We start from the raw sequence: 115,343 nt of genomic DNA, 5'->3' as shown, positions 1-115,343 counted from the left end.
ACAATAACGGTCGTTAAAAAAGGAGTATTTTAAATGCTGGTACCTAAACGTGTAAAACACCGTCGTGAATTCCGCGGTAAAATGCGTGGTGAAGCTAAAGGCGGAAAAGAAATTGCATTTGGTGAATACGGAATTAAAGCTTTAGAGAATCACTGGATTACAAACCGCCAAATTGAAGCAGCCCGTATTGCAATGACTCGTTATATGAAACGTGGCGGTAAAGTTTGGATTAAGATTTTCCCACATAAGTCTTATACATCTAAAGGTGTAGGGGTTCGTATGGGTAATGGTAAAGGTGCTCCTGAAGGTTGGGTTGCAGTAGTAAAAAGAGAAAAGGTTCTTTTTGAAGTTGCTGGAGTCCCTGAAGAAGTAGCACGTGAAGCTTTGCGCTTGGCATCAAATAAATTGCCAATTAAGACAAAATTTGTGACTCGTGCGGAGACGACCGAAACGGATGGTGATAAATAGTGAAAGCAAGTGAGATAAGAAAACTTTCTACATCTGAGATGATTGCCAAGGAAAAAGAATATCGAACTGAATTATTCAATTTGAGATTTCAACAAGCAACTGGCAATGTCACAAACACCGCTCGCTTGAAGAAAGTCAAGAGAAACATTGCAAGAATTTTGACAATCTTAACAGAGCAAAAGAAAGGTGAAAGTTAATGACAGCTGAAGAGAGAAACAGTCGTAAAGTCTATCAAGGACAAGTTATTTCTGATAAGGGCGATAAGACGATCACTGTCGAGGTCGACACCAGAAAAACCCATCCGATTTATAAGAAATTAATCAAATATTCCAAGAAGTACTATGCTCATGATGAAAAGAATGAAGCTAAAGTTGGGGATATTGTTCGGATTATGGAAACTCGTCCGCTTTCAAAGACTAAAAGATTTCGTTTAGTTGAAATCGTTAAGAAAGCAGAAATTGTATAATACAGATTTCAGGCAGAAGAAGGAGAATAAATTTTGATTCAACAAGAAACTCGGCTTAAAGTAGCTGATAATTCTGGCGCTCGTGAACTTCTTGTAATCCAAGTTATGGGGGTTCTTACCGTAAGTATGGAAACGTTGGAGATATTGTAACAGCGACAGTAAAACAAGCTACGCCTGGAGGCGTTGTCAAGAAATCGGATGTTGTCAAAGCAGTTATCGTTCGTAGTGCATATGGTGTTCGACGGGCTGATGGTTCTTATATTAAATTTGATGACAATGCAGCAGTTATTATCAATGCTGATAAAAGTCCGAAAGGAACTCGTATTTTTGGACCAGTAGCTCGTGAGTTGCGTGATCATAATTTTATGAAAATCGTTTCTCTGGCGCCAGAAGTTCTATAAAGTGATCGTACGGAGGATATATTTTGTATTTGAAAAAGCTTGATAAGGTTCAAGTAGTACGCGGTAAGTCAGTTGATAAAGGCAAAGTCGGAACAATTAAAAAAGTTTTTAGAGACAAAAACCGGGTCATCGTTGAAGGCGTCAATATGGTTAAGAAACATGTGAAACCAAACAATACTGATACTCAAGGCGGTGTCATTGAAACTGAAGCACCAATTGATGCTTCAAACGTAATGCTGCTTGATCCAAAAACGAATAAGCCAACACGAATAGGAATTGAAGTTCGTGATGGTAAAAAAATTAGAATCGCCAAAAAATCTGGCGAAGCGATTGATAAGGCATAGGAAGGGGATTTAAGAGATGGAAAATCGGTTAAAGAAAAAATATGTTGAAGAAATTACCCCTTCATTGATCGAAAAGTTTAATTACAAATCTATTATGCAGGCACCATCGTTAGTTAAAATCGTAATTAATATGGGTGTTGGAGATGCTGTTTCGAATTCTCGGTTCTTAGATGAGGCAGTAAGTGAATTAAAACTTATTTCAGGTCAACAGCCTATTATCACAAAAGCAAAGCATTCAATTGCCGGCTTTAGATTACGTGAAGGAAATTCAATCGGAACAAAGGTTACACTTCGTGGTGAACGGATGTATGATTTCTTGGATAAGTTAATTAATGTTTCACTTCCACGAGTTCGTGATTTTCATGGAATTAGTGCTAAATCTTTTGATGGACGTGGAAATTACACTTTAGGTATTAAAGAACAATTAATTTTCCCAGAAATCAATTTTGATGATGTTAACAAAGTTAGAGGAATGGATATCGTTATCGTAACAACAGCAAATACTGATGAAGAAGCGCTTGAGCTTTTAACTCAGTTAGGCATGCCGTTTGCTAGATAACCAATGAAGAGAGGATAAAACAAACTTGGCTAAAAAGGCTTTAATAGAAAAAAATAAAAGACCTGCAAAGTTCTCAACTCAGAACTATACACGCTGTGCTCGTTGTGGTCGTCCGCACTCTGTATATCAGAAATTTCATCTTTGCCGGTTGTGTATTCGTGAATTGGCTCATAAAGGACAAATTCCTGGAATGCATAAAGCAAGTTGGTAAACGGAGGATCGAGGAGCAATGACATTAACTGACCCAATTGCAGATTATTTGACAAGAATTCGTAACGCTAATATGGTGAAACACGAATACTTGGATGTACCTGCATCAAAAATTAAAATTTCAATGTCAGACATTTTAAAGCGCGAAGGTTTTATTCGCGATTATGTTGTAAGTGAAGATAACAAGCAAGGAGTAATTCGTATTTTTCTTAAGTACGGATATGATAACGAAAGAGTTATATCTGGTTTGAAACGTATTTCAAAACCTGGATTAAGAACTTATGTATCATCCCATAATGTACCACGTGTTCTAAATGGTCTTGGGATTGCAATTTTATCAACTTCCGCTGGAGTATTGTCTGATAAAGAAGCACGTGCAAAAGAGGTAGGCGGCGAAGTGCTCGCCTACGTATGGTAAAAGGTGGTGTTTAGATGAGTCGTATAGGTTATAAAAAAGTTGTAATACCAGAAGGTGTTACAATGACCCAAGATGGAAACACCATTACAGTCAAAGGGCCAAAAGGGAGCATTTCGAGAGACTTTCGTCCAGAAATTACTATTAAGACTGAAGGAAACGAAGTTTCATTTGATCGAATTAGTGATCAATATAAAGCTCTCCATGGTACAACAAGGGCTCTTTTTGCCAATATGGTAGAAGGTGTGACCAAAGGGTATGAGAAACATCTTGATTTGGTCGGTGTAGGTTATCGTGCCCAAATGCAAGGAACAAAATTAGTATTAAACGTTGGATATTCTCATCCTGTTGAGATGGCTGCCCCAGAAGGGATCAAAATTGAAGTTCCTTCCAATACTGAGATTGTGATCTCTGGGATTAGCAAAGAATCTGTTGGTAAATTTGCTGCCGAAGTACGAGAAGTTCGTTCACCTGAACCTTACAAGGGTAAGGGAATCAGATATCATGATGAATACGTACGTCGTAAGGAAGGAAAGACAGGTAAGTAGTTAAGATGATTAAAAAAATTGATAAAAATAAAATTCGACTTAAACGTCATAGCCGGATGCGTTTCCATATCAACGGTACTGCTGAAAAGCCTCGCTTGAATGTATTTCGTTCCAATACGAATATTTATGCCCAAATCATCGATGATGACAAAGGAACAACTATTGTGAGTGCATCAAGCTTAGATAAAGACTTTGACCGTAAAGGTACTAAAGTTGAACAAGCAAAAGCTGTTGGTGAAATTCTAGGCAAACGCGCTCTTGATAAAAATATCAAGCAAGTTGTATTTGACCGTGGAGGATATGTGTATCATGGTCGCGTCATGGCTCTTGCTGATGGTGCAAGAGAAGCTGGTTTAGACTTTTAGGATTGATGAAGGAGAAAAACATTCATGGCAGATTTTGATACAAAAGAAAACGAACTGGAAGAAACAGTCGTTCAAATCAACCGAATTACAAAAGTTGTAAAAGGTGGTCGTAGACTTCGTTTTGCAGCAGTTGTTGTTGTTGGTGATAAGAGTGGACATGTTGGCTTCGGTACCGGTAAAGCACAGGAAGTTCCTGAAGCAATCCGTAAAGCCGCTGATGCAGCAAGAAAAAATATGATAACTGTACCTACTTCTGGAACAACAATTCCTCACGAAGTTAAAGGACATTATGGTTCTGGTCATATTTTACTAAAACCTGCTAGAGAGGGTTCTGGAATCTCTGCTGGGGGTGCTGTTCGTTCTGTCCTTGAGCTTGCTGGTGTTGGTGATATTACTAGTAAATCACAGGGTAGTAATACTCCGATTAACGTAATTCGCGCAACATTTGATGGTTTAAAGAGATTAAAGACCGCACAACAAACAGCAGACCTGCGTGGGATCTCTGTAGATTCGTTATAGGAGCGATAAAATGACAAAGATTAAAGTTACTCTTGAAAGAAGTGCATTACACCGAATTCCTGAACATCGGAAAATTGTTAAAGCACTTGGATTAGGTAGAGTTCACTCAACGTCGATCCTACCGAATAATGCCTCAATTAGAGGTGCAATTGATAAAGTTGCTTATTTAGTTTCAATTGAGGAAGTAAACGAGTAGAAAGGGAGCAAGTATGCAGTTAAACGAATTAAGACCAGCACCAGGTTCACGTCATTCACGTAAACGTGTAGCTCGTGGATTTTCTTCTGGCTACGGAAAAACCGCAGGCCGTGGAACCAAAGGACAAAAAGCTCGTCAAGGCGGGAAAGTCCGAATGGGTTTTGAAGGCGGACAAATGCCTTTGTTCCGGAGAATGCCAAAAAGAGGATTCAATAACATTAACCGTAAAGAATACGCTGAAGTTAGTCTCACTGCATTGAACGTATTTGATGATGGTGAAGTTATTGATGATAAAGTCTTATTAGAAAAGGGAATTATTAAAAAGCCCCTTTCAGGCGTAAAAATTTTAGGTAATGGTAAAATTGAGAAAAAGCTTACTGTTAAGGTAAGTAAAGTTACACAGTCGGCGAATACAGCGATCGTCAATGCCGGTGGAACCGTTGAGGTAAATTAATGTTCAAAACATTATTCAGGGGTTTAAAAGTAAAAAATATCAGATCAAGAATACTTTTCACGTTTTTTGCATTCTTGATTTATCGTTTTGGGTCTTTACTGACAGTCCCTGGAGTCAATGCGAAAGCAATGACTAGCATCGCCCAGAGCGGTTTAGTGCCTATTCTGGACACTGTAAGCGGGGGAGGTTTGGCAAATTATTCAATATTTGCTTTAGGCGTATCCCCTTATATTACAGCACAAATTGTAGTGCAATTACTGCAAATGGATATTGTTCCAGTCTTTGTTGAATGGAGTAAACAGGGTGAAGTCGGTCGACGGAAGCTAAATAATGTTACCAGAGTTTTAACGATAGTTTTAGCATTTTTACAATCAGTGGCCATCACTGGTGGATTTAATGCTCTTTCAACGCTGAATAATAATGGACAAAAGCTTGTTAAAGTACCAACTGTAAATACTTTTATTGAAATTGGTTTTATCTTGACTGCCGGTACAATGTTTTTGACGTGGCTGGGTGAACAGATAACAGATAAGGGTTTAGGTAATGGTGTTTCGATGATTATTGCTGGAGGTATTATTTCAAGACTTCCAAGTGGAATTATGGGATTATACCACCAGTTTATTGTTGGGGCTTCAAATACACGCCTTATGATTAATATTGGGCTTATTGTTTTAATTGTTGTTGCTGTAATTTTAATTACTACTTTTGTAACATATGTTCAGCAGGCAAATTATAAAATACCAATCCAATTTACTCGGCGAGCAACTGGGACAGGAGATAACAGTTTTCTACCATTGAAAATTAATGTTTCTGGTGTTATTCCGGTAATCTTTGCCAGTTCGTTTATTGTGACGCCACAAACAATTTTGACAGCTTTTCGAAATGCTCATGGTGAAGATACATGGTTTAAAGTGTTAGATTCCATCTTTAATTTACAAAGTAATTGGGGCGTGGCAATTTATACAATCTTAATTGTCCTCTTCACTTTCTTCTATGCTTTTGTGCAGGTAAATCCGGAAAAAGTTGCAGAAAACTTAACGAAGCAGGGAAGTTATATTCCAGGTGTTCGGCCGGGTGAAGAAACAGAAGATTACATTTCTAAACTTTTGATTAGACTTTCAACCGTTGGTTCAGTATTTTTAGGACTAATTTCATTGGTTCCATTGTTAGCAAGCAATATTTGGGGACTTCCTCAGTCGATTGGCCTTGGAGGAACTAGTTTGTTAATTATTGTCGGAGTTGCACTTGAAACTACACGTCAATTAGATGGTTTATTAATGAAACGTGAATATGTTGGATTTATTAGGTAATATAAAATGAATATTATTTTAATGGGTTTGCCAGGTGCTGGAAAAGGTACGCAGGCCGAAAAAATTAGTGAAAATTATAAAATCGTTCATATTTCAACGGGAGATATGTTTAGAGAAGCAATTAGTAAAAAGTCTGAACTTGGTAGAACTGCTCAAGGGTACATGGATCAGGGACAATTAGTACCTGATGAGGTTACAAGTGGAATTGTAAAAGAGCGCATTGCCCAAGAAGATGTTCAGCAGCACGGTTTTATGTTGGACGGTTTTCCGAGAACTCTTGTTCAAGCCGAAACGCTTGATCAAATTGTTAAAGAGTTAAAGACTTCGATTGATAGAGTTGTTAATATAAAAGTTGACCCAGAGGATTTGGTTGAGCGCTTATCGGGACGTTTTATCTGCCGAAAGTGTGGGGCTACGTACCATAAAATATACAACCCACCAAAGGTTGAAGGTGTCTGCGATGTATGCGGCAGTAAAGATTTCTATCAACGTGATGATGATAAACCTGAAGTTGTTCGTAATCGGCTTGAAGTAAATATTGAAAAGAATACCCCGTTAATTGCCTATTATGAGAAACAAGGTAAACTGTCAAATATTGATGGCAATAAACCAATTAATGAAGTGTTTGATGAAATAAAAAAAGTTCTTGAAAAGGTTTGATTCTTTTAAAGAATTGTGTTATGTGGTATTATTTATTAGTTAGACCCAGAAAGAGCAGTCAAAGTGGAGGTTATATTTGGCAAAGCAAGATGTGATCGAAGTACACGGAAAAGTTACTGATACACTGCCAAATGCAATGTTTAAAGTTGAACTAGAAAACGGTGCAGAAGTTCTAGCTCATGTTTCAGGAAAAATAAGAATGCATTATATTCGAATTCTTCCCGGAGATAAAGTAACTGTTGAGTTATCCCCGTATGATCTTACTAAAGGTCGGATCACGTATAGATTTAGATAAATTCGGAGGTTAGGATGAAAGTTCGTCCATCAGTAAAAAAAATGTGTGAACATTGCAGAATTATTAAGCGCCGTGGGCGTGTAATGGTGATTTGTTCTGCAAATCCAAGACACAAACAAAGACAAGGTTAGGAGATTAAAGAGTGGTTCGTATTGCTGGAGTTGATTTACCGAGAGGTAAAAGAATAGTAATAGCGTTAACTTATATTTATGGTATTGGTTTGTCTACATCTCAGAAAATTTTAAAAGATGTTGATGTTTCTGAAGATATTCGCCAAGAAGACCTTACTCCACAACAGGAAGACGCAATTCGCGCTGCTGTTGATAAGTATAAGGTTGAAGGTGATTTACGTAGAGAAGTCAATCTTAATATTAAACGTTTACAAGAAATTGGTTCTTACCGTGGCTTACGCCATCGATTCAATTTGCCTGTACGTGGTCAGAACACAAAAAATAATGCTCGGACTCGTAAAGGTAAGAAAGTTTCGATTGCTGGTAAGAAGAAGTAGTGGGGGAGTAGTTAAATTTGGCAACTAGAAGAACTACGCGTCGTCGTAGAGTAAAGAAGAATATTGAGTCTGGTGTTGCTCATATCCACTCAACATTTAATAACACAATTGTTATGATTACGGATCCCAAGGGAAATGCGATATCTTGGTCATCTGCTGGAGCACTTGGCTTTAAAGGATCACGTAAGTCAACACCATATGCTGCACAACTTGCGGCAGAAGCAGCAGCAAAGTCTTCAATGGATCAAGGTATGCGTAATGTAGAAGTTTCTGTTAAAGGTCCTGGTTCTGGTCGTGAATCAGCAATTAGATCATTGCAGGCAGCCGGGTTAGAAATCACTGCAATTCGTGACGATACACCAGTTCCGCATAACGGTTCAAGACCCCCAAAACGTCGCCGTGTGTAATTATTAGTCCTATTTTCATCTTAAATATCGGATCAGAAAGGGGTAATAATTACTAAATGATAGAATTTGAAAAACCATCAATCGCAAGGATAGAGGAAACCTCAAATTATGGTAAGTTTATCATTGAACCCTTAGAACGGGGTTATGGTACTACCTTAGGCAATTCTTTGCGCAGAGTTTTATTGACCTCTTTGCCGGGTTCTGCAGTAACTGACATTCAAATTGATAATGTTTACCATGAGTTTTCAACGGTAGATGGAGTCTTAGAAGATGTTTCACATATTATTCTTAATGTTAAAAAACTTAAGCTAAAGTTAATTGATGTTGACGAAAAAGTTATTGAGTTAAAAATTAAGGGTGAAAAAGTCGTTACAGCAGCAGATATTGTGACAGATTCAGATCTTGAAGTCTTGGATCCGGATCAATATATTTGTTCAGTCGCTAAAGGCGGAGAACTGTCGATGCATATGACTGTCAAAAAAGGACGTGGTTATATTGCTGCGGTAGAGAATAAAACTGAAGGTATGCCAATTGGGGTTTTAGCAGTCGATTCGATCTATACACCGATCGAAAAGGTTAATTATCAAGTTGAAAGTACGAGAGTTAGAAATCGAAACGATTTTGACAAATTGACACTTGATATATGGACTAATGGATCGATTATGCCATCGGAAGCTTTAAGTTTAGCTGCTAAGATTTTAACTGATCATTTAGCAATTTTTGTTGAACTTGATGGAGATGCTGGCAGCGTTGAAACTTTGGTTGAAAAGGAAGATAAGCATATTGAGAAATTACTCGATATGACAATCGAAGAAATTGATTTAACTGTTCGTTCTTATAACAGTTTAAAGAGAGCTGGAATCAATACTCTGGGTGAGTTAACTCAAATGACAGAGTCAGATATGATGAAAGTTCGAAACCTTGGACGTAAGTCTTTAGAAGAAGTCAAAGCTAAACTAGCAAGTTTAGGATTATCACTTAAGAAGGAGGATGAATAAGTCCATGTCTTATCGAAAATTTGGTCGTGATAGTGGCCATCGAAAAGCAATGCTCAGAAACTTAACAACTGATCTTATTGTACATGAACGCATCACGACTACTGAAGCTAAAGCTAAAGATCTGCGTTCGATCGTTGAAAAGATGATCACTTTGGGCAAAAGAGGCGATTTGCACGCACGTCGTCAAGCAGCCGCTTATGTTCGTAATGTGATAGCAAGCACTGAAGAGAAAGATGAAGAAGTTGTTGTTGAATCAGCACTTCAAAAATTGTTCTCAGATTTAGCAACTCGTTATGCTGAACGTAACGGCGGCTATACAAGAATTTATAAAACGGTTAGTCGTCGTGGTGATGGCGCACCGATGGTTGTTATTGAATTAGTATAAAGTTTAATAATTTTCAGTTAATGGTCCTTGCTGTATAATATGCAAAGGACTTTTTTTATACACGAATTGAGGTTAGAGCTTGGTTGAAATTGTTAAAGCAAATAATGTTTATTTTACATACTCGCAGGCTCATTCTCCCGTACTGAATAATATATCTTTCTCTGTGGAGAGTAATACTTTTACCACTATTATTGGAGAAAATGGCAGTGGTAAGAGTACTTTAGCTAAAACAATTGTGGGACTAAATAAACCTGATAAGGGAGAAATTCAAATTGCTGGACTTCAATTAAACGAAGAAAATCTCGATCAAATTAGAGCTAACGTTGGGATGGTTTTTCAAAATCCAGATAATCAATTTGTCGGGGCAACGGTAGCAGATGACGTAGCTTTTGGGTTAGAAAATCATCAGGTTCCGCACAATCAGATGGAAGAAATCGTTGAGAAGTATTTGAGCCTAGTTAAAATGTGGGATTACCGCGATCGGACGCCAGAAACTCTTTCAGGGGGACAAAAGCAGCGGGTGGCGATTGCTTCGGCTTTAGCTTATAGTCCTAAGGTATTAATTCTTGATGAAGCAAGCAGTATGCTTGATCCAAAAGGTCGCAAAGATCTATTAGAATTAATTTTAGAATTAAAAAAGACGACCCAAACAACTATAATTTCGGTCACTCATAATTTATCTGAAGCACTAGTCAGTGATCGAGTGTACTTATTAACTAAGGGGCAAATTAATGGATCAGGCACACCTCAGGAAATTTTTACTAATCGAAAATTGATAAAAGATAATAATTTGGAATTACCATTTATTCCAGAATTAATTTATCAGCTAAAAAAGCAGGATTTTCCGCTGAAAAAAGATTGGATGACAGAAGAGGAGTTGATTGAATTTTTATGGACATTAGCTTCAAAAATGTAAATTATTTTTACAATTATAATTCTCCAACTGAGACTAAAGCTTTAAATGATATTAATTTAGAAATTCCTTCCGGCAGTTTTGTTTCGATAATTGGTCAGACAGGTAGTGGAAAATCTACTCTAATTCAACACATAAATGGTCTTTTGATCCCCAGTTCGGGTGAAATTCGAGTTGCTGGTTATACAATCAATAATCAAACAAAACGAAAAAAGTTAGCTCAGTTGCGAAGTAAAGTCGGAATGGTTTTTCAGTTTCCTGAAAATCAAGTTTACGAATCAACGGTTATTAAAGACATTGCAGTTGCTCCTATTAATTTCGGTGTCGATAAAGATTCTGCCTATGAACAAGCAAAAGAAATGTTAAAAGTTGTTGGTTTAAGCGATGAAGTTGCACAGAGATCACCTTTTTCGCTTTCAGGGGGTCAGATGAGGCGAGTAGCTATTGCGGGAATTTTGGCAATGCATCCCAAGATTTTAGTATTAGATGAACCAACTGCAGGACTAGATCCTCATACGCATGAAGAAATGATGGATCTGTTTTTTAGCTTACATCATGAATGGCATTTGACTACGATTATGGTTAGTCACCAAATGGATGATGTGGCAAAGTATAGCGATCAGGTTATTTTAATGGAGCAGGGTTCAATTATAAAAAAGGGAAGTCCAAGGGAAGTGTTTACTGAAAATATTCCTGTGGGCGTTCCTGCAACGATTGAATTTTGTGATCGTTTACAAGAAAAAGGGATTAATTTAGCACCTGCGCCATTAACGACTGAAGAGTTAGTTCGTGAATTAAAAGAAACATTGTTAGGAACTTGAATTGAGTAAATTATTAATTGGAAGGTATTTACCGGGAAATTCAATCATTCATCGTCTTGATCCTCGTGGAAAAATTGTCTTCACGATTCTTTTTATCATGGTCGTTTTTTTGGCTAATAATTTGCTAAGTTATGGATTACTGCTGTTATTTACGATTGGTTTAATAAAAGCTGCAAAGATCTCGTTTTCTTTCTATTTATCAGGGATGAAATCTTTCATTCTCCTAATGCTATTTGTGGTTGTTGTTCAAATGTTTTTTACCGGGGGAGGAACTGTTTATTTCCATTGGGGCATTATTCAACTTACAAGCGGTGGCTTAATCAGTGCGTTTTATATGTTTTTACGATTGGTGATTAATATTAATATTTCTACAATTTTAACGTTAACTACGTCTCCACTTTTGATTGCCAGTTCAATTGAGTCTTTGCTTAAACCATTAAGTTATCTAAAAGTTCCAACGGAAGTGATCGGCTTAATGATCTCAATTGCCTTAAGATTTATTCCGACGATTGCTGATTCAACGCAAAAAATCATTAATGCCCAGATGTCCAGAGGTGTTGACTTTAATGATCCAAGCTTAAAAAAGAGAGTGCTCAATATCATTCCACTGTTAGTTCCGCTTTTAGACAGCAATTTTAAAATGGCAGAAGATTTGTCAATTGCGATGGAAGCAAGAGGTTACGTGCCAAACGCTAAGAGAACACGTTATCGAATTATGCATTGGCATTTAAATGATACTTTAGCGTTTGCGGTTCTTGGAATTTTAACAATTTTATTATGGGTAATTAAAAACTAATGGTACAAAGATATAAAGCAATTTTAAAATATGACGGCACCAAATTTTCGGGATTTCAGCTCCAAGCGCCAAGGTTGAGAACCGTTCAGGGAGTGATTGAAAAAGCTCTTGTAAAAATGAGCAAAGGAGAACGGATTGTTGTATTTGGAGCAAGTCGTACTGATGCTGGAGTTCATGCTTTAGGACAAGTTATTCATTTTGACTATCCCGTAAACCTTGACCCTCAGAAAATGAAGTTTGCCCTTAACAGTTTGATGCCGCTTGATGTGGAATTTATTGACGTTCAAAAGGTTGATGAAGAATTTCATGCCCGATTTTCAGCGCATGAAAAGACTTACATGTATCGGGTTGACCGAGGGCGTTTCGTCGATCCTTTTAAAAGATTTTATACGACGCACTACCCTTATCCGATGGACTTATCGCGAGTTAAAACAGCGTTAAAAGATGTTGTGGGTACGCATGATTTTACTAGTTTTGCCGCTAGCGGTGGGCAGGCGACAAATAAAGTTCGCACGATCACACAGGCTGAAGTTGAAGAAAACGTTAAGGATAATGAAATCACTTTTTATTTTACGGGAGATGCCTTTTTATATAACCAAGTTCGGATTATGTTGGGAGTGTTATTAGAAATTGGCAGTCAAAAACGTGAGATTCATGATTTCTTGCGTTTGTATGAGGTAAAAGACCGTAAAGAAGCGCGCTGGACTGCTCCTGCAAGTGGGCTTTATTTAAAGGAGGTTCACTATGTCTGATTATATTAAACAGATTCGTAAAATGGTGGGACATGAACCAATCATCTTAACTTTTGCGGCCGGTATTTTAGTTAATAAGCAAAATGAAATACTTTTACAAAAGCGGAGTGATTTTAATCAGTGGGGTTTGCCTGGTGGTGCCATGGAATATGGGGAAAACGCAGAAAAAACATGCCAAAGGGAATTCTTGGAAGAAACTGGTTATCAGGTAAAAGTAGATAAATTATTAGGGATTTCGACGAATCAAGTACAAAAGTATCCCAATGGTGATTTGAGTCAATCAGTCGTTATATTTTTTGTAGTAACATCTGATTTAAAAGATCGCAATCATGACATAAGTCCTGAAACTATGGATTTATGCTTTTTTAATATGAATAAATTACCAAAAATTTTTAATAAGCAGCATTATAAAGCAATTCAGCATTTTAAAGACGACAAATTTTCTTATTTTGATTAAATTTGATTTCTGAAAAAAGAGTCTTATAATCTTTCATTAGAAAATAATTGAGGTAAAAAATGGTTTTTGATAAAAATATCTATCGGAAAATTTTAAGTCATGCATTTGACATCCCAGTTAGTGTTAGTTATTGGGACAAAACAACGGAAAATTATGGTGAGGGAACTCCTGAAGTTAAGATTAAGTTTAATGAGGAAATTCCCGTTACTGATTTTATGCATGAACCAACGTTGCGGCTCGCTGAAGCATATATGAATGATCGTTTGGATATTGAAGGAAGTATTCAAAAGTTAGTTGCTTCAGCTTTTGCAGCTAAAGATAGCTTTTTGACAAACGGAAGGTTAATTAAATATCTGCCCAAAATGTCTCATTCTGAAAAAGCGAGTGAGGCGGATGTTCAGAAACACTATGACATTGGCAATGACTTTTATAAGAAGTGGCTTGATCCGACAATGACGTATTCTTGTGCTTACTTTGAACACCCGGATGACACTTTAGAACAAGCTCAACGAAATAAGATTGAACATATTCTGCATAAATTAAAACCAGTTGCGGGGAAAACCCTTTTAGACATTGGATCTGGCTGGGGAGCGATGATTATCGCAGCAGCAAAGCTCTATGGTTTAAAAACAACTGGGATTACTTTGAGCCAAGAACAATTTGATTACACGAAAGAACGGATCAAAAAAGAAGGCTTAGAAGATCAAGTTGATGTTTGGCTGATGGATTATCGCGAAGTACCAAAAGATGTGGATTTCGATTACGTTGTCAGTGTTGGGATGTTTGAACATGTTGGAAAAGAAAATTTAGGTCTTTATTTCCAAAAAATTAAAGACCTCTTGGTTCCAGATGGAGTGGCTTTAATTCATGGAATTACTGGTCAGCATGAAGGATTGGGCGTTGATCCATTCTTAGTTAAATATATTTTCCCAGGCGGTTATATTCCAAATGTGTCAGAGAATCTAACGCATATTATGGATGCCAAGCTTCAGATAGCTGATTTGGAGCCATTAAGACGCCATTATCAGAAAACCTTGGAGATTTGGACAGAAAATTATCACAAGGTTTTTGACGAAACGAGCGAAAAGTATGGACGTGACTTTGCCCGGATGTGGGATATGTACTTACAGGCTTCAGCAGGTTCTTTTGAAGCAGGGAATATCGATGTAATGCAATTCCTATTGAGCAATGGTCGCAGCGCTCAAACCCTTCCAATGACTAGATCTTATATTTATGAAAAAGAAAACTAAAAAAACCGGCATTTGCCGGTTTTTTTATGCTAGAAGCATGGCGTCGTCTTCTACCTGACTGCCAGCTTGTTGTTGGAATAGATCCATTAGTTTCGTAACTGTTAAATCTTTCTTTTCATCTCCTTTGAGATTAATTGCAACTTTACCTTGATGAAGCATAATTAATCGATTGCCATATCGAATTGCATCTTCCATATTGTGAGTAACCATAAAAGCAGTTAGTTTCTGTTCACTAATTAATTTTTCGGTTAATTCCATTACAGTAACCGAAGTTTTTGGATCTAAAGCTGCGGTATGTTCATCAAGTAAAATTAAATCAGGCCGCTGCAATGTTGCCATTAATAAAGTGATGGCTTGTCTTTGACCGCCGGAGAGAAGACCGACTTCTGTTTCTAAACGATTCTCAAGATTTAAATTAAGCATCGCGAGCTGTTCTTTGAAGAATTTTCGATCGTGGCTTTTAACACCCAAAGCAAAACCTCGATGTTGTCCGCGTTTCATTGCTAATGCTAAATTTTCTTCGACGGTTAAACGAACTGCCGTCCCCATCTTAGGATCTTGAAAGACTCGGCTGATTTTTTTTGAGCGCTTTGTTACCGATTGTTTAGTCACATCTTCACCGTTTAGAATGATTTGACCGTCCTTTATTGGGAGAGTTCCGGCAATACTATTTAGTAAAGTAGATTTACCAGCACCGTTGCTTCCGATAATTGTTACAAAATCTCCTGCATCTAACTCGAGATCAACGCCTCGAAGGACGTGATTTTCGTTAACTGTTCCTTTTTCGAATGTTTGCTCTAAATTACTAATCTTTAAGACTTGGGGCATTGTTTTTTCCTCCTTTATTGCGGTGAAGTCGTAAATTAGGTAATGACAAACAAACGACTAGAACTAATGCGGACGCTAGTTTTGCATCTGATGGCTGGACATTCATTTCAAATACTAGTGCAAGAATGAAACGATAAATAATTGCACCAAGTACTAATGTTAAAAGCCGAATTCCAATTTTTTTGTTGCGGAGAAGAACTTCGGCAATAATGATTGAAGCAAGACCAATTACGATTGTTCCAACCCCTGAATTTAAATCAGCAAAGCCATTGTTTTGCGCCAACAAAGCTCCAGAAAGAGCAATACAAGCATTGGAAATCATATATCCGAGAATTTTCATGTTTTCAGTTTTAATTCCATTTGCGGCACTCATATCTGGATTATCACCAGTAGCTCGCATCGCAAGTCCAATTTCAGTTCGAAAGAATAAAACTAATAGAGCAATGACTAATAAAGAAATGATTAGGCCGATAACGATTACTGCATTATTGCGCGACAGCCCCCAATTTTGGGCAATCGTGAATACCGTATTTTTGCCAAGAAGTGATACGTTAGCAGCATTACCCATGACCCGAGAAGTAATTGAATAGAGTCCAGTCATCGTGATAATTCCTGCTAAAAGAGAAGGAATTTTAAGCTTAGTATTTAAAACCCCCGTTACTAACCCGGCAATCATTCCTCCTAGAAAAGCGATGATAGTGGCTAGAATTGGATTAATTCCTTTGACAATGCAGATTGCAGCAATGCCGCCGCCGAGAGGGAAACTGCCCTCAGCTGTCATATCAGCGATATCTAAGATCCTAAATGTTAAATAGACTCCAATTGCCATTAAGGACCAAAGCAGCCCTTGCGAGGCCGCCGATAGTAATAAATCAAAAATATTAGACATGTCTATTAATTCCTCTTTCTTGCTTTTGGATTATTTTGGCTCTTTAATGCTAGCTGGATCAATGCCTAAAGCTTTAGCCATTTCTTTATTAACTACTAATTTTAAATCATTGGCTTTCTCGACCGCCATGTCCGCTGGCTTTTCTTTGCCTTTTAAAATTCTTGCAGCCATCTTGCCAGTTTGTTCGCCTAGCGATTCATAATCGATTCCAATTGTTGCTAGTCCACCAGTTTTTACTTGATCGTCAGACCCTGCAACAAGTGGGATTTTCTTTTCTTTTACAACTTTGCCCACAATTGCAGATGCTGAGGCAAAAGTATTATCAGTTGGGACATAAATTCCATCAGTTGAGTTGGCAAGAGTTTCAGTGACTTGTTGGACATCATTAGTGGTATTAGCAGTTTTGACTTTGGCTTTAACACCGGCCTTTTTCAAAGCTTTAATTGCAAGGTCAGCTTGAATCTTGGAATTGGCTTCCCCAGCATTATACATAATTCCAATGGTTTTTGCTTTTGGCACAATGGATAAAAGTAAGTCGATTTGTTTATCGATTGGCACCATATCAGTAGTTCCAGTAACATTGGCGCCCGGTTTGTCGTTAGATTTAACTAGTTTTGCAGCTTTTAAATCCGTAACAGCGGTCACAACCGTTGGAATTGAGGTTGTTGCATTTGCGACACTTTGAGCAGCCGGGGTGGCAATTGCCAAAATTAAATCAGATTTATCGTTGACCAGTTTTTCACTCATACTTTTGAGATTATCTTGACTGTTTTGTGCATTTTGATAATCAATTTTAATGTTTTTGCCATCAGTATATCCTTCCTCTTTAAGACCTTTTTTGAAACCAGTGTAGGATTTATCTAAAGAAGGGTGCTGGACAACCTGTAAAACTCCAACATGTTTGACCTTTGTAGATGAGCTATTGCTTGATTTATTGCTGCAGCCTCCCAGTAATAGGGCTCCTGCCAAACTAACTCCAATAATTAATTTACTTGCTTTCATATTTTCCTCCAAATTATAAAAAAATAACCACTCAGCTGCTAAGTGGTTATTTGAACTGTCGTAGACAATCTAGTTTCGTTAGCCACTTAGAGGTCTAGGTGGCTAACCGTAAGACAAATTGCTCTAGCCATCATAGATAAATACAAACCTGCATTCGTTTGTATCCATCTTGATGAATACAAACGCTATCTAAAATAGCTAAAGTAAAAACGGTTATTCAGTTGTAAGTTTTGTTTTAAATTCTTAATCATTAAGAATTACCTCCAACTTGATGTTTAAAATTATATGAGAATAAATTGCCAGCGTCAAGCATAAAAATACATTTTTCTGAAAAATTTATTTTGGAGCCTTGATACTATTGGGGTCAATTCCAAGTGCTTTAGCCATATCTTTGTTAACGTATAGTTTTAAACTTTTGGCTTTTTGGACTGGCATTGTTTCTGGTTTTGCTTTTCCATCCAAAATTTTTGCAGCCATTTTGCCAGTCTGTTCACCTAATAATTCATAGTCAATCCCAATTGTAGCAAGACCGCCTAGTTTCACATGATCGGTCGAACCAGCGACTAATGGGATTTTCTTTTCTTTCACAATTTTACCGCTTAGTGCTGCGGCTGATGAAAAAGTATTATCAGTTGGGACATAGATTCCATCAGTTGAATTTGCTAAGGTTTCGGTGACCTGTTGTACGTCATTGGTGGTATTAGCAGTTTTGATTAAAACTTTAACTCCTGCTTTTTTCAATGCTTTAACGGCTAAATCAGCTTGAATTTTAGAATTTGATTCACCAGCGTTATACATAATACCGATTGTTTTGGCTTTTGGTACGATAGATAAAAGTAAATCGATTTGTTTATCAATTGGAACCATATCAGTCGTTCCAGTGACATTGCCACCGGGTTTTTGATCTGATTTCACTAATTTTGCTGCTTTTAAGTCAGTCACTGCAGTTACAACTGTTGGGATTTTGGGAGTTGCAGTGGCAACACTTTGAGCTGCCGGAGTGGCAATACCTAAAATTAGATCAGATTTATCGTTGACGAGTTTTTCACTCATACTTTTTAAATTATCTTGATTATTTTGGGCATTTTGATAATCGATTTTAAGGTTTTTACCTTCAACATATCCGCTCTCTTTTAATCCTTTTTTAAAGCCAGTGTAGGCTTTATCTAAGGAAGGGTGCTGGACAACTTGTAAAACTCCAACATGCTTGACCTTGGTGGAAGAGCTATTACTTGATTTATTGCTGCACCCGCCTAGTAATAAGGCTCCTGCCAAACTCATACCAATAATTAATTTCTTTGCTTTCATTTTTTCCCTCCGTCTAATAAAAAATACCCACTTAGTTTCTAAGTGGGTCCAAAAGACATCAGATTCGATTATTTTGTTAGCCACTTAGAGATCTAGGTGGCTAACCGCAAAGCAAAACTCCATAGCCATCATAGATGAATTCAAACTTTCATGTGTTTAAATCCACCTTGATGAATTTAAACACTATCCATAATAGCTATAGTAGTAACGGTTATTTAGTTGTAAGCAATGTTTTAAATTCTTATTCATAAGAATTACCTCCAACTTGTTGATGAAAATTATATGTGAATTTTGTGAAAGCGTCAAGCATTATTTTTTATCTCAAAAGCTAAATAGGGATTCCACATGGCGCCAGTTGCGCTCATGACAGCATCTGCACCGCAAGAGAGGTATTTCTGATAATGTTCAGGTGAACTGACTCCGCCGACGCCAATAATTGCAAAATCAGCAGCTAATTCTCGGCGAAGTTCAGCCAAACGTTTAACCATATCAAGACCAGCCCAGCGAATTGAGTCTCCGCAAATTCCTGCTGTAGGTCGTTTTTGATCTAAAGCAGGAAGTCCAGCTTGATCAATCGGTTTTCCCGGAAGTGTATTGATTGCTGTAAATCCGTCAACAATTCCAAGCAGTTTTTTAACGAATTCCTGAAGGTCTTGATTGGGTTCAAAGAATGCTAGTTTTAATAATAAAGGCCGGTCGGGAACCGCGTTTTTGATTTCGTAAGCAACTCGTTGAACCTTGTCATAATCAAAACAAAGCAGCTGATCCTTCCCTTCGTTCGGGCAGCTTAAATTAGCTTCTAAAATTGCAGCATTGGCTTCGCTGACTAATTTGGCGGCAAGGGCGTAATCGTTCTCAATTTTTTCGTTTGGTCTATTAGTACCTTGAAAACTTCCAATGACGTATTGACCATCTCTAGCAGCACTGACAGATTTTGCAAGATCAGGCTGCCAAATGTCTGGATCATAAGATGGGACGCCAAAGGAATTAGTAATTGAAATTGGGGATTCAAAATTATGGTCAGCTAACACTTTACTGTGAGGCAGAAAATTATCTTCCAAAGGGTGAACGGACAGTACGTTTGGCAGCGGCTGACTAGGAGTAGTAGTTGTGCGGACAGTCTTATAAGTTACAAGATCAAAACCATAATTCAAAGCAGCGATGACGTATTTTGAATTCAATAGAGGACCGGCCGGAATTCCAAAAGGCAGATTGATTGGTAAGTTTAAAAATTGGGTCTGGTTAACAGTATTTACAGATTTAGAAGGTTCTTCAGCAAATGCGGCAAATGGTCCTTCTCGGTAGTTGTCTTCATAACTTAATGCTGGATTATAAAATGGAATCACAAATATTTTTCCTTTCTGTATTTTTTATATTGTAGCTCATTGAGTTTAGATCTATAAAGCAAATTGATATACAATTAGTAATATAATTAAAGCAAAGAAGGGTTCAGCGGGCAGATAAAGATTCGCAATGAAAGTTAATGAAAAATCGTAAACGCAGTATTTCACCAAAGCAAGAAGAATTAAAGAAAATTAGTGCAATGACCTCATCGGACGTTTTAAAACAGTTAAAGTCGTCACCTAACGGACTTTTAAGCAGTTCTATTGAAGAGCTGCAGGAAAAATATGGTCTGAACACTGTTTCAAGTCAGCATGCCAAGCCATGGTATTTGATTTTGCTGTTTTCTTTTAATGATCCTTTTGTTTACGTGTTATTAATGTTGGCAATCGTTTCATTAATAACGGGTGATTTCGACGGCGCGACGGTAATGTTTTTGATGATTGCTTTATCAGTCGGGATCCGGTTTCGCCAAGAATATCGTTCTCAAAAAGCGAGCAGTGATTTAACCAAGCTAATCCAAAACACCAGTGCAGTGATTCGAGATGGAGTTGCCAGAGAAATTCCAATGGACGAAATTGTTCCCGGTGATGTGATTGAATTGCGCACAGGGGATATGATTCCAGCAGACGCTTATCTTTTTGAAACTAGGGATCTATTCATCAATCAATCCTCTTTAACCGGTGAATCAATGCCCGTCGAAAAAAGCACTGCACCCCAGGAAGTTGATGAAGAGGGAACAGCATTTGATCAGCATAATTTAGTTTTTATGGGAACTGATGTTCTTTCAGGCTACGGAAAAGCAGTCATTTTAAAAACTGGGCGCCATACTTTCTTTAGCGGAATTGCTCAAAGTGTCACCACTAAAAAGGCAGTTGGTAATTTCGAAAAAGGCATGCGCTCAGTCAGTAAATTTCTGATTTTAATGATGGTGGCGTTGGTACCGATTGTCTTTTTAATTAATGGATTGACGAAAAATGATTGGGGACAGGCGTTCTTCTTTGCAATCGCAATCGCAGTGGGCTTAACCCCAGAAATGCTGCCGACAGTAGTTAATAGTAATTTAGCCAAAGGCGCTCTAACAATGGCAAAAGAAGATGTGATAGTTAAAAGGCTTAATGCCATTCAAAGCCTTGGTGCCATTAACACGCTTTTTACTGATAAGACGGGCACTCTAACAGAAGATCGAGTTGTTGTTATGCGGCACGTGAATGTATTTGGTGAGGATAACGACCATGTTTTGCAGCTTGCGTATATGAATTCAAATTATCAGACCGGCTGGAGCAATTTAATGGATGCAGCCATTATTGAGTATGTTCGTGAGCACCCAGAGCAAGAAAAGACTCTACCACAGGGATTGAATAAGTTTGACGAAATTCCTTTTGATTTTTCACGCCGCCGCTCAACAGTAGCAGTTAGAAATGACGATCATCAATGGATGATTACGAAAGGTGCTTTTGAAGAAATGTTGAGCATCTCTAAGTACGTAATGATTGGCGAGAAAAAAGAGATTTTAACGCCAGAAATTAAAGAACAGCTGGCAAAAACTAACCGCAAGTTAAACGAGCAGGGCATGCGGGTTTTGATGATTGCTTATCGAATGGATCTGCATCAGGATAATGATTATACGATTGATGATGAAAAGGAAATGACGATCGCAGGTTTTCTTGGATTTCTTGACCCGCCCAAAAAAGATGCCGAAAAAGCAATTAAGCTTTTGCGGGAGCACGGGGTTAAAGTCAAAATTTTAACAGGCGATAACGCCATTATTACTCAGCACGTCGCTGATGACGTCGGGATTGATAACTTGGAAGTAGTTCAAGGACAAGAAATTGATCAGCTAGATGATGAATCATTACTGGAAGTAGTCGAGCATCACGATCTTTTTGTTAAGTTAAGTCCTGAACAAAAAGCACGGGTGATTAAAGTAATGCGCCATTATGGCAATACGGTCGGCTTTATGGGCGATGGAATCAATGATGCACCGGCTTTACGCCAGGCAGATGTTGGAATTAGTGTGAAGAATGCTGCTGATATCACTAAAGATGTTTCTGATATAGTCTTACTTGAAAAAAGTTTACTGGTGCTTGAAACTGGAATTGTCGAAGGCCGTAAAGTTTATGCAAATACGATGAAGTATATCAAAATGACAATTTCTTCTAATTTTGGAAACGCCTTGTCAGTTTTGATTGCAAGTATTTTTTTGCCATTTTTGCCAATGTTATCAGTACAGCTATTAGTTCAGAATTTAATCTATGATACTTCTCAAATGTCAATTCCGTGGGACAACGTTGACCGTGAAACTTTAATGAAACCGACACCTTGGCGGATAAAAGGACTATTTAAATTTACGGTTATCTTTGGACCATTGAGTTCAATTTTTGATGTTTTAACGTTTGTTACGCTGTGGACAATTTTTGGCGTTGGAGCACATGCAGGAAGTCTTGTGTGGCAGCATCTTTTTCAAGCCGGATGGTTTGTTGTGGGACTTTTAACGCAGACTTTAGTTGTCTATGTTTTTAGAACGCAAAAAGTACCGAGTATCAAACGGCATGCTTCTAACACAGTAATCCTTGCAACCCTGTTGGCAATATTTGCGGGATTAATTGTAGTATTAACTCCATTAAGAGTGGCTTTTGATTTCGGCCGTCTGCCAGGGACCTACTTCATCGCAGTTGTGATTCTAACGCTTGGATATTTATTAACGGTTGAAACAGTCAAACGGCAATACATTAAGCATTATCACGAATGGCTTTAAAAACTTCACAGACACAAGGAATTTCTTCAGTAAAGGTCTTTCCTTCATCGAGGCATTCTCTGGTAAAAAAATCTCGGTGAACATTTCTCCATGAAGCAAGTGTTCGGTCATCTTCACCTTCAAGATATGCGTGTTCGGCTGAAACATTTTTAAACGGCATAATTTCAACGCTCAGCGTTTGGGTAATACAAACAGGGTGTCCCTGTCCATCTAAAATGATGTTGTATTCACCGACTTGCGGCAATTTATCTCCTTTTACAAAGCGGGAGCTGGTTGCCGTTTTTTTGCCTTCTAGAACCAATTTTGCTAATTCATCAGCAGTTTTAGGATTATCACCAAAAGCCCATGCCTCATAAGCGGCATTTGTGAGTTTATTCTTATCAGCAAAAACTTGCCAATATTTTTCAATTTCGTTCATTACTAATTATCCAATTATATTTTTAATTGGTACAATTATAGCAATAGGAGGCATTATTTGCATAATAAAATTATGATCGTCGAAGATGATACGGTTATTGCTCAGACAATCAGCAAATTTCTAATAGAACACGGATACGAGGTTCAGATTGCTAAACATTTGAATGTAGTTGATAAAGACTTTTCATACTTTGAACCAGATTTGGTGATTATGGATTTAATGCTGCCATATTTTAATGGGTTCCATTGGTTAGAAATAATCCGCCAAACTTCAAAGGTGCCAGTCGTTTTTCTAACTAGTGCAGGAGATGATCCAAATCTTGTAATGGCAATGGATTTAGGGGCTGATGATTTTCTGGCAAAACCAGTCGAGCTGTCAGTCCTCCTTGCAAAAATTAAAGGATCACTAAGGCGGGTCTATCAGTACCAAGTTTCTGAGACGAAGATTACAGAAGGAGGTTACACGCTGGATATTGCTGATCACAAAATTTTAAATGAAACGGGCAGGGTGAGTCTTTCACCGATTGAAACCAAGTTATTGGGCTTATTATTTGAGAATATCGATCAGCTGGTAACTCGCGAACAGATGATTAATAAGCTGTGGGAAGGTGATGATTTTATTGACCGCAACACTCTCGCGGTGACAGTAAATCGCTTGCGAAAAAAAGTTGAGTCAATCGGCTTAGCGCCATTTATCGTGACAGTAAAAGGTTCGGGTTATAAATTGAATTTGGAATTAAGTAAATGATTAAATCTTATTTAAAAAGCCGCTGGCTGATAGTAGTAATTCCAATTGTTTTAATGGCAATTACCGCATTAATGACCGTTCTTTTAGTGCAGCCGTGGACGTTATTTCTCAATACAGTCTTTATTTCAGCAGTGCCCGTATTAGTCCTTTGGATTTGGGATTTTTTGAGATTTAAAAGCAGTTACCAAAATTTAGAGCACATCAAACAGTCTAAAGTTATTGATTTCGAGGAACTTCCTAAGACAAATGATGCTCTCAGCAGTGATTATCAGGAAATAATTAGATTTGAAGAAGAGAATCTTGAAGAATTAAAGACGCAGCTGGCAGATATTCAGACGGATATTATTGATACGCTGCAGCTTTGGACGCATCAAATTAAAACCCCGCTCACAGCGCTAGACCTCTTAATGCAGGTTGAACCAATTGATTCAGCTGCTGCTAGATTAGAGATAGAAAATATTAACCGCTACTTAAAAGTGATGCTCAACTATTTAAAATTAACGACCGTTAACACCGACCTGGTTTTGACCAAAATTTCTTTAACGCCATTGGTACAAGAGACGGTTAGAGATTTAGCAAAACTATTTATTGCTAAAGACTTAAAAGTTACTGTAGAAGAACTGCCAACTGTGGTTAGTGATTCGCAATGGCTGCGGTTTATCTTTGAACAGGTGCTCACGAATTCGATTAAATATACTTCTGAAGGTGAAATTAGAATATATGCCAAAGGGGACGCAATTATCTTCGCTGATACAGGAATTGGCATCTTACCAGAAGATCTTCCGCGAATTTTTGAACAAGGATATTCAGGTTATAACGGAAGAGAGAATCAGAAAGCCAGTGGATTAGGTCTTTATCTAAGTAATGAGATTGCTAAGAAGCTGGGACTTAAAATGACCGCCGCTTCTGAGGTTGGAAAATATACTGAAATTGCGATCCATTTTCCGCAGCAAGCTTGGGACGTTGAATAGGAGAATTTAATGAGTTCATTATTACGCCTAAAAAATGTAGAGAAAACGTACTATGGAAAGTTTAAAACTCACCCAGAAAAAGTCTTAAAAGGGATCAGTTTCGAGGTAGAAGCAGGAGAATTTGTCTCAATTATGGGAGAATCAGGCGCAGGAAAGAGTACCCTTTTAAACTTGATTGCAACACTTGATGAACCGAGCGGCGGGACAATTACCTTAGATGAAACGAATTTAAATCAAGTTCCTGAAGACAAGCGAGCAAAATTTCGCAGAGAGAATTTAGGTTTTATTTTTCAAGATTTCGATTTATTGGATAATTTTAATGTTCAGGACAATATTTTTCTGCCGTTGGTTCTCGCAAAATCGTCATTAGAACTAATGACCGATCGGTTAGCAGAAATTGCTCCGCGCCTTGGCTTAACAGATCTATTAAGTAAACGCCCGTATGAATTATCAGGCGGACAAGAGCAGCGGGTAGCTGCAGCAAGAGCAATTATTACTCAGCCTAAACTTCTCTTAGCTGATGAGCCGACCGGAGCACTAGATTCAAAAACTTCAGAAGAACTGTTAGATTTACTTGAAGAATTAAATGATAGAGGTCAAACCACTTTAATGGTCACGCATAGTGCAGTGGCAGCCAGTCACAGCAAGCGAGTTTTATTTATTCGAGATGGGATGATTTATCATCAGATCTATCGGGGGGAACTAAACCAAAAGCAATTTCTAACGAGAATCAGCGAGAGTTTAACCGCAATGTTAGATAAAGAATAATTTATAATTGTTGTTTAATAATATAAAACACTAGTTTTAATTTGTTTTGAATTTTGATAGTTTAAGGTATTATGAAAACTTTTAAATCTTTGATAAAATTTTCACTAATATTGTCGGTTATTTCTTTAGTAACCTACACGATGATAGTGATTGAAGAATCCATAATGGGCAATGATTGTGGTTTTATTTCTGTCTTCGTATTTTTATTATCCAATTTTCTTTCTATTTTGATGGTTCTTCTGTCTATTTTCATCTCATTTAGAAATAAATTGTACTTGTTGTCTCTTACAAATTTATTTGCTTTACCTTGCGTTAGTTATCCCTGGATCACTGATTCAATGAATGCAATATTTGAAATCACTTTGCTTTCGATGTTAATTGTAATTAACCTGATTAATATTTATTTGTTTAAACACAGGTACGAAAATACAATATATTAAATGAAATTTTATGCAAAATTAGCTTGGAATAATTTACTTAAATATCGCCGTATCTACTTGCCGTTTGTTTTGACAGTAAGTTTTATGATGGTGGTTACTTTAGTGATGCTAAATGTTTATTTTGCAAGCAAAGAATTATTTTCAGAAAATATTGTCAATTCTGTTCAAGTGTTATTTGTGCTCGGCAGTGCCCTAATGATGATTATGACCTTGATAATTGCTTGGTATGCCAATAATTTCACTTTGAGCCAGCAAGGTCAACAGATCGGGCTTTACAGTGTAATTGGCTTTAGCAAAAAAGAAATCGCTAAAATGATATTTTTTGAGAATTTTTTCTGCTTTTTGCTTACCCTTTTTACAAGTTCAATTATTGGGCTGGGATTTTCTCGTTTGGGGTATTTGATTCTTGCCCGCCTGCTGGATCTGCCGCTAATTAGTGGCTTTGGTCTGAATTTTCAGGCTTTTAGGATTGCAAGTCTAGTATTAATCGTCATCTTTATCTTTTTGTTTTTGCTGGATTTATTATGGATTTGGCAGAATAATCCCATTCAAATGGTTAGAGAAACAAATGCTGGAGAGAAAGAACCGAAAACCCGCTGGTTAATGCTTGCTGTCGGCTTGATTTGTCTTGTTGTAGGTTATTACTTAGCTCTTAAAATAAAAGAACCACTAGGCGCTTTGATTTACTTTTTTATTGCCGTTTTATTGGTCGTCCTTGGAACGTATTTCTTGTTTATTGCTGGAAGTATCTTTATCTTGAAAATGCTGCGGAAACACAAGCATTTTTATTATCAGCCGCGCCATTTCATTAGTTTGAGCAATATGTTGAGCCGGATGAAGCAAAATGGAGCAGGACTTGCTTCGATTACGATTTTAGTAACGATGACACTGATTACTATTGTATCCACTATTACTTTGTTTTTCGGGGTTAATCAGATTGTTCAAAAAGAAAATCCCGTAGACTTGCAATATGAGGTTCTGTCCAATTATCCCGATCCAATTTCAACCATTAGAAAATCAGCTGCAAAAAATGGAGTCAAAATTATTGAAGATCGGTTGCTTGAAATAGTTCCCAGTTATCAAATGAACTTAGATCATGATGAGTTAAAGCCGCTTAAAAGAAATGATTATTCGATTAAGTCGGTTATGAATCAACGCTTTTATGATATTAATGCGATGACTGTTAACAACCTCGACCAAATTAATAAGAATCACACTAGTTTGAAACCGAATGAAGTGATGATTTATAAATCAAATGGTTATTCGTATTCAAGAATTAAAATTTACGGTCAAACTTATCACGTCAAAGAAAGTTTGAATAAATTTTTGGACTTTTCCAGTCGAATCAGCATGAATACGATTTATTTAATCTTTGCTGACAAAAATGAATTAACTAAAGCTATGGGTAAAATTCAACACAAAAATCCGCGTTCAGTTAAGTTTACAAAGCATCATTTGATAACTTTAAAAGGGAGTAAAATTCAACAGTTAAAGATTAAGGATAGCTTGCCCGATGGGGTTTACGCCCAGTTTCGCGTGCTTGCATATGATAATACAAAGTCTGTTTTGAGCGGATTTTTATTTATCGGGATTTTGATCGGTGGGGCATTTGTTATCGCAACATTTTTGATTTTATATTATAAACAATTAAGTGAAGGGTACGCAGATGCCAGACGCTATCAAACTCTTGAACGGGTGGGCCTTTCTCGAACGGAAATCAAAAAGATAATTAATAGTCAATTACTGCTGCTGTTTTATATTCCTTTAGCCGTTGCAACATTGCACTGTCTTTTTGCCTTACCATTAGTTCAAAAAATATTGGATCTTTTTGGGATGTCTAATTTTAAAATCTTTCTGTTAGTCGGGCTTGTTGTTTTGATAACATTTGCTGTAATTTATGTCTTAATGTATAAATTAACTTCTAATGTTTACTATCGGATTATCACCCAGCGTCAAGGGCGCAGAGAATAGTTTTTCTCATGTTCTGAAAATAATTTGATGAATTTAAGAATTGGATCTCGTTTGCGTAATCTTTTATATAAGCCTAAAAAAGGAAGGATATATATAATTGCGCAAAAGAGAAATTTTACCATCAAATGATTTATTATTTAAAAAATTATTTGCGTCACCCAAGAACCGTCATATTTTAATCGGCTTCATTCATGATATGATCGGTTTAAACGTTGTAGATGTAATAATCGAAAATCCATATAATATTAGAACCTTTAAAGTGACGGAAGATCAGCAGGAATTCTTAGAAACAGAGGTTGATGTATTAGCCCGGCTTGATGACGGAAGTCTGGTAACCATCGAACTGCAGGTAAGAAGAGAAGCACATTTTATCGAACGTTCACTGCATTACCTGTCAGAGAAATATGTGTCAAATTATGCGAGAAGAGATCTAGAGAAATTAAAGGATGATATTAAAGAGGATAAATATGGGTCATTGAGACCAGTGTATGGGATTAACATCGTGTACTTTGATTTATTTAAAGAAGACAACAAAGCGTATCATCGATTTACGATGTATGATGTAAAGAATAAAATAGAGTTAAAGAATGAAGATGGCTTACCGCTGTTGAGTGTGGTATATTTTGATTTAACAAAGCCCCGAGACACGCTAGAAGGAGAGATGCCGTATTGGTACGATTATCTAAAGAGCAATAAAAAGGTTAAAGAAGCACCGGAATATCTGCAGGATGCATATAAAGTAACAAGTTATGAGAATTTAGAAATGGAGGAACGAGAGATGTTGGACGCAGTAGAGAGAGCGAGATCAAAGCTGGATGCACAGATGTTGTATGCCGAAGAAGAAGGCAGAAAAAGAGGCGAAGAGCAAGGCGTTAAACAGACTAAAATAGATACAGCGAAAAAGATGCTAAAAATGGGAATGAAAGTTGAAGAGATCCATGCTGTCACCGATTTAAGTGTCGAAGAGATTGAAAAATTAAAGTAGCTGTTTGTTCTTTTATTACAAACCTACCAAAAAACGCTGATAGAATTTAATCCGATTTGGATTTTAGTTCTCTCAGCGTTTTTATTTATATCTTTAAACAGCTTTTTGACGATATGTTCAGATGAATTCTTAATTATCAAAATTTTTGGGACTTATACATTAAGCTCGTTTTTTATTTACCGATTAAATAGTTATTTGCTTTTTTTAAAATTAATTTTAGAGTTTCGTAAGTTAAAGTCGTCCGAGCATCCTCGTAGTTAAACCAATCTAAGTGACTAATTTCGACATCTTGTTTGATTAGTTTAGGATTACCCTGAACCTCAGCTAGGTAAATAATGGTTCTTTTCTGATTTCCATTAGCAAGTGGGTATTCGTCGACTTCTCTAAAATCATTAGTATCAACATGAACATTTAAGCCGGTTTCTTCTCTGATTTCTCGTTCGGCCGCCTCTTGGTCAGTTTCGTTTCCCTCAACATGTCCTTTTGGAAACCCCCAGAAGTGAGAAGTGGCACTCTGTTCCAATAAATATTCAATTTTTCCCTTATTTTTTCTATAAACAACTGCACCAGTCGAAATTTCTAATGTCAAGTTGATGTTCCTCCCAAAGTTAATATTTATATTGTATCTCATTTACTGTATACTTTTGAAAAAAAAGAGGTCCAAAAATGTTACAAAACCCCAAAAATTGAAATTAGGTGATCAGGTTGCCGTTGTTAGTTTGTCATCAGGAGTTCTAGGTGAAGATTACGTAGTTCACCAGAGAAATCTCGGAATAAAGCGCCTTGAAGAATTGGGCTTAAAACCAAATTTTATGCCAAATTCTTTAAAGGGCCTAGATTACATAGAACGCCATCCAGAGGCACGGGCAGCAGATTTGAAAGAAGCATTTTTAAATCCTGAGATCAAAGGGATTTTTTGTGCTATTGGTGGCATAGACACCTATCGTTTGCTTCCGTTTCTAATGGAAGATGAAGAATTTATTCAAGGAGTTCAGAATAATCCAAAGCTCTTTAGCGGATTTTCTGATACAACGATAAATCACTTAATGTTTTATCATTTGGGGCTTCAAACTTTCTATGGACCAAACTTTTTAAATGATTTAGCTGAACTTGATTACGATTTATTACCATATACTAAGCAAACATTAGATCACTATTTTCATGATTACGAAAAAACAGATATTGTCTCGTCTCCAATTTGGTATGAAGAAAGAACCGGTTTTTCCAAAAAATCGCTGAAAACAGCAAGGAAAAGTCATCCAGAAGAACATGGATATGAGATTCTAAGAGGTCAAGGAGTAGTCACTGGTGAGCTGCTTGGCGGGTGTTTAGACAGTCTGCACGATATGATTCATACTACTATTTCAGAAATTAGTGATGAAGATAAAGTTATTGCTAAGTACCACATTTTTCCATCAAATGAAGAGTGGCAGGGGAAAATATTATTTATCGAAACTAGTGAAATGTGTCCTGATTCAAAATTGTATCGGCATATGTTAGAAGACTTAAAAAGGCGAGGGATTTTTCGAAGAGTGAAAGGTATTATCGTCGGCAAACCGCAAAATGAGAAACATTATGAAGAATATAAATCAGTCTTATTAGATGTTACCGAAGAATTTCAGCTGCCGATTATTTACAATGTTAACTTTGGTCATAGCTATCCTCGAACGGCGTTGCCGTATGGAGCAAAGATCAAGCTTGATTTTGATCAAAATAAAATTATCATCGACGAACCATTTTTTAGGACAAACTAAAAAAGCCATTCGTAGAGAATAGCTTAGTCTTCGGTAAATATCACTTCACCATTTTTAAATTCAGCGATTCTTGCGAGAGCTTCAATTCGGATGTTGTGTTCTTCGAGCAGTTTGCGACCGCGCTGGAAAGTTTTCTCAATTACAATTCCAACGCCTTCAATATTTGCTCCAGCATCTTTAGCAATATTTAAAAGGCCTTGAACTGCTTGCCCATTTGCGAGAAAGTCGTCAATAATTAAGACATTTTCATCGGGGTGAAGGAATCTCTTATCGATGATAATTTGATTGTTAACTTGTTTTGTAAATGAATAGACATCTGCGGTGTAGACATTGTCTGGTAAGGTTAGAGATTTATGCTTGCGGGCAAAAACTACAGGCAGCTTCATCGCATATCCTGTCATTACAGCAGGAGCAATCCCTGACGATTCAACTGTTAAAATCCGGTCTGCTTTAGTATCGGCAAACAGTTTCGCAAATTCTTCGCCAATCTGCATCATCAAAGTTGGATCAACTTGATGGTTTAAAAAGGAATCAACTTTTAAGATATCGTCGTTTAGGATTAACCCATCTTTTTTAATTCGTTCTTCCAGAATTTTCAATTTATTCTCCCATTTTTCAGCTTTTCTCAAGAATAATTTAAAGATCAAAAAATATCAACCAAAAATCCACCTTTTGACTGATTAAGAGTGAAATACAATTCGATTATAATATCTAAAGATAGAAAAGGAGTTAGTCATGATATTTCTTTCATTTATAGTTTTTATTTGTATGATTGTTTTGCTGCTGCCATTTATTTTAGCAGCTTTTATTGGACGGCTCTTAGGGCTTTATAAGTCTTCAGATGATCGAGTTTTAGCTGGAGTTTGTGCAGGGGTGGCAGATCGATTTGACGTTTCTCCAGGACTAGTTCGTTTAATTTGGCTCATTGCCGTTCTTTTCTTTAGTGTTGGATTCTGGTGGTATGTTGCTTTTGCAATCGTGCTGCCGACTGAGCGTCACGACAGCCATTATGATGATTTTTAATTTAATTAGGTCGCTTTCGGGCGGTCTTTTTCTTTGAATAATAAATGATTTAAAAAGATTAATAGAAAAACGATCTTTTTTCTTAATTAAGGATAAAATATAGATATGGAAAATGCAGAAGAAAAAGAAACAATAGTACTTATGGGCTTCTCTTCGATATTTCAAAGCAGGATCGGGAGCCATTTGGCAGATCAGCTGGAAGTTCCTTTTTATGATCTTAATGAAGAGGTCGAAAAACTTCTCCAACGTCTCCCTCCTGACCAAGTAAATGAAATTGGCTGGGATGAGATTAATACGGTCGAAAAGACCGTTTTAGCTGATTTGATTACGAAAAAAGGAGCAGTAATTGCAGCAAATTCTGATTTAGTTGATGACGAAGAAAGCTTCAATATTTTAAAATATTCTGATACAGCAATCATTTATTTACACGGGCGTTTTACTGAAACGGTTGCTAAGTTTATTGCGTCACAATTATTTTCCAGTGAAAAAATTGAGCAATGGGTCACTGATATTTTTCAAATTTTATGGCAGGTTAGAGATCAAGAATATCGAAGTATTGCTGATTTAATGGTCGAAATAGACGGGAAGGAACCCGAGCAGGTTGCTAGAGAAATTGCTGAATTTATCACGATGGAAGTTGGCGAAGACGACTTATTTTAGAGGGGAAAAATGGCGTTATTACATCTTAATTATCGTTCAAAAGTTTTAGGTCTAGATCAAGAACTATCAGTTATTTTACCGGAATCAGTGGATTTAGAAGATCAAGAATTAACTGATATTCCAGTTATCTATTTATTACATGGTATGGGAGGTAACGAGTTAACGTGGCTTAGAAATACCCGCTTGGCTCGCCTAGTTAGACATACTAAAGTTGCAGTTGTAATGCCATCAACAAGTCTTGGGTGGTATACGAATACAACTTATGGGATGAATTATTTTGATGCCCTAGCAATTGAACTGCCGGAGAAAATTCATGAATTCTTCCCGCAGTTATCTACCAACAAAGAGAAAAACTTTGTTTGCGGCCTTTCAATGGGTGGTTACGGGGCTTTTAAATTTGCTTTTGGTACCAACCGCTTTTCATATGCTGCATCACTTTCTGGAGCATTAGACCTCAATGCAATGGATCACAGTTTAATTAAAGATGAGCAGCAATTAGCTTATTGGCAAGGAATCTTTGGTGATATTGATCAATTTTCTGGGTCGAAAAACGATTTATTTACAATGGCAAAAGAGCAAGTAACTCATCAAAAAGATTTACCGCATCTTTTTGTTTGGATTGGCACCGATGATCCTTTGTATCAGTCAAATCAGACGGCCGTCAAAGAATTTAAAAACTTAGGCTATGATCTTAAATATCAAGAGGCAAGAGGACGGCATGAATGGTATTACTGGGATCAACAGTTGGAGGAAGTTTTACGTTGGCTGCCGATAGATTATATTGGAGAGGAACGTCTCTCATAAATGAAAATTTTAGTAACTGGCGGCCTAGGATTTATCGGCTCTAATTTTATTTGCTATCATCAAGAACATTATCCCAACGATTATATTGTTAATATCGATGCCTTAACCTATGCTTCAAATACAGATAATTTAGCTGGAATTAATCAAAATAATTATCAATTTTATAATGCCAATATTCTTGACCAAGGATTATTACAAGAGATTATTCAAGGATCCAAAATTGATCTCATTGTGAATTTTGCAGCAGAGTCCCATGTTGATCGATCTATTGATAATCCGGAAGTTTTTGTTAAAACTAACGTTGAGGGAACTTTCTCTTTGTTGGAATTGGCCTACCTTGATCAATTGCGCTTAATTCAGATCTCGACTGATGAAGTTTATGGCACTTTGCCGCCTGATGAATATGCCTTGGAAACAGCTGCTTTAAGCCCTAGTTCTCCTTATGCAGCCAGTAAAGCGTCAGCTGATCTTTTGGCGTTATCTTATCACAAAACTTACGGTTTAAAACTAAATATTATTCGATCGACTAACAATTACGGGCCTTTTCAGCATTTGGAGAAATTTATTCCCAAAACAATCACTCACTGCCTAAGTCAAAAACCAATTCCCGTCTATGGAACTGGTAAAAATATGCGAGATTGGCTTTATGTAGAAGATAACGTGCGGGCAATTGAACTGGTCATTCATCATGGCAAAGATGGCGAGATTTATAATGTTGGTGCTAATAATGAGATTTCTAACCTTGAGGTAGTAGATTCAATTCTCAAAGAATTAGGAGCAGATCGTAGTTTAGTGAATTTTGTAGATGATCGGCCGGGACACGATTTAAGATATGGAGTTGATGTTAAAAAAATTACTGCCTTAGGCTGGCAGCAAAAGTATGCTTTTGCTGATGGGCTAAAAAAAACGATCGAGTGGTATCAAACTAATCCTGAGTGGTGGAATCATGGAAATCACAGCTGACTTCATGATCATTAATGATGCCAATTGATTGAATAAAGGAGTAAACTATCACGGGGCCGACAAATTTAAAACCTCGTTTTTTAAGATCGTTAGAGATTTTAATACTTAGTTCATCTTTAGCGGGAACAGGGTTATTGACATCAATTTGGTGGTCAATTGTTTGGTAGTTAGTAAAATGCCAAATATAATTGTCAAAGCTCTTAAATTCTTTTTGAATTTGAAGGAACTGTTTGGCGTTGTTAATGGCAGCAGTAATTTTCTGGCGATTACGAACGATACCCGCATCCTGCATGAGTTTATCAATCTTGGCTTGATCAAAAGATGCAATTTCGTGATAATCAAAGTTATTAAAAGCTTTTTGAAAATTAGCTCTTTTAACAAGGATAGTCTGCCAGCTTAGACCTGCTTGAAACATTTCTAAAGTTAACATTTCAAATATTTTCTGATCGTCATGAACGGGGACTCCCCATTCTTCATCGTGGTATTTAATTTCGATGTTATCAGGAGCTAAATTTTTAACCCATTGGCAGCGTTTAATCTTCGGCATGGTCGATTCCTTCCGCGTTATCTAGAATGTTAGCCTCGTTAAATTTAATAAATGAATTAACTAAATTCGTTGGAAATTCTTGATCCCAAGGAATTTGGATTGATTCAGAATTGAATTTTATTTTAGCAGTCTCAATATTTTTTCCAAAATGTTTAAGGGCCGGAGCTCCCGGCTTAACAACAATTGATTGATCTGAAGCATTCAGGCTAATGATCGGCTGTCCATTTAGAAAAAACGAAGGATGACCGTTTCTTAGTTCAGGGTAAGCATTAAGTTCTAAGGTTAAATCAATTTTAATTAAAAGATGATGAAATTTTTGTTGGTGCTCTGCTGGTTGGATTGTTTTTAAATATGCACCAAAAATATCGTCTAATTCATTCATAGTTTTTCTCCCAAGTTCATAATGTTATTATAACCATAAAGTAAAGGTGGAAGTGTTTATGACAGTTTTTGATATTATTAAAATTACAGAATTGGATCACGATTATTTTCCTTCAAATAAACTAGTGATGACTGATCTTGAAGGAAAGCCAAATTCACTTTTGACCGACTTGTTACGAGATGTAGTTACTAAAATTGAAATCTTATTGGATTTTAGCGAAATGAATAGTTCTGATGAAATTATTTCCTCTCTTAAGAAAGTTACGCCCTTGCCAGACGATGTGCTTGACGAGTATGCAAAAATTCTTAACCAGCCGGTTAGAGGAATAAATTTTGCTAGTAAAAGACAGGAATTAGAAATTATTTATAGTTAATGAAATTAAAATGTGTAAACTGTTTGCTTAGATTAAGTCCTCATCACTTTATTAAAGGAAAGAAGTGCTTTAGTATTTGTGATATTTGCCGTGATCGAGGACTTGAGGCAAACGATTATTTTAACTATAGCAGCGAGGTTTATGCTGAAATTTCTGAATTAGTTTATTTTGGTGCGAATCATTTAACTAAGCAAGATGAACTTGAATTAACATCTTCTAAGCGCAAGCTAATTGAATCCATTATTGCGGGTTATGATGATGCGAGTGTTGTAGTAAAAAAAGGGATCAGCCGCCATGATTTAAATCAGCAGATTATTGCGTACGAAAACAATCAAATTCAGATTAATGACATCGGGAGTTTTTTTGATAATTTAGCTCAGCTGGGTTTTCAGGTTGACAATCTGCATGATCTTCAAAAGATTGATTATACAAGCCGGATGCTGATTTATAACCGTTATCATAATCGGTGTCAATATTGCGGACGGAAAGGTTTTAGCATCGATCATATGAAGCCCGTCTCTAGCGGTGGGTCCAATGATTTAGATAATTTGACGTTATCGTGTCGTGAATGCAATAAGCTAAAGCGTGATATGCCTTATGAATGGTTCGTGGAATTTAACCTCGAGACCAGACAAATTAATCAGCAATTGGTGATTTTTGAACACAAAATTGATTTATTGGTTGAACGTAAGGAGAAATTAAGCCGGGAGCTTAATGCTTATATGCATCGAACTGGGATTACAGTTGATGAGAGAACTACCAATTACCGTGATCAAATTAAAGCTCAACAAGGTTTACTCGATGGGTTAAATAGTGATTATAATAGTTTAAGAGAGCTCAGAAAAAGTTACATTAATGCTCGTTTTCAAATGTATAAATTAGAAAAGAGAGAAAGATGACTTATAAATTAGGAGTAATTGGAACCAGTTGGATCACGAGTCAGTTTGTTGAAGCAGCCCAAGAAAAAAATCAATTTTCTTTAACGGCAGTCTATTCAAGGCACCTTGAATCAGGACAAAGGCTGGTGGATGAGTTTGGACAGGGCACAGCTTTTACCGATCTTGAACAGTTTTTAAGCAGTGACATTGATGTCGTCTATATCGCAAGTCCTAATAGTCTGCACTTTTCACAAACTAAGGCAGCTTTACTTCATCGTAAAAATGTAATTTGTGAGAAACCAGCAGTTGCTGATCCCGCACAATTAAATGAAATTAAGGAAATTTTAGAAGCTGATTCAGAAATCTTTTATTTTGAAGCTCAGCGCAATCTTTATGATCCAAATATAAATATCATTAAAGACTTACAAGAACAGATTGGCACAATTGATGGCGCATCGCTCACTTATATGAAGCGTTCTTCTAAATTTGGAGCGGTAGAAAAAGGTGAGCTGCCAAACGTGTTTTCAACTGAATTTGCCGGTGGCGCATTGTATGACTTGGGAGTTTATGCGGTGGCATTTGCTGTAGAGCAGTTCGGGAAGCCCCAAAAAGCTTTTTATGATGCAAAGATGCTCGATATTGATCACGGATCTGATATTTTTGGTCTAGGGCTTTTAAAATACCCTGATTTTTCAGTTGAAATAAAAATTGGTAAATCTGTTACTTCTTATGCACCAACGGAGATTTATGGCGAAAAAGGGACGATTATTATTACCAATCCCGCAGATCTAACTGAAGTAAAATTGGCACGTTCTTCAAAGGAGATCGAGAATTTATCACTACCTACACAATCCAATCCGTTAAGCTATGAAGCTAACTCATTTTATTGGACGATGTATAGAAATGATCGAATCCAGATGTTTGAACAGTTTGAAAAAACTATCGCTGTCAGCCGAATTTTAAAAGAAATGAGAGATTGCGCAGGAATCGTTTTTTAAAAAAGGAAGTGTAAAATGGATATTCATCATATTTCTTTATTGACAGAAGATCTTGAATTAAATATTAAATTCTATACTAAAACTTTAGGTCTTCGTTTTGTTAAAAATAGTGTTAATCAGGCTTATCCACGTCGCCGCCACATTTACTATGGCGATTTTATGGGAACTCCGGGAACAGTAGTAACGTTTTTCCCAGTCTCTCCATTTCAAGAACGAGTTGATGGCGATCATTATTGGTCGGGAATCCATTTTGCAATTCCGCGGGATTCATTGATTTACTGGCGTGACCGGCTGCAAAATAATGGTTTTAAGCCAACAGTAGATTCTAAGCACATTCTTCATGTCTTGGATCACGATGGAGTTCACATACAATTTAAAGAACGCAGCGAGGAGCTTTACGACTGGCATATTAACTATAAGTCAGATATTCCGGCGACAAAGCAAATAACTAGAATTATTGGAACCGACCTGCATGTCCCGAACATCGAAAAAACTGCTCAGTTTTTTACTGATTTAATGGGGTTAAATGTTCGGGATCAAAAAATCGTTTTAGGTGATCGAGAAGAAATCTCTTTGTTTGAAACGCCGTCCGATGCACCGAAGAAACGCTGGGGGCGAGGGTCAGTTGATCATTTTGCTTTAGCGGTTGAATCAAGCGAAGAATTGCATCAGTATTGGGATCGGGCACAAGAAAACGGTTGGACGCGGGAATTGCTAACCGATCGGGGTTATTTCCGCTCAGCTTACTTTATTGAACCTGGTGGCTGTCGCGTGGAACTGGCAACAATTAATCCAGGATTCACCGTCGATGAATCTTTGTACAATTTAGGAACGACTTTTTCACTGCCGCCGATTTTAGAGAAAGATCGGAAAGTTCTGACCGACTTTTACGCCGAAAAGAATGTTAATTTCGATGAAGTAGAGCCCTATACTGGTAATGGCTATATCAACAATCAGCCACTAAAGCCTTTAAAGGGCGATGTTAAGAATATGAGTAATAAGTAGAATGGATGCTGAAAAGCGTCTTTTTTATTTAGTTTAATAATGTATTTTTAAACATTTAGATGCATTAAACGTCAATTAGATGTATCATTATTTCATAGATGCATTATTTGGGGCAGAAAAGTCGTAGTTATTGAGATTAGGATTCTGATGATCCTTGTGTAGAAGCACCATGTAATGCACAGGGATCAGTAGGGTCCTATTTTTAATTTCATCTAAACCAAACTCATCTATAATGTTAATTATTTTATTAGGAGGATTTGTTAGTGGAAGCTTGGTTAACAATCATTATTAGTTTGATTGCGGTAGGTGTTCTGGTTTACATGTTATTAAAGAAAAATGACATCAAAATGACGCTAATTTCTTTAGGAGTAATTTTGATGTATCTAGCAATTCTGATGGGTAAGCACTTGAAAGTCAGCGTTCCAACGGGTTCAGTCTGGCTTGATCCTTTTCAGGATTTGGTAGATAAGTTTACTACGACATTAGTAGGTCCTGGATTTATAATTTTAATATTAGGCGGATATAACGCTTATATGAATCAAATTAATGCAAATCAGGTCACAATTCAGGCTTTAACAAAACCGGCTAAGAAAATTAAGTCGGTTTATTTGCTAGTCCCGATTGTTTTCTTAATGGGGAATCTTCTTTCACTAGTAATTCCAAGTGCTGCTAATTTAGCAATCATTTTGTTAGCAACCCTTTATCCGGTTTTAAGAGCAGCAGGAATGTCACGATTAAGTGCAGCAGCAGTTATTGCAACATCTGCGACAATAGTTCCAACGCCACTCGGGTCAGATAATGTTGCAATGGCGGCTCAGTTAAAAATGCCGGTCACTGAATATGCATTTCGCTATCACGCGATTGTTTCGGTCCCGACAATTTTGGCAATGGCTGTCATTCATTATTTTTGGCAGAAATATCAAGATAAGAAAAATCCTGAAAACTTTTCTTACGATGCAGAATTAAAAGCTCAAGAAGAAGATGAGCCTAAGAAAACAGCCGATGCTCCTAAAGAATATAAGGGTTTCACAAAATTTATTTATGGAATTTTGCCGTTGCTGCCAATTATTCTTTTATTACTATCATTTCTGATTAATATGATAACGAAGCAAAATTTAAGTTTAAGTGTTCAGATTGTGACGATGATTAGTTTTTTAATTGCCATAATTGTAGATGCTTTTTCAAAGAAAAATTTACAGGCGGTTTTAAAAGATACGAATGTTTTCTTCGATGGAATGGGCAGCGTCATGAGTATTGTTGCTCTTTTAGTTGCCGCTCAAGTCTTTGTCGAAGGATTAACTTCAATTGGAATTATCAATTTAATTCAAAATTCAATGAAACAGATGACAAGTTCGGGCGTGATTCTGCCAATTATCATGGTGCTCTTCACCGCAGTTATCGTTTTGCTTAGCGGCAGCGGGGTAGCATTAATTTTCGCTATGATTCCATTAATTATTCCTTTGTCCAAAGCAGCCGGGATTACACCACAGGCATTATCAATTCCAATTCAATTATCAGGTAATTTACTTCGAGCGGTGTCTCCAGTCGCTGCAGTAATTTTAATTGTTGCAGGAACGACAAAATTATCACCAGTCCAAATTATTAAACGAACTTGGGTCCCAATGGTCTTCGGGGTAATTATGGTTGTTATCATGTCTTTAATAATTTTTTAGAATAGAAAGGATAAATTTAAAATGACAGTAGTTGATCAACTGTTTGTAAATGCAAAAGTTTTTAATGTTTATTTAAAAGAATTTCAATCAATTAATATTGCAGTGAAGGACGGTCAAGTATATTGGCTGACAACATCAGAACCCGAAGCCAAAGAAATAATTAATTTAAAAGGCAAATATGTAGTTCCCGGACTAGTTGACGCACACATGCACATTGAAAGTTCAATGACCACGCCAACAGCTTTTGGTGCTCAGGCTGCTCAATTTGGCACGACCACGATTGTCGCAGATGATCACGAGATTGCTAATGTTGCAGGGTTAAGCGGGTTAGAAGAATATATGGCGCAGCCTAGTTCGATTGATGTATTTTATGCAATTCCTTCATCTGTTCCTTCAACAACGCCAGAAATGGAAACCACTGGCGGCATTATTGATGAGGCGGCAACCGCAGAATTGTTAAAAAATCCGCGGGTAATCTGTTTGGGTGAAGCAATGAATTTCCAAGGTTTAGTATCAGAGCCAGATTCTTTAATCCGCAAACTGGTAGCACTTTGTCGAGAAGAGCGTCCGACGATGCCGCTTGAAGGACATTGTCCTAAATACTCCGGTGAAGATTTGGCTCGATTTATTGGGTCGGGAATTACATCTGACCATACCCATCAAACGCCGGAAGGCATGATTGAGAAAATTTCAAATGGAATGTTTATTGAAATTCAGGCTAAATCTTTAACTCCTGAAGTAATTCAAACAGTAATTGACCATCAATTGTATGAACACGTTTGTTTTGTTACTGATGATGTAATGCCGGATGATTTCTTGAATGGTCACTTAAATAAGTTAGTTGAACAAGCCATCAGTTATGGCTTAAGTCCAGAAATGGCAACTTATATGGCAACCTACACCCCAGCGCGCCGGATGGGTCTTTGGGATCGAGGCGCTATTGCTCCTGGAAGAGTAGCTGATTTAATCGTTCTTGATGACCCTAAAACTTTTAAAATTGAATCAGTTTACAAAAATGGAAAGTTAGTTCGCAATTCAAAGCCAGAGGAAGTTCATTTTAGTGAAAGTTTATCTCACTCCATTGATGCAAAGATGCTGACAGAAGATGATTTAGTAGTTAAAGTTCCCAAAGAGTCAGGAAAAGTTACCGCTAATGTAATTCAAATTGAACCAAAGAGCACTTTTACAGAGTGTGTTCCAACAGAACTAGAAGTAAAAGATCATGTTGTTCAGTGGCAAAAAGCAGGATTAGCACTTTTAATGGTGCAAGAACGCTACGGACATCATGAACCTTTGCAGTTTGCTTTTGTCAAAGGAGCAATAAATAAACTGGGTGCAGTTGGAACGACTTGGGCTCATGATCATCACAATCTAATGGTGATGGGAACTGATCTTACTGATATGGTCAAAGCGCAAAATCAATTAGTTGAGCAGCAGGGGGCTATTTGGTAGTAAAGAATAAAGAAGTAGTCGCTAATGCTCCATTGCCAATTGGCGGCGTTGTATCTAGTATTCCAATTACCGAACTTGGACCACAGATTGCAGCAGTGCGTGAAGCAATGCAAGATTTAGGATACCATCATTTTAACGAAATCATGTCATTGTCGACCTTGTCGCTACTGGTTTCACCAGCATTGAAAATTTCTGATAAAGGAATGTTTGACGTTAAAAGTCAAAAGCCAGTTCCTTTGTTTGTTGAATCATAATATTTCTAGGCAATAATTGGCTGGTGTGAGAGCACCAGCTTTTTATGTGGAATCAAATGTAACTTTTATAATAATTCTATTTTCATCTTGATACATTTACATGAAGTTTTTGCAAAAAGTCTGATAATACTTTACTTATAATAAAAGCTGGGGATTGTCAGCAAAATAGCACTTGGTTGCTTATTTTGTAAAAAAATTTCGTAAAAATAAATATAAAACTAATAGCAATTTTGTTATACTTAGAAAATATTCATCAAATCAGACGGGAGTAATGAATTTAATGAACAAGTATATGAAGTTATTAGGGTCGTTGTTAATCGTAATCGCAAGTATTACAACGCTTGCTTTTGGATTAAACAGCAAAGATGACAGTAAAGCGGCAGATTTTCCGCATAATTTGACCAATGAAAATAATGGTAGCGATTTCAGGGGGGGGGCGCTTAGCTAATCCCGTTGTAACTGATTTTAAACCAGTTACAAAAAACAAAAAGTTAGTCCGAGGTGTTAACGGACTAACTTCAGTTGATATTGGGGCAGGAGATTCACAGAACTTTTTTGCACCGGTATCGGCAGCAAAGGTAACAGTTAATGAAAATGGGACGTGGGATTCTGTAACTTTAAATGAAGCTCAAAAGAATCAGTTAGGCGCAGTTTCTTTAAACTCAACCGTTAACATGACTAAGGATTTTTCTTTTAGATGGGATCTGAAAATAGAGCCATCTTCTTCAAGTAGATTGTCCGATGGAATCGGATTTGTTTTACATCCACTTTATAAACCGGGAGAAATAATTATGGGATCTCAAGGCGAGAGCTCATATGTATTGCCGGCTGTTTTTGGCAGAGAAGATGGAGTTAACCCTGTAACTGATGTTAATAGTCGACATAATGGCCAAAATATTCGATCCATCGGAAAAAACGGTGGTAACCTTGGAATTTCCGATTTAATGAATGCTATTGGTTTTAAGGTTGATACTTACTACAACTACAATTCAGCACCTGAGTTGACTGGAACGCCTTATGGGAGCTCTTTACATGAGCAAGATTATCACGTCGTAGATGATTTTTTTCCAAGTATTTCGGGTGGACTTTTAAATGATAATAGTTTTGGAGCATTTGTCTCAACTAATAATAATGGTTTTGCAAAGAAAAATGCTTTGACAGCCCCGTTAAATGGTACTGCAGTTACGGCAAAAAATAATTCTGATGGGACGGTTAACGGTAATGCAATGAAACTTGCCGACAATCAGTGGCATCCGATGGAAATTAGTTACGATTCTTCAACTGCGGTGATTACTGTTAAATTAGCCGATCCTTCAGGCGGAGTAACTTGGAAGAAAGTCCTCTCAGCTGGTGAAAAGGCGGTTGTTGCTGATCGAAGCAATTGGGGATTTGCAATTTTAGGATCGACTGGTGATGGTTACGAAGGTCATTATATTAAAAATGTTAGTGGTTCATTCACACCCGGAGATCCGGTTGTTACAACTCGTTATATTGACGAAACTGGAACTGACCTTCAGACTTCAGTTACTACAATTTATGAAGATTGGCAAAGGGAACACCCGGGGTCAACCGTGTTTACTGATAGCAGCAGCCCAGAGACGATTGTTAAAAATGGTAAAACTTACAAACGAGCTCAAGTAAATAGAACTGTTTTTAGTAATGGATTAAGAATCAATAAACGAATCGGGACTCCCGGTAGTGACGGTACGGTAACTACAGCTGGAACTTCTATGACGGTTAATACTAATTTTGATGGAGTAGTTTTTGTCAATTACGTTTATCGTCAAGTTTTATCGGCTGGTGATGTTACAACCGATCTGCAGCTAAGCTCAGATGGGACGAATTTTGCTAAAACCGTTGATATTCACCCAGGAGACGAAATCACATTTAAATATACAGCAAAAAATAATACTCTGCCGATTTGGGAGAAAGTGACGGCAGTGCAGTCTTTAGGTGGATTATTTAAACCTAAAGGAACATTGCCAAGTGGAGTAACTGAAAGTGGCGGTTTGTTATACGTTCCTTTGAATTACGGATCAAATAACAGCTTACAATTAGGCGAGACTGGTACTAATACGGTTAAGTTGAAGTATGAAGGAGTCGAAAAAGCCAGCCTTACTGCTAATGACGCGGGACAAATTACGATCACTAAAAATCCTGCGACACCAGGAGTACCAAAGACGTCAACTATTGTCTCAAAGGTCTCAATCTACGATCAGTCCAATCAGTTGATTGATGATAGCGGTAATCCAATTTACGGGTCATATTTCTATAATGCTGATAACGCTAACGCACCTTTGGCTGGTACTGAAAGAGTGTACAATACAGCCAATTACGCTCCCATGACTGATTCAGTGACAGTAAATGATCAGGGCTGGTGGAACGTTGATAGCAGTAATGTCTTGACGATCTATCCGCATGAGTTGAATGCTAGTGCCGATTGGGAACCTTTTCCAACAGTTGGCAATCCTTACTTTCAAAATTGGCCGTGGGATCCTTATCGGAGTCAAATAACTAAAACAGTAATCAAATCAGGAGTAACAGCAAAAGAAAGCCTATCACAACTATTTTATCCTCTTGAAAATATGACTACGATTGAAGGTCTTGAGGATCTCGATACCAGTGAAGTGACGGACATGTACTTCATGTTCAGCCAATGTAATTCCTTAATCAATTTAAATGTTAGTAACTTTAATACAAGTAAGGTTACTAATATGAATAGCATGTTTTGGAACTGTAATTCGTTAACCAGTCTTGATGTGAAGAATTTCGATACCCATAGTGTTACTGATATGAGTGAAATGTTTTATTCATGTGGAAAGATAACCAATTTAGAAGTGAAGGATTTTGATACTTCTAAAGTTACTTCAATGAGAAGAATGTTTTTAGGGTGTGAGTCACTAACTAGTTTAGATGTAACAGGCTTTGATACAAGTAAAGTTACTGGTATGTTGGGAATGTTTAATAACTGTTCATCGATAACAAACCTTGATTTAAGAAGTTTTGATACCAGTAAAGTAACTGATATGTCATCGATGTTTGGTTATTGTACCTCTTTATCTGACTTGAAATGGAACACAACAAATTTTAATACAAGTAATGTTACTAATATGCAAATGATGTTTCGCGATTGTAGTTCATTAAAGAATATTGATGTAAGCCATTTTGATACTAGTAAAGTAACGAATGTTAACTATATGTTTAATGGTTGTACGTCTTTAGCGAGTCTTGATTTGAGCAGTTTTGACCTGACTAATGTTGTTCACAAAGGGAGTTTAAATCATGTGGAGAGCGGATACAATGAGATGTTGTCAGATACTCCTGAACTTTGGAAATTAACGCTTGGACCAAATACAAAATTTCCAGATGTTACTGTTAGCGGGACGTTGGTCTCTGCAAATTTGGCAGATCCAACGCCTGGAACACCAATTAACGATCTCGCTAAACCGGTACCGCCTAATCCGCAATATTACGTTACGAATGCTCAGTGGCGGGAGGCAAGCACTGATGATTTCCTGCATGAGCCAGACGGAGCAGCGAAGACCGCAGCTGAAATTATGAGTGAATCGGCGACGGCTAATCGCAAGCGGACATACGTTTGGGATCAAATTGGTAAGCAGACTTTAGAAGCAACGCCAGGCAACATTGATCTGGGAACTCATGCGGGACATTTAAAAAATCAAGAATACAAAAGTTCAGCGCAGAATTTGAAATTAACCGATAACCGAAATGCGAGAGCGGGGAAGAATTGGCAGATAACAGCGGAGGTGTCAAAGCCGTTTAAGCACGCAACAGATCAGACCAAAGTAATTAATGGCGATCCGCTTTATTATCATGACACGACCTCAGGGACGAAGACACATTTAACTTCTACAGCGCAAGTTCTATATAGCGGAATTGCGACAAGCGACTATCAGGACGTCAAGAATTATCCATGGGATTTGAGTTTTAAGGCAAGTCCGAGTGATATCCCAAAAGCAGGGAAATACAATGCAACGGTGACATTTACCTTAATTAATGCAACGCCGTAGTAAAACGTTAAAATTTGCTGATAAAATTTAGCAATTAAATACGTTAATCTCCGTTTTAATATCTAAAAAAATTCGATTTAAAACAACTTTTACTTGGATGTGATACGCTTTGAGCGTGGTATATAAGTTAAGTATAAAAAAGAACCGATGTTAGTGCATCGATTCAATGTAAGCCGCTTCAAAGTCGGTGGCATAATTTATAAATTGTTCAAGCCATTCTATAAACTGGCCAAAGTATATATAGAACGGCTTTTTTTCTTACTCATTTTTATGTTCAAGAATTGCTGCAATAAGTAAGCCAAACGAGCTGTTTGGAAGTTTTTTATTGAGCGTTATCCTGATGATTACGATTTAAAAGATCCCGCCAAGTTGAAAGATCTTCCTTTAGATGTTTGACTAAATATAGATCGTTAACTTGGTCACTTGCCTGTTCCAAAATTTGAGTGCCTTCTTTGATGTCATCATTTAAATATTTTTTATTTTTATTAATAAGTTCGAAAAGGATCATAGTTTTAATAAATGAAGTATAATTTTGTCTAGTGCTATAATGAGTAATTAGTTTAGAGTTCCAGTGATCAACTGACCATTTTGTCTTATAGTTGCCAATTACGTAAGCAAAAATTGCCTCATTAAGATATTGAGCTCGAATCATTTTAGGTGCGAAATTAAGAAATGGAATTAACGCATCAATATAAGTTAACAGATCATATTGGGCATTTTCGCGAAAAATTGCATGTTCATAATAGGTTACTTTAAGCCAGTCTTGGTACATTACGAAAGGATTTCGATGGTCTGCTTGCTGGGATTGTTTAAAGAGATCAGGTGAGTATTTAATGATGGGGACGTTGTTAACAGCAAGATAAACAGCTACTAAACTAACGTAATACCCAAAAAGTGCATCCGGACCTTTCTTAATATAGGAAATATTTTTTGTATCAGTAGGATTGCCGAACCACGTTAGTGGAATGATATTTAAGAAATTATAAAAGAAGAAAAAGATTAGCAGAATAATGTCAACCCGAACGATAATCGGTGCTTTAGGAATAATTAGAAAAATTCCTATGCTAATTAGTAATAGAATTAAATCAATAATAATTCCGCCATAAAAATATGGGCGAAACTTTAATTTTGGAGTAAATTTTTTCGGGACCATGTTGCTTGAAGTATCGAAAAACGATCGATGAACATGAAATTGCATCTTTTTGTTCTTTTTGATGAGAGTAAACCACATGAAGTTCAAAGAAACAAATTGATAGCCTGAAAACAAAGCAAAAATGATCTTTCCGATCTCATGCAAAAGCTGAGCCAGATAAATGATCAGGATCAAAGAGATCAAGTATTCGAAAAAAAAGATAAACCATTGTAATATAAAATTCATATTTTCCACTCTTGAATTGATTATTATTAACTTACAACATATTTCTATGAAATGAAAAGAAAATTTATTAAAAATAAAGTATAGGTTTGAAAATGAAAAATTTAGTGCAGTTTTTAAAAAATAATTGGTTTGGTATCATTACAATTTTAATCGGAATTCTGGTTGTTTTTGTTCACCAAATGGGAAAAATTGATTTGGATACTGGAATTTTCTGTCTTCTTCAGACAATCTTTTTAGGATTAGTTTGGCGTCAAAAAAAAGATTGGCCCTCGATGGTTTTGGCAGTCCTGAACTTAATTGTAGCAATTCCCTTAATTTTAGAGATTTTTACAGCAATTATTCCGACGGTTTATTTAATAATTTCAATTTTAATTCTTGATGCCATTTACTTATTTAATAGTTTATTTAACCGCGACCACGCTCTTTTATTAGTTCTTTTGGTAATCTTAATTGCTGATTCTTTGCTTTTAATTTTATATCCTTGGTGGAGTAAAATGGTGTGGCTGGTTCTTCTTGGCTTATACTTTATCATTTTTGGCGTTATAAATTTAATTAGGAAAACTAATTAGCGGTTATATTATTTTTTAAAGTTTTTAAATTATTCAATTTCTGTTTTCGCTTTGCTAGACGTTCTTTAAATCCAGCGAGGATATATTTTTCCTCAGAAGTTGATGCAATTAAATCGGCTCCAACTTCAACTTTGGTTAAGAGAGCAAAAGTAATAAAACCAGTAACTTTAACAACAGAATCTTCTTTACTTTGATCGCGGCCGAAGATTTTAAAGAAAACTTCGACTGAGCGATTGTAGATCCCAGATGCGTAGCATGTTAGGGTATAGATATCGTTTTGATGCAGCGGGGCAATAAAATTCACCTCATCCAATGATACAGTTGCAATAGGTTCTTTTGTTACATGATTAACTGAAATTGAAGCAGTTCGGTCAATCAATGAAAGAATTTTTCCGCCAAACATGGTTTTATGACCATTGAGTTCATTGGGCATTACGCGGTTAGTATTTATTACTTTAGTTTCAGAAATATTTATTTTTTTTTGCATATTTAGGAGTCCTATTGAAAAAAGCACTTAGAAAAATTGATTTAAATCCTCGGCTGCGGATGATTTTTTCAATCATTGCAATTGCCCTTTTAATGCTTTTTTATTATCTACAAGGTAGCATTTTATCACAAGCAGTGAAATTAAAAATTACAGAAGATGAAACTTCTTATAATCAACAGATTTTTTTGGAAGTCATGTATTTTGTAACTTTTGCAATTCTAGTTTTGCTTGCTTTAATTGTATATTTTAAATTAACCAGAAAAAAGCCTTTTCAAAAATTTACGCTTAGAAAAATTGGAACCTCAACGGGACTTTTTATTGGAAGTATAGTTGTTCAGACTGTCCTGGGTCAATTAGATTATGTAATAAATGGTAATATGCAGTCGGCGAATAATTCATCAATTGAAGAAATAGCAGGCTTGAGAATTGATTTTGCAGTTGTATTATTGTCGACAGCGGTTTTATTTTCTCCAATTTTCGAAGAAGTTATTTATCGTGGTTTAATTGTTGATGGGGTATTCAAAGAACATCGCCTGATTGGCGTTTTTACTCAAGCATTGCTTTTTGGCGCATCTCATTCTGTTGATAATATTATTCAATTTATGACTTATTTTATGACTGGTTTATTTTTAGGATTAATCTATTGGAAAACTGAAAATCTAGAGTATTCGATGATAGGACACTTTTTACAAAATGCGATTGGGGCACTAGAAATGATTAAAGATCTGATATCTTAAATAAATTTACAAAAAGTTTGACATCGATTGTAATTAACGATATTATTATCAATTGTAATTAAAAGACGAAAGGTGGTGGTAAATAATGACAACTGATTCTGCTGGACCATCGTCAGATTGTGGTGTGAGGTTGCCTTATTGTTTATCCACTGCTTTTGACGATTTAAAAGTGATGAAATGGTACGGCGCCTCTAATTTAGACAAATAGCCTAATAGAGGGACGCGGGAACGCGTACTGAGAGGCATCGTTGTGTGTTATTTCCCGGATGTAGGGAAGTGGGGACTTTTTTACATCAATTAATCGGCGGAAATAGTTATAGACGTTTGCGGGTGGCTTTTTGGTCGCTCTTTTTTTTGGATAAAAGTTTATGTATGAAATAGAAGCAAAAAATGTTAATAGAATTTTGGGTATTTACCATGATGATTTGAGAATTCGTAAGAAAGTTTTTTCATTAGTCATAACTGATTGAAAATAACAGATAAGAAAACGCTTAAAATGAAAAAAATTAAATGGATTTCCATCTTATTAGTAAATGTATGATAAAATTCAGATAATATGAAGGGATTAAAGTACTAAATGAAGAGAAGAGAAGATATAAGAAATATAGCAATTATTGCCCACGTTGATCATGGTAAGACTACGTTGGTAAATGAATTATTGAAACAATCAGACACGCTTTCAGAACATACTGATCTGCAGGATCGTGCAATGGACAGTAACCCAATTGAGCGTGAAAGAGGAATTACAATTCTTTCAAAGATCACCGCAGTTAAATACGGCGATACTCAGATTAATATTCTTGATACGCCAGGGCATGCTGACTTTGGTGGTGAAGTAGAACGAATCATGAAGATGGTTGATGGCGTGTTACTAGTCGTTGATGCGTTTGAAGGTACGATGCCGCAAACTCGCTTTGTGTTAATGAAAGCTTTGGAACAGAATTTAACTCCGGTTGTGGTAATTAACAAGGTTGACCGACCTGGAGCTCGACCTGAAGAAGTAGTTGATGAAGTTCTTGAATTATTTATTGAGTTAGGAGCTAACGAAGACCAGCTTGATTTTCCAGTTGTTTACGCTAGTGCGATTAACGGAACTTCCAGCTATGCTTCAGAACCTGAAAAGCAAGAGCATACTATGAAGCCTATTTTTGATACCGTGGTTAAGGCAATTCCAGCTCCTGTTGATAATAGTGACGAGCCACTACAATTTCAAGTTGCAATGCTTGAATACAATGATTTTGTAGGAAGAATTGGAATAGGCCGAGTTTTCCGCGGGAAAGTCAAAATCGGTGACGAAGTTGCTTTGACAAAGCTTGACGGCAGCGTTAAAAACTACCGGGTTACCAAACTATTTGGATTTTTTGGTTTAAGCCGCCAAGATATTCAAGAAGCCCAGGCAGGTGATTTAATTGGTGTTTCAGGATTCGATGATATCTTTATCGGTGAGACAATCACTCCAACCGATGCTATTGAACCATTACCGCTTTTAAGAATTGACGAGCCGACTCTTCAGATGATGTTCTTGGCAAATGATTCGCCTTTTGCGGGTAAAGAGGGAACTCAAGTAACACCTAGTAAGCTTGAAGATCGTCTAATGGCTCAGCAGCGTACTGATGTATCGTTGAAGGTAGAAGAAACAGATCAGCCAGGAGCATGGCTTGTATCCGGCCGTGGAGAATTACATTTATCGATCTTAGTTGAAGAAATGCGCCGTGAAGGATTTGAACTTCAATTATCTCGTCCACAAGTTATTTATCGAGAAATTGATGGAAAATTACAAGAACCTTTTGAATCAGTGCAAGTTGATATTCCAGATGAGTATACTGGAACAGTTATTGATGCCATGGCTAAACGTAAGGGTGAAATGATTGATATGATCAATGAAGGTAATGGTCAGACTCGAATCCTGTTTAAAGTGCCCTCAAGAGGACTAATCGGATTCCCTACTCAATTCATGTCTGATACTGGTGGTTACGGAATTTTGAACCATAGTTTTGAAGAATATGGTCCCGTTATCAAAAATTGGGAACCTGGTCGTAAGACCGGTGCCTTAGTGTCAATCAATCAAGGTTCAGCTACAACTTATAGTTTACAGAGTGTTGAAGGACGCGGAACTTTATTTATTGATGCAGGTGTTGAAGTTTATGAAGGAATGATTGTCGGAGAAAGCAGTCGTGACCGTGATATTTCAGTAACTGTTACTAAAGGAAAGAACTTAACTAATACTCGTGCTTCTGGTAAAGATCACGCGGCAGCAATTAAAACTCCTCGTAAGTTATCACTTGAAGAATCAATTGAATTTTTAAATGATAGTGAATATTGCGAAGTTACGCCAACAAGTGTTCGTTTGCGCAAAAAGATTTTAGATACAAATTCGCGTGAAAAGGCAGAGAAGCGTCGTCGTTCTTCAATAAATGGTTAATAGCGTTTTTGTTTTAACGTCCTATGGAAAACAAGAAAAACAAATTTAAATATGATCCTTGGCTAATGATTCCATACTTGTTTTTAAGCTTAATTGGAATTTTAATGGTTTATTCTTCAAGTGCGAATATTACCCAAAACGGTAATCCATCAATGAGTCCAACCAGTTATTTGATCCGTCAAACCGGATTCTTTTTGGTCGGGCTTTTTCTTGTTTTCGTGATTTCTCATCTGAAATTTAGCTTTTTAAGGAATCCCAAAGTAACTAATGGCTTTCTGTTAATTGTTGTTGCAATGTTGGTTTTTGTCCTTTTTAAAGGGAAGTCGGTTAATGGAGCAGCAGCCTGGATTCAAGTTGGACCGATTAATATTCAACCAAGTGAGTTTGTGAAATTAGCAGTTATTCTTTATTTGGCGCGAATGCTGGCAAAACGAGGAGAAAAAACACATCCGCTTTGGCATAATTTGAAATCTTACTTTAAATCAATCCTTGGGCCTTTGCTTTTGGTGATCCTGATTGGAGTTTTAGTTTTAAAACAGCCTGATACTGGCGGAGCAATGTCAATTGGTTTGATTACGATCATGATTGTAGCAGTCAGTGGCATTCCATGGATAATAGGGGTTTCAACTTTTGCGGGTCTGCTCTTGTTAGCAAAAGGTGTTATTAGTTTAATTTTAACTCTTTATAATAAACACATTCTTTCTAAGTTGCCTTATCAGATTTTGCGAGTCATCGCTTTTGGAGATCCTTGGAAAAATAGCAGTGCGTCAGGAGTTCAGCTAACTAATTCCTATTTTGCTATTAATAATGGTGGTTGGTTTGGCGTTGGAATCGGCAATAGTATTCAAAAGCACGGTTATTTACCAGAACAAAATACTGACTTTATTTTAGCGATAATTTCTGAAGAAATGGGAATTATAACGGTAATTTTAATTTTATTAGCCATTTTTACAATTATTACGCGGGCCGTGATTTTAGCAATTAGAAGCAAGAATAATTACTACTCGATGTTATGCGTCGGAATTGCGACAACCTTTTTTATTCAAACGGTGTTTAACGTTGGAGGAGTCACTGGTCTTTTACCAATAACTGGAGTAACTTTGCCGTTTATTAGTTATGGAGGATCTAGTATTTTGTTATTATCGATTGAATTGGCTCTTTTGTTCCATATTTCCAATGAGGATCGTTTGAGGAGAATCGAGGCGAAAATATCAATTCGTGATTAAAAGGACAAAATTAATAATTTATACTGATCATCTTATAAACCTGAGATTTTTACGATCAGCAGCCAATTTGCAGTATTATTCAAATACTTTTCATTACGCAGTAGTTTATGTTAATGAATCAGAAGTACCGCAAATTATGAAACAGCTTAAACAAAATCGAAGAATAAAAAAAGTGGAAATTTCACCAGAATTTAATGAATATAAGGATATTTAAAAATGTTAAGAATTGTTGGGGGACAGTATCACGGAATTAAGCTAGCAGCTCCAAAAGGAGATAATACACGGCCAACGACAGAAATGGTTAGAGAGTCGATCTTTAATATGCTGCAGAATTACGAGTTTAACGGTCCGTGCCTTGATCTTTATGCTGGTTCAGGTGCTCTGGGAATTGAAGCTTTTTCCCGTTTTTCAACCCCAGGATACTTAGTTGATCGTTCTAATGATGCAATTCGGGCAATTAATAATAACGTAGATAAACTTCACGCAGAATCCCAATTCAAAATCATTAAATCAACCGCTCATAAAGCTTTGATTTTATTTCAGGAACAAGGAATTAAATTTTCTTTAGTTTTTCTTGATCCTCCGTATCTCTATCAAAATCAAAATTCAGATATGGATCAAATAATTGATTTAGGTTTGGTAGAAAAAGGGACAATTTTTGTCTGTCAGGGAGATCAAGAATTAGAATCATCATCAAATAGCTCACTAGATCTTTTAAAATTTAAAAAGTATGGTAAAACATATATATATATTTATCGAGTGGAAGAATAATGAAGAAAATTGCTTTGTTTCCTGGAAGTTTTGATCCATTTACTAATGGTCATCTGCAGACCTTAAAATATGCTGATCCGCTTTTCGATCAAATTTATATTGCGGTTGAAACCAATACCCAAAAAGTTGGACTTTTCTCTTTTGTAGAAAAAAAAGAGATGATTGAAGAAAGTATTGCCGATTTATCTAATGTCGAAGTAATTGAGCAGCCGGGAAAGTTAACCGTTGAAGTTGCTAAAAAACTTAACGCTCAATTTTTAATTCGAGGCATTAGAAATTCAGCAGATTTTCAATATGAGGCTGATATTTCAAATATGAATCATACCCTCGATCCGACAATTGAAACGGTATTTTTTATTCCACCGAAACATTTTACTTACATTTCTTCAACGATGATTCGAGAAGTTTCATCTCTTGGAGGAGATGTTTCCAATGTAGTACCGGCACCCGTTGTAAAAAAATTAAAGGAAAAATTTAAGATTAATGGATAACGACCAAGAAATATCTAATAAGAAAATATTTCGTCGTAATTTTAGTATTGCGGCGCTTTTTTTAATCTTAGTGGTTTTATTAGTTCCCATACAATTTCCCACTCAATATTATATTGAGGGGTTAGGAGATGCCCAATCTTTAAAATCAGTAATTACGATTGATGGAAAACAAGATCAAAGAAAAGGGGCTTTTTATTTTACTGATGTTTCGCTTAAAGGACCAGTTAATCTAATGATGTTAGGGTTAGCATCACTTAATCCTCATTCAACGATTATTGATAAAAAAACCTTGATGAGCGGTCAGACAAATGATGAATATAATAATCTGCAGGAATATTATATGGAAAACGCTCAAAATACAGCCATTTCAACGGCTTTTAATAAAGCCGGCGAAAAGGTCGAAACGAAATATTTGGGCGTGTATGTGATGAGTATTGACGCAGATTCTCAATTTAAAAAGAAACTTCAAGTTGGAGATACGATCACTCAGGTTGACGGACAGCAAATTCATACTAGTGCTCAGTTTAGAAAACTTTTGGCAGCGAAAAAACGCGGACAGCAAGTAACTATTCAGGTTAAACGAAAAGGGAAAACGGTCAAAGTTACCGGCGGTTTGGTTAAAATAACCAAAAAGCGTGCTGGTGTTGGGATCATTCCAATCGATCATACTAAGGTTAAAACTGATAAAAAAGTTAACTTTGATCTCGAAAATGTTGGTGGTCCATCGGCCGGCTTAATGTTTACTCTAGAGTTGTATGAACTTTTAACTAGGAAAGATTTACGTCATGGTCAAAAAATTGCAGGAACTGGTACAATTGAAAATGATGGTTCAGTTGGTCCGATTGGGGGCATTGATAAGAAGATTGTGAGTGCTGATAAATCGGGGGCAAAATATTTTATTGCGCCGGATGACCCTGTTACCAAGGAGATTAAGAAAGAAAATCCTGATTACGTTAACAATTATCATTTGGCCTTAGAGGCAAAAAAGAAATTTAAATTAAAGATCAAAATTATTCCAGTTAAGACTTTCGATGGAGCAGTTAAAGCTTTAAATAATCTAAAATAAAAAGCTTGTTTTTAAGTTATTAAACTAATATAATTACTTGTACATTTCTATATACATATTTATTTAATTGAAAAAGAGCTAATTCGATCGACGAATTAGCTCTTTTTTGCGTAATTTACCTTTGGAGGTAAATTAATGAAAAATATAGTAAAGAAATATTATCTAGCAATTATTGCTGGAGCAGTGATTATTATTGGCGGAGTAGTGATGATCTTTTTCTCACAGGCAAAAGGTCAGAACGCAGCAAAAGAAAATGAACAGCTCTTTAGCAGTCAGAAAAAAAGTTCTTCAAAAACGGTTACTGCAGAAGTCAAAAATCAAAGTAAATTTGTTGAAATTAAGGGGGCAGTAGTTAAGCCAGGAATTTATCCAATCAAAGCCAATACCCGTTTAGCAGAGGTATTGCAGCAAGCAGGAGGTGCAACGCCGAACGCCGATTTAAAAACTGTGAATCTGGCGAAAGTTGCCCACGATCAAGAATCTTTTTATATTCCTCAAAAAGGAGAAGCGCCGGCACCAGCTGAGAAGAATCCAGCGGTTAGTGAAGAGGCCCCTGTTGAAGCAAAAAGTGATCTTGTTGATCTTAATACAGCCGATTTAACTAAACTCCAGACTTTAAATGGAATTGGTGCGAAAAAAGCTGAAAAAATTTTAGAATATCGTAAAGAAAAAGGTCAATTTAAAAAAATTGATGAATTAAAAAATGTGAACGGAATTGGCGATAAAACTTATGAGTCAATAAAGGACCAGATCACTGTCAGTCCGTAAGATGTCAGGAGTTTGGGTTTTCCCAACCATTTTATTCATTTCATTATTCTATTTAATTTTAAGTAAACAGCTGATTTTAATGTTGTTTATCTGTTTTTGGTTAATCCGGTTGTACTCGTTAAAAGATTTAAACGTTTGGCTTTGGTGTGTAATTTTTGGTGCTGCAGCGTTTATCGGAGGAATATTTTGTGAAAGTATTGACCGGCAAGTATATGTACCAAAGAGCCAAACTGTTTTGGTTGATCCCAATGATGTTAAAGTTAATGGAGATTTAGCTCAAATGAAAGGAACGGCTGAGGGAGTTGCGGTGTTGGTAACAGCTAAACTTGATTCAGCAGCCCAAAAGGCGCAGTTAGAGAAAAATACCCGCTGGTTTAAGTTAAAAATTAAAGAGGAATTCACCAGAATTGAAGGAGCACGCAATGTTGCGGAGTTTGACTATGCCAAATATGAACACCGACAAGTTCATTGCGATTACACAGTATTTATTAATCATTTTGAACCAATTTTAGTTAAAGAAAATGGATGGCGGAAACTATTAGGCTTTAAGAAGAAGCTTAATCTTTATTTAAGTACGTTTCCCCGCTATTCTCGAATTTTTTACAAAATGTTGATCGGAGATCAGGATGATTTATTAGGTAAAGATCAATTAAGTAGATTGGGATTGCTGAGTTTACTTTCATTAGGCGGTATGCAGCTGTATTTTTGGTTGGATATTTGGCGGAGTTTAGGAGCACGGCTTCGAATCACCGAAGATAAAGTCAACATTTTTTGTTTATTCTTTTTGCTGCTGATAATCTGTTTATATTCTGATCACGTAGGATTAATGCGGAGTGCCATTTTTCTATTTGTTTCACGTTTAATGAGATTGTTTGGGAAAAAATACTCCTCGTTGGATCTTTGGTCATTTATCTTTTTATTCTTCATCGCCGTTAAACCTTATTTATTATTTAATTTAGGTGGAATTTTAAGCTTTTTGATAACATTTTTTATGCAGACTAAGGTAAGAGAGAATCGATGGATTACCAACATAAAAATCAATATTTTAATTTTGCCGGTTATTTTACAGCAGATTTATGTCTGGAATTTTATGAGTCTAGTTACTAATGCAATTTTTTTCCCAGTCATTTCCTTTTTGTTCCCGCTGTTTTGTCTAAATTGGGTTTTGCATTTTCCGTTGATTGATCAAGTGATTAATTTTGGATGTTATGTGCTTTTTCAGATCATTAATGGAATTGCAAGAATTAAGGCTTTTAATTTAGTATATGGTAAAATTCCAGTAGTAATGGCGCTAATCTTAACTTTTGCGGGATTATGGATTTTAAGTAAAAAAAGTTTTAAATTGTCGAATATGTTAGTACTGTTCACGACTTATTTAACACTATTTTTAATGATTCACTTTCCGTTAAGTGGGCGTGTAATCATGTTTGATATTGGTCAAGGTGATTCCTTGTTAATTGAGACACCGTTTCACCGTCAAATAATTTTAATTGATACCGGCGGTAAATTGGCTTTTAATAATTCAGGTTGGCAGGCGCGCAAACGAAAAGCACGGGTTGATACGGTAACGTTAAATTATTTACACAGTCGAGGGATCAGTCACCTGGATGCGGTTGTTACAACTCACCAAGATGCAGATCACATTGGTGACTTACCAGAGCTAATTAAAAAAATTCGGATTGATCGTCTGATTTATGGAAATGGAATTCTGGATAATGAACATTACCTTAAAAAGGTTGCTCCGCTTAAGAAACAAACCAAATTTATTCCAGTTCAGGCTGGACAAGTGGTTAATGTAAAAGGGCAGCATTTACAAATCTTGAATCCGGATCAACCGGGATTAGGAGAAAATACCGATTCCGTTACTTTTTTAACGAAAGTAGGTCAGCTAAAGTTTTTGTTTACAGGTGATTTAGACCAAGCTGGCGAAAGAAGAATTATGCAGAAATTTTCGGTGAAAACAGATATCTTAAAAGCAGGACACCATGGAAGCAAAACTTCAACAAGTCCAGAATTTCTTAAGAAATCGGCGCCGAAAATGGCCTGGATTTCCGTTGGTCAGAAAAATCGTTACGGTCACCCAAGCCCTGAAACTCTGCATAGTCTTGAACAAAAAAAGATTCCTTGGCTTGCGACAAAAGATGTGGGAATGGTTTATTATGAATATAATTTATTTAAAAACGAATTGAAGTGTTATAAAAAAGATGGATTTAAGTAGTTATTTAAAAGAAATAAAAAAAAGCCCCGCCGTAATTTATTTATTAAAGGGGGACGAAGCGGTTTTATATGCTGATTTACGTCAAAAAACTCAACAAATTGCAGCCTTGCAGCAAGCAGAGTTTACATCTTTTGATTTTGCAGAGGATCCGGTTGAGCGGTTTTTGGTTGAACTTGATAATTCAAGCTTATTTACTAAACGAAGATATTTATATCTGGAACACTTTTTTTCTAATTTCAAGAAACAATTCTCTACGAAAGAGGCTAATTTTTTTGAAGAACGTTTAAGAGGATCGCTGCCCGAAGTGACCTTAATTTTTAGTTCAAGCGGTGAAACGATTGATCGCAGGCTTTCAATTAATAAATTAATTACCAGAAATGCTAGTGTCGTTGAGCTTGAAAAGCTAAAGCCTAATGAATTAAGATCAAAAATGGTTAACTATTTTCAAAAGAGACCTGAAATTGAAGTAGATAAATCAACGATTGAGGAAATTTTATCACGCACAAATTTTGATTACACGGCGCTAAGAGCAGAACTTCCAAAATTAGAACTTTTCTTAGCTAATACCAACAAATTATCATCAGATGACGTAAAAAGTCTAATCACGGCAAGTCTTGATGATAATGTTTTTGGTCTAATTGGCGCGTTAAGCTCAAAGAAGTTTAATGATGTAATGCAAATCTATCGAGACTTGTTGGATTATTTTGGGCAGCCGTATGTTTTAAATGGAGCGTTAATCAATAATTTTCAAATTTTGCTGCAGGTTAAGATTTTAAATGATTCTGGCTATGATCAAGGACAAATGCAGAAAAAACTTGGGGGCATTCATCCATATCGAATTAAATTGGCCCTACAAAACAGTCAATATTTTTCGCTCACCCAGCTCATCAAAATTAATCATCTCTTGTTGGTGATGGATCAAAAAATTAAAACCAGCACTGTTAGTTATGATGAATTATTTAGCGACTTAGTGCTCCAATTAAAAGAGCGTTAATTATTTAAAATTTGAGGGAAGACCTTTTCTAAGAAAACGGCGACCCCATCTAAATCATTACTTACGGTTATTTCGTCAGCGATTTCTTTAAGTTCAGGGACAGCATTTCCCATCGCAACTCCAGTTCCAGCAAATTCAATCATTTCTTGGTCATTTGCTTCGTCACCAAAAGCAATTAAATCCTTTCGATCGATGTTTAAATAGTTTAAAGCCGTTTTTAAACCAACTGCTTTATTTACTTTAAGCGGCAAAATTTCAAGAAAAGTCGGGTGAGAGCGTGTTGTATGAAATAAATTTAATTTTTCAATTTGCGTACGCAATTTGGTATTTTCACTAACTGATCCGATTACCATTGCTTTAAAGAAAACTACATCGATAGGAATTTTATCAAAAGTAGTGTTTTCAAAAGGCATAAACTTTCCCATATAATCTTCGTAATGAGATTTTCCAAATTCAGCTAAAGAATAAACTTTATTTTCTGCTACTAAATCGAGTGTAAAGTGTTCAGATTCAGCTAGTTTAATAACGGGTATTAGATCATCTTTAGAGATGGTGTGAGAATCAATTTTTTGTTTAGCATCACTTGATTCAACTAGACCACCATTAAAGCAGATACAGATATCATTTGGTTGGAATAGATCCAAATTTTCAAGATAAGGGCGCAGACTATTATAGGGTCTGCCAGAACAAAGAATAATTTTAATGCCGCTATTATGTAGTTTTTTTAGAACTGATTTGTTACGGCGGCTGATTTCTTTTTTACTGTTTAATAAGGTGTTATCCATGTCTAAAGCAATTGCTTTGTTCATTTTTGCTTCCTTTCAAGTAACAATTAACCTTATTTTAACAGAGAAGATAGTTAGCTTTGTTTTATAAATTTAAAGACGATTCAAATTTTTAAAAATTTTTTTCAAAAATTGAACCGTCTTTTTTTAGCGCGTACTTGAGCAACTTTGTTTCATAATGTTTAGAAAAAATTATAAATAAAAGAAACTTTTCTTCATATTCCGATGTTACAATCAATCAGATAAAGCAGTAATAACTATATGTGAGGAAAAACAGTATTGCAATTAAAGTTTCCAAAAGATTCTAAAAGTTTAAAAAAATTTCATAAAATTTTGTTCTGGCAGATTTTACTTCTAACAGCGTTATTTGTATTTTTTGGCGGAAAAAAATATCGTTCTTTTAAAGCAAAAGCTGATGATTTTACAGAAATTACCCAACTTTCAAATGTAAGCACTGATCTTAAAACACCCCTGGACAGCATTTATTCATTCACTCCTCAACTAAGCCCTAATTCAAAAGTAACAGTTAATGATTTCTCAGGTGCTGTAATTGAAAGATTACCAGATCAAACTTATCAATTGACTTCTAATTCCTCTAAGCAAATTAAAGGTCAGGTTATCTACTCTAATATTGGCCTTAATGTAAAAGGAGATGCACTTGATGCAGTAGTTACAATTACTGCTCATGATACTGAGAAAATGATAATTGCACCTGTAGGCTCAGTCGCACTAACTGGAAAAAATGCATCAGCTCAAATGAAGATGCGTTTTGTAATTCATGGCACAATGACACCAGAGGCGATGTCAGGTCATCTTACAGTAGGTGAGCTTACTTCAAACCAAAGAGTTGGTTTTAACTTAAATCAAACTAAACAGATTTTTACTTTTGCCGAAACAAAGGTAAAATTTTCTAAAAGTAATAATATGACTGATTTTTTAGTTGCTGAAAAGAGTAAGCAGAACGATTTTACCATGGTTTTCGATCGTCAAATGGAGTTGGATTACGCTTTAAAAAATCAAAATGATAAAGCACAAGTGATATTTAACAAAAATGCAGTAGTTGATTTTAAGATGCCGGATGCCATTATGACGGGCGTTGATGAAACGGTAAATTTGAGAAAATTAAATGAAACATCTCCTATTGAAAATCTAACTCAGTCAGAAAATGATCAAACAGAAGCACCTGAGGGAAAAATAATTCATCCGTTATATGTGATTCAACAGACAGTTCCCAAAGGTCAGTTTGGGTATTTGGGTTGGTATCAAATTGATGATGATTTAAATTCTGCATGGTTAGTGAAACCCGAGAATATTAAAATCACAAATGAACTAAAAGAAAATGTCACAAATTTATTTCAAGTAATGATTGAGAACAATCATTTAACAATTGATGCAACGCAAAAAGCTCTTCAAAATCCTGAATTCTTTGGTCATACGTATTTTATTTCAATTAACGGCAGATTAGATTCTGAGCATCAGCCAAGTGTTGATTCGAATCAGGAAAGTATTGAATTTAGTGCACCGAATAACGCAAAAGTGACAATGAAAATTGCGGGAAAAACCATTACTAAATCTACGAATTCAGCGACAAATAAAGTTAAGGCGGCATTACCAAAAGTTACACTAGATCAAAGTTCAATTTATCCTGGGATGACCCACTTTAGTGGAGAAACCAGTGATACTGATCAACTTAAATTAAATATTACCTACAAGGATTACGCAGGCAAGGTTCACGAACAGGAACCTCTAAATGTAACTTACTACAATAATTTATCTAATGATTTAACTGCAAATAATGACGAAAATAAACATAATTGGCAGGCAGAAATGCCTAGTAATCTTGATCCCAAGGCCTCTTCCGTTAAACTAACAGCAAAAGACAGCTCAGGGATGAGTAAAGATTATTTATTAAAAGATGGTACTTGGTGGGATTATGATGCGACAAGTAAAGTTCTTACTATCCATCCTCACGAATTAAATTATGATCTTGATTCAGTAAACAATGGAACTGCGACAACTCCTTCTTATGTTTGGCCTTGGTCTAGAAAACCGATCAATGCTTGCTACTATGCTACTAAGGTAGTAATTGAACCGGGGGTAACAGCCAAAGGATCACTGAAAAAGTTATTTGAAAGTTTTAGTGTCTTAACAACTATTGAGGGCTTGGAGAATGTAGATACAAGTCAAGTAACTGATATGAATAGTATGTTTCGAGGATGCTATAAATTATCATCATTGGACTTAAGTCACTTTGATACTAGCCAGGTGACTGATATGTCGTTTATGTTCACTAGTAATTATGCTCAAACAAGTCTTGATGTTAGTAAATTTGATACGAGTAAAGTTAAAGATATGTCATATATGTTTGGCTCTTTAACCGGGCTGACAACTCTTGATATAACTAACTTTAACACAGAAAAAGTTACTAATATGGAATCGATGTTTAGTGGAAGCTCTAAATTGACAAATTTAGATTTATCAAGTTTTAATACGAGTCTTGTAACTAATATGACTCGAATGTTTTTTCAGTGTACAGCCCTAACTTCGTTAAACTTTACAAATTTTGATACGAGTCAGGTCACCGATATGTCGTATATGTTTCAATACTGTGGACTAAAGGATTATGAATGTTTAAATCATTTAAATACGTCTAATGTTACAACAATGGACTTTATGTTTGCGTATACGTCAATAGGAGATTTTGATTTTAATAAAGCTCCTAATTTTGATACAAGTAAAGTCACAACAATGAAAAGCATGTTTCAAAACAGTACAATTTCTTCTTTTGATGGCATCAGTCAATTAAATACTGGTAATGTTGAAAGTATGGATAATATGTTTAGTTCCAGTAAATTGACAACAGTGGGGACAAATACTTGGGATACAGGTAAAGTGAAAAACATGTATGCCATGTTTAAGGATTGTAAAAGTTTAGTAAGCGTGGATTCAGGTAACTGGGATACCTCAAGCGCAACTTTAATGTTTTACATGTTCAGTGGATGTACGAACTTAACAACAGTTAATACAAGCCTTTGGAATACCGGCAATGTAACAAATATGCAGAATATGTTTGAAAAATGCAGTTCTTTAGTAAGCGTTGATGTTAGTAAATGGGATGTAAGTAATTGTGGATCTTTTAATTATATGTTTTTTAATTGTTCAAGCTTACCAACTCTTGATGTTAGTAATTGGAATACTTCTAAATCTGTTATTATGTCGTATATGTTCAGCGGGTGTGCAATATTAAATAATCTCGACACTAGTAAATGGACTACCGGAATGGTAACAAACATGACATACATGTTTAATGATTGCAAAGCTTTGAGTGCCCTTGACGTTAGTAATTGGGATACAAGCCAAGTAACTAATATGTCTTATATGTTTAATAATGATAGTAATTTGGGAGGAATTTTAGATACCAAAAATTGGAACGTTGATAAGGTAACGAATTTATCCTATACATTTAATAAGTGTTCCAGTCTAACAGGTCTTGATGTTAGTAATTGGAATCCCAAAGCAGCGACAAATATGAATTCTACTTTTGCCGGATGTAAATTAGTACCAGTAATTGATGTTAGCGGATGGAGTACAGGATTAGTGACAGATATGTCCAGTATGTTTTCTGGCTGTGAAACTGTCACTGCTCTTAATTGTTCAAGTTTTGACACCAGGAAAGTTACTGCAATGATTTCAATGTTTGAGATGTGTACAAATTTAACATCACTTGATCTCAAGGGTGCACTTTTTGACACAAGTAATGTAGTTTATATGCGGAGAATGTTTAGATCCTGTCCTTCGTTGGTTAGTCTCGATCTTTCTCATTTTTCTACCCCAAAACTCCATTCGGTCAACCAGATGTTTTCTCAATGTGCATCTTTAAAGAGTATTAAGTTTGGGAGTGGTTTTGATACAAGTCAAGTAGGAGCATATGATCCAGGAAAATCAGAAAACGATATGTCGTTTTTGTTTGACGGCTGTAAGTCTTTAACAACGCTTGATTTAAGCTTCTTAGATACCACAAACTCTCGCCTTGGTTATATAGGAATGAGAAGAATGCTTTCTGACATGACGTCTCTTTGGAAAATCACTCTCGGACCGAAAACGCAGTTGTTTGAACCAACGAATTGGGGAGGGATAAACTATGGAAATGGTTTAGATAATCCCACTGCAGGCACACTCATTAACGATCCAGCCGATCCCACAGGAGAATACTATTGTAAAGGCGCAAAATGGCAAGAGGTTGGAACTGGATCAGATCATGAACCCAATGGAGCTGAAAAAACAGTTACCGATATTTTTAAGGATTCGCAAGCGGCACACACGGAATCTAGGACTTACGTCTGGTATCAAACGGGACAACTTAATTTTACTGCACCGACAGAAATTGATTTAGGCACCCATTCAGCACCTTCAAGCCAAAAAGATTATCAAAGTACCGCTCAAAGTATGGATGTTAGTGATAACAGAAACTTGCGTGGTGGTAAACAGTGGCAGGTAACTGTAGAGGCAACGGATTTAGTTAAAACAGATGATGCTGCGAAAAAGATTTCCGGTAATCCTTTATATGTTAAAGATGCGCTTGGAGAGCATCAGTTAACATCAACAGCAACTAGTCTTTATATGGAAACAAGTACTGGCGTTGGGTATAGTGATGAATGGGCTAAATCTTGGAACTTAATGTTTAAATCAAGTCCTAATGCGATTCCAGAAGCTGGAACTTACAAGGGTACAGTAACATTTACTTTAATTGATACAACACCTTAATTAAAATTAGGGCTTTTAAATTATTGAATAAACGAGTAATATATATAAAAATCATATGCTTTGAACAGAAGAGTAACTTTATTTTATTCTAGACAGAGAGTCTTTGGTTGGTGGAAAAAGACAGAAGAGTAAGGCGAAACACATCTGGGAGTATCCCTTTTGAATTAAGTAGAAAGGTTCGGGAATGCCCGTTATTGCATCAGAAGTTGTTAGACTTCGTGAGGTTATCGTCGTGAGGCGCTAACGAACAAAGGTGGAACCACGATTAGACGTCCTTTAGCTATTTTAGCTAAAGGGCTTTTTTGTTTTTAAGGAGGATCAAATGAACTATGCGATAGAAATTTTGCCAGCATTATTAAATGGAGCAGTGATGACCTTGAAAGTTTTTTTCTTTACTTTATTAGGGTCGATTCCGTTAGGAATTTTAATCTCATTCGCTCTACAAACTCGCTTTAAACCATTGCAATGGATAATTAATTTATACATTTGGTTAATGCGCGGGACTCCGTTACTACTCCAATTGATTTTTGTTTTTTATGGGCTTCCGTTAATGGGAATCGTCTTTGAACGATATGATGCAGCATTATTTGCTTTTATTTTAAATTATGCCGCTTATTTTGCCGAAATTTTTCGGGGTGGGATTCAGTCAATTCCCGAAGGTCAATATGAAGCTGCCAAAGTCTTACGGCTGACTAAAGGACAGACGGTTGTGCGCATTATTTTGCCACAGGTAATAAAAATTGTGCTTCCCTCAATTGGTAACGAAGTAATTAATTTAGTTAAGGACACGTCTTTAATTTACGTTTTAGGTTTAGGCGATTTGCTTCGAGCGGGGAAAATTGCCATGAGTCGTGATGTCAGTTTAATTCCACTGCTTTTAGTTGGGCTTATCTACTTGCTGTTAACGGCATTTTTAACCCTTTTATCTAAAAAATTAGAAAAACACTATCAGTATTATAAATAGAGAGATTGCCAAATGTTAGAAATAAAAAATTTAGTAAAAAGTTTTGACGGCCGCAAAATTATTGATGACTTGAAATTGACTATCAATGACGGCAAAATTTTAACGATTGTTGGACCTTCCGGTGCTGGTAAAACAACTTTGCTTCGTTGTTTAGCAGGTCTTGAAACAATTGATTCAGGTGAATTAATTATGGACGGAGTCCCTTTTAATCCTGTTGAAATGGCTAATGCAGATCAAATTGTGGGTGTGGTATTTCAGGATTTTCAATTATTTCCGCACCTGTCGGTTTTAAATAATATCACGTTAGCTCCGACAATTGTTTTAAAAGAAAATAAACAGGAAAGTACGGATCAGGCGATGTACTTACTTGAAAAATTAGGCCTTGAAGGTAAAGAAAATCTTTATCCATATCAGCTTTCAGGTGGTCAAAAACAGCGGGTTGCATTAGCTAGAGCTTTAGCGATGAAGCCCAAAATTATTGGTTATGATGAACCGACTAGTGCGCTTGATCCAGAATTAAGAGAACAAGTCGAAAAAGTAATTTTAACCTTAAGAGATCAAGGGATAACCCAAATTGTTGTAACTCATGATTTAGATTTTGCTGAACACATTGCTGACGAGATGTTAACGGTAGAATCGATTTAAAAGGAGTTAGACATGACTAAAAAAAAGATTGGGCTAGTTTTTCTGTTAAGTTTTTTGAGTATTTTTGTTTTAACAGGATGCGGACGTCAAAAAACAAATAGTGATCAATGGTCGCGCATCAAAGATGAAAAACGAGTAATCGTTGGACTCGATGATACCTTTGTCCCAATGGGATTTCAAAATAAATCAGGCCAAATTGTTGGGTATGATGTAGATTTAGCAAGGGCAGTTTTTGCACTTTATGGAATTAAGGTTGATTTTCAGCCGATTGATTGGTCAATGAAGGAAAATGAGTTACAAAACCAGACGATTGATTTAATTTGGAATGGCTACTCTAAAACCGCAGAAAGAGAGAAAAAGGTTCTTTTTAGCGATAGTTACATGAGTAATGATCAAGTTGTAGTTTCTCTAAAAAAGAAAAAAATTAACAGTTTTAAAGACATGAAAGGTAAAATTATCGGCATTCAAAATGGATCTTCTGGTTATGATCGCTTCGAACAGCAGCCCCATGTTTTAAAAGACTTTGTCAAAAATCAGACGCCCGTTTTGTACGATGGTTTTAGTGAAGCTTTCATGGATTTAAATGCAGGGCGCATCGATGGGCTTTTAATTGATCGTGGGTACGCCAGTTATTATTTATCCCATGAAAGTAATCCAGATGATTATTCACTAATAAATGGTGGTTTTAAGCCCGAAAGTTTTGTTGTTGGGATGAGAAAATCTGATCATGAATTAGCGCAAAAAATAAATCAAGGATTTAAAGAGTTAAAAAAATCTGGTAAAATGGCTGAAATTCATAAGAAGTGGTTTGGAAACCTAGAAAGGAAAAATAAATGATCTCATTTGAAAATGATTATTCTGAAGGAGCCCATGAAAAAGTTTTAGCACGGTTAGTTCAAACTAATCTTGACCAAGAAGTTGGGTATGGTTTCGATGATTTTAGCTTGCAGGCGGCATCTAAAATAAAAGAAGTAATTAAATGTCCTGAAGCCAGCGTTAAATTTCTGGTGGGAGGGACTCAAACTAATCAAGTAGTTATTGATGCATTGTTAAAAAAATACGAAGGCGTAATTGCAGCTGATACAGGACACGTTAGCAGTCATGAGGCAGGAGCAATTGAGCACAGCGGACATAAAGTTATTACTCTTCCAGCTCGAAAAGGCAAAATAACTGCTGAAGCAGTGGACAAGTATTGTGAAGAATTTTATGGTGACGTAAATTATGAGCATATGGTTATTCCCGGCATGGTTTATGTCTCTTATCCAACTGAATATGGCACTCTCTATACGAAAAATGAATTAACAAAACTATCTGATGTATGCCAAAAATATGAGATTCCGCTCTATATTGATGGAGCACGCTTAGGTTATGGATTGGTTAGTGAAGAAGCAGATCTTAATATAACTGATATCGCCCGCCTTTGTGACGTTTTTTATATCGGAGGCACAAAAGTTGGAGCATTATGTGGTGAAGCAGTAGTTTTTACTAAAAAGAATGAACCGCCGCACTTTTTGACGATGATCAAACAGCACGGAGCGCTCTTAGCCAAAGGCCGTTTAACGGGTGTGCAGTTCTTAGAATTGTTTTCTAATGATCTTTATTTTGAAATCAGCCGACATGCGCTTAAAATGGCGAAAAAAATGAAAGAAGGATTTGTTGCCAAAGGTTATCAGCTTCATATTGATTCGCCAACTAATCAGCAATTTGTAATTATGACAAATTCGCAAATCGAAGAATTACAAAAGAAAGTTCGATTTTCTTTTTGGGAAAAACTAGACAATGAACACCAAGTTGTACGTTTTGTAACTTCGTGGGCGACAAAAGAAGAAAACGTGGATTATTTGTTAGATTTGATCTGATTTGATGGGCAACATTTTATTATTTAAATCATAGAAATCGTCTTTGTTTGTTTCTTTAAATGAATTAATATTGGCTTTGTAGAATCTTAAATATGTTTCAAAATTTATTTTTTTTAAATGGTCATTTTGGGTAAGCTCATAAATTTTAATTGATTTTAACAAAGGCTCCAATTCATCCATAAGATCATTAATTAGTAAATTCTTTGCTAAAAGGCTTCTTTTAATTTCTTGATTATTATTTGTTAAGCTGCTGTTTTGAATAATTAACCGAATAATTCCTAAAATTGTGTCAGTAAACTCGATACCTATTTCTTGATTTTTGGGAACAAGTTTTGAATTTTCAATTTTAAAATTGTCATATCTATATAAAGAATGGATATTCATCTGTTTTTTTATAGATTTATCTATGTGTAATTTAGCATATTCATTGGAATTTTCTATATAAATGTCAGCTTTTAAATTATCCATGTTACTATAATTGCGCAATAATCCGTAAATTACTCGTTCAGGTAGTCTACTATATAACATATCTTTTTTCATTGATGCATATAAAATATGATCTTTTAAATTATTTAGTTTATATGAAATGATATTTACTTGAATTGCATCAGTTAATTTCAAAAATGATTGAATAACCATTTTGAAATTTGAGTAATCACTTTTGTCATATTGAGTAAAATGCATACGAAAAGTTTTTCTTTGAAGTTGCTGGTTTAAAAACTGAATATCTTTGCAAAAGTAATAGTCGTTAGGAACAGACACGCCACCCATTAGAGAAATATCATTTGAATTTTTTCCAGACTCATCAAAAAAGATACTTATTTTTCTATCTGTCATTTATAATCTCACAATCAAAAAATTTATAATTAATTTTGCGTAATAAAAATTATATATCATTTCTTTAGAAACAAGTGAGCAATTTTATTTGACAAAAAAATAAAAAAATTATAGTCTATCTTTATAGAGTACTTGTCTAGATTGACAACTGTTCTACAAATTTTTGGCTTATTACTTATCTAGATGGATAAAAATAGGTCAACTAGAGAAAACGCTGATATTTTATTGGCGTTTTTTTTATGATTTTCCAGGTATTGTTTGAAATTTCGTTGTGACTCGCAGGAGTATGTTACATACATTTGATGGACAAAGAGCAGGTTCACTATAATCTAATCCAAATTTCACCACAAAAAAAAGAACCCGCAGGTTCTTTTTAAAGACTGTTCTTACGTAACGTAATTTTGGATAAGTCACGTGCAGCTTTATTGCTATGAATCAATTTTTTGTGCTTAGCTGAATCGATAAGTTTAGCTGCGTTCTTGTAAAGAACTTCAATATTATCTTTTTCGCCTTTTTCAGCTGCTAAATTGAATTTCTTGATTGCTGTACGCATTTCTGAACGTTGAGATGCGTTTGCCAAACGACGCTTGTTTTGAGTCTTAACGCGCTTAATCGCTGATTTGATCTGTGGCATTAACTAGATACTCCTTCCTGGTATAGTGAAATTAATCTTTCTCATTATACCAATTAAACTTTAATTTGACTAGCAATTTTGAAATCTGATCCATTTAATGATATTATGATAACACCTATTACTATGTTTGAGGAATTTCCTCTTACTTAGCTTTATGGAATAAATAAAAGGAATAGATTAATGGCAATTACAAAAGAACGTAAAGAAGAAATTATTAAGAAGTATGGTCGCAGTGAAGGAGATACTGGTTCTGTTGAAGTTCAAGTTGCTCTTTTAACTGAAGAGATTAATGTTTTAAATCAACATTTAACAAAACATAAAAAAGACCATCATTCATACGTAGGTCAGATGAAAAAAATTGGTCATCGTCGTAACTTACTTAGATATTTAAGAGAAAACGATCTTGACCGTTATCGTAATTTGATTAGCTCATTAGGATTAAGAAGATAATATTAACGGCCTGCTTAATTGCAGGTTTTTTAGATTAAATTTTAATAAAGAAAGAGGTGATACATTTTTGGGAAAAGTAAAAATTGCCATGCTCGGCGGTGTTCGAGAAGATGGCAAAAATATTTATGCAGTAGATGCTGATGGTGAAATCTTTGTTTTAGATTTTGGGTTGAAGTATCCAGAGAATGAAATGTTAGGGATTGACGTTGTCGTACCTGATTTTAATTATCTTGAAGAGAACATTGACCGCATTGCAGGAGTATTTTTAACTCATGGACATGCAGATGCCATTGGCGCCTTGCCGTACTTTTTACACAAAGGCTATAATGTTCCAATTTTTGGTTCTAAACTGACAATTGAATTAGTTAAAAATAACATCATTGACCAAAAAATGAAGAACAAATACAGCTTCAATGTAATTAATGAAAAGTCTGAGATCGATTTTGAAAAAACTACAGTTTCATTTTTTAAGACCACTCATACAATTCCAGATAGCTTAGGGATTGTACTTAACACTTCAGAAGGTAAGATCGTCTATACGGGAGACTTTAAGTTTGATTTTTCACAGACAGGTCCGTATGAAACAGATTTAAATCGGTTAGCAAAAATTGGTGAAAGCAACGTTATTGCTTTATTAAGCGATTCCTCAAATGCTGAAGCTCAAGCGGCACCTTATAATACTGATCGAGAAGTTACTACCTATATTAATGAAACTTTTAAATATCAGGCGGGCAGGATCATTGTTGCATCCGTTGCTTCAAATATTGTCAGAATCCAGCAAATAATTAACGCAGCGGTCTATAGCCAACGTAAATTAGCAATTTCTGGTCGTGATTTAGAAAAAATTGTTCGCACTGCAATGAAGCTCAAATACTTGAAGATTCCAGACGGCCTGTTGATTCCCTTAAAGGATCTTAAAAAATATCAAGACGATCAAGTTGTGATTTTGGAAACGGGTAAATTAGGTGAGCCGATGAAGTCTTTACAGCGCATGGCTACCGGGCGTTACAAGAATGTTCGTATTAAACAAGGTGATTTAGTTTTTATTACTTCTTCTCCTTCTTATGCAATGGAAACTTCAATGGCAAAGACCAAAGATTTGATTTATCGCGCAGGAGCTGAAGTGAAAACTCTTAGTGATGACATCAATGCAACGGGTCATGCCAGCAGATATGACCTACAGATGCTTATTAAGTTAATTCATCCAAAATATTTGGTGCCTATTCAAGGTGAATATCGTCTTTTAGACGCTCATAAAGAGATTGCTAAAGAAGCCGGGATTCCAGAAAAAAATATCTTTATTACTGCCATGGGCGACGTTCTTGAAATCAAAGACGAAGAAATGCATTTAGGCAAGGCAGTTCCTGCCGGAGATACGATGATTGATGGAATTGGAGTAGGAGACATTGGAAGCATTGTCCTTCGTGACCGTAAGATGCTTTCAGAAGATGGTGTTTTTGTTTCGACTGTAACTATTGATAGGAGAAACAAGAAAATTATTTCAACACCAAAAATTGTTGCAAAGGGTTTTGTTTATAATAAAACTAATCAAGAATTGTTGAATGATAGTAAAGAAGTAATCAAGAAATCAGTCTTAAACTATATGGAAAATGATGATTTCGATTGGTCTGAAATCAAGCAAGATGTTAGAGATGACTTAAACAAATTTTTGTTTGAGCAAACCAAGAGACACCCTGTCATTTTGCCTGTTATTATGGAAGTAAATCAAAATAAATCAAATCGGCAATAAGGCAGATAATTTTTTACATATTTACAAAGATTGATTTTCTCGGTATAATACATAATCGGAACGCTTCCAAGCAATTAACTGCTAAATAACGATAATTTAAATATAAAGAAAATTTAGGAGGTCCATTTTTAAATGGCAGAAAAAGAGCACTACGAAAGAACCAAGCCGCACGTTAACATTGGTACGATTGGTCACGTCGATCATGGTAAAACAACTTTAACAGCTGCTATTACTCACGTGCTTGCAAAGAAGGGATTAGCACAACCCCTTGACTATGCAGGAATCGATGCAGCTCCTGAAGAAAAGGAACGTGGAATTACAATTAACACTGCTCATATTGAATATGAGACAGAAAAACGTCATTACGCACATATGGATGCCCCAGGACATGCTGATTACATCAAAAACATGATTACTGGTGCTGCTCAGATGGACGGTGCAATTTTAGTTGTTGCCGCTACTGATGGTCCGATGCCTCAGACTCGTGAACATATCTTACTTGCTCGTCAGGTTGGTGTTGAATACATTATTGTATTTATCAACAAAACAGATTTAGTTGATGATCCTGAGTTAGTTGACTTAGTGGAGATGGAAGTTCGTGAATTATTAAGCGACTATGATTTCCCTGGAGATGATATTCCTGTCATCAAAGGTTCAGCTTTAAAAGCACTTGAAGGTGATCCAGAACAGGAAAAGAATATTGAAGAGTTGATGGATACAGTTGACGAATATATTCCAACTCCAACACGTGATACTGACAAGCCTTTCTTAATGCCAGTAGAAGACGTATTTACAATTACTGGTCGTGGAACTGTTGCTTCTGGTCGTGTTGATCGTGGAACAGTTAAGATTGGTGATGAAGTTGAAATCGTTGGTTTAAAACCTGAAATTTTGAAATCTACTGTTACTGGTGTCGAGATGTTCCATAAGACTCTTGACGAAGGTGAAGCAGGAGATAACGTCGGAATTTTACTTCGTGGAATTAACCATGATCAGATCGAACGTGGGCAAGTTCTTGCTAAACCAGGTTCAATTCAGACTCATAAGAAATTCAAGGGACAAGTTTATATCCTTTCTAAAGATGAAGGTGGACGTCATACTCCATTCTTCTCAAATTACCGTCCTCAGTTCTACTTCCATACAACTGATGTTACAGGTACTATTGAACTTCCTGATGGAGTTGAAATGGTTATGCCTGGTGATAACGTATCGTTTGACGTTGAATTGATCTCACCAGTTGCTATTGAAAAGGGAACTAAGTTCACTGTTCGTGAAGGTGGTAAGACCGTCGGTGCCGGACAGGTTACTGATATTCTTGACTAATTGAAATTAGTATTAGTTCAAATAGAGGGCTCTTAGACAGAGCCTTCTTTTTTTTAAGGGAATGCATGTTTTTTAAATAGATTAGATTTACAATGAAAGTCTACTATAATAAAATTCTAGATGATGACTTAAATCATGGAGGAAATTAATGGAACCAGAATGGGAAAAAACAGGAACTAATGAAGGGACTTTAAAGTTTGAAGTTTCGACAGAAGAAGTTTCTAAAGCTGTTGACCATGCTTTCAATAAAGTAAAAAATCGGATCCAATTACCAGGATTTCGTAAGGGTAAAGTAACGAGAGAACTTTATCGTCAATTTTATGGTGATGAATCACTTTACCAAAGTGCATTAGAAGAAGTATTTCCAGATGCTTATGAAAAAGCTTATAAGAAAGCTGAAATCGAACCTGTTGGTCAACCAGAAGTTACTGTTGATAAAATGAATTCTAATGAACCTTGGGTCTTAGAAGTTAAGGTAACTGTGAAGCCAGAGGTAAAACTTGGTAAATATAAAGGAGTCGAAGTTAAAAAAATCGATCGCACAGTAACTGATAAAGATGTCGATGATGATATTCAAAAGCGTCGTGAAAAAGAAGCTGAACTAGTTCTTAAAGACGGTGCAGCTGAAAAAGACGATACAGTTGTTATTGACTATGTTGGAACAATTGATGGTAAAGAATTTGATGGTGGATCAGCTAAGAATTATTCACTTGTTCTAGGATCAGATAGTTTTATTCCAGGATTTGAAGATCAGTTGATCGGCCATAAAGCTGAAGAAGATGTTGATGTAAATGTCACTTTTCCAAAAGATTATCAAGCAAAGGATCTTGCAGGAAAAGAAGCTCATTTTGCAGTCAAAATTCATGAAGTTAAGTCTAAAGAGTTACCTGCTTTGGATGATGACTTTGCGAAAGATTTAGATCTTGACGTCAAAACTGTCGATGAATTGAAAGAAAAAATCAAATCGATTTTACAAGATGAAAAAAATGACGATGCTGAGCGAGAAATGCAGGATGAGGCAATTCATCAAGTTTTAGAAACTACAGAAATCGAAGAAGTTCCCCAGGTAATGATTGATAATGAAGTTAATCAGCAGATTCAGCGCTTTAATTCAGCATTACAAACACGTGGTTTAAGTATGCAGATGTATCAGCAAATTACTGGAACCAGCAATGAGGATCTTCGCAAACAATACGAAGAAGAAGCTCAAGACAACGTAAAGACTAACTTGGTTTTAGAAGCAGTTGTTAAAGCAGAAAATATTAAGCCGACTAAAGAAGATATTGATAATGAAATCAAAGAGTTAGCTGATGAATATAAGATGGATGTTAATCGAGTTCGTCAAACTTTAACTGATGATATGCTTGTTCATGATATTGGCATTAAAAAAGCAATTGATGTTATTGTAGAATCTGCAAAAGAAGTTGAAGGAAAAGACGACAAAAAAGATTCTAAAGAAAAATCAGAAGATCAAGCCGAGAAGTAAAACTATTGCCTTCGCTCTTGATCTAATTTAAAGTTTCGAGGTTATATTGAACAACGAAGAAAATGGGGTTATTAGATGTTCATTTTGTGGTAAATCACAAGATGAAGTAGAGAAGATTATCGCTGGACCTGGCGTTTATATTTGTAATGAGTGCATTAATTTATCTAAGAAAATCATTGACGATCAAATTCAAATCGATCAAACAGAAGATGAAGAGATTTTAGAAAATTTTCCAAAACCGGCGGAAATTTATGATCAACTAAATGAATATGTAATAGGTCAGAGTGAGGCTAAAAAGTCGCTTTCGGTAGCGGTTTATAATCATTATAAAAGGATTTCTCAGCAAAATCAGAGCAGCGTAGAAATTCAAAAAAGTAATGTTGCTTTAATTGGTCCAACAGGTTCAGGTAAGACCTATTTAGCTCAAACTTTGGCTAAAATTTTAAATGTGCCTTTTGCAATTGCTGATGCAACTTCTCTGACAGAAGCAGGATATGTCGGAGAAGATGTCGAAAATATTTTATTAAAATTATTACAGGCTGCTGATTATAATATAGATAAAGCTCAACGCGGAATTATTTACGTTGATGAAATTGATAAAATTGGCCGAAAAACAGAAAATGTTTCGATTACTCGTGATGTATCTGGTGAAGGAGTTCAACAGGCGCTTTTAAAGATTTTAGAAGGCACAGTTGCTAGTGTTCCACCTCAAGGTGGCCGAAAACACCCTCAACAAGAAATGATTCAAATTGATACTAAAAATATCTTATTTATTGTCGGAGGGGCTTTTGATGGTCTAGAAACGATTATCAAAGAGCGATTAGGCAAGAAAGTAATCGGTTTTGGAGCAAATACTGAAGATTTTACTGACGATCAAATTTTACACCAAGTGATTCCAGAAGATTTACTTAAGTTTGGTTTGATCCCAGAATTTATTGGACGGTTACCGGTTATTCAAACTTTAAATAAATTAACAACACAAGATCTGGTGAATATTTTAACTAAACCAAAAAATGCATTAGTTAAACAATATCAAGCATTGATGAAAATGGATAATGTCGATTTAGAATTCACAGATGGTGCTCTTGAAGCTGTTGCAACGGAAGCGATTAAGCGTAAGACTGGTGCTAGAGGATTAAGATCGATTATTGAGAATGCAATGCGCGATGTGATGTTTGATATTCCTGGTGAAAGTGACGTTCAAAAAGTGATTGTTAATAAGTCTTCAATTGAAGAAGGAAAAAGTCCAAAAATAATTTTAAAAACTGCTGAGGCATCTTAATGGCAAATAAAGATCAACAATTCGTAACAAGTGCAGTTAAGGCGGTTGATTTTCCGAAAAGCAATCTTCCTCGGATTGCTTTTTTTGGTCGTTCAAATGTCGGGAAATCTAGTTTGATAAATACGTTAATGAATCGAAAAAATCTAGCAAGAACTTCAAGCACTCCAGGTAAAACACAGACAGTGAACTTTTATTTAGCAACCGATAATAGTTATCAGTTAGTCGATTATCCTGGCTATGGATACGCTAAATTAGGAAAGAAAAAGCGTGCTGAAATAAATCAGATGATTAGAACGACTGTTTCAGAAATAGATAATTTACGGGGAATTGTTCAACTAGTGGACGGAAGAATTCCAACTCAACCTGTCGATCTAGAGTTTGAGAAATTTCTAAATCAGGTTGGAGTGCCGCAGATGATTGCAGTCACTAAGACAGATAAGGTTAAAAAAAGTGAAATCGGCAAACTTGAGAATCGGATTGAAAAAGATTTTGGAGAAAACGTTGAAATGGTGGAATATTTACTGACTAGTACCGTAAGTAAGCGAGGGATAACTGATTTAAAAACGTGGATCTCTGAATTAACAAATTTTTAAAACAAAAAAAATAGACATCTTTTATGAATGTCTATTTTTTTGTGAAATTTATATATAAAGAACGTAAATTATTCTAATTTTATTTTTTATCTTTTTTGTTTAAGTTTTGATCTTGTTTCTGAAGATCTTTTTCTTTCTTTTTTTTGTCTTCAGGAAGAGTAGCAAACTTATCGAAGAGATTTTCAATTTCTAAATCTCGATGAATTTTTAAAGCCATAGACACTCCTTTCTTTTTATTTTTTATTTTAGTATGCTCACGATAAAAAAGAAAGGGGTTTTATTAATAATGTTTTACCAATAATATTTATTACTTGCAAAGTGAACCTAAAGTCTATAAAATAAAATAGTTACATCGGAGGAGTAGCGAAGTGGCTAAACGCGGCGGACTGTAAATCCGCTCCTTCGGGTTCGGTGGTTCGAATCCACTCTCCTCCATATCTTAGCTCCGGTCGGAGCTTTTTTTGTAAGAAAATGTAGATTATGACTGATCCGGCTTATATTGCAATATATAATGATATTAGAAAAAAAATAGAAACTAATAGTTGGCAAGTAGGACAGAAGCTGCCTTCTGAAAGAGAATTAGCAAAAGTGTATAATGTATCACGGATGACTTTACGCCAAGCAATTCAGTTTTTAGTGCGTAACGGACTTTTGATTCGGCGGGTAGGTGCTGGAACATTTGTTGCCAGCAAAAAGATTCAAGAGAAGATGGAAGGTGTTACTGGCTTCTCAGAACTAATCCGTGCTCAAGGTAAAGTTCCGTCGTTAAAAACGGTCTCTTTTGTTGAAGGAATTCCTAACGATACAGAGAAACAAATTTTGAATTTATCTGCGAAAGAAAAGATCGTTAGAATTGAACGGATTCGTTTTGGTGATAAAAGTCCAATTTGTTTTGAAATAGCTGCAGTTCCAATGAGTTTTATTGATGGTTCAAAGAAAGAAGAAGTTACTAATTCACTTTATAGTACAATTAAAAAAAATTCAGGTTGTCAGATTGGACGGGCGGAACAGACAGTTACGGCAGTTCTAAGTAATGAAAAAATTTCAAGGTATTTGGAAATTCCGCGTGCTTCGGCAATTTTAAAGTTACAACAAGTTTCATATCTTGATGATGATCGCCCTTTTGAACTAGTAATAGCACAGTATGTTGGCGATCGTTTTGAGTTTTATCTGGAGAGGAGAAACACTTTTTAACTAATGAACGAGTTTAAAAAATTAAGTTTTTTGGGTAAAACGTTTGTAGTATTTATTTTATTACAGCCGTTTCTTGATTTTTATTTCTTCTATGTACCCCCGTTATCAAATATTTTTCCTTTTGCTATTTCGACCATTATAAGAATTATTTTTACGGCATTTTTGGCTTTTTTTTATTTACGTGATAATCCGGACCGAAGAATTTTAAAATTAATTCTAATCTATCTAGGGATTTGTATTGTTTATTTTATTCTGCATGTTTGGAATGCGCATCATTTTACTTCGTATTCACCAACTAATTTTAATTTTTCAATCTTTGGTGAAGCTTTTTACATGGTTCGAATGCTGATTCCAGTTTTCATAATTTTATTGACTATTCATGTGAATTTTGATTTGCATTCATTTAGCTTAATTGTTCAGATACTAGCATGGGTTGTTTCAGGCAGTATCGTCTTATTTAATCTAATAAAATTAAGTTTAGCTTCTTACGGTGGAGGATTCATCACCGGTAATATTTTTGATTGGTTTACAAATGGAGATCCAGGAAGCTTTTACGGATTTGCTTCAAAAGGATTTTTCTACTACGCTAATTCTATTTCTGGAGTAGTCTTACTGCTGGTTCCCTTTATTCTTTATTTAAACTTTACGGCTCCCAAATGGCATAATCTTACTTTAGCTGTGGTTCAGCTTCTAAGCTGTCTGATGCTTGGAACAAAGACAGCAGTTTTAGGGTATCTTGCAATGCTTTTTGGAACGCTAGCGCTATTTTTGTTTACTTATTGTTTGGGCAAAGAAAAGAAACTTCACCGTTCATCAGTTATTTTAGTGTTGGGATTATCGCTTATTGTTGGTTTTATGATTCCATTTTCGCCAATGTCTAACCGAAGTTTGACCAATGATGTCACTATTACCGAAAAAAGCAGCAATAAAGTTGCCCTTTTAAAGCAAAAGCGTAAGCTCGAGCGAGAATTGAACCATAAAGCACATGGTAAATCCACTCGTTTAATGCGCTATATTCAAGCTAATTATCAGAATTATTCGTTAAATCCAGAATTTGTTAACGGTAAGTATTCTTATATTATTGATCCAGTTTTTTGGTCCGATGTTATGAAGATGCCACTTAAAAAACGCATGGATTATCGATATCTTGAAAAAGCAATGCTTGATCGAGTTAAAAAAATTAATCATAATAAGCTCGATAATTGGTTTGGTATTACTTATACCAGAATGAATAATATTTTTAATTTGGAAAGGGATTTCTTATCTCAATGGTATTCGATGGGATTTTTTGGCGTAATTATTCTATTAGGACCAATGATTTATCTAACTTTACGTTTTATTTATCTTTTGCTTTTTAAATTCAAAAAGTATTTTACTTTTTTGAATGCGGTGATGACTTTTACCATTTTAGGAATTATTGGCTTTTCTCTTTATGCCGGAAATATTCTTGATTTTCTTACTTCGGCGGTCTTATTAGCGTTTTTTGTAGGTCAGGCGGGTACGTTCTTTAATCGAACGATTGATTCAAAAGAACACCCTTTTGAAGCGTGATTTGTAGTGAAAGACAATCTTATCTCAGTCATCATGACTGCCTACAACGAAAATACAAAAGAACTAACAGAAGCGGTAAATTCAATCCTTGATCAAACTTACCCTGATTTAGAGCTAATTATAATTCTTGATGACCCGACTAATACTGAACTTGAAAAAAACATTGAAGCTCTAGCCGAAGTAGATCAGCGGATTAAATTTAAAGTTAACGATCAAAACATGGGGTTGGCTCAATCACTTAATCGGGCGATCGCATTAAGTTCAGGTGAGTACATTGCCCGGATGGATGCAGATGATATTTCTTTTCCAAATCGATTTGCCGATGAACTAGAGCTAATTAAAGAACGGGATTATGATGTAGTGACAAGTTCTGCGACTTTTATAGATGAAGAAGGAAAAATTGTTGGATCACATGATCCAATTTTGACTACACCTAGCAGAATTGACAAATTATTGCCTTTTGGGAGCAATTTAGTTCATTCCAGTGCTTTTTTTAAAGGAAGTGTTTTACGCGAATTTAGTTACCATAATTATCCAACCGCTGAGGATTACGATTTGTGGTTAAGATTAATTGAACATCAAAAGAAAATTGGTGGAATTAATAGTGAATTACTTAAGTATCGGATCCGCAGTACTTCAATGACTCAAAGCAATAAATTAAAGATGTTTTTAACTGCTCAGTATTTGCGTGATAATTTTCAAAATAAATCATTAGATGACTTTGACTTGGAAAAATATCATAAATATCTCAGCTGTCATGGATATAGTGATAAATTAAGAGAAGAATTTTCAGATGCAGTTAATGGTTTCAGTAAGGGGTTAAAAGATCTTCGTAAATTTAAATTTAGCGGAGTTAAAGCATTAACCCCGTTGCTTCAGCGCAAAATTTATCGTGATTATTTTAAGAATAGCTATCAGTATAAGAAAATGTACAAAAAATTAATTATTATTGAACACGGTCTTTCTTAGTCTTTTTAACAACATGCATAAATTTCGGAATTGCGAGATATCTTTTAAATCTTGAAGGATTAGTAACGAGCCGATAGAGCCACTCCAAATTTATTTTTTGGATTACTTTAGGAGCTCGTTTTACTTTGCCGGTAAACGCATCAAAGCTGCCGCCGATTCCCATCCAAATGGCGTTAGTCAAATGAAAATTATTTTTAATGAACTCTTCTTGTTTAGGAGCGCCTAAAGCTACAAAAACTAAATCCGGCTGGTTTTCTTTGATTTTTTGTTGAACCGGAGCAGGATCACTTAAATATCCGTCAAAAGCACCAGCTACTTTGATATCGGGATATTCAGCTGCTGCTTTTTCTTTAAGAGCAGCAATAACTTCTGGTTTTGCACCGTAGAAGAGAACTTTTAATTTTTTTTCTTGGGCTATTTTTAAAAGAAATAAAAAGGTATCAAATCCGGTAATTCTTTCCTGTAAAGGCGTATTAAGTTTTTTTCCGGCATAAATGATTCCAATGCCGTCAGGCGTAATAAAAGAAGCGGTCCTAATTAGTTCGGCAAAATTAGGATGACTTCTGGCATACATCACAATTTCTGGATTAGCAGTGACAATAAAAGTGTTTTGTTTACTATCGATCAGCTTAATAAGTTCCGTTTGGAATTCTTGGTTGGTTGCATTTACAAAATCAAAGTTTAAAATTTTTTGTGTTTTCATGGATAAATTTTATCGACCTCTCTTGACTGTTATAATAATAATATCTTAAAAGATTGGATTAATTAAATTGGCAAAATATTTAATAACTGGGGGAGCTGGTTTTATCGGCTCAACGATCGCAGATACCTTACTTGAACAAGGACAGACTGTCTTTGTAGTTGATGATCTTTCAATGGGACAGGTTAAAAATCTGAAACCAACAGATCAGATGCACTTTTTTCAACATACAATTACTGATCACGAATATATGAACGATCTTTTAGACCGTGAAAAATTTGATTATATTCTTTTAATTGGAGCTGTTGCAAGTGTAGCAGATAGTATTGCCGATCCTGGTCGAACCCATGCGGTTAATGCTGAAGCAAATTTTAATATTTTAGAGCATTTAAGAGCAGCAAAGCTGTCTTTTAAATCACTTTTGTTTATTTCGTCAGCTGCAGTTTATGGTAATTTACCAGGAGTTCCAAAAACAGAATTGTCACCAGTGGAACCTTTAACTCAATATGCAGTAGATAAATACAGCACTGAAAGAAATGTTATTAATTATCATACTCTTTATGGGATGCCAACGATGGCAGTTCGTCCTTTTAATGTTTATGGTCCAAAACAAAATCCCAAGTCGCCTTATTCAGGTGTTTTATCAATTATCACTAATTGCTTGTTAAATGATAGTACATTCAATCAATATGGTGACGGTGAGCAGATTCGTGACTTTACTTATGTCACTGATATCGCTGATTGTATTTTAGCATTACTTCAGGAACCAAAGGCAATTGGTCAAGTCATCAATATCGGGACGGGCAATAAAGCATCACTAAATGAAGTTATCGAAATTATTGAAAAAATAGCTGGTAAAAAATTGCAGCGAAAAGTTTTGCCAGAACGAGCAGGAGATATTAAGTATTCCTATGGCGACCCAAGTAAATTAAACAATTTAGGCTTAAAAACAAAAGTTGATTTAAATACGGGCCTAAAAAAATATTGGGATTCACTGAATGAAAGTCGTTAATATTAATGCCGGACAAGAGACAGGCGGAGCATTAACTCACTTAATCTTTATGGCCCAAGTTTTAAAAGAGCACAACATCGATAATGTTCTATTAGTCTTTGAAGAAGGAACAATTTCCAAAGCTGCAAGAGAATTAGGTTTAGCCTATAAAGTTATCAATCAGAAGAATACTTCTGAATGGATTAATTATCTAAATGAAAATAATTTTGATTTAGTTCAAACTCACGGACCGAGAGCAAATTTCCTTGTAACCCTTCATCGTAAAAATATTCATGTTCCTCACATCGTAACGGTTCACAGTGATCCGCGTTATGACTTCTTAGGCGGCGGAATTAAAGGAAACATCCAAAGTAAATTAAATGTTTGGAGTTTAAAGCATTCTGATGGCTTGTTCGTCGTTTCAAGTGAATTAAAAGATGAGCTGACCAAATTAGGTATTAACTCTAACCGAATTGTTCAAATTAACAATGCCATGACGTTTTCAAATGATGTAAGGCCAAAAGAAAATCATCAGTTTATGCAGATGATCATTGTTGCCCGTCTTCATCCAGTTAAAGAACATGCGCGTTTAATTAAAGCTTTATCCGAAGTGAAAAATGATCATATTTTTCTTAATATTGTCGGCGATGGTGAACTAAGAGAATCTTTGGAACAGCTCGTAGATCAATATGAGTTAAATCATCAGGTTGAATTTTATGGAGCTTTAAAATCATCTGAAATAAATGAGCTTTATCGTAAAATGGATTTGGCTTTAATTGTTTCTAAAAGCGAGGGATTTCCGCTGGTATTTTTAGAAGCAGCAAATAATGCAGTGCCTGTTTTAATGACTGAATTATCAGCCACTCATTTAGTGATTCCCGATGAGGAACATGGAATTGCTGTGGATAATAGCTTAGAGGGCATTAAATCAGGAATTGAGAAGGCATATTCTTTTGGAATCGAACAGCTTAGTGAGATGGGATTAAAAAACCGCAAATATGCAATTGATCATTTTGGGCCAGAATCTTTTTATAAACAGATGAAAAACGGTTATGATTTATTTAGCAAAAAGGAAAATCTTTGATATAATTTTCATAATCATAAGGGAGTAACAAGCAATCAACTGCGGCACGCTCGTCAAGCAGGATAAACCCGGGCTGTCATAATTTGTGAGACTTATGCGTCATGCAGTAAGTCTCTTTTTATTCGGAGGAAAATTTTTTTGGAAATTAAGCCAGAGAAAAAAGAAAAGTTTTATTCATTACCTGTTGAAGATATTATTCAAAAATATCGGACATCATACGACGGATTAAGTTCGACGCAAGTAAGGCGTCTTCAAATGGAATATGGTGAGAATAAATTGTCAGCAGGACATCACAAAACTTATTTAGAGATGTTCATTGAACAGTTTAAAGATTTTATGATCATTGTTTTATTAGCAGCAGCATTAATTGCAGGCTTAATTGCCCATGAATGGACGGATGCCGTGATTATTTTGGCGGTCGTAATTCTTAACGCTATTTTTGGTGTTTTTCAAGAATCTAAGGCAGAAAATGCCATTGAAGCCTTAAAAAACATGGCAACCCCTAAAGCGCGCGTGAAAAGAGACGGGGACATTCAAGAAATTGACAGCACCGATTTAGTACCTGGGGATATTGTTGTTTTAGAAGCAGGAGACATTGTTCCTGCAGATTTACGTTTGTATGAAACTTCGACTTTAAAAATTGAAGAATCGTCTCTAACGGGTGAATCAATTCCCGTGCAGAAATTAGGAACAACAATTACTGAACCTAATGTTGCGTTAGGAGACCAGAAAGATATGGCCTTTTCTGGGACCAACGTGACTTTTGGGCGGGGAACAGGAATTGTTGTCAGTACCGGCATGAATACAGAAATTGGTCAGATTGCTTCGATGATTTCAGAAAATGATGATACTACAACACCGCTGCAGCGCAACCTTTCTCAACTAGGTAAAGTTTTAACCTATATTATTTTAGCAATTTCTGCCTTAATCTTTTTAATTGGCATGGTTAAAAACGATGCTAATTGGATTGATATGTTGATTGTGGCGATTTCGATTGCAGTGGCGGCAATTCCCGAAGGACTACCAGCAATTGTCACGATCATTCTAGCGTTAGGAACTCAGAAATTATCTAAAAGAAATGCAATTATTCGTAAACTTCCAGCCGTTGAAACATTAGGAAGTACAGATATTATTGGATCTGATAAAACCGGAACTTTAACTCTTAATCAAATGACAGTTGAGAAGGTTTATACTGATCGGCAGCTGCTTGATAGTGATGTTGGCTTAGATCAGCAGGATATGACTTTAAGAATTATGAATTTTGCTAACGATTCTCAAATTCAAGCTGACGGAACTTTGTTAGGTGATCCGACTGAGACGGCTTTGATTAAGTTTGGCCAGAAAAATGACTTTTTTATTCAAGATGAATTAAAGATAACTCCAAGAGTTAATGATTTGCCGTTTGATTCTGATCGGAAAATGATGACTTCAATTAATCAATTTGGCGACAATGCTTACTTAGTGATGACTAAAGGGGCGCCGGATGAAATTTTAAAACGGTGTAATCAGTATCTCCAAGGTAATGAACTCCATGACTTAACAGAAGAAGATCAAAAAGATATTTTAGACGTTAATAATGATTTAGCGAAACAAGCTTTAAGAGTTTTAGGATTTGCCTATAAAGTAATTGACGAAATGCCTTCGCCGATTAATTCTGATACGATTGAAAATGATCTCGTTTTTGCTGGTATGGTAGGAATGATTGATCCCGAACGCCCAGAAGCAAAAGCAGCCGTTGCAGAAGCTAAACAGGCAGGCATCCGGACAATTATGATTACCGGCGACCATCAGGTTACCGCCCAAGCAATTGCAACGAGATTGGGAATTATTTCAGAAAATGCTAATGAAGCGGTTATTTCGGGTAGTCAGTTGAGCCAAATGAGCGATGAGGAATTAGATCAAAATGTTGAACAATACTCTGTTTACGCGCGAGTAAATCCAGCTGATAAAGTTCGAATTGTTAAAGCTTGGCAGAGTAAAAATAAAGTTGTTGCAATGACTGGTGATGGGGTTAATGATGCTCCGGCTTTAAAAGCGGCTGATATTGGAATTGGCATGGGGATTAATGGGACCGAAGTTTCAAAAAATGCCAGTGATATGGTGTTAGCAGATGACAACTTTGCAACGATTGTTCATGCAATCAAAGAAGGACGAAAAGTTTTTGCTAATATTCAAAAGTCGATCCAGTATTTAATGTCAGCTAACCTGGGAGAAGTTCTTACCCTTTTTGTCTTGACAATAATGGGTTGGGATATTTTAGCTCCAGTTCAGCTATTATGGATCAATCTTGTAACTGATACATTTCCGGCAATTGCCCTTGGCGTAGAACCGACAGAAAAAGGAATTATGAAAGAAAAGCCGAGAGGCCGTAATTCTACTTTCTTTTCTGGCGGAGTATTTCCTGCAATTATTTACCAAGGAATTATTGAAGGATTGATTACTTTAGGAGTTTACTATTGGGCCTTGAATTTCCCAGTTCATACTGACTATGCAATGATTCATCATGATGCTCAAACGATGGCTTATGTTACTTTAGGATTAATTCAGCTTTTCCACGCGTTTAATGTTAAATCATTCAGTAAATCAATTTTTCAACAGAATATTTTTGCCAACAAGACCTTTAACTGGGCAATAGTTGTCTCGTTGATTCTTTTAGGAGTTACGATTTTAGTTCCCGGATTTAACCAAATGTTTCATGTAACTCAACTTAATTTGTCACAGTGGGGTGTAGTAGTTCTTGGTGGAATATTAATGGTCGTAATTGTTGAGTTTGTAAAATTATTCCAAAGAGTTTTCAGTAGAAAAGGTAATTAATTATTCTTTTTGATAATTTATTACTTATTTATTAATTGATGTTTACTCCCAAATAAGATATCGTACTAATAAGAGGTTTATAGATGTTTGTAGATGAAGCGTATGTGAAGGTTAAGGCAGGTAACGGGGGCAACGGGATGGTTGCATTCCGACATGAAAAATATGTTCCCAATGGTGGACCTGCTGGGGGAGATGGCGGCAAAGGCGGTAATGTTGTCGTGGTTGCCGATTCAGGACTAAAAACTTTGATGGATTTTAAGTATCATCGTCAGTTTAAAGCTGAAAGAGGTGAAGATGGTCAAATTAAATCGATGTACGGTCATGGCGGCAAAGATTTAATTTTGAAAGTTCCGTTAGGCACAACAATTAAAGATGCCAATACTAAGCAGGTATTGGCAGATTTGACGACTCCTGACCAAAAATTTGTTGTAGCATCAGGCGGCCGAGGAGGACGGGGCAACATTCATTTTGCAACGTCAACCCATCAAGCTCCAGAAATTGCTGAAAATGGGGATCCGGGCGAAGAGCGAGAAATTTACTTAGAAATGAAGATGATCGCTGATGTAGGATTAGTCGGGTTCCCTTCGGTTGGTAAATCGACATTTCTTTCCGTGGTTACAAGTGCTAAGCCCAAAATTGCATCCTATGCTTTTACAACTTTAAAGCCTAATTTAGGAGTTTTGCGATTAAAAGATGGACGTGAACTAGTGATAGCTGATTTACCAGGGATTATTGAGGGAGCATCCACTGGTGTTGGACTAGGATTAGTTTTTTTACGCCATATTGAACGGACAAGGATTCTTTTGCATCTAGTAGATTTGGATCCAAATAACGGGCGCGATGCTTTTGACGATTTTGAAACAATTATGAATGAATTAAAGACTTACGGTGAAGAAGTTGTTAGTAAACCAACCGTTGTAGTTGGAACAAAGTCAGATTTAATTGGAGCTGACGAGAAATTAGCAGAGTTTAAAAAGAAATTAGCTGCTAAATATCCGGGGCGCTTTCCAGTTTATGCAATTTCCAATACGACACATCAAGGAGTTGATGAATTGGTTGATGCTAGCTTTAAAGAGTTAGCCAAAGCTCCAAAACCAATAAGTGAGAAGATAGACGCAGTTAAGCATGTTGATTATAAATTTAATCCAGATGATGGCTTTAAAATTACAAAAATTGATGATGGACGCTACGTGCTTGAAAGTGAAAAAGTTGATCATTTATTAGAAAAAAGCAATCTTAATTACCAAGATGGGATTATGCGCTTTGCGCGGGCTTTGAGAAAAATGGGAGTTGATGAAGCACTTCGTAATTTTGGGGTTCAAGATGGTGATACCGTTTTAATTGATGATTTTGAGTTGGAGTTTAGGGAATAAGAATGGTTCGTGGTTCAAGGGGAACAGTCAAAGAAAATTCAAGTTCTTCTAATTATATAACTGGCTTCGATGGCTTAAGAGCAATCGGAGTATTGTTAGTTATTTTTTATCATATCAACCCGGAACTATTTCCAGGCGGTTATTTTGGGGTTCCTATATTTATGGTAATCTCAGGATATTTAATTACTTGTTCGCTAATGCGGGAAGTTAGGCAAAAAGGAAAGATTGATTATCGTTCTTTTTTTAGTCGTCGGGCCAAGCGCCTATATCCAGCGTTAGTCACAATGCTGTTTGCAACAAGCAGCTATATTTTGTTGTTTCAACGCAATTTATTAGATAAATTATGGCAGATTGTTTTATCCAATCTTACTTATTTGTATAATTGGTGGCAAATTTTTAATGGTCAGTCCTATTTTGAAAGATTTGCTGATAATGAATCTCCTTTTACTCATCTTTGGACTCTTTCAATCGAAGGCCAATTTTATTTAATTTGGCCGTTTGTTTTTTTCTTGCTTTATAAGTTTGTTAAATCAAATCAAAAAAGGTCACGGATTGTTTTAGTTTTAGCACTCATTTCAGCTTTTGAAATGGCTGTACTTTACTCGCCTGCTAATATTAATCGAGTGTATTATGGGACTGATACGAGATCTGTATCAATTCTTTTAGGATGCGCCTTGGCGTTTGTTTGGCCGGTTAGCAGATTAAATCGACATTTAAATCGAGAAAGTCGAATTCTAATTGATTCATGTGGAGGAATTTCAGCACTGGTCATGTTGATCATGATTTTTACAGTCCGAGATCAATCAAGCGGACTGTATCGTTATGGAATGTTGATTTTTTCAGCTTTTGCGACAATTTTAATAGCTGCAGTTTCTCATCCGGGCGGAAGTTTCAATCGAATCCTTACCAATCCAATCTTTAGTTTTATTGGCAAAATTAGTTACGGGATTTATATCTACCAGTTTCCAGTAATGATTTTTTTTGAAAATAAAGTGAAGCTGATTTCTAAACATCCCATAATTTATCCAGTGATCGAAATTATAATTATTATAGGGATCAGTACTTTTTCTTATTACTTTATTGAACAATATTTTGCGAAAGTTACTTGGTCGAGTTTAAAAGACGATTTTAAACAGATCTTTGAACTTAAAAATAAACCTCAATCTAAAATTGGTATGATGGCTTTAGTCCCAATTTTAATTCTAGGCTTATCAAGTAATGTCTTGTCAGTATTTGCAAAAGGGCAAAATCCTAATGACACGCCGTTAGCTCGGAAAATAAAAGCTAACACTAAACTTCAAAAAGCCCATAATAAACTAGCAGAAAAAAAGGCATTAATTGCAAATAAGGAATCTCGAAAGCTTGAAAAGAATAAATCCTTATCTCGCTCGTTTAGTAAATCTCAACACAAGAAATATGAAGTCTTGGCCAAAAAGCATCCGGTTAATCAGGAATATGAAAAATATGGCCTGACCCAGTTTGAACTTCAGATGGGTCAGCACATCGGATTAACGGCAATTGGTGATAGTGTGATGGTCGATGGACAGCCAGTTTTGACGAAAATTTTTCCGAAAATTGTTATTGATGCGGTAGTTAGCCGCCAGGCCTCAGAATTGCCAGATCTTTTAAAACAAAAGGCCGATCAAGGCATTATTGCTGATACAATTGTAATCGGACTTGGAACAAACGGGATTCTTACCCCTAATATTATTGATGAAACAATGAAGATTGCGACGACTCAAAGAGATGTTTTCTGGATTACTGATCACGTTCCAACTCGTTCATGGCAAGATTCTAACAATGCAGTGCTTGTCCAAGAATCACATAAATATAATAATATGCATATAATTGAATGGCATAAATTTGTAAATTCTCATAATGAATGGCTTTATGCAGATTTAACCCATCCTAATCAGGAAGGCTCGGTTCAATATGGAACTTTTATCGCGAAGAATATTCTTAAAACTTTGGAAAAGAAATGATTGTATAGTATATGGAAATTGAATTTTTAGGAACGGGTGCAGGAGCACCATCAAAAAGCCGTAATGTTTCTAGTCTGGCTTTAAAATTGTTGGATGAAATTAACGAAATTTGGCTTTTTGATGTCGGAGAAGCAACTCAGCATCAAATATTAAAAACCACGATTAAGCCGAGAAAGATTACAAAAATATTTATTACTCACATGCATGGTGACCATATTTTCGGTTTACCGGGCTTTTTGTCGAGCCGCTCTTTTCAAAATGGAGATGAACCAGTTGATATTTATGGACCACTTGGAATAAAAGACTATGTCATGATGAGCTTAAAATTATCAGGAACTCATTTGGGATATCGGATTAATTTTCACGAAATCAAAAAAGACCAAGGAGTTCTATTTTTTAATGAGAATTTTCGGGTGGAATATGCAATTTTAGATCACCGAATCGCGAGTTATGGTTTTCGAATTACTGAATCTTCTAAGCCAGGTGAACTTTTAGTTGATAAATTAAGAGAACAAAATGTACCATCAGGCCCAATTTATGGACAGCTGAAAAATGGTGAAGATGTTACTTTGCCGGATGGAAGAACTTTATTCAGTAAAGATTATGTTGGACCGAGGATTCCCGGTCGGATTGTCTCGATTTTTGGAGATACAAGAATCAGTAAGAATCACCAATTTTTAGCCCAAGATGCTGATCTACTAGTTCACGAAAGTACTTTTGCCCATCAAGATCGAGATATTGCAAGACAGTATTATCATTCAGCTAGCAGCCAAGTTGCTCAATTAGCGAAAGACGCTAACGTTAAATATTTAATTTTGACTCATATTTCTGCTCGTTATTTGGGAAAAACGGCAATGATTTTACAAAAGCAGGCTGAGAAGATTTTCCCTCAAGTACGCGTTGCAAATGATTTTAGCACTTATGACATTCCTCAAAAAAAGGGAGAGTAAAATGAAAAAGACAGTTATTGTAACCGGGGCTAATTCAGGAATTGGCCGAGAAGTAAGTCGTATTTTAGTTGAACAGAATTATTATGTAATTATGCTTGGGCGCAATTCATCGCGTCTCTTAGAAGTTCAGAATTCACTTGATCCAATGAGGGAAACAACAAAGATTTTAAGCTGTGATTTGAGTCAGTTAGCTTCTATTCGCCAGACTGTTAATATAATTCGCCAAAGCCAAATGCCAATTCACGGTTTAGTTAATGCAGCGGGAGTAGGGTATTTTAAAAATACGATTGATTCAACTGATGAAGAAATTGCTCAGACTTTTCAGACGAATGCTTTGGGTTTGATTTATTTAACAAAATATGTTGCGCAATTGATGGTTAAACAAGGTTTTGGTCACATTATTAATGTGGCATCGATGGCGGGAAAATTGACAACTCCAAAAGCTGCAGTTTATGGAAGTTCGAAAGCAGCAGTAATTGCTTTTTCAAATGGTCTGCGCTTAGAAATGAGACCCTATCACGTTTTGGTATCGACAGTAAACACCGGGCCAGTTGAAACCCCTTTTCTTAATAAAGCAGATAAAACAGGTAATTATTCGAATTCAGTACAAAACTATCTTTTGAATTCTACGGCCGTTGCCAAAAAAATAGCACTCTTGTTGGAGCGCTATAAGCGAGAAGTGAATTTGCCGTGGTATATGGAAGCTGCTGCTAAATTATATCCATTTGCGCCACGGGTAGGCGATTACTTATCGGGAGTAGTTTTCAATAAGAAATAGTTAATTAAAAAATCCATGTCTTTTAAGGATTTGGTAAACCCAGACCATAATAATTGTCGTTCCAAAAGTTATAAGAATCCATGAGAAAGTTCCGTCGGTCATTGGCAAATGGACATTCATTCCGAAAAAGCCCACTACAATTGCGGGAATTGCAAGAACGATTGAAGCAACTGTTAAAATACTCATTGAACGGTTAGTGTTATTCGTAACAATATTTTCATAGGCATCAGACAATAAATTCATGATTTTGGTCGAAATATTTGCCATATCTAAAGCTTGTTTCATTTCAATTTCGATATCTTCGAGAAATTCATCTTCGGAGATATCGATTTTTTGTTGGTTGTCGTTTCGAAATTGGTCCAACGTTGCTTTGTTTCGTTCTAAAGCATTGAGATAATAAATTAGATTTACTTTAACGTTTAGAAGCTCACTCAAATACTCACTATTGCGATGCACATAGATTTCTTTTTGAAGAAGATTATGCTGACGTTCGACTTCTGACAGGGCATCTAAATAATTAGCTGTTAAATTAAAGAATGCATTTAAAACGAGGTCTAACGGTTTGGTTTTTTCATTAGTGATGCTGCTTAAAAAACTCTTAGGTGATTTTTGCATCGTTTCGTCTAACATTTGACTGGTTCCGTGATTAGTAAAAGTAATCAAACGATCATTTTTTTGTACAAAAAAAGAAATTGGTTGGATTACTGCTTTTTTATCTGAATGTTCAGCAATACCATCCATGATTATCAAGTCGGTATCACCATCGTGTTCAAAGCGTGGAGACTCAAACTTATCAGTTGCATACTCAATCATTTCTAGATTTAATTTATATTTATCACTAATTTCAATTAGTTCTTCATCAGTTGGATCAATCACTTGAATCCAATTAAAGTTGGGATAATTATTATTTGTTTTTATCATTTTTTTAACCTGAAAATATTATAACAAAATTTTTAAAATTGTTTTTGACTTTTTGACCAATCCTGACTATAATATATTTAAACCAATTTCGAGGTAATAATTATGGATCAGAATAAATTTACTAACACATTAAATGAAGCAATTCAAACAGCACAACAAATAGCAATCGAAAATCAAAATTATGAAATTGACGTTCCTCATTTGATCAAAGGAATTATGGATCAAGATGATTCATTGGGCAAGACACTTTTTGAAGGGCAAAATATTCCCAATGATGTTTTAACAGCAGAATTAACGCAGGAAATTGCCAATTTGCCAAAAGTTACAGGCGGCAATAATGGACAATCAATTTCTCGTGACTTACTAAACCTTTTTACAACTGCGCAGAAAATTGCCAAAAGTAACGGTGATGAATTTGTTGCGATTGATACGATTCTTTTAGCTTTGTTCGATCATGAGCAATTAGCAATTACGAAATTTCTCCAAAGCCGTGGGCTTAACAAAACTAAAATGCGTAAAATAGTTGAAGATCTACGCGGCGGCGGTAAAATTACGAGTCAAGATGCAGAAAAGAACTATAAAGCATTAGAGAAGTATGGCACTAACATGGTGGCAGAAGCCAGAAAAGGTAATGCAGATCCAGTTATCGGCCGTGATGCAGAGATTATGAATGTCATTCGAGTTCTTTCGCGTAAGACGAAGAATAACCCAATTTTAATAGGAGATCCAGGGGTTGGAAAGACAGCCGTTGTCGAAGGTTTAGTTCAGCGAATTGTTAACGGCGATGTACCTGACAATTTAAAAGATAAAGTTGTTTATAACTTAGATATGGGTGCTTTAATTGCCGGCGCTAAATATCGGGGAGAGTTCGAAGAACGTCTGCAGGCCGTGTTGAAAGAAGTTAAGAAATCTGAAGGCAGAATTGTTCTTTTCATCGATGAAATTCACAATATCGTTGGTGCAGGTAAAACTGAAGGCAGTATGGATGCCGGGAACTTACTAAAACCAATGCTGGCACGAGGAGAACTGCGGTTAATTGGGGCAACAACGCTTGATGAATACAGAATGTATATCGAAAAAGATAAAGCCTTAGAACGTCGTTTCCAGCGAGTAATGATTAATGAACCAACTGTTGAAGATACCATCAGTATTTTGCGGGGTCTTAGAGAAAGATTTGAAGTTTATCATGGAGTACGAATTCATGATAGTGCATTAGTTGCCGCTGCTACTTTATCTAATCGATATATTACGGATCGATTTTTGCCGGATAAGGCGATTGATTTAGTCGATGAAGCCAGCGCTAATATTAACGTTGAGATGCACTCAGTGCCAGAAGAACTTGATGAGAGCAATCGAAAATTAGTGCAGCTGCAAATTGAAGAAGAATCTCTTAAAAAAGAAACTGATAAAGCTTCAAAGATTAGATTAGAAGATACCAAGAAAGAAATCGCTGAAGCCAAAGAAGAAAATAATCGCTTAAAAGCTCGTTGGAATGAAGAATTAAAATCAATCAATTCTTTAAACGAAAAGAAAAAAGCAATTGAAAAAGCGCGGCATGATTTACAAGAAGCGCAAAATCGTTCTGATTTTGAAACGGCAGCTAAAATTCAGCACGGAACTTTACCTGATTTAGAACACGAATTACAAGAGGCAGAAGGAAGCTCAAAAGGTCATGCTGATTGGATGGTTGATGAATCGGTAACCGAAAATGAGATTGCTGAAGTAATTAGTCGTCAAACTGGGATTCCAATTTCTAAATTAGTTCAAAGTGACCGCGATAAATTGCTGCATCTTGAAGATGATTTAAAGAAGAGTGTCGTTGGTCAGGATGAGGCAATTAAAGTTGTTTCAGATGCAATTATTCGTTCAAGAGCAGGGATTCAAGATCCAAATCGTCCATTAGGCAGCTTCATCTTCTTAGGACCAACGGGAGTTGGGAAAACTCAATTGGCTAAGAGTTTAGCAGAGCTTTTGTTTGATTCAGAAAAACATATGGTCAGAATCGATATGAGTGAATATATGGAGAAAGAATCAGTTTCTCGTTTGATTGGGGCTGCTCCAGGTTACATTGGATATGAAGAAGGTGGACAATTAACAGAAGCAGTTCGCAGAAATCCGTATTCGATCATTTTGTTAGACGAAATTGAGAAGGCGCACCCGGATGTATTCAACATCTTACTGCAAGTATTGGATGATGGACGCTTGACTGACGGAAAAGGTCAAACGGTTGATTTTAAGAATACTTTAATCATTATGACTAGTAACTTAGGTGCAGATTTAATCTTAGATGAGCAGCAAAAAGAGACAAAGGAAGAATTGCACCAACAATTAATGAATGTCGTTCGAGCCCACTTCAAACCAGAATTTCTTAACCGAGTGGATGCAATCTTGCAATTTAATGCTTTAACTGAAGATGATGTGGTAAGAATCGTAAATATTGATATGCAGGATCTTAAAGATCGACTTGTTGATCAAAGAATCAATCTTGAAATTCAGCCCGCTGTTTTGGAATGGATCGGTAAGAGCTCATATGAGCCAAGTTATGGTGCCCGACCAATTCAAAGATTTATTAAGAATAACGTTGAAACTCCACTTGCGAAAGAAATTATAGCAGGTAAGGTTTTACCAGATACTAAGGTGACAGCTGAACTTGACAATAAGAAGTTAGTTTTTGTAAGTCAAAACGTCGAAAGCGAAGTCAAAGTATAATTTAAAAAAATACCAGGAAAAACCTGGTATTTTTTTTATATTAATTTATTAATGGTAAAATATAAAAAGTTGTTTTTGTAAATTATTTTAAAAGTGGAGACGGGTCTTAAGACATTGAATGCAAAAGTAAAGTCAAATACGAAAATATTTCAATTTAATCTAAAAAATTTCAGAAAATTAATAGTTTTTGCCCATCCACAATACTTTCATCTTTTAATTGGCATCGTATTCGGCATGATTTCTTCAGGAGTTCAATTATTAATTCCAATCCTAGCACAGTTCTTAATTAATAGTTTTAAACATCATATTGATTATTGGTTAATTGTTGGAATTGTCGGGATGCTTGTTGTAACTGCAATACTATCAGCGGCATCAGGGACAATTTTAGGAATTTTTGGGGAAAATGTTGTTGCTAATTTAAGAAAAGAATTGTGGAAAAAAGTTATTAATCTGCCGGTTAAATATTTTGATCTTGTTAAATCGGGGGATTTAGCTTCACGATTATCTAACGATACGACGCAAGTGAAAGATTTAATTGCCAATACTTTTCCTAGTGCATTCTCATCAATGCTCTTGATTTTGGGATCAATCGTCATGATGTTAATTATGGATTGGAAAATGACAATTATTATTTTCTTTTGTCTGCCGATACTTTTGTTAGTTTTGCTTCCGTTAATTCATTTTGGACAGCAAATTGGACGTCTTCGTCAGAGTAAGTTAGCTGATTTTAATGCAGCGGTTAGTGAGTCAATGAGTGAGATTAGGTTGGTGAAGTCTTCTAACGCTGAGAACGAAGAACGAACAAAAGGCGATAAAATGGTCGATGACCTTAATAAAATTGGACGACAAGAAGCAGTTTATGATTCGATTTTTCCACCATTTCTGACTACAGTCTTGATGTTTTTGATCTTAGGAATCATGGTTTACGGGGTTCATCGGGTGTCTAAGGGAACGATGACTTTTGGAATGCTAACTTCTTTTGTTTTATATTTGTGTAATTTTGTTGCATCGATCCCAGTGGTTACAAATCTGTTTTCTCAGACGGCAAAGGTTGCGGGATCGACTGATCGGATTAGTAATATTTTGGAAGAAACTTCTGAAGAGTTTGAACAAGGATTAAAATTTGATATTGACGGTGAAATTTTAGCAGCCAAGAACATTACATTTTCTTATCTTAAAAATGAACCTGTGATTAACAATATTTCCTTTGAAGCGAAACCCAATACGATTATTGCTTTTGTCGGACCATCAGGCGGTGGTAAATCAACCATTTTTTCATTGATTGAACGCTTCTATGACGTAGACACAGGAGAAATTTTGATTGGGGAGCATAACATTAATGAAATTAATTTAGAAAATTGGCGGGAACAAATTGGGATTGTTGGCCAAGATTCACCATTAATGGCCGGAACCATTCGAGATAATTTAATTTATGGTTTAAAAGGCAGCTATTCAGATCATAAACTTTGGGAAATTTTAAAATTAGCTTATGCAGATCAATTTGTGAGTGCAATGCCAAGGCAGTTGAATACAGAAGTTGGTGAACGAGGGGTTACTCTTTCTGGTGGTCAAAGACAGCGAATTGCAATTGCACGGGCTTTTTTAAGAGATCCTAAAATTTTAATGTTAGATGAAGCAACAGCTAGTCTAGATTCAGAGTCAGAAGCCAAAATTCAAGTTGCGCTCAATGAGTTAATGAAGGGACGAACAACTTTAGTCATTGCCCACAGATTAGCAACGATTGTTGATTCTAATAATATCTATTTTGTGGAACACGGAAAGATCACGGGTTCAGGAACGCATGAAGAGTTACTTAAGACACATGCGTTATATAAGCAGTATGTCAGTGAGCAGTTTAAACAGTAAAAAATTGGGGAATATAAGGTGCAGAGAACTTTTTTAAATCCTAAGACGAATACTTGGCATACCTATGAATTTTTAAAGAAAAGGCGGAATGATCCAAAATGGCATGATGGTTTTATTGAAGCACAAAAAATTGTTCGACGTGACATGATCATTATGGGAATCCTTTTATTTATAATAGCTAACATTGGAATTTGGCTGTATGGAGGCTATGTAGCTTCAAAATATCACAAGACCCATGATCCTATCAGTTACGCTGCTTCTTTATTTGGAGTTAAACAAACAGAGAGTATGAGTAAATCATCTTATGATTCTGCAGATGCAGATAATAGTTTAGATACAGTAAAAGAGAAGGCCTTTAAAAATTATATTGTAGGCAAAGGCTACCGAATTGAACCGGCTCTTTATGATGATGAAAGTGTCAGTCAGGCAATTTCCGAAGAAAAAGTTCCCGCGAATCTAATTGAAGATGGAACTAAACTAGTATATTTTGCTGATAAAGGTCATGTAATTGTTAAGGGGATGGGTGATGATCAAGAGCCTCATCGTAAGGGTTTTGATGTTATTGGCTCAAGTTTAATGATTAATACGATTAGTTATACGATTCCTTATGAAATAAAAGGTGACGCTGTCTATTTTCAAACGTGGAAGGACTATGATTTTAGCGGTAGCGGTAAAGGAGAGACTCACGAAATTACCTGGCAAATGGTTGGTGATCCAAATGCACAGAAATTAGCAAATGAAAATAAATAAGGATTAAACAGTGACACTTGTTGGTATTCTATAATTAAGGTATAAAAATGAATATATAAACTCCTCAGGTTTCTATAGAATTTGTGACTTATCACAGCATCTCCTTAAAGTTGGATAAAATCAAAGAGAATATTTGTAGAATTATTTAGAGTAAAAAAAATAGACGCTTTTTAGCGTCTTAGGATTCGTTAGCTTTCTCTCATATATTCAAGCGTATTTGTTAAAGCTTGACTAAAATTAATGTGCTGTTCTTCAGCCCATTTTGCTAATGATTGAGGGATGGTTACATTCTTTCTAACCGTCGTATCTTTAGCGTATCTCCGAACAATTTTTAAATCGATTCCAACATAGTTAACAATCAAACCGGGGTTATCTTTCATAACCTCTTCAATTGGTGTAGGTGTTGGGTAGGGATCATAATCTGGAAGTGCAACAGCTAAAGCATAAGGAGCATTTTTAAAAGCTTCTTCTAATGTTTTTCCCTGGGATACAGTATCCGGAACATCTGGGAAAGTTACAGTATAATAACCCCCATTGTCGATATTATCAAAAATAGCAGGATAAATTAGATAATCTGTTTTATTCATGTTTTTAGTTAAGGAGTGCAACAAACAAAGGTTTATTTAACCCCAGCTTGTTTAAGAACTGAATTATACGTTTTTTTGAAATCGTATCTTTTTTTGATGTAAAGGGTACAGTTACTTTGTGTCCTTTGTCGTCTATGAAACGGTGATGATCTCCGTTAGTTCGGCTTTTTAATTCTTTAAGCCATTACTCTTTAGGAACTTCAAAACATCACCGGCTTTTATTTCAGTCACTCCTTTATACCTCCTAAATAAATAATACGCCTATGCGTGTAGATTATCAATAATTTATATGTTCATCTGTGACAAAAGTCACAGTCAACTGATGACAAAGAGAACTACTTCTAATACGTTCACTCATAGATAATAAATATCGAGGTGAACGAAGTGGATAATATCATTGAAACTCATAATTTAAAATTTAGTTATGGGAAAAAAGAAGTTCTAAAAGGTCTTAATCTTAAAGTTGCCAAAGGTGAAATCATCGGCCTAATTGGTGAAAACGGTGCTGGGAAATCAACGTTTCTCAATATTCTGCTAGGAGTTTTACGAGGCCGTGGTGAAGCAGAAGTCTTTAATACAAGGCCGGGAGTTTTGATCAATAAAGAAAAAATTGGATCAATGCTTCAAGGCGATATGCGGATTAAAAAAGTTAGCGTTGAAGAAATGTTAACAGAAGCCGCCGCACAACACGAAAATTCTCTTCCAGTCGATCGCGTCCTAGACATCATTGGACTTAGTGACCAGCGAAAACAGATGCTCACGAGCCTTTCGGGCGGTCAAATGCGGCGCGTGACTTTTGGCATCGCTTTGATTGGTGATCCAGAACTTTTATTTCTTGATGAACCAACGGCAGGCATGGACGCAAGCGCTCGACAAGAGTTTTGGCAGATGATAAATGATCTAAAGATGCAAGGCAAAACAATTGTCATCACCAGTCATTATTTGGAAGAAATTCAGCAGGCAGCTTCAAGGCTTTTGATCCTGCAAGACGGAGTTTTTAGTTTTCAGGGAACACTTGCTGAATTACAAGCGCAGCACCATGAGACAACAATCATTTTTAAAACTGACCTGCAGCCAGCTCTTTTTCAAACTGTATCAGCAGTCGAAAAAGTTGCACAGCATGAAGAGCAAATTGAATTAACAAGCAGTGATGGCGATTTGACTATCAAGTCTTTAGTTCCGATGTTTGATCGAATTAAAGAGATCAGAGTGGAGCGGCAGTCACTAGAAGAAATATTTGTGAAAATGACCGCTAAGGAGGAGACACGATGAAGACTTTTATGACCCAGTTGAAATTTGATGGTAAACGATTAGTGTTTCGTGATTATTCATATCAATTTTTTACGACACTGATGCCACTGGCTTTCTATCTTTTATTTACGAAGATATTTACGGTTGGAAATGCAGCCGAAATGAAAATATTTAATAAGTCATATTTGGGCAGCATGATCATTTATAGTGTGTTAATCAGTGCAATTTTTGGCTTTGCGCAGATTATGCGCGGTGACCGCGATCAAGGCTTTGTGGACTTCTTAGGTTTATCTCCTAAGGGGAAACTTCCTTATTATTTTTCACTTGGATTTTGGATGATTATGCTGAGCTTGTTTTCGATTTTGGTTTTAACAATTACAGCGATTATTTTTAACGGAGTTAAATTAACGATTGGTCAGTTTATTGCTTTATTAATTATTCCAATGATTGGTCAAATTCCGCTGCTCTTAATTGGGCTTGCGATGTCTAATATAACTCGTCATGAAACACTCAGTGTTGTAAGTAATTTGGTTACATTTCCGATGGCAATTATCAGTGGTCTGTGGTGGCCGCTTACGATGATGCCCGATTGGGTTCAGAAAATTGGTAAATTGATGCCGACTTATTTCGCTAACAATATTTTAAGCAAAATTTTAATAGATCAAAAAATAAAACTGACTGATTTTGGTGGAATCGCAATTTGGATCGTTTTAGGATTGATTTTAGTGGTTTTCATAACTAAACTAATTGGTAAAAAAGGTGTTGTAACTAGTAATGCGTAAAATTTTTTCGCGGCCTGATGCTTGGATGAATTATATTTGGCTGGTTTATCTGCCAATGACGATGTCGTTTTATCTACCAGTTAGGAGCTGGCATGATGTTTTTTGGCTTTTGGCAATCGTGATTTTCTTGGCAGATTACGTTTTAGTTTTTGAAAAAAGCGCATGGCGTCGTTTTACAATTCCAATCGAGTTGTTAATAACCGGCGCTTTTTGCGTCTTTGAAATGAACTTTTACATAATCATTTTTTCGGGCTGGCAGCTGCCGTATACGCTTGGCCATTATCCGAAAAAGTATTTTAATTGGTTTTGTTTAGTTTATTATCTTTGTCTTGGCGGTGGAATTATTCATTTGCTCACAATTAAGCATAATAATTTCGACTTAGCCAGTGTTCTTTACATGTTAGTTTTCGTTTTCTTTTCTCCAATGCTGGCATATGGACTTTCGCATGCGTGGCTTAGAAGATATCAACTTCGTCAAGATAATCGACGGCTTGAAGCAATTGTCCGCCAAGGAGAGCGGGATCGAATTGCCAGAGACTTACATGATACTTTAGGTCAAAGCTTTTCAATGATTACCGTTAAGGCTGAGCTTGCACAAAAATTATTGGTCAAAAGACCAGAACAAGTGGAAAGTGAATTATCAGATATTGCAGCAGCGAGTCGGAAAAATCTGCAGCTTGTGCGTAATATTGTTAGTGATTTACACCAAAAGTCATTGACGGAAGTTTTGTTAGAACAAGGAAAAAATTTAGCTGCGGCAGACCTAATATTAAACACTAAAGGTGAATCAGAAGCTGCTGAGTGGCCGACCTCGGTGCAGAATCATTTTGCTGAAGTGTTGCCGGAAGCAATTACCAATATAATTCGTCATGCGCATGCACATGAAGTTCAAATTAATTTTGCTGAATTTAAGGATCGTTATCAAATTATTGTTTTAGATGATGGAAGAGCTAAGGATTTTATACGGTCAGGATCTCATGGGATCACTGGAATGGAAAGCCGGATGTCAGAAGCAGACGGTAATTTTGAGATCAGTCACGGAAGCCATGGCACTCAAGTTCAATTTGAAATTTTTAAGGAACAGCAATGATAAAAGTTTTTTTAGCAGAAGATCAAAGCATTTTACAGTCGGCTCTGAGCCAATTACTAGATTTAGAAGATGATCTGGAGGTAGTTGGAACGGCGAGTAACGGGGTCATTGCTTGGGAAGGAATTCAAGCTTTTAAGCCGGATGTGGCAATTTTAGATATTGAAATGCCAGAGATGACAGGACTCGATGTAGCTGATCAGATCCACACAAGTGACTTGACCACTAAAGTAATAATTTTAACGACTTTTGCCCAGAGAGCTTATTTCGAACGAGCTGTGAGGGCAGAAGTTGCTGGTTATTTATTAAAAGATAGTCCAAGTGACGAGTTAATTGACACAATTCGGCAAGTTATGGCGGGTCTGACGCGTTATTCACCAGAACTGGTAATAAATATGGTGAGCTCTGATCAAAATCCCTTAACTAAGCGAGAACTAGCAGTATTAGCCGCTGCTTCCGATGGGATGTCTTCAAAACAAATTGCGACTACATTATTTTTGTCTGTTGGGACGGTGCGAAATTATTTATCTGCAATCTTTAGTAAGTTAGGGGTTCATAGCCGGATGGAGGCTGTAAAGATTGCTAAGAAAAATAAGTGGCTTAAATAATATTTAACTTATAAGAAGAGCAGCTGATTGCTAGTGAAATAACAGTTGGTTGCTTATTTTGTAAAAAAAATTCGTAAAAATAAATATAAAATTAATAGCAATTTTGTTATACTTAGAAAACATTCATCAAATCAGACGGGAGTAATGAGTTTAATGAACAAGTATATAAAATTAATGGGAACTTTTCTGATCGCAGTAATAAGTATCACAGCTGTTGGAATTGGATTAACCAATAAAGAAGAGAATAAAGCCGCAGATTTTTCTCACAACGTAGCAATTGAAACTAATGGTAGCGATTTCAGGGGGGGGGCGCTTAGATAGACCCTCGGAAGTTGTTTTCGCGGATCCTTTACAATTTCCGCGAACTCCGAAGATCAATCCAAGGATTAATCTGCGTTCGCCTTCAACAATAGTTAAGAACGGAGAATTTGGTTTAAGAGGCGAGAGTAAATTTGTGGGGAATCAGGCCTCGATTTCTTTAGATTGGGATATTGTTTCTGATATTTCTGATGGTTATATTGTGCAGAGATCAACAAGCAACATAATTTCTGATAATGATACAGCGTGGGAAACAGCTCCAACTAACTACGGTAAAAAAATTAAGATTCTAAACGTTTATCCTCCTGATGGTCGATTTTTAAAAGCATGGATGAATCAGAATAATGGATCTGGGCAACCTGTTTCTATGAATTTAATTGACGTTGATGAAATTTCTTTATCTGATTTTAATGCTAATCCTGATGGATATTTGAAAGATGTTGATGGCAATTATCGGTATGACGGAATTTATTTTGGTTCTTCGGATAGTAATGGTGGGTGGACTCCAGGAGTTAATGATTTAACGGCAACGTCACAACCTATTGTGGAATCTTTTGCTAATACAGGGAGATCAATTATTTTAGGACATGACACGTTGGCTGGCATTTATATGGGATCACACCATTATTTCAATAGATTTGCTCCAAAATTAGGCTGGATGTTTCCTAGTGATATTGAAAATCAAGGAGGCAGAGTTGATAGTTATAAGTGGCGTGGGGCAAATCATGTTTCATTTACTTCTAATGGGATGTTGAATCAGTATCCTTATTATCTTGATCCAACTGTTACATATAATATTTCTGTTTCTCATTCACTTGCTCAGTTTTATATGTATGATGATAGCGCTACTAGGTGGATGCAGTATGAGGGAGGATACCCGCCCAACTCTGTTAATGATATCGATTTTACTAACTACACTAACCATGCATACGATTATTCAGGTAGAGTTATTGGCGATGATAACTGGTATTTACTTACTAAAGGAAATTACGCAATGATTCAGACTGGTCATACAACTGGTCAGTGTACCCCTGATGAGGCAAAAATTATTGCTAATATGGTCTATTATACAAGTACTTTGAATACAACACGTCATGGCGAAGACTTTACCGTTAAAGATCTGGCAGCGCCAGATGCACCAAGTACAACGCTTACGGGAACGAATGTAAGCCAACTTAATTTAAAAGTAAATACTAATGACAATCCGACCGACTACTACTATCGAGTAAAAGCCAAAACTGCATTAAGAGATAAATATTCAGATGTGATTAAAACTTCGGTAGAGAGCGGGGTAAAAGGGTATGTCTACACTTTAGACAGTTCACCGACAAGTACGCCGGCAGTAACTAAGAATCCATCTACTGGTGAAGTAACTAATATTAATTTATCCGCCACTTCAACAACTGATCCGTCGGCTAATCTAAGTTTATCCCTGCCAGCGAGTTTAAATAAATATCTCCATATTGTGGCGGTGGATAATTCAAATAATGTTTCAGAGGTCAAACACATAAACCTCAATGACTATGTATGGTGGTATTTTGATTCAACCACCAAGGTTCTGACCATCTATCCGCATGAGTTGAATGCCTTAGTAGATGCAGTGATAGATTCTTCAGTTGATCCAATTAATCCAACAGTTACTTGGCCTTGGGATCAGTATAAAACTCAAATTACTAAAACTGTAATAAGTCCAGGAGTAAGCGCAAAAGCGAGTATTGCTCAACTTTTCAAAGGTTTTACAGCAATGACGGAAATTGTAGGGCTAACTAATCTTAACACCACAGAAGTAACGGACTATAGCTGGATGTTTAATGATTGTAAGAATCTTACGGCAATTGATCTGTCAGGCTTTAATACATTAAAAGCGTATAATATGTTCCGATTTTTGAGAAATTGTTCAAGTGTAACTGATCTAAAGTTTGGGCCTAATTTTATAACGTCAAATGTGACTAACTTTGGCGGCTTCTTTGAAGGGATGCAGAGTATAGAGAGTATTGATATGGATCATATTGATACAAGCAGTGCGCTGGATATGCAAGCAATGTTTGCAGTTTGTCGAAGTTTAAAAACTTTAGATGTAAGTCGTCTAAACACCTCGAATGTAAAAAATATGAATTGGTTGTTTGAATTTGATAATAATCTATCCGAGATAGATCTGAGTAATTTTAATACTGCAAGTCTTACAACAATGGCATATATGTTTATGGAAGACACGAATCTAAAAAAGATCACGTTTGGAGAAAATTTTAACACAACAAATGTAACAACAATGAATCATGCATTTGAGAACTGCAGTTCTTTGAGTAGTTTAGATCTTTCAAGTTTCACAACGAATCCCAATACCATGAATATGGATGATTCTTTAAATGGGACAACAAATTTATGGAAATTAACGTTAGGAGTAAATACAAAGTTATCAAGTACGACAGGTTTAGCAAATCCGAATCCTAGAACGCCAATAATTGATTTAGATAAACCTGTTCCGCCTAATCCGCAATACTTTGCAACTGATGCTAAGTGGCGAGAGATCGGGGTTGGTGGAAGTGATCATGAACCCAAAGGTGATGTTAAGACGGCATCCCAGATTATGAGTGAATCAGCAACTCGCAATGATGTTCGAACTTACGTTTGGGATCAGCGTGGACGTGTCCAGCTTGAAGCACCGATTGCGATTGATTTTGGAACGAATCGAGGATCAGTTCGGAATCATAACTACGAAAGTACAGATCACAAGTTTAAAGTTACCGACAACCGTAACTCTCGTAAGAACAAGAAGTGGCGGATTGAAGGAGCAATGACACAGCCTCTAACTAAAGGAACAAAGAGAATTACGGGCAATCCTTTGCATCACCGCAATAGTTCAGGAGTGGAAACGAATCTGACGCCGGTGGCAACGCTTTTGGCAGACAAAGTGATCCCTGGTGTGACATATGAAGATACGTGGGAAGAGGCCTGGGATTTACTTTTCAAAACGACAGCTAACAATATCCCAGAAGCTGGAAGTTACAGCGGTCAAATTACATTTACTCTGTTGGATGCAGTGCCTTAAGAAACGTAAATATTAATAAAAGATAATGTGTTGGATAAAATTTACTTATAAATATCTTCCTAGTTACCTGTAAAACAAAGGATAGTTTTAATTTGAAAAAAATTTATTTAAAATAGGATTTATAAAACACACTTTTTGTTATAATTAATTTAACTTTGTAGAAATTGATGAATTTAGGGAGTGGTTTTATGAACAAATTAATAAAACAATTAGGTTATTTAGTACTAGTGATCGTAAGTATTATTACTGTTAAGGTTGGGTTAAGCAATAAACAGGAAGATAAAGCAGCGGATTTTCCGCATAATGTAGCAATTGAAAATAATGGTAGCGTTTTCAGGGGGGGGGCGTTTAGCTAACAATTTAATCCCTGTTTCAAACACTTTCAATTCTACAAACAATTTTTTAAATCTTAATAGAGACGGAAACCTAACTCCAATTACAATTGGAGCAGGAGATTCTCAGAACTTCTTTGCACCAGTTCAAGGAGCAGAAGTCACGGTTAATGAAAATGGTACATGGGATAATATCTTATTAAACAAACCGCATACCTATTATGTTGGAGCTGTTACATTAAATGCGACAGTTGATATGACTAAGAATTTCAACTTTAGTTGGGATGTAAAAATTGACCCAGTTTCTGATTCTAGAATGGCAGATGGGATTGGTTTTGTGTTTCATCCGTTATATAAGCCAGGTGAGAGAATTGTAGGTTCTCAAGGTGAAGCACCGTATACACTTCCAGCTGTTTTTGGAAGAGAAAATGGTGATGATCCTGTAACAAGTCCAACTAGCCGTTATAACGGTCAAACGATCCGCTCAATTGGGAGAACAGGTGGAAGCCTTGGGATCGGGGACATGATGAACGCTTGGGGCTTTAAGCTGGATACATATTATAACAATTATGGTGATCCAGAATCTCCAGGTCATGCTTATGGAGACAATATTCATCATAGCCAGTGGTATCACGTTGTGGACGATGCTTATCCAAGCCCTAATGGGGTTGAAGGTCAAGTGACTTCTGATAACAGTTTCGGTTCATTTTCAATGACAAGTAACAATGGTTTTGTTAAGAGGGCACCTTTAAGTGCACCATTGAATGGGAGTGCAGTGACTTCAAAGACAACTTCAGAAGGCAGTGTGAGTGGGACTGCTATGAAGGTCGGTGATCATCAATGGCGGAATATGACAATTTCATATGATGCTAGTACCTATACGATGACGGTTATTTTACATGATGCTACCGGCAGCGGACAAGTTACTTGGAAGAAAACACTGACGGCAGGAGAGAAGAGTGTTATTCAAGATCGGAGTAACTGGGGTTTTGCCATTTTAGCTTCAACAGGAGCTTATTATGAGGGGCATTCCGTAAAAAATATTAATGGAACGTTTACGCCTGGAGATCCAGTTATTACAACTCGTTATATTGATGAAAATGGGACCGACCTTCAGACGCCTGTAACAACAACTTATGAAGATTGGCAGAAGATGCACCCAGGTGATCCAAATTTTGTTGATACTAACACTCAGCCTACAATTGTTGGTAAAGACGGGAATACTTATGTAAGAGCGCAAGTAAATGGAACCATCTTTGCAAATAATACGAGAATAAATAAGCGTTTAGGAACAGTTTCGAGTGGGACGACAGTTACAGCAAACGGTAATAATCTAGTTTCAACAACCCAATTCAATAACGTTATGTTTTTAAATTATGTCTATCGTAGGAACATGACTGCAAGCAATACAGATATCCAAACTGATATTAAGTTTAAAATTAACAATGGACCGGCAGTTACCTCTGGAAATGTTAATAATGGTGATCGAGTAACTTTTATTTACAATGTAAAAAACAATAATGTGCCAGGGATCTGGAATAAAGTAACAGCCGTTCAACCTTTAGGTGGTGGTTTGTTTGAGACCCCAGCCCCGTTGCCGACAGGAGTATCAGTAGATAGTGGTTATATGTATGTACCGCTAAATAACGGTGCTAGTAATGATTTAATACCAGGAGCAACTGGAACAAACACGGTTACCTTGAAATATACAGGTGGAGAAAATGCTCATATAACAGCAAATGATGCGGGGTCAATAGCGGTTACTACTGTTCCAGAAACTGCAAGTTCACCAACGATTTCTAAAATTCAAATGAAGGTTTCGATTTATGACCAGTCAAATCAGTTAATAGATGAAGCGGGAAATCCAGTTTGGGGATCATACTTTTATGATGCCAGAAATGATAAATCGCCACTCGCTGGTTTAGATCCAACATACAAAACTAGCAATTATGTTCCTTCATCTGACATCTTGAATTTAGACGGATCACCTTGGTGGACATACAAGAACGGAGTTTTAACACTTTATCCGCACACCTTAAATGCATATAATGATGCGGTCGTAACTCCAACAAATATTCCTAACTTTCCAGATGTAGACTGGCCTTGGAAACAGTACTCAGCAGATATTACCAAAGTAGTGATTAATCCAGGGGTAACTTCCAGCGGTTCAGTTTCTCATTTGTTTAACGGTCTAAGTGCAGTAACTGAATTTGTGGGGTTAAATAATCTTGATTTAACGAATGCGACCGACTTAAATAGTTTGTTTGCTGGATGTTCAAGCATTGAATCTTTAGACCTCTCGACTTTTAATACACCGAATGTAACGATAATGTATCGATTAGTTCAAAAGTGTACAAATTTAAAGAGAGTAACATTCGGTCCAAATTTCATTACGAGTAATGTTGATGATTTTTCAGGAATGTTTGAAGGAGATAAAAGTTTAACTGATCTCGATGTCAGCCACTTTGATACAAGTAAGGCAGAGAACACATATGCGATGTTTTCGATGTGTGAATCGTTAGAAGCAATTGACGTCAGTCATTTCGATATGAGCCATGTGACAAATGCAAATTGGATGTTTTTGAACTGTTTTAAGCTCAAGGAGCTTAATACGTCTGGCTTTATAACGACCAGTTTAACTAATATGCAGTCAATGTTCTCCGGTTGTCCATTGATCACTCATTTGGATCTTAGTAAGTTTGATGTTTCAAATGTGACAGATATGTCGTACTTATTTGAAAATAGTTCAGGTTTAACAGAACTTGATCTATCAAGTTTCAACATTAAGCCAACGGCTAACACCTTGAATATGTTTAATCTAGCTCCACCTAGTGTAACTGAACCTAATCGAACCTCAGCGCTGTGGAAGTTGACATTGGGATCGGGAACTAAGTTAGGAAGTCAAACTTTACTCCCTAATCCGAAACCTGGAACGGCAATTAATGATATAGCGAATCCAGTTCCGCCAAATCCACAATATTATGCGACCAATGCGCAATGGCGGGAGGCATTAACTCCAACAACGGTTCATGCTCCAACGGGAGCAGCAAAAACTGCAGCTCAGATTGCAACAGATTCGTTAACAAATACGTCTGCTCACACTTATGTCTGGGACCAGGTGGGGAGTCAAACTCTAGAAGCGACTCCAGGAAGTATCGATTTTGGGACCCATTCGGGTTATTTAAGAAATCGGGAATATAATAGTTCAGGGCAAAATTTGAAAGTTACTGATAACAGAAATGATCGAGCTGGCAGACGTTGGCGAATTGAAGCATCCGTCACAAATCCATTTAAACTTTCGTCTGACCCAACGAAGGTAATCCGAGGAGATCCCCTTTATTATCACGATACAACTACGGGAACAGTAACACATCTGCTTCCAACAGCACAAACACTTTACAGCGAGGTAGCGACTAGTTTGTATCAAGATGTGAAGAATTATCCATGGACATTAAGCTTTAAAGCAAGTCCGAGTGATATCCCGAAAGCAGGGAGATATAATGCGACGGTAACATTTACGTTAGTGAATGACACTCCTTAAAAATATATTAAGCAGCTAACAGCAAGTAAATTGTGAGTTAGTTGCTTTTTTTAAAAAAAATTTATTTAAAATAGAATTTATAAAACACGCTTTTTGATATAATAAATTTAACTTTGTATAAATAAATTGATTTAGGGAGTGAATTTATGAACGGGTTAATAAAAAGATTAGGGTATTTAATAGTATCGTTATTAAGTATTGCAGTTATTGGGCTTGTTTTAAGTAATAAGCAAGAAAACAAGGCGTTCAGCTCTCCGCAAAGTCAATTAAATGAAAACAATGTTAGCGCTTCTGGGGACTTTAATAATCAATTAAATTCCGGTTTTATAGACCCGCTTCAACAAACATCACTCCCTCAAAACAAGCAAAATTTTAATATAGTCCCATTTGGTGTTGGAGACATAAGTCCAGTAACAATTGGTGTCGGAGATAGCCAAAACTTCTTTGCTCCTGTAGGTAGTGCGAGAGTTAATGTTAACTCTGATGGAACTTGGGGTACCGTAGTAATTACGAACTCCGTAAAGCAGTTAGGAGCAGTGTCTCTAAATGCGACGGTTGATATGACCAAGAATTTTAACTTTAATTGGGATTTACAAATCATTCCAGGGGCTACAACTGGTGCGGATGGGCTAGGATTTGTTTTCCACCCAATCTATCGACCACGCGATCGAATAACAGGGACCCATGGAATGAGTTCTTATATCTTGCCTAGCGTTTTTGGACGTCATGCAGATTCGACTCAAAGCTCAGTTACATCTGCTAGTGATCCAGATAATGGGCAGACTGTTCATTCACTTGGATTACGCGGTGGATGTTTGGGGGTAAGTGATTTAATGAATGCGTTGGCTTTTAAAGTTGATACGCATTTTAACGGATTAGATTATTTGCCAATGTATCCTTCTATGCAGAGCACAGCTTATGGAGATCCCACGTATCATTTGCTCGATCAGTATTCAAAACCAGATGATCGCTTTGTATATAATAATATTGATGATAATACTTATGGAGCCTTTATTAGTACTGATAGTAATGGTTATGGTTATGCTTCTATTCTTTCTGCTCCACTAAACGGGATGACTGTAACTTCTAAAAGCAATACAGAAGGGACAGTAAGTGGGACCGCAAGACTTCAGATGATTGATCGTGCTTGGCACCATATGACCATTTCTTACGATGCAAGTACCTATCGCTTAACAGTAGATCTTGATCGTAAAGTAACTTGGGTAAAAGTTTTAAATGCTGATGAAAGGAATGTAATTGCAGATCGCAGTAACTGGGCTTTTTCGATTCTAGGTTCAACTGGAGATACTTATGAAACTAATACAATTAAAAATATCCAAGGAACTTTTACCCCAGGCGACGAAATTATTACCACTCGTTATGTTGACGAAAATGGTACTGATTTAAAAACGCCAGTAACTACTTTACAATCTGATTGGCAGAGGACGCATCCAGGTTCGACAGAATTTGTTGATACTAGTTCAACTCCAACCATTGTTAAAGATGGGTATACATATCAAAGAGCACAAGTTAATGGAACTTTTTATCAAAATAATGGTCGGATTAATAAACGATTGGGATCAGTTGGTAGTGGGGCAACGGTAACTAATGTTGGCTCTAATGTAACAGTTAAAACTAACTTTGGAAATATTATTTTCCTTAACTATGTTTATCGTAAAATTCCAAGAATTGCTTCTGATCCATACGCAAATCTTCAAATGAGAGTTAATGGAGGGACTTTAACAACATCATCAGCAATTAATCCAGGCGATAAAGTTACTTTTAGTTACTCTGCTCGCAGTTTATATATTTCAGGAATCTGGTCAAATGTAACGGCAGTACAGTCTTTAGCAGGAATTTTTCAACCGGATAGCCCATTACCCTTAGGAGTTACTCAAAAAGATGGATTACTTTATGTTCCTTTAAAATATGGAACCAGTAATAACTTGAGTCCGGGTTATATGGGTACTAACACCGTAACGATGACCTATCAAGGCGCAGATAAAGCAAATCTAACGGTAAATGATCAGGGGCAAATTGTAGTCACTAAAGTTCCTGGTAATTCTTCTACTCCGGGAAGTTCACAAATTGTTTCTGGTGTTTCAATTTATGATCAGTCTAATCAATTAATTGATGATGCAGGGAACCCTACGTGGGGATCGTATTTTTACAATAGTACTAATTCTAACTCTCCTTTAGCGAGCACTGATCTCGTTTATAATACAGCCAACTATGTTCCAAAGACTAATAATGTTACTTTAACTGAGAGTAATTGGTGGGAAATAAATAGCCAAGGAACATTAATTATATATGCACATAATATTGACTTTTTACCAACAAATGCAGCAGGCTGGCCGTGGGATTCAAGGCGAAATGAGGTTAAAAGTGTTGTTATTAATTCTGGGGTAATTGCTAGATCAATGTCTTACATGTTTGCAAACATGCCTTATCTAACCTCAGTGTCCGGCTTGCAGAATGTTGTCACTGCCTCGTGTCAAGATTTTAGTCATCTTTTTGAAAACTGTACGAGTCTAGCAACTTTGGATTTAAGCCTTTTAAACATGTTTTATGCTACTAAAACTGATCATATCTTTAGCGGGGATACAGCGCTAAACGTTCTAACTTTAGGCCCATATACAAAATTCCCACAATCAGGTGATTTACCGGCAGCAGCTGGTAATACTTCACAAAATCCAACTACTTCTTGGCAGGAAGTTGGAACAGGTAGTGAAACAAGTCCCAACGGTCCCTTAATTTCGGCGAATGAAATTATGACTAGGTATCGAACGGGGGCAGCAAAATCCACATATGTTTGGGGTACTTACTGGTGGAGATATAATTTAGGAGTATTGACAATCTATCCGCATGAATTGAACTTTGATGTAGATCATGTTAGTTACGTTGACGTCGATGGAAAAGTTGTATCTGATTGGCCTTGGTATCAAAATGACAGTCAGATCGTCAAAACAGTTATTTCTCCTGGGGTAACAGCCAAGAATTCACTTTTTGGACTTTTCAGCAGAATGAGTGCAATGACCTCAATCGAAGGCCTCTCCCAGCTTGATACCAGTCAAGTAACCAACATGAGTTCAATGTTTTCACAATGTTCATCACTGCCGATAGTAGACGTAACTCACTTTAATACCAGCAAAGTGACAGATATGTCAAGTATGTTTTCCTACTGCAGCCAGCTGCCTAATTTAGATGTGACTCACTTTGACACCAGTAAAGTAGAAACCATGTCAGCAATGTTTAAGGAATGCAATAACTTAACAAATCTAGATGTGACTAACTTTGATACCAGCAAAGTAACCAATATGGCAGCAATGTTTACGAGCTGTAAGAAGCTGCCAAGTATAGATGTGACCCACTTCAATACGAGTCAGGTAACGGATATGAGTTTAATGTTCTTTGAATGCAGTCTGCTTCCGACAATAGATGTGAGCAGTTTCGTTACCAGCAATGTGTTAGACATGCATTCAATGTTTGGTTTTAGTACTGCTTTAACATCGCTGGATTTAAGGAATTTCGATACGAGTAAGGTTACCAGTATGTCAGGGATGTTTTACTACTGCCGGTCATTAACAGATCTCAAGATGGATCCAGTGAAGTTTGATACAAGTCAGGTAACGGCAATGGATAATATGTTCAATCGCTGTACTGTACTGCCAGTTATTGATGTCAGTTTCTTTAAGACAGGTAATGTAACGAATATGAATGGGATGTTTGGGTCCTGTGCTGAGATCACAAGGTTAAACGTAAGCAATTTTGACACCGAAAAAGTTGCGAACTTTAATTCAATGTTCAGTGGGTGCAGCAAGTTAACGAGTTTGGACTTAACGAAATTCAACACGAAGCGGGTGTACAGCAGCTACCGCAAAGGGATGTTAGCGAATACGCCGAAGCTGTGGAAGCTTACATTTGGTCCAAACTTTATTCTTGAAGATTATGTCAGCACGGATATGTTATCAAACCCGTCTGTTGGTGCTGCGATCAATGATGTTGATAATCCGACCCCAGTATATTATGTAACTAATCCGCAGTGGCGTGAGGTTGGAGCAGGTTCACCGCACGAACCAAAAGGAGCGGAAGCAACAGTAACTAAAATGATGAATGAATCGTCAACAAGAACTGATACGAGGACGTATGTGTGGGATCAGGTAGGAACTCAGACTTTAGAAGCGACTCCTGGGAGCATAGATCTCGGGACACATGCGGGGTATTTGAAGAATCAGGAGTATGTGAGTACGGCCCAGAATATAAGGAAAACCGACAACCGCAACAGCAATATTTCAAAGCAGTGGCATATTGAAGCAGCAGTAACGAAGCCGTTCACGTTAACAACAGATTCGACAAAAATGATTAGGGGGAATCCGTTATATTATCACGATACAACAGCAGGGACAACGACACATTTGACGCCAACAGGGCAGACCATTTACAGCGGGACCAGAAGTGATAACCAGCCGGACACTAAGAATTATCCATGGACGTTAAGCTTTAAATCAAAACCAAGTGATATCCCAAGTTTTGGGACATACGGTGCGATAGTGATGTTCACATTAGTGAATGATACACCTTAATAAATAGTGGAAGCAATTAACATCAGAATAATGATAGTTAATTGCTTTTTTGTTAATTAATTATCACTGTTTAATTTTATTTCATAAAAACTCAATAAGATAAGAAAAGTTTAAATCGAATGTAAGCGATGTACATTAAACTCTAATTTCGTTATGCTGATTAAAACATGATGAAAAAGAGGTGAAATGTAATGAAGTTCAAAAAAGTGATGATCGCTGGAATGAGCGTCTTGTTGAGTATTGGATTCTTAACGGGCTGCAGTCCAAAATCTTCAACTACTAAAAGCAGTTCGACTGCCAAATCGGCTAAAGTTAAGCTAAAAGTAAAAGAGATGATTCGGATTGCAGAGCGTGATGAAATTCCAACGATGGATTCTGTTCATAGTGTGGGGCCAGTTGCCACTCAGAATTTAACTAATACAATGGATGGTTTATATCGTTATGAAACGACAACTTTAAAACCGGCAATGGCTGAAAAAATTGTTAAACCCACCAATAAAGGATTGACTTATACTTTTAAAATTCGTAAAAATGCGAGATGGAGTAATGGAGAAGCAGTCACTTCGTCTGATTTTGTTGGAGCATGGAGAAAGGCGGTCGATCCAGAAGCTAAATCACAAAATGCTTATCTTTATAATGGAATTAAAAATGCTGCTGAAATTACTGCGGGTAAAAAGCCAGTTACTTCTTTAGGGATCAAAGCACTCAATCAACGAACTTTACAAGTTACATTAGAAAAACCTCTTCCATATTTTAATCAATTACTGGCTTGCGTTCCGTTTTATCCTCAGAATCAAAAAATGGTTAAAAAATGGGGTAATCAATATGGGACAAGTTCAAAAACTATTTTATTTAATGGACCTTATGTTTTAAATTCTTGGAACGGATCGGATAATACATGGACTGAGCAAAAGAATAACCGTTATTGGAATGCTAAAAATGTCAAAACTGATAAGATTCAGTATCAAGTAGTTAAAGATCCAACGACATCTCTAAATCTTTATCAGAACAATAATTTGGATCGAGTGATGATTTCAGGCAGTCTGATTCGTCAAATGAAGGATTCTCCAGATTTTGAATTAGCGAAGAAAAATGCAACTTATTACCTTACGCCTAATCTTAAAAAAGTACCGTTGTTGAAAAATACAAAAATCCGCCAAGCACTCTCTTTATCTATTAACCGCAAGCAATTAGTAGATAAGGTACTTGGTGGCGGTTCAGGGTTAACTTACTCTTTTACGCCAAAAGGAATGTCATTTGATCCGAAAAATCCTTCAAAAGATTTTGCATCAGAAACTAGTTCATCGGCTGCTAAATACGGAAAATATAACCCTACTAAAGCGAAGAAACTTTGGCAGGAAGGATTAAAAGAGACTGGTAATCAAGGTAAAACGATTAATATTGAACTTTTAGCAGATGATATGGGGATGTTTAAAGCTCAGAGTGAATTTTTGCAGAACCAGTTGGAACAATTGCAAGGATTAAAAATTACCTTACGCAATGTTCCAACCAAGAGCCGGATGATGCGCCAAAATTCTGGTGATTTTGATATTGTGGCAGCTCCAACTGCTGCTGATTTTCCCGATCCAATCAATTTCTTGGATTTGTTAACGACAAATTCTTCATTTAATTATGGCAAGTGGAGTAATTCAAAATATGATGCTTTAGTCAAAAAGAGTTCGTCGGAAGATGCGAATAATCCGACCGCTCGTTGGAAAGATTTATTGGCAGCACAAGATTTATTGAATGAAGAACAGCCAGTAATCTCGCTTTTTCAACCAGCTGGTGCATGGCTGACGAAGAAAGGAATGACTGGTTTTACACTTAGTCCTAATAGTGTCTATGACATGGCGAGTGTAGAGGCAAGTAAATAATTTAAGGGGTCGATATGGCTAAATATCTTGCTAAACGCATTTTGTACCTGCTTTTAGCACTATTCATTGTTATTACTGTGACGTTTTTTATGATGAAAATGCTGCCGGGGACGCCTTTTACTAATCAAGAAAAGTTAACAGCAGCCCAGTTAACAATCATGAAAAAGCAGTATGGCTTAGATCAGCCTGTTTGGCAGCAATATTTAACTTATCTGTCGAATTTACTGCATGGAGATTTTGGAACATCTTTTCAATTTGAGAATCAGCCCGTTATTTCTTTGATAAGTTCACGTCTGCAACCGTCACTGTTAATTGGAGCACAAGCGTTAATCATTGGTTCAGTTCTTGGAATTATTTTGGGTTCGCTAGCGGCCATTCATTACAATACTTGGGTCGATCGACTTGCAACTTTTATTTCAATTTTGGGAATTTCGGTTCCTAGTTTTGTTTTGGGTGTTATCCTACAGTTTTATTTAGCTT

At 36.2% G+C, this 115,343-nt stretch carries 111 protein-coding genes, 1 tRNA gene, 2 pseudogenes and 1 other annotated feature (2 of these 115 cut by a window edge); of the genes and pseudogenes, 95 read left to right on the top strand and 19 right to left on the bottom strand.

Annotated features, from left to right (window positions below; all coding sequences use genetic code 11):
- The 28 genes and pseudogenes from rpsC to R8749_RS09000 form a co-directional block, all read left to right on the top strand.
- On the top strand, window positions 1-17 hold the 3' portion of the coding sequence (gene rpsC, locus R8749_RS09135; protein ID WP_317696212.1) for a 30S ribosomal protein S3. The gene continues 748 nt to the left of window position 1, outside the view; only the last 17 of its 765 coding nucleotides appear in the window; the start codon falls outside the window, past its left edge; it ends in the stop codon at window positions 15-17.
- A gap of 16 nt (window positions 18-33) precedes the next feature.
- On the top strand, window positions 34-468 hold the full coding sequence (gene rplP / locus R8749_RS09130; protein WP_317696209.1) for a 50S ribosomal protein L16: 435 nt from the start codon (window positions 34-36) through the stop codon (window positions 466-468).
- The gene (rpmC, locus tag R8749_RS09125; RefSeq protein ID WP_317696207.1) at window positions 468-665 is read left to right on the top strand and encodes a 50S ribosomal protein L29; all 198 of its coding nucleotides are present in this window, start codon (window positions 468-470) and stop codon (window positions 663-665) included. The genes rplP and rpmC overlap by 1 nt, the downstream gene beginning before the upstream one ends.
- Window positions 665-934, top strand: a complete 270-nt coding sequence (rpsQ, locus tag R8749_RS09120; protein WP_317696205.1) for a 30S ribosomal protein S17 — start codon at window positions 665-667, stop codon at window positions 932-934. The genes rpmC and rpsQ overlap by 1 nt, the downstream gene beginning before the upstream one ends.
- A 33-nt stretch (window positions 935-967) precedes the next feature.
- Window positions 968-1,335, top strand: a pseudogene (rplN, locus tag R8749_RS09115) (50S ribosomal protein L14).
- A 23-nt stretch (window positions 1,336-1,358) separates the two neighbouring features.
- Window positions 1,359-1,679, top strand: coding sequence for a 50S ribosomal protein L24 (gene rplX, locus R8749_RS09110; protein ID WP_317696203.1), 321 nt, complete (start codon window positions 1,359-1,361; stop codon window positions 1,677-1,679).
- Between the two features lie 16 nt (window positions 1,680-1,695).
- Entirely contained in the window at window positions 1,696-2,238 is a 543-nt protein-coding gene (gene rplE / locus R8749_RS09105) for a 50S ribosomal protein L5 (protein ID WP_317696201.1), read from the top strand.
- A 25-nt stretch (window positions 2,239-2,263) separates the two neighbouring features.
- Entirely contained in the window at window positions 2,264-2,449 is a 186-nt protein-coding gene (locus tag R8749_RS09100; RefSeq protein WP_317696199.1) for a type Z 30S ribosomal protein S14, read from the top strand.
- An 18-nt stretch (window positions 2,450-2,467) separates the two neighbouring features.
- Window positions 2,468-2,866 carry a 30S ribosomal protein S8 gene (gene rpsH / locus R8749_RS09095; RefSeq protein ID WP_317696197.1) on the top strand — a complete coding sequence of 133 codons (399 nt, stop codon included), beginning with the start codon at window positions 2,468-2,470 and terminating at the stop codon, window positions 2,864-2,866.
- 14 nt (window positions 2,867-2,880) lie between these two features.
- Window positions 2,881-3,411, top strand: a complete 531-nt coding sequence (gene rplF, locus R8749_RS09090; protein WP_317696194.1) for a 50S ribosomal protein L6 — start codon at window positions 2,881-2,883, stop codon at window positions 3,409-3,411.
- Between the two features lie 5 nt (window positions 3,412-3,416).
- Window positions 3,417-3,776: a 50S ribosomal protein L18 gene (rplR, locus tag R8749_RS09085; RefSeq protein ID WP_317696192.1), complete on the top strand. Its 360-nt coding sequence runs from the start codon at window positions 3,417-3,419 to the stop codon at window positions 3,774-3,776.
- A gap of 24 nt (window positions 3,777-3,800) precedes the next feature.
- Window positions 3,801-4,295, top strand: a complete 495-nt coding sequence (gene rpsE / locus R8749_RS09080; RefSeq protein ID WP_317696189.1) for a 30S ribosomal protein S5 — start codon at window positions 3,801-3,803, stop codon at window positions 4,293-4,295.
- Between the two features lie 10 nt (window positions 4,296-4,305).
- Window positions 4,306-4,491, top strand: coding sequence for a 50S ribosomal protein L30 (gene rpmD / locus R8749_RS09075; protein ID WP_317696186.1), 186 nt, complete (start codon window positions 4,306-4,308; stop codon window positions 4,489-4,491).
- A gap of 13 nt (window positions 4,492-4,504) precedes the next feature.
- The gene (gene rplO / locus R8749_RS09070) at window positions 4,505-4,945 is read left to right on the top strand and encodes a 50S ribosomal protein L15 (RefSeq protein WP_317696184.1); all 441 of its coding nucleotides are present in this window, start codon (window positions 4,505-4,507) and stop codon (window positions 4,943-4,945) included.
- Window positions 4,945-6,255 (top strand): preprotein translocase subunit SecY, encoded by a 1,311-nt coding sequence (gene secY, locus R8749_RS09065; RefSeq protein ID WP_317696181.1) that lies wholly within the window; start codon window positions 4,945-4,947, stop codon window positions 6,253-6,255. The genes rplO and secY overlap by 1 nt, the downstream gene beginning before the upstream one ends.
- Window positions 6,256-6,261: 6 nt before the next feature.
- Window positions 6,262-6,915, top strand: a complete 654-nt coding sequence (locus tag R8749_RS09060; protein WP_317696179.1) for an adenylate kinase — start codon at window positions 6,262-6,264, stop codon at window positions 6,913-6,915.
- A gap of 76 nt (window positions 6,916-6,991) precedes the next feature.
- Complete coding sequence (infA, locus tag R8749_RS09055; protein WP_317696177.1) at window positions 6,992-7,210, top strand: translation initiation factor IF-1; 219 nt, start codon at window positions 6,992-6,994, stop codon at window positions 7,208-7,210.
- Window positions 7,211-7,224: 14 nt separating this feature from the next.
- Entirely contained in the window at window positions 7,225-7,341 is a 117-nt protein-coding gene (rpmJ, locus tag R8749_RS09050; protein WP_317635307.1) for a 50S ribosomal protein L36, read from the top strand.
- Between the two features lie 11 nt (window positions 7,342-7,352).
- Window positions 7,353-7,718, top strand: a complete 366-nt coding sequence (gene rpsM / locus R8749_RS09045) for a 30S ribosomal protein S13 (RefSeq protein ID WP_317696175.1) — start codon at window positions 7,353-7,355, stop codon at window positions 7,716-7,718.
- A gap of 17 nt (window positions 7,719-7,735) precedes the next feature.
- On the top strand, window positions 7,736-8,125 hold the full coding sequence (gene rpsK, locus R8749_RS09040; protein WP_317696174.1) for a 30S ribosomal protein S11: 390 nt from the start codon (window positions 7,736-7,738) through the stop codon (window positions 8,123-8,125).
- 56 nt (window positions 8,126-8,181) lie between these two features.
- Window positions 8,182-9,123 carry a DNA-directed RNA polymerase subunit alpha gene (locus tag R8749_RS09035; RefSeq protein WP_317696172.1) on the top strand — a complete coding sequence of 314 codons (942 nt, stop codon included), beginning with the start codon at window positions 8,182-8,184 and terminating at the stop codon, window positions 9,121-9,123.
- 4 nt (window positions 9,124-9,127) lie between these two features.
- Window positions 9,128-9,508: a 50S ribosomal protein L17 gene (gene rplQ / locus R8749_RS09030; RefSeq protein WP_317696170.1), complete on the top strand. Its 381-nt coding sequence runs from the start codon at window positions 9,128-9,130 to the stop codon at window positions 9,506-9,508.
- Between the two features lie 79 nt (window positions 9,509-9,587).
- Window positions 9,588-10,424, top strand: coding sequence for an energy-coupling factor transporter ATPase (locus R8749_RS09025; protein ID WP_317696168.1), 837 nt, complete (start codon window positions 9,588-9,590; stop codon window positions 10,422-10,424).
- Window positions 10,400-11,242 carry an energy-coupling factor transporter ATPase gene (locus R8749_RS09020; protein WP_317696166.1) on the top strand — a complete coding sequence of 281 codons (843 nt, stop codon included), beginning with the start codon at window positions 10,400-10,402 and terminating at the stop codon, window positions 11,240-11,242. The genes R8749_RS09025 and R8749_RS09020 overlap by 25 nt, the downstream gene beginning before the upstream one ends.
- A 1-nt stretch (window position 11,243) precedes the next feature.
- The gene (locus R8749_RS09015; RefSeq protein ID WP_317696164.1) at window positions 11,244-12,038 is read left to right on the top strand and encodes an energy-coupling factor transporter transmembrane component T family protein; all 795 of its coding nucleotides are present in this window, start codon (window positions 11,244-11,246) and stop codon (window positions 12,036-12,038) included.
- Complete coding sequence (gene truA, locus R8749_RS09010; protein ID WP_317696162.1) at window positions 12,038-12,790, top strand: tRNA pseudouridine(38-40) synthase TruA; 753 nt, start codon at window positions 12,038-12,040, stop codon at window positions 12,788-12,790. The genes R8749_RS09015 and truA overlap by 1 nt, the downstream gene beginning before the upstream one ends.
- Window positions 12,783-13,247, top strand: a complete 465-nt coding sequence (locus R8749_RS09005) for an NUDIX hydrolase (RefSeq protein ID WP_317696160.1) — start codon at window positions 12,783-12,785, stop codon at window positions 13,245-13,247. The genes truA and R8749_RS09005 overlap by 8 nt, the downstream gene beginning before the upstream one ends.
- Before the next feature lie 59 nt (window positions 13,248-13,306).
- Entirely contained in the window at window positions 13,307-14,497 is a 1,191-nt protein-coding gene (locus R8749_RS09000) for an SAM-dependent methyltransferase (RefSeq protein WP_317696157.1), read from the top strand.
- Between the two features lie 24 nt (window positions 14,498-14,521).
- Here R8749_RS09000 and R8749_RS08995 read toward each other — a convergent pair whose 3' ends face one another.
- From R8749_RS08995 to R8749_RS08975, 5 genes are all read right to left on the bottom strand, one after another.
- Entirely contained in the window at window positions 14,522-15,325 is an 804-nt protein-coding gene (locus R8749_RS08995) for an ABC transporter ATP-binding protein (RefSeq protein ID WP_317696155.1), read from the bottom strand.
- The gene (locus R8749_RS08990; protein WP_317696152.1) at window positions 15,303-16,214 is read right to left on the bottom strand and encodes an ABC transporter permease; all 912 of its coding nucleotides are present in this window, start codon (window positions 16,212-16,214) and stop codon (window positions 15,303-15,305) included. Before R8749_RS08990 ends, R8749_RS08995 begins: the two co-directional genes overlap by 23 nt.
- A gap of 30 nt (window positions 16,215-16,244) precedes the next feature.
- A complete protein-coding gene (locus R8749_RS08985) occupies window positions 16,245-17,216 on the bottom strand; it encodes an ABC transporter substrate-binding protein (protein ID WP_317696151.1) in 972 nt (323 codons plus the stop codon).
- Window positions 17,217-17,552: 336 nt separating this feature from the next.
- Window positions 17,553-18,524 carry an ABC transporter substrate-binding protein gene (locus tag R8749_RS08980; protein WP_317696149.1) on the bottom strand — a complete coding sequence of 324 codons (972 nt, stop codon included), beginning with the start codon at window positions 18,522-18,524 and terminating at the stop codon, window positions 17,553-17,555.
- A 302-nt stretch (window positions 18,525-18,826) separates the two neighbouring features.
- On the bottom strand, window positions 18,827-19,870 hold the full coding sequence (locus R8749_RS08975; protein ID WP_317696147.1) for a beta/alpha barrel domain-containing protein: 1,044 nt from the start codon (window positions 19,868-19,870) through the stop codon (window positions 18,827-18,829).
- A 137-nt stretch (window positions 19,871-20,007) separates the two neighbouring features.
- Between R8749_RS08975 and mgtA the strand changes: the two genes are divergently transcribed.
- Window positions 20,008-22,623: a magnesium-translocating P-type ATPase gene (gene mgtA / locus R8749_RS08970; protein WP_425613192.1), complete on the top strand. Its 2,616-nt coding sequence runs from the start codon at window positions 20,008-20,010 to the stop codon at window positions 22,621-22,623.
- Here the strand turns inward: mgtA and R8749_RS08965 are convergent.
- Entirely contained in the window at window positions 22,598-23,041 is a 444-nt protein-coding gene (locus R8749_RS08965; protein ID WP_317696145.1) for an ASCH domain-containing protein, read from the bottom strand. The two genes, mgtA and R8749_RS08965, sit on opposite strands and share 26 nt — an antisense overlap.
- Window positions 23,042-23,113: 72 nt before the next feature.
- Here R8749_RS08965 and R8749_RS08960 point away from each other — a divergent pair, with 72 nt between their 5' ends.
- The 5 genes from R8749_RS08960 (at window position 23,114) to R8749_RS08940 (ending at window position 28,923) form a co-directional block, all read left to right on the top strand.
- Window positions 23,114-23,788, top strand: coding sequence for a response regulator transcription factor (locus tag R8749_RS08960; protein ID WP_425613230.1), 675 nt, complete (start codon window positions 23,114-23,116; stop codon window positions 23,786-23,788).
- Entirely contained in the window at window positions 23,785-24,759 is a 975-nt protein-coding gene (locus R8749_RS08955; protein ID WP_317696141.1) for a sensor histidine kinase, read from the top strand. Before R8749_RS08960 ends, R8749_RS08955 begins: the two co-directional genes overlap by 4 nt.
- 9 nt (window positions 24,760-24,768) lie before the next feature.
- Complete coding sequence (locus tag R8749_RS08950) at window positions 24,769-25,527, top strand: ABC transporter ATP-binding protein (protein ID WP_317696139.1); 759 nt, start codon at window positions 24,769-24,771, stop codon at window positions 25,525-25,527.
- A gap of 440 nt (window positions 25,528-25,967) precedes the next feature.
- Window positions 25,968-27,938, top strand: coding sequence for an FtsX-like permease family protein (locus tag R8749_RS08945; protein WP_317696137.1), 1,971 nt, complete (start codon window positions 25,968-25,970; stop codon window positions 27,936-27,938).
- A 97-nt stretch (window positions 27,939-28,035) separates the two neighbouring features.
- The gene (locus tag R8749_RS08940) at window positions 28,036-28,923 is read left to right on the top strand and encodes an Rpn family recombination-promoting nuclease/putative transposase (protein WP_317696135.1); all 888 of its coding nucleotides are present in this window, start codon (window positions 28,036-28,038) and stop codon (window positions 28,921-28,923) included.
- 172 nt (window positions 28,924-29,095) lie between these two features.
- Here the strand turns inward: R8749_RS08940 and R8749_RS08935 are convergent, their stop codons facing one another.
- Entirely contained in the window at window positions 29,096-29,512 is a 417-nt protein-coding gene (locus tag R8749_RS08935; protein ID WP_317696133.1) for a bis(5'-nucleosyl)-tetraphosphatase, read from the bottom strand.
- 97 nt (window positions 29,513-29,609) lie between these two features.
- Between R8749_RS08935 and R8749_RS08930 the strand changes: the two genes are divergently transcribed.
- On the top strand, window positions 29,610-30,677 hold the full coding sequence (locus tag R8749_RS08930; RefSeq protein WP_317696131.1) for a S66 family peptidase: 1,068 nt from the start codon (window positions 29,610-29,612) through the stop codon (window positions 30,675-30,677).
- A 23-nt stretch (window positions 30,678-30,700) separates the two neighbouring features.
- On the opposite strand, the gene R8749_RS08925 is transcribed toward R8749_RS08930, so the two are convergent.
- Window positions 30,701-31,276 carry a xanthine phosphoribosyltransferase gene (locus R8749_RS08925; protein WP_317696129.1) on the bottom strand — a complete coding sequence of 192 codons (576 nt, stop codon included), beginning with the start codon at window positions 31,274-31,276 and terminating at the stop codon, window positions 30,701-30,703.
- Window positions 31,277-31,412: 136 nt separating this feature from the next.
- Here R8749_RS08925 and R8749_RS08920 point away from each other — a divergent pair, with 136 nt between their 5' ends.
- From R8749_RS08920 to rfbB, 4 genes are all read left to right on the top strand, one after another.
- Window positions 31,413-31,700: a PspC domain-containing protein gene (locus R8749_RS08920; RefSeq protein ID WP_317696127.1), complete on the top strand. Its 288-nt coding sequence runs from the start codon at window positions 31,413-31,415 to the stop codon at window positions 31,698-31,700.
- A gap of 105 nt (window positions 31,701-31,805) precedes the next feature.
- On the top strand, window positions 31,806-32,360 hold the full coding sequence (locus tag R8749_RS08915) for a shikimate kinase (RefSeq protein ID WP_317696125.1): 555 nt from the start codon (window positions 31,806-31,808) through the stop codon (window positions 32,358-32,360).
- A gap of 9 nt (window positions 32,361-32,369) precedes the next feature.
- Window positions 32,370-33,164 (top strand): alpha/beta hydrolase, encoded by a 795-nt coding sequence (locus R8749_RS08910; RefSeq protein ID WP_317696123.1) that lies wholly within the window; start codon window positions 32,370-32,372, stop codon window positions 33,162-33,164.
- Window positions 33,165-34,127, top strand: coding sequence for a dTDP-glucose 4,6-dehydratase (gene rfbB, locus R8749_RS08905; RefSeq protein WP_317696121.1), 963 nt, complete (start codon window positions 33,165-33,167; stop codon window positions 34,125-34,127).
- Here the strand turns inward: rfbB and R8749_RS08900 are convergent.
- Both R8749_RS08900 and R8749_RS08895 read right to left on the bottom strand, forming a co-directional pair.
- Window positions 34,090-34,674: a DNA-3-methyladenine glycosylase I gene (locus tag R8749_RS08900; protein WP_317696119.1), complete on the bottom strand. Its 585-nt coding sequence runs from the start codon at window positions 34,672-34,674 to the stop codon at window positions 34,090-34,092. The genes rfbB and R8749_RS08900 overlap by 38 nt on opposite strands.
- Window positions 34,661-35,056, bottom strand: a complete 396-nt coding sequence (locus R8749_RS08895) for a hypothetical protein (RefSeq protein ID WP_317696117.1) — start codon at window positions 35,054-35,056, stop codon at window positions 34,661-34,663. Before R8749_RS08895 ends, R8749_RS08900 begins: the two co-directional genes overlap by 14 nt.
- A gap of 58 nt (window positions 35,057-35,114) precedes the next feature.
- Between R8749_RS08895 and R8749_RS08890 the strand changes: the two genes are divergently transcribed.
- The 8 genes and pseudogenes from R8749_RS08890 to R8749_RS08855 all read left to right on the top strand — a co-directional run bounded on the left by R8749_RS08890 (window position 35,115) and on the right by R8749_RS08855 (window position 45,720).
- On the top strand, window positions 35,115-35,429 hold the full coding sequence (locus tag R8749_RS08890) for a hypothetical protein (protein ID WP_317696115.1): 315 nt from the start codon (window positions 35,115-35,117) through the stop codon (window positions 35,427-35,429).
- Between the two features lie 23 nt (window positions 35,430-35,452).
- Window positions 35,453-36,328, top strand: a complete 876-nt coding sequence (locus R8749_RS08885) for an HNH endonuclease (RefSeq protein ID WP_317696113.1) — start codon at window positions 35,453-35,455, stop codon at window positions 36,326-36,328.
- Window positions 36,325-37,305 carry a Gfo/Idh/MocA family protein gene (locus R8749_RS08880; protein WP_317696111.1) on the top strand — a complete coding sequence of 327 codons (981 nt, stop codon included), beginning with the start codon at window positions 36,325-36,327 and terminating at the stop codon, window positions 37,303-37,305. Before R8749_RS08885 ends, R8749_RS08880 begins: the two co-directional genes overlap by 4 nt.
- 15 nt (window positions 37,306-37,320) lie before the next feature.
- Window positions 37,321-38,310: a VOC family protein gene (locus tag R8749_RS08875; RefSeq protein ID WP_317696110.1), complete on the top strand. Its 990-nt coding sequence runs from the start codon at window positions 37,321-37,323 to the stop codon at window positions 38,308-38,310.
- 263 nt (window positions 38,311-38,573) lie between these two features.
- Entirely contained in the window at window positions 38,574-39,983 is a 1,410-nt protein-coding gene (gene dcuC, locus R8749_RS08870; RefSeq protein WP_317696108.1) for a C4-dicarboxylate transporter DcuC, read from the top strand.
- Between the two features lie 21 nt (window positions 39,984-40,004).
- Window positions 40,005-41,689 (top strand): annotated as a pseudogene (locus R8749_RS08865) (adenine deaminase C-terminal domain-containing protein).
- 280 nt (window positions 41,690-41,969) lie between these two features.
- On the top strand, window positions 41,970-42,137 hold the full coding sequence (locus tag R8749_RS08860) for a hypothetical protein (protein ID WP_317696106.1): 168 nt from the start codon (window positions 41,970-41,972) through the stop codon (window positions 42,135-42,137).
- Window positions 42,103-45,720, top strand: a complete 3,618-nt coding sequence (locus R8749_RS08855; RefSeq protein ID WP_317696104.1) for a BspA family leucine-rich repeat surface protein — start codon at window positions 42,103-42,105, stop codon at window positions 45,718-45,720. The genes R8749_RS08860 and R8749_RS08855 overlap by 35 nt, the downstream gene beginning before the upstream one ends.
- A 322-nt stretch (window positions 45,721-46,042) precedes the next feature.
- On the opposite strand, the gene R8749_RS08850 is transcribed toward R8749_RS08855, so the two are convergent.
- Entirely contained in the window at window positions 46,043-47,098 is a 1,056-nt protein-coding gene (locus R8749_RS08850; RefSeq protein ID WP_317696103.1) for a hypothetical protein, read from the bottom strand.
- Window positions 47,099-47,190: 92 nt separating this feature from the next.
- Between R8749_RS08850 and R8749_RS08845 the strand changes: the two genes are divergently transcribed.
- Entirely contained in the window at window positions 47,191-47,667 is a 477-nt protein-coding gene (locus R8749_RS08845; RefSeq protein WP_317696101.1) for a hypothetical protein, read from the top strand.
- On the opposite strand, the gene R8749_RS08840 is transcribed toward R8749_RS08845, so the two are convergent.
- Entirely contained in the window at window positions 47,660-48,154 is a 495-nt protein-coding gene (locus R8749_RS08840) for an acyl-CoA thioesterase (RefSeq protein WP_317696099.1), read from the bottom strand. The genes R8749_RS08845 and R8749_RS08840 overlap by 8 nt on opposite strands.
- Window positions 48,155-48,168: 14 nt before the next feature.
- Here R8749_RS08840 and R8749_RS08835 point away from each other — a divergent pair, with 14 nt between their 5' ends.
- From R8749_RS08835 to holA, 11 genes are all read left to right on the top strand, one after another.
- Window positions 48,169-48,891 (top strand): CPBP family intramembrane glutamic endopeptidase, encoded by a 723-nt coding sequence (locus tag R8749_RS08835; protein WP_317696097.1) that lies wholly within the window; start codon window positions 48,169-48,171, stop codon window positions 48,889-48,891.
- A gap of 85 nt (window positions 48,892-48,976) precedes the next feature.
- Window positions 48,977-49,099, top strand: coding sequence for a hypothetical protein (locus R8749_RS08830; protein WP_317696095.1), 123 nt, complete (start codon window positions 48,977-48,979; stop codon window positions 49,097-49,099).
- Between the two features lie 369 nt (window positions 49,100-49,468).
- Complete coding sequence (typA, locus tag R8749_RS08825; protein ID WP_317696093.1) at window positions 49,469-51,313, top strand: translational GTPase TypA; 1,845 nt, start codon at window positions 49,469-49,471, stop codon at window positions 51,311-51,313.
- Window positions 51,314-51,336: 23 nt separating this feature from the next.
- Entirely contained in the window at window positions 51,337-52,539 is a 1,203-nt protein-coding gene (locus R8749_RS08820) for an FtsW/RodA/SpoVE family cell cycle protein (RefSeq protein WP_317696092.1), read from the top strand.
- On the top strand, window positions 52,532-52,753 hold the full coding sequence (locus R8749_RS08815) for a DUF2129 domain-containing protein (protein WP_317696090.1): 222 nt from the start codon (window positions 52,532-52,534) through the stop codon (window positions 52,751-52,753). The genes R8749_RS08820 and R8749_RS08815 overlap by 8 nt, the downstream gene beginning before the upstream one ends.
- A gap of 2 nt (window positions 52,754-52,755) precedes the next feature.
- Complete coding sequence (rsmD, locus tag R8749_RS08810; protein ID WP_317696088.1) at window positions 52,756-53,310, top strand: 16S rRNA (guanine(966)-N(2))-methyltransferase RsmD; 555 nt, start codon at window positions 52,756-52,758, stop codon at window positions 53,308-53,310.
- Window positions 53,307-53,801, top strand: a complete 495-nt coding sequence (gene coaD / locus R8749_RS08805; RefSeq protein WP_317698553.1) for a pantetheine-phosphate adenylyltransferase — start codon at window positions 53,307-53,309, stop codon at window positions 53,799-53,801. The genes rsmD and coaD overlap by 4 nt, the downstream gene beginning before the upstream one ends.
- Window positions 53,794-54,867, top strand: a complete 1,074-nt coding sequence (locus R8749_RS08800) for a SepM family pheromone-processing serine protease (RefSeq protein ID WP_317696086.1) — start codon at window positions 53,794-53,796, stop codon at window positions 54,865-54,867. Before coaD ends, R8749_RS08800 begins: the two co-directional genes overlap by 8 nt.
- Window positions 54,868-55,002: 135 nt before the next feature.
- Window positions 55,003-55,635, top strand: a complete 633-nt coding sequence (locus R8749_RS08795) for a helix-hairpin-helix domain-containing protein (protein WP_317696084.1) — start codon at window positions 55,003-55,005, stop codon at window positions 55,633-55,635.
- Between the two features lie 109 nt (window positions 55,636-55,744).
- Window positions 55,745-57,853: a ComEC/Rec2 family competence protein gene (locus tag R8749_RS08790; RefSeq protein WP_317696082.1), complete on the top strand. Its 2,109-nt coding sequence runs from the start codon at window positions 55,745-55,747 to the stop codon at window positions 57,851-57,853.
- Window positions 57,840-58,847 carry a DNA polymerase III subunit delta gene (holA, locus tag R8749_RS08785; RefSeq protein WP_317696079.1) on the top strand — a complete coding sequence of 336 codons (1,008 nt, stop codon included), beginning with the start codon at window positions 57,840-57,842 and terminating at the stop codon, window positions 58,845-58,847. Before R8749_RS08790 ends, holA begins: the two co-directional genes overlap by 14 nt.
- Here holA and R8749_RS08780 read toward each other — a convergent pair.
- Complete coding sequence (locus tag R8749_RS08780; protein ID WP_317696076.1) at window positions 58,844-59,656, bottom strand: Cof-type HAD-IIB family hydrolase; 813 nt, start codon at window positions 59,654-59,656, stop codon at window positions 58,844-58,846. The two genes, holA and R8749_RS08780, sit on opposite strands and share 4 nt — an antisense overlap.
- 255 nt (window positions 59,657-59,911) lie before the next feature.
- On the opposite strand from R8749_RS08780, the gene R8749_RS08775 reads away from it, so the two are divergent.
- From R8749_RS08775 to R8749_RS08755, 5 genes are all read left to right on the top strand, one after another.
- Complete coding sequence (locus R8749_RS08775; RefSeq protein WP_317696074.1) at window positions 59,912-64,396, top strand: BspA family leucine-rich repeat surface protein; 4,485 nt, start codon at window positions 59,912-59,914, stop codon at window positions 64,394-64,396.
- Between the two features lie 51 nt (window positions 64,397-64,447).
- Window positions 64,448-64,676: a binding site (T-box leader), on the top strand.
- 42 nt (window positions 64,677-64,718) lie between these two features.
- Window positions 64,719-65,360 (top strand): amino acid ABC transporter permease, encoded by a 642-nt coding sequence (locus R8749_RS08770; protein WP_317696072.1) that lies wholly within the window; start codon window positions 64,719-64,721, stop codon window positions 65,358-65,360.
- A 12-nt stretch (window positions 65,361-65,372) separates the two neighbouring features.
- Window positions 65,373-66,005, top strand: a complete 633-nt coding sequence (locus R8749_RS08765; protein ID WP_317696070.1) for an amino acid ABC transporter ATP-binding protein — start codon at window positions 65,373-65,375, stop codon at window positions 66,003-66,005.
- A gap of 12 nt (window positions 66,006-66,017) precedes the next feature.
- On the top strand, window positions 66,018-66,842 hold the full coding sequence (locus R8749_RS08760; RefSeq protein ID WP_317696067.1) for an amino acid ABC transporter substrate-binding protein: 825 nt from the start codon (window positions 66,018-66,020) through the stop codon (window positions 66,840-66,842).
- Window positions 66,839-67,864, top strand: a complete 1,026-nt coding sequence (locus R8749_RS08755) for a threonine aldolase family protein (protein ID WP_317696065.1) — start codon at window positions 66,839-66,841, stop codon at window positions 67,862-67,864. The genes R8749_RS08760 and R8749_RS08755 overlap by 4 nt, the downstream gene beginning before the upstream one ends.
- Here R8749_RS08755 and R8749_RS08750 read toward each other — a convergent pair.
- Window positions 67,850-68,701 carry a hypothetical protein gene (locus R8749_RS08750; protein ID WP_317696063.1) on the bottom strand — a complete coding sequence of 284 codons (852 nt, stop codon included), beginning with the start codon at window positions 68,699-68,701 and terminating at the stop codon, window positions 67,850-67,852. The genes R8749_RS08755 and R8749_RS08750 overlap by 15 nt on opposite strands.
- Before the next feature lie 373 nt (window positions 68,702-69,074).
- On the bottom strand, window positions 69,075-69,335 hold the full coding sequence (gene rpsT / locus R8749_RS08745) for a 30S ribosomal protein S20 (protein WP_317696061.1): 261 nt from the start codon (window positions 69,333-69,335) through the stop codon (window positions 69,075-69,077).
- A 180-nt stretch (window positions 69,336-69,515) separates the two neighbouring features.
- Between rpsT and rpsO the strand changes: the two genes are divergently transcribed.
- The 6 genes from rpsO to yihA all read left to right on the top strand — a co-directional run bounded on the left by rpsO (window position 69,516) and on the right by yihA (window position 76,219).
- The gene (gene rpsO / locus R8749_RS08740; protein ID WP_317696060.1) at window positions 69,516-69,785 is read left to right on the top strand and encodes a 30S ribosomal protein S15; all 270 of its coding nucleotides are present in this window, start codon (window positions 69,516-69,518) and stop codon (window positions 69,783-69,785) included.
- 67 nt (window positions 69,786-69,852) lie between these two features.
- Entirely contained in the window at window positions 69,853-71,535 is a 1,683-nt protein-coding gene (locus tag R8749_RS08735; RefSeq protein ID WP_317696058.1) for a ribonuclease J, read from the top strand.
- Between the two features lie 132 nt (window positions 71,536-71,667).
- Window positions 71,668-72,858: an elongation factor Tu gene (gene tuf / locus R8749_RS08730; protein ID WP_317696056.1), complete on the top strand. Its 1,191-nt coding sequence runs from the start codon at window positions 71,668-71,670 to the stop codon at window positions 72,856-72,858.
- 148 nt (window positions 72,859-73,006) lie between these two features.
- On the top strand, window positions 73,007-74,344 hold the full coding sequence (gene tig / locus R8749_RS08725; protein ID WP_317696054.1) for a trigger factor: 1,338 nt from the start codon (window positions 73,007-73,009) through the stop codon (window positions 74,342-74,344).
- A 46-nt stretch (window positions 74,345-74,390) separates the two neighbouring features.
- A complete protein-coding gene (gene clpX / locus R8749_RS08720; RefSeq protein ID WP_317696052.1) occupies window positions 74,391-75,626 on the top strand; it encodes an ATP-dependent Clp protease ATP-binding subunit ClpX in 1,236 nt (411 codons plus the stop codon).
- Window positions 75,626-76,219, top strand: a complete 594-nt coding sequence (yihA, locus tag R8749_RS08715) for a ribosome biogenesis GTP-binding protein YihA/YsxC (protein WP_317696049.1) — start codon at window positions 75,626-75,628, stop codon at window positions 76,217-76,219. Before clpX ends, yihA begins: the two co-directional genes overlap by 1 nt.
- A 79-nt stretch (window positions 76,220-76,298) precedes the next feature.
- Here the strand turns inward: yihA and R8749_RS08710 are convergent, their stop codons facing one another.
- Window positions 76,299-76,436, bottom strand: a complete 138-nt coding sequence (locus tag R8749_RS08710; RefSeq protein ID WP_317696046.1) for an SPJ_0845 family protein — start codon at window positions 76,434-76,436, stop codon at window positions 76,299-76,301.
- A gap of 137 nt (window positions 76,437-76,573) precedes the next feature.
- Here R8749_RS08710 and R8749_RS08705 point away from each other — a divergent pair.
- The 4 genes from R8749_RS08705 (at window position 76,574) to R8749_RS08690 (ending at window position 79,933) form a co-directional block, all read left to right on the top strand.
- A tRNA-Tyr gene (locus tag R8749_RS08705) sits at window positions 76,574-76,654 on the top strand.
- Between the two features lie 45 nt (window positions 76,655-76,699).
- Window positions 76,700-77,413 carry a GntR family transcriptional regulator gene (locus tag R8749_RS08700; RefSeq protein WP_317696043.1) on the top strand — a complete coding sequence of 238 codons (714 nt, stop codon included), beginning with the start codon at window positions 76,700-76,702 and terminating at the stop codon, window positions 77,411-77,413.
- A gap of 3 nt (window positions 77,414-77,416) precedes the next feature.
- The gene (locus tag R8749_RS08695) at window positions 77,417-78,964 is read left to right on the top strand and encodes an O-antigen ligase family protein (RefSeq protein ID WP_317696041.1); all 1,548 of its coding nucleotides are present in this window, start codon (window positions 77,417-77,419) and stop codon (window positions 78,962-78,964) included.
- A gap of 6 nt (window positions 78,965-78,970) precedes the next feature.
- On the top strand, window positions 78,971-79,933 hold the full coding sequence (locus R8749_RS08690) for a glycosyltransferase family 2 protein (protein ID WP_317696038.1): 963 nt from the start codon (window positions 78,971-78,973) through the stop codon (window positions 79,931-79,933).
- Here R8749_RS08690 and R8749_RS08685 read toward each other — a convergent pair.
- On the bottom strand, window positions 79,911-80,636 hold the full coding sequence (locus R8749_RS08685; protein ID WP_317696036.1) for a WecB/TagA/CpsF family glycosyltransferase: 726 nt from the start codon (window positions 80,634-80,636) through the stop codon (window positions 79,911-79,913). The two genes, R8749_RS08690 and R8749_RS08685, sit on opposite strands and share 23 nt — an antisense overlap.
- A 67-nt stretch (window positions 80,637-80,703) precedes the next feature.
- On the opposite strand from R8749_RS08685, the gene R8749_RS08680 reads away from it, so the two are divergent.
- The 7 genes from R8749_RS08680 (at window position 80,704) to R8749_RS08650 (ending at window position 90,605) form a co-directional block, all read left to right on the top strand.
- Window positions 80,704-81,645 carry an NAD-dependent epimerase/dehydratase family protein gene (locus R8749_RS08680; protein ID WP_317696033.1) on the top strand — a complete coding sequence of 314 codons (942 nt, stop codon included), beginning with the start codon at window positions 80,704-80,706 and terminating at the stop codon, window positions 81,643-81,645.
- Complete coding sequence (locus tag R8749_RS08675; protein WP_317696030.1) at window positions 81,632-82,708, top strand: glycosyltransferase; 1,077 nt, start codon at window positions 81,632-81,634, stop codon at window positions 82,706-82,708. The genes R8749_RS08680 and R8749_RS08675 overlap by 14 nt, the downstream gene beginning before the upstream one ends.
- 144 nt (window positions 82,709-82,852) lie before the next feature.
- The gene (locus R8749_RS08670; protein WP_317698551.1) at window positions 82,853-85,522 is read left to right on the top strand and encodes a calcium-translocating P-type ATPase, PMCA-type; all 2,670 of its coding nucleotides are present in this window, start codon (window positions 82,853-82,855) and stop codon (window positions 85,520-85,522) included.
- A gap of 83 nt (window positions 85,523-85,605) precedes the next feature.
- Entirely contained in the window at window positions 85,606-86,895 is a 1,290-nt protein-coding gene (gene obgE / locus R8749_RS08665) for a GTPase ObgE (RefSeq protein WP_317696026.1), read from the top strand.
- A gap of 2 nt (window positions 86,896-86,897) precedes the next feature.
- Window positions 86,898-88,877: an acyltransferase family protein gene (locus R8749_RS08660; protein WP_317696023.1), complete on the top strand. Its 1,980-nt coding sequence runs from the start codon at window positions 86,898-86,900 to the stop codon at window positions 88,875-88,877.
- Between the two features lie 11 nt (window positions 88,878-88,888).
- On the top strand, window positions 88,889-89,827 hold the full coding sequence (gene rnz, locus R8749_RS08655) for a ribonuclease Z (RefSeq protein ID WP_317696020.1): 939 nt from the start codon (window positions 88,889-88,891) through the stop codon (window positions 89,825-89,827).
- A 1-nt stretch (window position 89,828) separates the two neighbouring features.
- On the top strand, window positions 89,829-90,605 hold the full coding sequence (locus R8749_RS08650) for an SDR family NAD(P)-dependent oxidoreductase (protein WP_317696017.1): 777 nt from the start codon (window positions 89,829-89,831) through the stop codon (window positions 90,603-90,605).
- Here R8749_RS08650 and R8749_RS08645 read toward each other — a convergent pair whose 3' ends face one another.
- Entirely contained in the window at window positions 90,606-91,526 is a 921-nt protein-coding gene (locus R8749_RS08645) for a magnesium transporter CorA family protein (protein WP_317696015.1), read from the bottom strand.
- A 102-nt stretch (window positions 91,527-91,628) separates the two neighbouring features.
- On the opposite strand from R8749_RS08645, the gene clpB reads away from it, so the two are divergent.
- From clpB to R8749_RS08630, 3 genes are all read left to right on the top strand, one after another.
- A complete protein-coding gene (clpB, locus tag R8749_RS08640) occupies window positions 91,629-94,235 on the top strand; it encodes an ATP-dependent chaperone ClpB (RefSeq protein ID WP_317696012.1) in 2,607 nt (868 codons plus the stop codon).
- Window positions 94,236-94,349: 114 nt separating this feature from the next.
- Window positions 94,350-96,101 carry an ABC transporter ATP-binding protein gene (locus R8749_RS08635; RefSeq protein WP_317696010.1) on the top strand — a complete coding sequence of 584 codons (1,752 nt, stop codon included), beginning with the start codon at window positions 94,350-94,352 and terminating at the stop codon, window positions 96,099-96,101.
- Window positions 96,102-96,119: 18 nt separating this feature from the next.
- A complete protein-coding gene (locus R8749_RS08630) occupies window positions 96,120-96,851 on the top strand; it encodes a hypothetical protein (RefSeq protein WP_317696008.1) in 732 nt (243 codons plus the stop codon).
- Window positions 96,852-97,039: 188 nt separating this feature from the next.
- On the opposite strand, the gene R8749_RS08625 is transcribed toward R8749_RS08630, so the two are convergent.
- Entirely contained in the window at window positions 97,040-97,438 is a 399-nt protein-coding gene (locus tag R8749_RS08625; protein ID WP_317696006.1) for a type II toxin-antitoxin system HicB family antitoxin, read from the bottom strand.
- A 384-nt stretch (window positions 97,439-97,822) separates the two neighbouring features.
- Between R8749_RS08625 and R8749_RS08620 the strand changes: the two genes are divergently transcribed.
- The 11 genes from R8749_RS08620 to opp3b all read left to right on the top strand — a co-directional run.
- Window positions 97,823-98,710: an ABC transporter ATP-binding protein gene (locus tag R8749_RS08620; RefSeq protein ID WP_317696004.1), complete on the top strand. Its 888-nt coding sequence runs from the start codon at window positions 97,823-97,825 to the stop codon at window positions 98,708-98,710.
- The gene (locus R8749_RS08615; protein ID WP_317696001.1) at window positions 98,707-99,471 is read left to right on the top strand and encodes an ABC transporter permease; all 765 of its coding nucleotides are present in this window, start codon (window positions 98,707-98,709) and stop codon (window positions 99,469-99,471) included. Before R8749_RS08620 ends, R8749_RS08615 begins: the two co-directional genes overlap by 4 nt.
- The gene (locus tag R8749_RS08610; protein ID WP_317695999.1) at window positions 99,464-100,561 is read left to right on the top strand and encodes a sensor histidine kinase; all 1,098 of its coding nucleotides are present in this window, start codon (window positions 99,464-99,466) and stop codon (window positions 100,559-100,561) included. Before R8749_RS08615 ends, R8749_RS08610 begins: the two co-directional genes overlap by 8 nt.
- Window positions 100,558-101,166, top strand: coding sequence for a response regulator transcription factor (locus tag R8749_RS08605; protein WP_317695996.1), 609 nt, complete (start codon window positions 100,558-100,560; stop codon window positions 101,164-101,166). Before R8749_RS08610 ends, R8749_RS08605 begins: the two co-directional genes overlap by 4 nt.
- A gap of 153 nt (window positions 101,167-101,319) precedes the next feature.
- Window positions 101,320-101,487, top strand: coding sequence for a hypothetical protein (locus R8749_RS08600; protein WP_317695992.1), 168 nt, complete (start codon window positions 101,320-101,322; stop codon window positions 101,485-101,487).
- Window positions 101,453-104,533 carry a BspA family leucine-rich repeat surface protein gene (locus tag R8749_RS08595; protein WP_317695990.1) on the top strand — a complete coding sequence of 1,027 codons (3,081 nt, stop codon included), beginning with the start codon at window positions 101,453-101,455 and terminating at the stop codon, window positions 104,531-104,533. The genes R8749_RS08600 and R8749_RS08595 overlap by 35 nt, the downstream gene beginning before the upstream one ends.
- Before the next feature lie 188 nt (window positions 104,534-104,721).
- Window positions 104,722-104,889 (top strand): hypothetical protein, encoded by a 168-nt coding sequence (locus R8749_RS08590; protein ID WP_317695988.1) that lies wholly within the window; start codon window positions 104,722-104,724, stop codon window positions 104,887-104,889.
- Window positions 104,855-108,406 carry a BspA family leucine-rich repeat surface protein gene (locus R8749_RS08585; protein WP_317695986.1) on the top strand — a complete coding sequence of 1,184 codons (3,552 nt, stop codon included), beginning with the start codon at window positions 104,855-104,857 and terminating at the stop codon, window positions 108,404-108,406. Before R8749_RS08590 ends, R8749_RS08585 begins: the two co-directional genes overlap by 35 nt.
- A gap of 146 nt (window positions 108,407-108,552) precedes the next feature.
- Window positions 108,553-112,989 (top strand): BspA family leucine-rich repeat surface protein, encoded by a 4,437-nt coding sequence (locus R8749_RS08580; protein WP_317695984.1) that lies wholly within the window; start codon window positions 108,553-108,555, stop codon window positions 112,987-112,989.
- A gap of 191 nt (window positions 112,990-113,180) precedes the next feature.
- Window positions 113,181-114,863: a peptide ABC transporter substrate-binding protein gene (locus R8749_RS08575; RefSeq protein ID WP_317695982.1), complete on the top strand. Its 1,683-nt coding sequence runs from the start codon at window positions 113,181-113,183 to the stop codon at window positions 114,861-114,863.
- 14 nt (window positions 114,864-114,877) lie between these two features.
- Window positions 114,878-115,343, top strand: the beginning of a protein-coding gene (opp3b, locus tag R8749_RS08570) for an oligopeptide ABC transporter permease (RefSeq protein WP_317695979.1). The gene runs 479 nt beyond the window's last position; only the first 466 of its 945 coding nucleotides appear in the window; it begins with the start codon at window positions 114,878-114,880; the stop codon falls past the right edge of the window.

The sequence above is a fragment of the Xylocopilactobacillus apis genome, assembly GCF_033095965.1.
Taxonomy (GTDB): domain Bacteria; phylum Bacillota; class Bacilli; order Lactobacillales; family Lactobacillaceae; genus Xylocopilactobacillus; species Xylocopilactobacillus apis.
The sequence above is the reverse complement of the archived record's forward strand: the minus strand, read 5'-3'. Positions and strand labels throughout refer to the sequence as shown.

Bases quoted from the DNA above. Each gene is read 5' to 3' on its own strand.
- rplP (WP_317696209.1), top strand. From the start codon at position 34: ATGCTGGTACCTAAACGTGTAAAACACCGTCGTGAATTCCGCGGTAAA.
- rpsQ (WP_317696205.1), top strand. From the start codon at position 665: ATGACAGCTGAAGAGAGAAACAGTCGTAAAGTCTATCAAGGACAAGTT.
- rplE (WP_317696201.1), top strand. From the start codon at position 1,696: ATGGAAAATCGGTTAAAGAAAAAATATGTTGAAGAAATTACCCCTTCA.
- rpsH (WP_317696197.1), top strand. From the start codon at position 2,468: ATGACATTAACTGACCCAATTGCAGATTATTTGACAAGAATTCGTAAC.
- rplF (WP_317696194.1), top strand. From the start codon at position 2,881: ATGAGTCGTATAGGTTATAAAAAAGTTGTAATACCAGAAGGTGTTACA.
- rplR (WP_317696192.1), top strand. From the start codon at position 3,417: ATGATTAAAAAAATTGATAAAAATAAAATTCGACTTAAACGTCATAGC.
- rpsE (WP_317696189.1), top strand. From the start codon at position 3,801: ATGGCAGATTTTGATACAAAAGAAAACGAACTGGAAGAAACAGTCGTT.
- rpmD (WP_317696186.1), top strand. From the start codon at position 4,306: ATGACAAAGATTAAAGTTACTCTTGAAAGAAGTGCATTACACCGAATT.
- rplO (WP_317696184.1), top strand. From the start codon at position 4,505: ATGCAGTTAAACGAATTAAGACCAGCACCAGGTTCACGTCATTCACGT.
- secY (WP_317696181.1), top strand. From the start codon at position 4,945: ATGTTCAAAACATTATTCAGGGGTTTAAAAGTAAAAAATATCAGATCA.
- R8749_RS09060 (WP_317696179.1), top strand. From the start codon at position 6,262: ATGAATATTATTTTAATGGGTTTGCCAGGTGCTGGAAAAGGTACGCAG.
- rpmJ (WP_317635307.1), top strand. From the start codon at position 7,225: ATGAAAGTTCGTCCATCAGTAAAAAAAATGTGTGAACATTGCAGAATT.
- R8749_RS09035 (WP_317696172.1), top strand. From the start codon at position 8,182: ATGATAGAATTTGAAAAACCATCAATCGCAAGGATAGAGGAAACCTCA.
- rplQ (WP_317696170.1), top strand. From the start codon at position 9,128: ATGTCTTATCGAAAATTTGGTCGTGATAGTGGCCATCGAAAAGCAATG.
- R8749_RS09020 (WP_317696166.1), top strand. From the start codon at position 10,400: ATGGACATTAGCTTCAAAAATGTAAATTATTTTTACAATTATAATTCT.
- truA (WP_317696162.1), top strand. From the start codon at position 12,038: ATGGTACAAAGATATAAAGCAATTTTAAAATATGACGGCACCAAATTT.
- R8749_RS09005 (WP_317696160.1), top strand. From the start codon at position 12,783: ATGTCTGATTATATTAAACAGATTCGTAAAATGGTGGGACATGAACCA.
- R8749_RS09000 (WP_317696157.1), top strand. From the start codon at position 13,307: ATGGTTTTTGATAAAAATATCTATCGGAAAATTTTAAGTCATGCATTT.
- R8749_RS08995 (WP_317696155.1), bottom strand. From the start codon at position 15,325: ATGCCCCAAGTCTTAAAGATTAGTAATTTAGAGCAAACATTCGAAAAA.
- R8749_RS08990 (WP_317696152.1), bottom strand. From the start codon at position 16,214: ATGTCTAATATTTTTGATTTATTACTATCGGCGGCCTCGCAAGGGCTG.
- R8749_RS08985 (WP_317696151.1), bottom strand. From the start codon at position 17,216: ATGAAAGCAAGTAAATTAATTATTGGAGTTAGTTTGGCAGGAGCCCTA.
- R8749_RS08980 (WP_317696149.1), bottom strand. From the start codon at position 18,524: ATGAAAGCAAAGAAATTAATTATTGGTATGAGTTTGGCAGGAGCCTTA.
- mgtA (WP_425613192.1), top strand. From the start codon at position 20,008: ATGAAAAATCGTAAACGCAGTATTTCACCAAAGCAAGAAGAATTAAAG.
- R8749_RS08965 (WP_317696145.1), bottom strand. From the start codon at position 23,041: ATGAACGAAATTGAAAAATATTGGCAAGTTTTTGCTGATAAGAATAAA.
- R8749_RS08960 (WP_425613230.1), top strand. From the start codon at position 23,114: ATGATCGTCGAAGATGATACGGTTATTGCTCAGACAATCAGCAAATTT.
- R8749_RS08955 (WP_317696141.1), top strand. From the start codon at position 23,785: ATGATTAAATCTTATTTAAAAAGCCGCTGGCTGATAGTAGTAATTCCA.
- R8749_RS08950 (WP_317696139.1), top strand. From the start codon at position 24,769: ATGAGTTCATTATTACGCCTAAAAAATGTAGAGAAAACGTACTATGGA.
- R8749_RS08945 (WP_317696137.1), top strand. From the start codon at position 25,968: ATGAAATTTTATGCAAAATTAGCTTGGAATAATTTACTTAAATATCGC.
- R8749_RS08920 (WP_317696127.1), top strand. From the start codon at position 31,413: ATGATATTTCTTTCATTTATAGTTTTTATTTGTATGATTGTTTTGCTG.
- R8749_RS08915 (WP_317696125.1), top strand. From the start codon at position 31,806: ATGGAAAATGCAGAAGAAAAAGAAACAATAGTACTTATGGGCTTCTCT.
- R8749_RS08910 (WP_317696123.1), top strand. From the start codon at position 32,370: ATGGCGTTATTACATCTTAATTATCGTTCAAAAGTTTTAGGTCTAGAT.
- rfbB (WP_317696121.1), top strand. From the start codon at position 33,165: ATGAAAATTTTAGTAACTGGCGGCCTAGGATTTATCGGCTCTAATTTT.
- R8749_RS08900 (WP_317696119.1), bottom strand. From the start codon at position 34,674: ATGCCGAAGATTAAACGCTGCCAATGGGTTAAAAATTTAGCTCCTGAT.
- R8749_RS08895 (WP_317696117.1), bottom strand. From the start codon at position 35,056: ATGAATGAATTAGACGATATTTTTGGTGCATATTTAAAAACAATCCAA.
- R8749_RS08890 (WP_317696115.1), top strand. From the start codon at position 35,115: ATGACAGTTTTTGATATTATTAAAATTACAGAATTGGATCACGATTAT.
- R8749_RS08880 (WP_317696111.1), top strand. From the start codon at position 36,325: ATGACTTATAAATTAGGAGTAATTGGAACCAGTTGGATCACGAGTCAG.
- R8749_RS08875 (WP_317696110.1), top strand. From the start codon at position 37,321: ATGGATATTCATCATATTTCTTTATTGACAGAAGATCTTGAATTAAAT.
- R8749_RS08860 (WP_317696106.1), top strand. From the start codon at position 41,970: ATGAACAAGTATATGAAGTTATTAGGGTCGTTGTTAATCGTAATCGCA.
- R8749_RS08855 (WP_317696104.1), top strand. From the start codon at position 42,103: ATGGTAGCGATTTCAGGGGGGGGGCGCTTAGCTAATCCCGTTGTAACT.
- R8749_RS08850 (WP_317696103.1), bottom strand. From the start codon at position 47,098: ATGAATTTTATATTACAATGGTTTATCTTTTTTTTCGAATACTTGATC.
- R8749_RS08845 (WP_317696101.1), top strand. From the start codon at position 47,191: ATGAAAAATTTAGTGCAGTTTTTAAAAAATAATTGGTTTGGTATCATT.
- R8749_RS08840 (WP_317696099.1), bottom strand. From the start codon at position 48,154: ATGCAAAAAAAAATAAATATTTCTGAAACTAAAGTAATAAATACTAAC.
- R8749_RS08830 (WP_317696095.1), top strand. From the start codon at position 48,977: ATGACAACTGATTCTGCTGGACCATCGTCAGATTGTGGTGTGAGGTTG.
- typA (WP_317696093.1), top strand. From the start codon at position 49,469: ATGAAGAGAAGAGAAGATATAAGAAATATAGCAATTATTGCCCACGTT.
- R8749_RS08820 (WP_317696092.1), top strand. From the start codon at position 51,337: ATGGAAAACAAGAAAAACAAATTTAAATATGATCCTTGGCTAATGATT.
- rsmD (WP_317696088.1), top strand. From the start codon at position 52,756: ATGTTAAGAATTGTTGGGGGACAGTATCACGGAATTAAGCTAGCAGCT.
- R8749_RS08800 (WP_317696086.1), top strand. From the start codon at position 53,794: ATGGATAACGACCAAGAAATATCTAATAAGAAAATATTTCGTCGTAAT.
- R8749_RS08795 (WP_317696084.1), top strand. From the start codon at position 55,003: ATGAAAAATATAGTAAAGAAATATTATCTAGCAATTATTGCTGGAGCA.
- holA (WP_317696079.1), top strand. From the start codon at position 57,840: ATGGATTTAAGTAGTTATTTAAAAGAAATAAAAAAAAGCCCCGCCGTA.
- R8749_RS08780 (WP_317696076.1), bottom strand. From the start codon at position 59,656: ATGAACAAAGCAATTGCTTTAGACATGGATAACACCTTATTAAACAGT.
- R8749_RS08770 (WP_317696072.1), top strand. From the start codon at position 64,719: ATGAACTATGCGATAGAAATTTTGCCAGCATTATTAAATGGAGCAGTG.
- R8749_RS08765 (WP_317696070.1), top strand. From the start codon at position 65,373: ATGTTAGAAATAAAAAATTTAGTAAAAAGTTTTGACGGCCGCAAAATT.
- R8749_RS08760 (WP_317696067.1), top strand. From the start codon at position 66,018: ATGACTAAAAAAAAGATTGGGCTAGTTTTTCTGTTAAGTTTTTTGAGT.
- R8749_RS08755 (WP_317696065.1), top strand. From the start codon at position 66,839: ATGATCTCATTTGAAAATGATTATTCTGAAGGAGCCCATGAAAAAGTT.
- R8749_RS08750 (WP_317696063.1), bottom strand. From the start codon at position 68,701: ATGACAGATAGAAAAATAAGTATCTTTTTTGATGAGTCTGGAAAAAAT.
- rpsT (WP_317696061.1), bottom strand. From the start codon at position 69,335: ATGCCACAGATCAAATCAGCGATTAAGCGCGTTAAGACTCAAAACAAG.
- rpsO (WP_317696060.1), top strand. From the start codon at position 69,516: ATGGCAATTACAAAAGAACGTAAAGAAGAAATTATTAAGAAGTATGGT.
- tuf (WP_317696056.1), top strand. From the start codon at position 71,668: ATGGCAGAAAAAGAGCACTACGAAAGAACCAAGCCGCACGTTAACATT.
- tig (WP_317696054.1), top strand. From the start codon at position 73,007: ATGGAACCAGAATGGGAAAAAACAGGAACTAATGAAGGGACTTTAAAG.
- yihA (WP_317696049.1), top strand. From the start codon at position 75,626: ATGGCAAATAAAGATCAACAATTCGTAACAAGTGCAGTTAAGGCGGTT.
- R8749_RS08710 (WP_317696046.1), bottom strand. From the start codon at position 76,436: ATGGCTTTAAAAATTCATCGAGATTTAGAAATTGAAAATCTCTTCGAT.
- R8749_RS08700 (WP_317696043.1), top strand. From the start codon at position 76,700: ATGACTGATCCGGCTTATATTGCAATATATAATGATATTAGAAAAAAA.
- R8749_RS08695 (WP_317696041.1), top strand. From the start codon at position 77,417: ATGAACGAGTTTAAAAAATTAAGTTTTTTGGGTAAAACGTTTGTAGTA.
- R8749_RS08685 (WP_317696036.1), bottom strand. From the start codon at position 80,636: ATGAAAACACAAAAAATTTTAAACTTTGATTTTGTAAATGCAACCAAC.
- R8749_RS08675 (WP_317696030.1), top strand. From the start codon at position 81,632: ATGAAAGTCGTTAATATTAATGCCGGACAAGAGACAGGCGGAGCATTA.
- obgE (WP_317696026.1), top strand. From the start codon at position 85,606: ATGTTTGTAGATGAAGCGTATGTGAAGGTTAAGGCAGGTAACGGGGGC.
- R8749_RS08660 (WP_317696023.1), top strand. From the start codon at position 86,898: ATGGTTCGTGGTTCAAGGGGAACAGTCAAAGAAAATTCAAGTTCTTCT.
- rnz (WP_317696020.1), top strand. From the start codon at position 88,889: ATGGAAATTGAATTTTTAGGAACGGGTGCAGGAGCACCATCAAAAAGC.
- R8749_RS08650 (WP_317696017.1), top strand. From the start codon at position 89,829: ATGAAAAAGACAGTTATTGTAACCGGGGCTAATTCAGGAATTGGCCGA.
- R8749_RS08645 (WP_317696015.1), bottom strand. From the start codon at position 91,526: ATGATAAAAACAAATAATAATTATCCCAACTTTAATTGGATTCAAGTG.
- clpB (WP_317696012.1), top strand. From the start codon at position 91,629: ATGGATCAGAATAAATTTACTAACACATTAAATGAAGCAATTCAAACA.
- R8749_RS08625 (WP_317696006.1), bottom strand. From the start codon at position 97,438: ATGAATAAAACAGATTATCTAATTTATCCTGCTATTTTTGATAATATC.
- R8749_RS08615 (WP_317696001.1), top strand. From the start codon at position 98,707: ATGAAGACTTTTATGACCCAGTTGAAATTTGATGGTAAACGATTAGTG.
- R8749_RS08610 (WP_317695999.1), top strand. From the start codon at position 99,464: ATGCGTAAAATTTTTTCGCGGCCTGATGCTTGGATGAATTATATTTGG.
- R8749_RS08605 (WP_317695996.1), top strand. From the start codon at position 100,558: ATGATAAAAGTTTTTTTAGCAGAAGATCAAAGCATTTTACAGTCGGCT.
- R8749_RS08600 (WP_317695992.1), top strand. From the start codon at position 101,320: ATGAACAAGTATATAAAATTAATGGGAACTTTTCTGATCGCAGTAATA.
- R8749_RS08595 (WP_317695990.1), top strand. From the start codon at position 101,453: ATGGTAGCGATTTCAGGGGGGGGGCGCTTAGATAGACCCTCGGAAGTT.
- R8749_RS08590 (WP_317695988.1), top strand. From the start codon at position 104,722: ATGAACAAATTAATAAAACAATTAGGTTATTTAGTACTAGTGATCGTA.
- R8749_RS08585 (WP_317695986.1), top strand. From the start codon at position 104,855: ATGGTAGCGTTTTCAGGGGGGGGGCGTTTAGCTAACAATTTAATCCCT.
- R8749_RS08580 (WP_317695984.1), top strand. From the start codon at position 108,553: ATGAACGGGTTAATAAAAAGATTAGGGTATTTAATAGTATCGTTATTA.
- R8749_RS08575 (WP_317695982.1), top strand. From the start codon at position 113,181: ATGAAGTTCAAAAAAGTGATGATCGCTGGAATGAGCGTCTTGTTGAGT.